Annotated in this window: 111 protein-coding genes, 1 pseudogene and 3 riboswitches (2 of these 115 cut by a window edge); of the genes and pseudogenes, 78 read left to right on the top strand and 34 right to left on the bottom strand. The window is 45.1% G+C overall.

The features are described from left to right. From abc-f to J7E38_RS12245, 3 genes are all read left to right on the top strand, one after another. A protein-coding gene (abc-f, locus tag J7E38_RS12255) for a ribosomal protection-like ABC-F family protein (RefSeq protein WP_214707698.1) crosses the window boundary here: on the top strand, positions 1-176 show its 3' portion. 1,723 nt of this gene lie to the left of the window's left edge; 176 of the gene's 1,899 nt are visible here — the last part of the coding sequence; its start codon lies beyond the left edge, outside the window; the stop codon is at positions 174-176. 483 nt (positions 177-659) lie between these two features. Then, the gene (locus J7E38_RS12250) at positions 660-1,991 is read left to right on the top strand and encodes a polysaccharide biosynthesis protein (protein ID WP_214707697.1); all 1,332 of its coding nucleotides are present in this window, start codon (positions 660-662) and stop codon (positions 1,989-1,991) included. A 113-nt stretch (positions 1,992-2,104) separates the two neighbouring features. Continuing rightward, a complete protein-coding gene (locus J7E38_RS12245) occupies positions 2,105-2,491 on the top strand; it encodes a DUF1284 domain-containing protein (RefSeq protein ID WP_251030311.1) in 387 nt (128 codons plus the stop codon). A 57-nt stretch (positions 2,492-2,548) separates the two neighbouring features. Here the strand turns inward: J7E38_RS12245 and J7E38_RS12240 are convergent, their stop codons facing one another. After that, on the bottom strand, positions 2,549-3,208 hold the full coding sequence (locus J7E38_RS12240) for a TrkA C-terminal domain-containing protein (RefSeq protein ID WP_214707693.1): 660 nt from the start codon (positions 3,206-3,208) through the stop codon (positions 2,549-2,551). Between the two features lie 90 nt (positions 3,209-3,298). Next, positions 3,299-3,562 (bottom strand): hypothetical protein, encoded by a 264-nt coding sequence (locus J7E38_RS12235; RefSeq protein WP_144475228.1) that lies wholly within the window; start codon positions 3,560-3,562, stop codon positions 3,299-3,301. A 178-nt stretch (positions 3,563-3,740) separates the two neighbouring features. Here J7E38_RS12235 and J7E38_RS12230 point away from each other — a divergent pair, with 178 nt between their 5' ends. Further along, complete coding sequence (locus J7E38_RS12230) at positions 3,741-4,679, top strand: magnesium transporter CorA family protein (RefSeq protein ID WP_214707691.1); 939 nt, start codon at positions 3,741-3,743, stop codon at positions 4,677-4,679. Positions 4,680-4,725: 46 nt separating this feature from the next. Here the strand turns inward: J7E38_RS12230 and J7E38_RS12225 are convergent, their stop codons facing one another. The 5 genes from J7E38_RS12225 to J7E38_RS12205 all read right to left on the bottom strand — a co-directional run bounded on the left by J7E38_RS12225 (position 4,726) and on the right by J7E38_RS12205 (position 8,471). Then, a complete protein-coding gene (locus tag J7E38_RS12225) occupies positions 4,726-5,058 on the bottom strand; it encodes a DUF3243 domain-containing protein (protein ID WP_214707689.1) in 333 nt (110 codons plus the stop codon). A gap of 246 nt (positions 5,059-5,304) precedes the next feature. After that, positions 5,305-5,442 (bottom strand): hypothetical protein, encoded by a 138-nt coding sequence (locus J7E38_RS12220; protein ID WP_176167229.1) that lies wholly within the window; start codon positions 5,440-5,442, stop codon positions 5,305-5,307. A 337-nt stretch (positions 5,443-5,779) separates the two neighbouring features. Further along, positions 5,780-6,415 carry a Bax inhibitor-1/YccA family protein gene (locus J7E38_RS12215; protein WP_214707688.1) on the bottom strand — a complete coding sequence of 212 codons (636 nt, stop codon included), beginning with the start codon at positions 6,413-6,415 and terminating at the stop codon, positions 5,780-5,782. Between the two features lie 78 nt (positions 6,416-6,493). Further along, positions 6,494-6,862 (bottom strand): large-conductance mechanosensitive channel protein MscL, encoded by a 369-nt coding sequence (gene mscL / locus J7E38_RS12210; protein ID WP_214707686.1) that lies wholly within the window; start codon positions 6,860-6,862, stop codon positions 6,494-6,496. A gap of 109 nt (positions 6,863-6,971) precedes the next feature. Beyond that, the gene (locus J7E38_RS12205; RefSeq protein ID WP_214707684.1) at positions 6,972-8,471 is read right to left on the bottom strand and encodes a LuxR C-terminal-related transcriptional regulator; all 1,500 of its coding nucleotides are present in this window, start codon (positions 8,469-8,471) and stop codon (positions 6,972-6,974) included. A gap of 205 nt (positions 8,472-8,676) precedes the next feature. Here J7E38_RS12205 and J7E38_RS12200 point away from each other — a divergent pair, with 205 nt between their 5' ends. From J7E38_RS12200 to J7E38_RS12190, 3 genes are read left to right on the top strand one after another with little or no spacing between them, the layout of a single operon-like run. Next, positions 8,677-9,249: a DUF6230 family protein gene (locus tag J7E38_RS12200; RefSeq protein WP_144475222.1), complete on the top strand. Its 573-nt coding sequence runs from the start codon at positions 8,677-8,679 to the stop codon at positions 9,247-9,249. Between the two features lie 14 nt (positions 9,250-9,263). Further along, on the top strand, positions 9,264-9,656 hold the full coding sequence (locus J7E38_RS12195; RefSeq protein WP_214707682.1) for a DUF6114 domain-containing protein: 393 nt from the start codon (positions 9,264-9,266) through the stop codon (positions 9,654-9,656). Between the two features lie 12 nt (positions 9,657-9,668). After that, positions 9,669-11,045, top strand: a complete 1,377-nt coding sequence (locus tag J7E38_RS12190) for a collagen-like triple helix repeat-containing protein (RefSeq protein ID WP_214707681.1) — start codon at positions 9,669-9,671, stop codon at positions 11,043-11,045. 32 nt (positions 11,046-11,077) lie between these two features. Here the strand turns inward: J7E38_RS12190 and J7E38_RS12185 are convergent, their stop codons facing one another. The 4 genes from J7E38_RS12185 to J7E38_RS12170 all read right to left on the bottom strand — a co-directional run bounded on the left by J7E38_RS12185 (position 11,078) and on the right by J7E38_RS12170 (position 17,067). Beyond that, on the bottom strand, positions 11,078-11,350 hold the full coding sequence (locus tag J7E38_RS12185; RefSeq protein WP_214707679.1) for an acylphosphatase: 273 nt from the start codon (positions 11,348-11,350) through the stop codon (positions 11,078-11,080). A 749-nt stretch (positions 11,351-12,099) separates the two neighbouring features. Continuing rightward, entirely contained in the window at positions 12,100-13,332 is a 1,233-nt protein-coding gene (locus J7E38_RS12180) for an aminopeptidase (RefSeq protein ID WP_214707677.1), read from the bottom strand. Between the two features lie 185 nt (positions 13,333-13,517). Next, complete coding sequence (locus J7E38_RS12175; protein ID WP_214707675.1) at positions 13,518-14,786, bottom strand: MDR family MFS transporter; 1,269 nt, start codon at positions 14,784-14,786, stop codon at positions 13,518-13,520. A gap of 184 nt (positions 14,787-14,970) precedes the next feature. Beyond that, positions 14,971-17,067, bottom strand: coding sequence for a DNA topoisomerase III (locus J7E38_RS12170; protein ID WP_214707673.1), 2,097 nt, complete (start codon positions 17,065-17,067; stop codon positions 14,971-14,973). An 85-nt stretch (positions 17,068-17,152) separates the two neighbouring features. Here J7E38_RS12170 and J7E38_RS12165 point away from each other — a divergent pair. Continuing rightward, positions 17,153-17,584: pseudogene (locus J7E38_RS12165) on the top strand (NUDIX hydrolase); the annotation flags it as partial. A gap of 18 nt (positions 17,585-17,602) precedes the next feature. Next, positions 17,603-18,049, top strand: coding sequence for a GNAT family N-acetyltransferase (locus J7E38_RS12160; protein WP_353049950.1), 447 nt, complete (start codon positions 17,603-17,605; stop codon positions 18,047-18,049). 58 nt (positions 18,050-18,107) lie between these two features. Here J7E38_RS12160 and J7E38_RS12155 read toward each other — a convergent pair whose 3' ends face one another. Together J7E38_RS12155 and J7E38_RS12150 are read right to left on the bottom strand one after the other, a co-directional pair. Then, positions 18,108-18,425, bottom strand: coding sequence for a YbjQ family protein (locus J7E38_RS12155; RefSeq protein ID WP_214707669.1), 318 nt, complete (start codon positions 18,423-18,425; stop codon positions 18,108-18,110). Between the two features lie 122 nt (positions 18,426-18,547). Then, positions 18,548-18,712, bottom strand: a complete 165-nt coding sequence (locus tag J7E38_RS12150; protein WP_214707667.1) for a hypothetical protein — start codon at positions 18,710-18,712, stop codon at positions 18,548-18,550. Positions 18,713-18,825: 113 nt separating this feature from the next. Between J7E38_RS12150 and J7E38_RS12140 the strand changes: the two genes are divergently transcribed. The 3 genes from J7E38_RS12140 (at position 18,826) to cydB (ending at position 21,988) form a co-directional block, all read left to right on the top strand. Further along, on the top strand, positions 18,826-19,437 hold the full coding sequence (locus J7E38_RS12140; protein ID WP_251030303.1) for a peroxiredoxin: 612 nt from the start codon (positions 18,826-18,828) through the stop codon (positions 19,435-19,437). Positions 19,438-19,617: 180 nt separating this feature from the next. Beyond that, positions 19,618-20,970 carry a cytochrome ubiquinol oxidase subunit I gene (locus tag J7E38_RS12135; RefSeq protein WP_214707661.1) on the top strand — a complete coding sequence of 451 codons (1,353 nt, stop codon included), beginning with the start codon at positions 19,618-19,620 and terminating at the stop codon, positions 20,968-20,970. Then, positions 20,960-21,988 (top strand): cytochrome d ubiquinol oxidase subunit II, encoded by a 1,029-nt coding sequence (gene cydB / locus J7E38_RS12130; RefSeq protein WP_214707660.1) that lies wholly within the window; start codon positions 20,960-20,962, stop codon positions 21,986-21,988. Before J7E38_RS12135 ends, cydB begins: the two co-directional genes overlap by 11 nt. A gap of 461 nt (positions 21,989-22,449) precedes the next feature. On the opposite strand, the gene J7E38_RS12125 is transcribed toward cydB, so the two are convergent. Further along, positions 22,450-24,261 carry a solute:sodium symporter family transporter gene (locus J7E38_RS12125; RefSeq protein ID WP_214707658.1) on the bottom strand — a complete coding sequence of 604 codons (1,812 nt, stop codon included), beginning with the start codon at positions 24,259-24,261 and terminating at the stop codon, positions 22,450-22,452. A gap of 175 nt (positions 24,262-24,436) precedes the next feature. On the opposite strand from J7E38_RS12125, the gene J7E38_RS12120 reads away from it, so the two are divergent. Next, positions 24,437-24,811 carry a DnaJ family domain-containing protein gene (locus J7E38_RS12120; RefSeq protein ID WP_214707656.1) on the top strand — a complete coding sequence of 125 codons (375 nt, stop codon included), beginning with the start codon at positions 24,437-24,439 and terminating at the stop codon, positions 24,809-24,811. A gap of 93 nt (positions 24,812-24,904) precedes the next feature. Here J7E38_RS12120 and J7E38_RS24465 read toward each other — a convergent pair whose 3' ends face one another. Continuing rightward, positions 24,905-25,609: a methyl-accepting chemotaxis protein gene (locus tag J7E38_RS24465; RefSeq protein ID WP_251030310.1), complete on the bottom strand. Its 705-nt coding sequence runs from the start codon at positions 25,607-25,609 to the stop codon at positions 24,905-24,907. Positions 25,610-26,588: 979 nt separating this feature from the next. Between J7E38_RS24465 and motA the strand changes: the two genes are divergently transcribed. The 7 genes from motA (at position 26,589) to J7E38_RS12080 (ending at position 33,367) form a co-directional block, all read left to right on the top strand. Further along, positions 26,589-27,383, top strand: a complete 795-nt coding sequence (gene motA / locus J7E38_RS12110) for a flagellar motor stator protein MotA (protein ID WP_214707652.1) — start codon at positions 26,589-26,591, stop codon at positions 27,381-27,383. After that, positions 27,376-28,149 (top strand): flagellar motor protein MotB, encoded by a 774-nt coding sequence (gene motB, locus J7E38_RS12105; protein ID WP_214707650.1) that lies wholly within the window; start codon positions 27,376-27,378, stop codon positions 28,147-28,149. Before motA ends, motB begins: the two co-directional genes overlap by 8 nt. Positions 28,150-28,258: 109 nt before the next feature. Further along, the gene (locus J7E38_RS12100; protein WP_214707648.1) at positions 28,259-29,476 is read left to right on the top strand and encodes an MDR family MFS transporter; all 1,218 of its coding nucleotides are present in this window, start codon (positions 28,259-28,261) and stop codon (positions 29,474-29,476) included. Positions 29,477-30,047: 571 nt separating this feature from the next. Continuing rightward, positions 30,048-31,394, top strand: coding sequence for a nitrous oxide reductase family maturation protein NosD (nosD, locus tag J7E38_RS12095; protein ID WP_214707646.1), 1,347 nt, complete (start codon positions 30,048-30,050; stop codon positions 31,392-31,394). Further along, entirely contained in the window at positions 31,391-31,852 is a 462-nt protein-coding gene (locus J7E38_RS12090) for a nitrous oxide reductase accessory protein NosL (protein ID WP_214707645.1), read from the top strand. The genes nosD and J7E38_RS12090 overlap by 4 nt, the downstream gene beginning before the upstream one ends. Beyond that, positions 31,849-32,667: an ABC transporter permease gene (locus J7E38_RS12085; protein ID WP_214707643.1), complete on the top strand. Its 819-nt coding sequence runs from the start codon at positions 31,849-31,851 to the stop codon at positions 32,665-32,667. The genes J7E38_RS12090 and J7E38_RS12085 overlap by 4 nt, the downstream gene beginning before the upstream one ends. After that, on the top strand, positions 32,660-33,367 hold the full coding sequence (locus tag J7E38_RS12080; RefSeq protein WP_214707641.1) for an ABC transporter ATP-binding protein: 708 nt from the start codon (positions 32,660-32,662) through the stop codon (positions 33,365-33,367). The genes J7E38_RS12085 and J7E38_RS12080 overlap by 8 nt, the downstream gene beginning before the upstream one ends. 142 nt (positions 33,368-33,509) lie before the next feature. Here J7E38_RS12080 and J7E38_RS12075 read toward each other — a convergent pair whose 3' ends face one another. Further along, positions 33,510-34,211: a nitrous oxide reductase accessory protein NosL gene (locus J7E38_RS12075; RefSeq protein WP_214707639.1), complete on the bottom strand. Its 702-nt coding sequence runs from the start codon at positions 34,209-34,211 to the stop codon at positions 33,510-33,512. Positions 34,212-34,460: 249 nt separating this feature from the next. On the opposite strand from J7E38_RS12075, the gene J7E38_RS12070 reads away from it, so the two are divergent. Together J7E38_RS12070 and J7E38_RS12065 are read left to right on the top strand one after the other, a co-directional pair. Then, positions 34,461-35,558, top strand: a complete 1,098-nt coding sequence (locus tag J7E38_RS12070; RefSeq protein ID WP_214707637.1) for a carbohydrate kinase — start codon at positions 34,461-34,463, stop codon at positions 35,556-35,558. Between the two features lie 15 nt (positions 35,559-35,573). Then, positions 35,574-36,497: a pseudouridine-5'-phosphate glycosidase gene (locus tag J7E38_RS12065; RefSeq protein ID WP_285291731.1), complete on the top strand. Its 924-nt coding sequence runs from the start codon at positions 35,574-35,576 to the stop codon at positions 36,495-36,497. A 66-nt stretch (positions 36,498-36,563) separates the two neighbouring features. On the opposite strand, the gene J7E38_RS12060 is transcribed toward J7E38_RS12065, so the two are convergent. Further along, positions 36,564-36,905, bottom strand: coding sequence for a helix-turn-helix domain-containing protein (locus tag J7E38_RS12060; RefSeq protein ID WP_214707967.1), 342 nt, complete (start codon positions 36,903-36,905; stop codon positions 36,564-36,566). Positions 36,906-37,548: 643 nt separating this feature from the next. Then, a riboswitch (cyclic di-GMP riboswitch) is annotated at positions 37,549-37,634 on the top strand. 29 nt (positions 37,635-37,663) lie between these two features. On the opposite strand from J7E38_RS12060, the gene J7E38_RS12055 reads away from it, so the two are divergent. Next, positions 37,664-37,792: an anti-repressor SinI family protein gene (locus J7E38_RS12055; protein ID WP_214707633.1), complete on the top strand. Its 129-nt coding sequence runs from the start codon at positions 37,664-37,666 to the stop codon at positions 37,790-37,792. Between the two features lie 103 nt (positions 37,793-37,895). Here J7E38_RS12055 and J7E38_RS12050 read toward each other — a convergent pair whose 3' ends face one another. Continuing rightward, positions 37,896-38,216: a helix-turn-helix domain-containing protein gene (locus tag J7E38_RS12050; RefSeq protein WP_214707631.1), complete on the bottom strand. Its 321-nt coding sequence runs from the start codon at positions 38,214-38,216 to the stop codon at positions 37,896-37,898. A gap of 270 nt (positions 38,217-38,486) precedes the next feature. Between J7E38_RS12050 and treR the strand changes: the two genes are divergently transcribed. Continuing rightward, the gene (gene treR, locus J7E38_RS12045) at positions 38,487-39,212 is read left to right on the top strand and encodes a trehalose operon repressor (protein WP_215038536.1); all 726 of its coding nucleotides are present in this window, start codon (positions 38,487-38,489) and stop codon (positions 39,210-39,212) included. Between the two features lie 55 nt (positions 39,213-39,267). Here the strand turns inward: treR and J7E38_RS12040 are convergent, their stop codons facing one another. Further along, a complete protein-coding gene (locus J7E38_RS12040) occupies positions 39,268-39,543 on the bottom strand; it encodes a late competence development ComFB family protein (protein ID WP_214707627.1) in 276 nt (91 codons plus the stop codon). A 202-nt stretch (positions 39,544-39,745) separates the two neighbouring features. Between J7E38_RS12040 and J7E38_RS12035 the strand changes: the two genes are divergently transcribed. From J7E38_RS12035 to J7E38_RS11975, 13 genes are all read left to right on the top strand, one after another. Next, a complete protein-coding gene (locus J7E38_RS12035) occupies positions 39,746-40,264 on the top strand; it encodes a type 1 glutamine amidotransferase domain-containing protein (RefSeq protein WP_214707625.1) in 519 nt (172 codons plus the stop codon). A 335-nt stretch (positions 40,265-40,599) separates the two neighbouring features. Beyond that, positions 40,600-41,349, top strand: coding sequence for a type I methionyl aminopeptidase (gene map / locus J7E38_RS12030; RefSeq protein WP_214707623.1), 750 nt, complete (start codon positions 40,600-40,602; stop codon positions 41,347-41,349). Between the two features lie 185 nt (positions 41,350-41,534). Then, positions 41,535-42,395: a MurR/RpiR family transcriptional regulator gene (locus J7E38_RS12025; protein ID WP_214707621.1), complete on the top strand. Its 861-nt coding sequence runs from the start codon at positions 41,535-41,537 to the stop codon at positions 42,393-42,395. Between the two features lie 130 nt (positions 42,396-42,525). Further along, positions 42,526-43,422: a phosphogluconate dehydrogenase (NAD(+)-dependent, decarboxylating) gene (gene gnd, locus J7E38_RS12020; protein WP_214707619.1), complete on the top strand. Its 897-nt coding sequence runs from the start codon at positions 42,526-42,528 to the stop codon at positions 43,420-43,422. Between the two features lie 134 nt (positions 43,423-43,556). Then, positions 43,557-44,564, top strand: a complete 1,008-nt coding sequence (locus J7E38_RS12015; protein ID WP_214707617.1) for an ABC transporter substrate-binding protein — start codon at positions 43,557-43,559, stop codon at positions 44,562-44,564. Further along, on the top strand, positions 44,561-46,765 hold the full coding sequence (locus J7E38_RS12010; RefSeq protein ID WP_214707615.1) for an ATP-binding protein: 2,205 nt from the start codon (positions 44,561-44,563) through the stop codon (positions 46,763-46,765). The genes J7E38_RS12015 and J7E38_RS12010 overlap by 4 nt, the downstream gene beginning before the upstream one ends. Next, on the top strand, positions 46,737-48,077 hold the full coding sequence (locus tag J7E38_RS12005) for a sigma-54-dependent transcriptional regulator (RefSeq protein WP_214707613.1): 1,341 nt from the start codon (positions 46,737-46,739) through the stop codon (positions 48,075-48,077). Before J7E38_RS12010 ends, J7E38_RS12005 begins: the two co-directional genes overlap by 29 nt. 256 nt (positions 48,078-48,333) lie before the next feature. After that, entirely contained in the window at positions 48,334-49,311 is a 978-nt protein-coding gene (locus J7E38_RS12000; RefSeq protein ID WP_214707611.1) for a nuclease-related domain-containing protein, read from the top strand. Between the two features lie 287 nt (positions 49,312-49,598). Next, complete coding sequence (gene tatA / locus J7E38_RS11995; protein ID WP_214707609.1) at positions 49,599-49,799, top strand: twin-arginine translocase TatA/TatE family subunit; 201 nt, start codon at positions 49,599-49,601, stop codon at positions 49,797-49,799. 24 nt (positions 49,800-49,823) lie between these two features. Beyond that, the gene (locus J7E38_RS11990; protein WP_214707606.1) at positions 49,824-50,711 is read left to right on the top strand and encodes a 4Fe-4S dicluster domain-containing protein; all 888 of its coding nucleotides are present in this window, start codon (positions 49,824-49,826) and stop codon (positions 50,709-50,711) included. A gap of 12 nt (positions 50,712-50,723) precedes the next feature. Further along, positions 50,724-52,016 carry an NrfD/PsrC family molybdoenzyme membrane anchor subunit gene (nrfD, locus tag J7E38_RS11985; protein WP_214707604.1) on the top strand — a complete coding sequence of 431 codons (1,293 nt, stop codon included), beginning with the start codon at positions 50,724-50,726 and terminating at the stop codon, positions 52,014-52,016. Next, positions 52,006-55,104, top strand: a complete 3,099-nt coding sequence (locus J7E38_RS11980) for a molybdopterin-dependent oxidoreductase (RefSeq protein ID WP_214707602.1) — start codon at positions 52,006-52,008, stop codon at positions 55,102-55,104. The genes nrfD and J7E38_RS11980 overlap by 11 nt, the downstream gene beginning before the upstream one ends. Before the next feature lie 54 nt (positions 55,105-55,158). Beyond that, positions 55,159-55,740, top strand: coding sequence for a molecular chaperone TorD family protein (locus J7E38_RS11975; protein WP_215038501.1), 582 nt, complete (start codon positions 55,159-55,161; stop codon positions 55,738-55,740). 198 nt (positions 55,741-55,938) lie between these two features. Here J7E38_RS11975 and J7E38_RS11970 read toward each other — a convergent pair whose 3' ends face one another. The 3 genes from J7E38_RS11970 to J7E38_RS11960 form a co-directional block, all read right to left on the bottom strand. Continuing rightward, positions 55,939-56,253 carry a hypothetical protein gene (locus J7E38_RS11970; RefSeq protein ID WP_214707598.1) on the bottom strand — a complete coding sequence of 105 codons (315 nt, stop codon included), beginning with the start codon at positions 56,251-56,253 and terminating at the stop codon, positions 55,939-55,941. Positions 56,254-56,383: 130 nt separating this feature from the next. Next, entirely contained in the window at positions 56,384-56,608 is a 225-nt protein-coding gene (locus tag J7E38_RS11965) for a DUF1128 domain-containing protein (protein ID WP_214707596.1), read from the bottom strand. A 95-nt stretch (positions 56,609-56,703) separates the two neighbouring features. Then, positions 56,704-58,059: an alanine/glycine:cation symporter family protein gene (locus J7E38_RS11960; RefSeq protein ID WP_214707594.1), complete on the bottom strand. Its 1,356-nt coding sequence runs from the start codon at positions 58,057-58,059 to the stop codon at positions 56,704-56,706. A 280-nt stretch (positions 58,060-58,339) separates the two neighbouring features. On the opposite strand from J7E38_RS11960, the gene J7E38_RS11955 reads away from it, so the two are divergent. Together J7E38_RS11955 and J7E38_RS11950 are read left to right on the top strand one after the other, a co-directional pair. Next, entirely contained in the window at positions 58,340-58,702 is a 363-nt protein-coding gene (locus J7E38_RS11955; RefSeq protein WP_214707592.1) for a hypothetical protein, read from the top strand. Positions 58,703-58,754: 52 nt separating this feature from the next. After that, positions 58,755-59,570 (top strand): YihY/virulence factor BrkB family protein, encoded by an 816-nt coding sequence (locus J7E38_RS11950; protein ID WP_214707590.1) that lies wholly within the window; start codon positions 58,755-58,757, stop codon positions 59,568-59,570. 565 nt (positions 59,571-60,135) lie between these two features. Here the strand turns inward: J7E38_RS11950 and J7E38_RS11945 are convergent. Continuing rightward, positions 60,136-62,055 (bottom strand): heavy metal translocating P-type ATPase, encoded by a 1,920-nt coding sequence (locus tag J7E38_RS11945; RefSeq protein WP_214707588.1) that lies wholly within the window; start codon positions 62,053-62,055, stop codon positions 60,136-60,138. Positions 62,056-62,247: 192 nt separating this feature from the next. On the opposite strand from J7E38_RS11945, the gene J7E38_RS11940 reads away from it, so the two are divergent. Next, complete coding sequence (locus tag J7E38_RS11940; protein WP_214707586.1) at positions 62,248-63,186, top strand: DMT family transporter; 939 nt, start codon at positions 62,248-62,250, stop codon at positions 63,184-63,186. A gap of 251 nt (positions 63,187-63,437) precedes the next feature. Here the strand turns inward: J7E38_RS11940 and J7E38_RS11935 are convergent, their stop codons facing one another. Beyond that, on the bottom strand, positions 63,438-64,616 hold the full coding sequence (locus J7E38_RS11935) for an MFS transporter (protein WP_214707584.1): 1,179 nt from the start codon (positions 64,614-64,616) through the stop codon (positions 63,438-63,440). Positions 64,617-64,765: 149 nt separating this feature from the next. On the opposite strand from J7E38_RS11935, the gene J7E38_RS11930 reads away from it, so the two are divergent. The 6 genes from J7E38_RS11930 to ggt all read left to right on the top strand — a co-directional run bounded on the left by J7E38_RS11930 (position 64,766) and on the right by ggt (position 71,471). Beyond that, a complete protein-coding gene (locus J7E38_RS11930) occupies positions 64,766-65,149 on the top strand; it encodes an OsmC family protein (protein ID WP_214707582.1) in 384 nt (127 codons plus the stop codon). 144 nt (positions 65,150-65,293) lie between these two features. Further along, the gene (cax, locus tag J7E38_RS11925) at positions 65,294-66,355 is read left to right on the top strand and encodes a calcium/proton exchanger (RefSeq protein WP_214707580.1); all 1,062 of its coding nucleotides are present in this window, start codon (positions 65,294-65,296) and stop codon (positions 66,353-66,355) included. Between the two features lie 698 nt (positions 66,356-67,053). Next, positions 67,054-67,671 (top strand): YczE/YyaS/YitT family protein, encoded by a 618-nt coding sequence (locus J7E38_RS11920; RefSeq protein ID WP_214707578.1) that lies wholly within the window; start codon positions 67,054-67,056, stop codon positions 67,669-67,671. Positions 67,672-67,851: 180 nt separating this feature from the next. Then, positions 67,852-68,643, top strand: coding sequence for a YfkD family protein (locus tag J7E38_RS11915; RefSeq protein WP_483297169.1), 792 nt, complete (start codon positions 67,852-67,854; stop codon positions 68,641-68,643). Positions 68,644-68,846: 203 nt separating this feature from the next. Beyond that, complete coding sequence (locus J7E38_RS11910; RefSeq protein ID WP_214707574.1) at positions 68,847-69,650, top strand: YtxH domain-containing protein; 804 nt, start codon at positions 68,847-68,849, stop codon at positions 69,648-69,650. 135 nt (positions 69,651-69,785) lie between these two features. After that, positions 69,786-71,471, top strand: a complete 1,686-nt coding sequence (gene ggt / locus J7E38_RS11905) for a gamma-glutamyltransferase (RefSeq protein WP_214707572.1) — start codon at positions 69,786-69,788, stop codon at positions 71,469-71,471. A 38-nt stretch (positions 71,472-71,509) separates the two neighbouring features. Here ggt and J7E38_RS11900 read toward each other — a convergent pair whose 3' ends face one another. Continuing rightward, the gene (locus tag J7E38_RS11900) at positions 71,510-72,013 is read right to left on the bottom strand and encodes a DUF421 domain-containing protein (RefSeq protein ID WP_214707569.1); all 504 of its coding nucleotides are present in this window, start codon (positions 72,011-72,013) and stop codon (positions 71,510-71,512) included. 180 nt (positions 72,014-72,193) lie between these two features. On the opposite strand from J7E38_RS11900, the gene J7E38_RS11895 reads away from it, so the two are divergent. From J7E38_RS11895 to rlmD, 5 genes are all read left to right on the top strand, one after another. Continuing rightward, positions 72,194-72,379: an SE1561 family protein gene (locus tag J7E38_RS11895; protein ID WP_214707567.1), complete on the top strand. Its 186-nt coding sequence runs from the start codon at positions 72,194-72,196 to the stop codon at positions 72,377-72,379. A gap of 319 nt (positions 72,380-72,698) precedes the next feature. Continuing rightward, a complete protein-coding gene (locus J7E38_RS11890) occupies positions 72,699-74,252 on the top strand; it encodes a fumarate hydratase (RefSeq protein ID WP_251030300.1) in 1,554 nt (517 codons plus the stop codon). A 152-nt stretch (positions 74,253-74,404) separates the two neighbouring features. Further along, entirely contained in the window at positions 74,405-75,214 is an 810-nt protein-coding gene (pdaA, locus tag J7E38_RS11885) for a delta-lactam-biosynthetic de-N-acetylase (RefSeq protein WP_214707565.1), read from the top strand. A 380-nt stretch (positions 75,215-75,594) separates the two neighbouring features. Then, positions 75,595-76,455, top strand: a complete 861-nt coding sequence (locus tag J7E38_RS11880) for a DNA-3-methyladenine glycosylase family protein (RefSeq protein WP_214707563.1) — start codon at positions 75,595-75,597, stop codon at positions 76,453-76,455. A gap of 15 nt (positions 76,456-76,470) precedes the next feature. Further along, complete coding sequence (rlmD, locus tag J7E38_RS11875) at positions 76,471-78,003, top strand: 23S rRNA (uracil(1939)-C(5))-methyltransferase RlmD (protein ID WP_214707561.1); 1,533 nt, start codon at positions 76,471-76,473, stop codon at positions 78,001-78,003. Between the two features lie 32 nt (positions 78,004-78,035). Here the strand turns inward: rlmD and J7E38_RS11870 are convergent, their stop codons facing one another. Continuing rightward, positions 78,036-78,590 carry a TetR/AcrR family transcriptional regulator gene (locus J7E38_RS11870; RefSeq protein WP_214707559.1) on the bottom strand — a complete coding sequence of 185 codons (555 nt, stop codon included), beginning with the start codon at positions 78,588-78,590 and terminating at the stop codon, positions 78,036-78,038. Between the two features lie 154 nt (positions 78,591-78,744). On the opposite strand from J7E38_RS11870, the gene J7E38_RS11865 reads away from it, so the two are divergent. The 10 genes from J7E38_RS11865 to J7E38_RS11820 all read left to right on the top strand — a co-directional run bounded on the left by J7E38_RS11865 (position 78,745) and on the right by J7E38_RS11820 (position 92,122). Next, positions 78,745-80,802 (top strand): efflux RND transporter permease subunit, encoded by a 2,058-nt coding sequence (locus J7E38_RS11865; RefSeq protein ID WP_214707556.1) that lies wholly within the window; start codon positions 78,745-78,747, stop codon positions 80,800-80,802. A gap of 2 nt (positions 80,803-80,804) precedes the next feature. After that, positions 80,805-82,592: a Rad50 family protein gene (locus tag J7E38_RS11860; protein WP_214707554.1), complete on the top strand. Its 1,788-nt coding sequence runs from the start codon at positions 80,805-80,807 to the stop codon at positions 82,590-82,592. Between the two features lie 178 nt (positions 82,593-82,770). Then, positions 82,771-83,274 (top strand): ferritin, encoded by a 504-nt coding sequence (locus J7E38_RS11855; protein WP_214707553.1) that lies wholly within the window; start codon positions 82,771-82,773, stop codon positions 83,272-83,274. A 480-nt stretch (positions 83,275-83,754) separates the two neighbouring features. Further along, positions 83,755-84,138 (top strand): hypothetical protein, encoded by a 384-nt coding sequence (locus J7E38_RS11850; protein WP_214707551.1) that lies wholly within the window; start codon positions 83,755-83,757, stop codon positions 84,136-84,138. 123 nt (positions 84,139-84,261) lie between these two features. After that, on the top strand, positions 84,262-86,370 hold the full coding sequence (locus tag J7E38_RS11845; protein WP_214707549.1) for a catalase: 2,109 nt from the start codon (positions 84,262-84,264) through the stop codon (positions 86,368-86,370). A 106-nt stretch (positions 86,371-86,476) separates the two neighbouring features. Then, a complete protein-coding gene (locus J7E38_RS11840; RefSeq protein WP_214707547.1) occupies positions 86,477-87,106 on the top strand; it encodes an NAD(P)H-binding protein in 630 nt (209 codons plus the stop codon). A gap of 15 nt (positions 87,107-87,121) precedes the next feature. Further along, positions 87,122-88,738 (top strand): FMN-binding glutamate synthase family protein, encoded by a 1,617-nt coding sequence (locus J7E38_RS11835; protein WP_214707545.1) that lies wholly within the window; start codon positions 87,122-87,124, stop codon positions 88,736-88,738. 112 nt (positions 88,739-88,850) lie between these two features. Then, positions 88,851-89,513 (top strand): NAD-dependent epimerase/dehydratase family protein, encoded by a 663-nt coding sequence (locus tag J7E38_RS11830; protein WP_214707544.1) that lies wholly within the window; start codon positions 88,851-88,853, stop codon positions 89,511-89,513. Positions 89,514-89,521: 8 nt separating this feature from the next. Continuing rightward, on the top strand, positions 89,522-90,628 hold the full coding sequence (locus tag J7E38_RS11825; protein ID WP_214707542.1) for an MBL fold metallo-hydrolase: 1,107 nt from the start codon (positions 89,522-89,524) through the stop codon (positions 90,626-90,628). Positions 90,629-91,414: 786 nt separating this feature from the next. Continuing rightward, positions 91,415-92,122, top strand: a complete 708-nt coding sequence (locus J7E38_RS11820; protein WP_214707541.1) for a hypothetical protein — start codon at positions 91,415-91,417, stop codon at positions 92,120-92,122. 148 nt (positions 92,123-92,270) lie between these two features. On the opposite strand, the gene J7E38_RS11815 is transcribed toward J7E38_RS11820, so the two are convergent. After that, complete coding sequence (locus J7E38_RS11815) at positions 92,271-95,333, bottom strand: efflux RND transporter permease subunit (protein ID WP_214707539.1); 3,063 nt, start codon at positions 95,331-95,333, stop codon at positions 92,271-92,273. A 400-nt stretch (positions 95,334-95,733) separates the two neighbouring features. Between J7E38_RS11815 and J7E38_RS11810 the strand changes: the two genes are divergently transcribed. Next, the gene (locus J7E38_RS11810) at positions 95,734-96,681 is read left to right on the top strand and encodes a sensor domain-containing diguanylate cyclase (protein WP_214707537.1); all 948 of its coding nucleotides are present in this window, start codon (positions 95,734-95,736) and stop codon (positions 96,679-96,681) included. A 79-nt stretch (positions 96,682-96,760) separates the two neighbouring features. Here the strand turns inward: J7E38_RS11810 and J7E38_RS11805 are convergent, their stop codons facing one another. Next, positions 96,761-97,246: a QueT transporter family protein gene (locus tag J7E38_RS11805; RefSeq protein ID WP_214707535.1), complete on the bottom strand. Its 486-nt coding sequence runs from the start codon at positions 97,244-97,246 to the stop codon at positions 96,761-96,763. Positions 97,247-97,251: 5 nt separating this feature from the next. Next, positions 97,252-97,296: riboswitch (PreQ1 riboswitch) on the bottom strand. 216 nt (positions 97,297-97,512) lie between these two features. Here J7E38_RS11805 and J7E38_RS11800 point away from each other — a divergent pair. The 8 genes from J7E38_RS11800 to J7E38_RS11765 all read left to right on the top strand — a co-directional run bounded on the left by J7E38_RS11800 (position 97,513) and on the right by J7E38_RS11765 (position 103,958). Beyond that, entirely contained in the window at positions 97,513-98,358 is an 846-nt protein-coding gene (locus J7E38_RS11800; RefSeq protein ID WP_214707534.1) for a pirin family protein, read from the top strand. A gap of 71 nt (positions 98,359-98,429) precedes the next feature. Then, positions 98,430-98,512: riboswitch (cyclic di-GMP riboswitch) on the top strand. Between the two features lie 85 nt (positions 98,513-98,597). Beyond that, positions 98,598-99,842: a DUF5667 domain-containing protein gene (locus J7E38_RS11795; RefSeq protein ID WP_214707532.1), complete on the top strand. Its 1,245-nt coding sequence runs from the start codon at positions 98,598-98,600 to the stop codon at positions 99,840-99,842. A 153-nt stretch (positions 99,843-99,995) separates the two neighbouring features. After that, entirely contained in the window at positions 99,996-100,271 is a 276-nt protein-coding gene (locus J7E38_RS11790) for a hypothetical protein (RefSeq protein ID WP_214707530.1), read from the top strand. Positions 100,272-100,435: 164 nt separating this feature from the next. Further along, positions 100,436-100,828, top strand: coding sequence for a sporulation protein (locus J7E38_RS11785; protein ID WP_214707528.1), 393 nt, complete (start codon positions 100,436-100,438; stop codon positions 100,826-100,828). Between the two features lie 110 nt (positions 100,829-100,938). After that, the gene (locus J7E38_RS11780; protein WP_214707526.1) at positions 100,939-101,553 is read left to right on the top strand and encodes a hypothetical protein; all 615 of its coding nucleotides are present in this window, start codon (positions 100,939-100,941) and stop codon (positions 101,551-101,553) included. Positions 101,554-101,733: 180 nt separating this feature from the next. Then, complete coding sequence (locus tag J7E38_RS11775; RefSeq protein WP_214707524.1) at positions 101,734-102,582, top strand: STAS domain-containing protein; 849 nt, start codon at positions 101,734-101,736, stop codon at positions 102,580-102,582. A gap of 119 nt (positions 102,583-102,701) precedes the next feature. Continuing rightward, a complete protein-coding gene (locus J7E38_RS11770; protein WP_214707522.1) occupies positions 102,702-103,154 on the top strand; it encodes a GNAT family N-acetyltransferase in 453 nt (150 codons plus the stop codon). Positions 103,155-103,304: 150 nt separating this feature from the next. Then, a complete protein-coding gene (locus J7E38_RS11765; protein WP_214707963.1) occupies positions 103,305-103,958 on the top strand; it encodes a DsbA family oxidoreductase in 654 nt (217 codons plus the stop codon). 233 nt (positions 103,959-104,191) lie between these two features. On the opposite strand, the gene J7E38_RS11760 is transcribed toward J7E38_RS11765, so the two are convergent. Further along, the gene (locus tag J7E38_RS11760) at positions 104,192-104,818 is read right to left on the bottom strand and encodes a nitroreductase family protein (RefSeq protein ID WP_214707520.1); all 627 of its coding nucleotides are present in this window, start codon (positions 104,816-104,818) and stop codon (positions 104,192-104,194) included. Between the two features lie 254 nt (positions 104,819-105,072). On the opposite strand from J7E38_RS11760, the gene pnuC reads away from it, so the two are divergent. Beyond that, positions 105,073-105,777, top strand: coding sequence for a nicotinamide riboside transporter PnuC (gene pnuC / locus J7E38_RS11755; protein ID WP_214707517.1), 705 nt, complete (start codon positions 105,073-105,075; stop codon positions 105,775-105,777). Continuing rightward, positions 105,774-106,811 (top strand): multifunctional transcriptional regulator/nicotinamide-nucleotide adenylyltransferase/ribosylnicotinamide kinase NadR, encoded by a 1,038-nt coding sequence (gene nadR, locus J7E38_RS11750; protein WP_214707515.1) that lies wholly within the window; start codon positions 105,774-105,776, stop codon positions 106,809-106,811. The genes pnuC and nadR overlap by 4 nt, the downstream gene beginning before the upstream one ends. 401 nt (positions 106,812-107,212) lie before the next feature. On the opposite strand, the gene J7E38_RS11745 is transcribed toward nadR, so the two are convergent. Next, entirely contained in the window at positions 107,213-108,415 is a 1,203-nt protein-coding gene (locus J7E38_RS11745) for an MFS transporter (RefSeq protein WP_214707513.1), read from the bottom strand. Between the two features lie 291 nt (positions 108,416-108,706). Between J7E38_RS11745 and J7E38_RS11740 the strand changes: the two genes are divergently transcribed. Beyond that, entirely contained in the window at positions 108,707-109,327 is a 621-nt protein-coding gene (locus J7E38_RS11740) for a cell wall hydrolase (RefSeq protein WP_214707511.1), read from the top strand. Between the two features lie 289 nt (positions 109,328-109,616). Further along, positions 109,617-110,135, top strand: a complete 519-nt coding sequence (locus tag J7E38_RS11735) for a GNAT family N-acetyltransferase (RefSeq protein ID WP_214707509.1) — start codon at positions 109,617-109,619, stop codon at positions 110,133-110,135. A 52-nt stretch (positions 110,136-110,187) separates the two neighbouring features. On the opposite strand, the gene J7E38_RS11730 is transcribed toward J7E38_RS11735, so the two are convergent. From J7E38_RS11730 to J7E38_RS11715, 4 genes are all read right to left on the bottom strand, one after another. After that, positions 110,188-110,475, bottom strand: a complete 288-nt coding sequence (locus J7E38_RS11730) for a hypothetical protein (protein ID WP_214707507.1) — start codon at positions 110,473-110,475, stop codon at positions 110,188-110,190. A 5-nt stretch (positions 110,476-110,480) separates the two neighbouring features. Further along, positions 110,481-110,864 carry an SHOCT-like domain-containing protein gene (locus J7E38_RS11725; RefSeq protein WP_214707505.1) on the bottom strand — a complete coding sequence of 128 codons (384 nt, stop codon included), beginning with the start codon at positions 110,862-110,864 and terminating at the stop codon, positions 110,481-110,483. Positions 110,865-110,875: 11 nt separating this feature from the next. Further along, positions 110,876-111,241 (bottom strand): DUF2089 domain-containing protein, encoded by a 366-nt coding sequence (locus tag J7E38_RS11720; RefSeq protein WP_214707503.1) that lies wholly within the window; start codon positions 111,239-111,241, stop codon positions 110,876-110,878. 502 nt (positions 111,242-111,743) lie between these two features. Beyond that, positions 111,744-112,571: a glycerophosphodiester phosphodiesterase gene (locus J7E38_RS11715; protein ID WP_214707501.1), complete on the bottom strand. Its 828-nt coding sequence runs from the start codon at positions 112,569-112,571 to the stop codon at positions 111,744-111,746. A gap of 242 nt (positions 112,572-112,813) precedes the next feature. Here J7E38_RS11715 and J7E38_RS11710 point away from each other — a divergent pair, with 242 nt between their 5' ends. The 4 genes in view from J7E38_RS11710 to J7E38_RS11695 are tightly spaced (at most 27 nt apart) and all read left to right on the top strand, a layout consistent with a single transcriptional unit that may run on beyond the window. Continuing rightward, positions 112,814-113,434 (top strand): pyroglutamyl-peptidase I, encoded by a 621-nt coding sequence (locus tag J7E38_RS11710; protein ID WP_214707499.1) that lies wholly within the window; start codon positions 112,814-112,816, stop codon positions 113,432-113,434. 27 nt (positions 113,435-113,461) lie between these two features. Further along, positions 113,462-114,178: a 5-oxoprolinase subunit PxpB gene (gene pxpB / locus J7E38_RS11705; protein WP_214707496.1), complete on the top strand. Its 717-nt coding sequence runs from the start codon at positions 113,462-113,464 to the stop codon at positions 114,176-114,178. Between the two features lie 5 nt (positions 114,179-114,183). Next, positions 114,184-114,951 carry a LamB/YcsF family protein gene (locus J7E38_RS11700; RefSeq protein WP_214707494.1) on the top strand — a complete coding sequence of 256 codons (768 nt, stop codon included), beginning with the start codon at positions 114,184-114,186 and terminating at the stop codon, positions 114,949-114,951. Beyond that, positions 114,948-115,343 carry the beginning of a 5-oxoprolinase subunit C family protein gene (locus J7E38_RS11695; RefSeq protein WP_214707492.1) on the top strand. Its footprint extends 540 nt past the window's final position, so the window shows 396 of its 936 coding nt (coding positions 1-396); its start codon is at positions 114,948-114,950; its stop codon lies beyond the right edge, outside the window. The genes J7E38_RS11700 and J7E38_RS11695 overlap by 4 nt, the downstream gene beginning before the upstream one ends.

Here is a 115,343-nt window from a genome sequence, read left to right as displayed (position 1 = left end):
CCAACGAAGATGAACTGCTCGAAAACATCGAAGCGCAGGAAGCAGCAATTGCTTCAATTGAAGACCAAATGGCCTTTGTTTCAGACTTAGCTTTATTGCAGGAGCTTCACACAAAAAAAGTAGAACTGCAAAGCAAATGCAATCAGCTTTATGAAAAGCTGGAGGAAATCTCATAGTGACACATTAAGAACTGCTGGGTGTCGGCAGTTCTTTTTTATCTTTATGAAATGCTGGAAGCCAGCAGTTTTTTTTGGGGGGACTGGAAAAAAACGCGCGGAATTTCCAATTCGCTATATAAATGAAAAAGTCGCTATAAAAATCGAAAAGTCGCTATAAAAAAAGAAAACTCGCTATAAAAAATTGAAACTCGCTATATAAATCAAAAACTCGCTATATAATTTTGAAATGTGATATCAAAAAGAAAAACTAGCTATAAAAATTTAAAATTTTCTGCTGAAAAAACCTAAACTTGTTAAAAAATCATGGTTTCGGTTATAAAACTATACTCCTTCCTATAAAATCTGCTCCCAGGCTAAGGCATCTACTGTTGAAGACGTCTGTTAAGCGTTGCTCACCGCCAATTTGCACTTTCTTTAATATTGTCCGGACTTGTCTCATATGTTTATAGGAGTAAATGAGACAGGATTGGGAGAGAAGCTATGAATACTTTTTTAAAAGGGATGTCCATCCTCGTGGTTGCTAATTTTTTTGGTGAAGTGGTGGAATTCCTGGTCAATATGATTCTCGCGCGCGAGCTTGGGGAAAGCGGGATGGGGCATTACATGACGATTTTGCCCACGATATTCCTGATCATGCTGCTGGCAAATTTTGAATTGCCCGTATCGATATCCAAGATGATTGCCGAGCATGATGAGTCGTACCATCGGAGCATGATGAGGCATGCCATTAGGCTGGCAGTGGTGTTTACAACGGTCCTGCTGATTTTGGCAGCCATCGTGCTTCCGATCATTCCGATTTTCAATGAATACCATCCAATGCTTAAATGGGTCGTCCTGTCGCTCATCCCGGTCATGACAATCACCGCGATTGCCAGGGGGTTTTTCATGGGTAAACAGGAAATGGGAAAGATCGCGATTTCGCATTTCCTGCGGCGGGCTGTCCAGCTTGTCCTGTTATCGGCTGTTTTCCAGTATTTCGAGTTTGGCAGTGAAACGGCACTGCTTGTGGCCTTTTGCACGCTTGCCGGGAGTGAACTCGTCGTCTTCCTGTATTTATTGCACCATTTCATCATGTCTTATCAAAAAATCAGGAAGGTGCCTGGTAAGCCTGTAAGCGGCGGAGAAGTCAGAAAAAATCTGGTGGAGGTGTCCGTTCCGACGACAGGCCTGCGGATTTTTCACTCTCTGACCCATGCCGTCCAGCCTTTCTTGATTAAATTTGCCATCGTCACCGCAGGACTAACACCTGAAATGGCAACTGAACAATTCGGAATGATGGCGGGGATTGCGATGACGATTGGTTTTTTTCCGGCTTTCATTGCGCATTCTTTCCTGATTATCCTGATTCCGACCGTATCAAAGGCTTATGCGGAAAAAGAGTTCCATAAGCTGCAAAAATTGCTTCAGCAGGTGATGCTGCTGACTTTGTTTTATGGCCTGCCGGCTGTAACGGCCTTTTATTTTTTGGCTGAGCCATTGACGATGACGTTTTTCCATTCGAAACAAGCCGCTGTCTTTTTGCAGCTGCTGGCACCTTACTTCCTGTTCCATTATTTTACGATCCCGATGCAGGCCTATTTGATCGGGCTCGGGCTGGTGAAGGATGCTTTTATCCATTCCGTCTATGCAACGATCGTCACCTTTGCGCTCATCTACCTGGTCGGCTCAAGGTCTGAATGGGGGATGGAGGGCGTCATCATTGGCATGAATACTGGCAGTATGGTCATCTTGCTGCTCCATTACATGACGATTTGCAAGAAGATTGGCATCACCTGGCTCTCAAGGAATACGATCAGAGATTCCCGATTGTAAAAGGATTTCGGAGATTTTCGAAGAATTAATAGTTAGAAGAATTTTTCAGGAGTGATGGTGTGGAAAAAGTATTGCGTGGGCACCATCTCCTCTGTGTGCATGGTTTCAGGGGAATGGGCTATAGTGATAAATTTGTGAAGAAAATGGAAGGGATCGTGAAGGATATCCGTGATCCTGAGCAGGACTTTTACATAAAGGTGGTTGCTGCGTTCGATGACGCCTGCATGTCATGTCCGCACCGCGGGCTTGAGATTTGCGAGGCAAGCGAGGGTTCCAATGAGCATGTTTTATCGATGGACGGGAAAGTCATCCGCCATTTAGGACTTGTACCCGGCGAGCGCTATTTAAAGTCGGAGCTTGTAAATTGGACCGCTGAAAAAGTTGAACCTGATGACCTTGATGAACTTTGTAAAAACTGCTCCTGGCTGCAGTATGGTGTCTGCAAGGAAGGAATTGCGCAGCTTCGCGAGAAGAACAGCGCAAGCATCTCAATGGAATAGAGCTTGAAAGAACCATAAAAGATGCCTGACCAGTGTTTGCAGCATACAAGCACAGTGTCAGGCATCTTTAAATTTTTCTTCGATTTTAGGGTTATTGCCGTATAAAACAAGTTTGTCACCTGGCTCCAATTTCGTCTCATGTGCTTTGTTGCGGATATTGATTTCGCCTCTTTTAATGAATAACAGAATAATATCGTCTTCCATATCGACAATATCATCGAAGGTCATATCAGCGAAGCGCGAATCTTCATTAATGGCAATCTCCCTGACCTCATCGTCTTCTTCCATTACAAGGACATCGCTGATCGGCAAATCAGCCAGTTCATAGTTTTCTTTTAGCTCGCTCTTCAGTTTCCCGGACATCAAATGCTGCACCAGCGGCGCTCGCAATATTAACAAAAGGACCAACAGCCCGCCGGCAACATAGGCGATTTCCATTGTATAAAATTCATCCTCTAATATTTTGCTGATGGCCGAGATGATGACTGCCAGCGAGAAAGCTCCGAACAAAATCAGAAATGCGCCCAACCGTCTCCTGACAGGATGGTCAATGATCAGCTCAGATTCCCCTGTTGTAAATCCAGTTCCGGTTAACATCGAGATGACCTGGAATCTGGCTACTTTTCGCTCCAAACCAGTCGCCACAAAAATGGACGTATTAATCTCAATCACGGTAAAAACGATGAACAGGTATATGAAAATGAATAGAATGCCCATGACCTCCATCCCCCCTCGTACTATCTAGTATTGATTGCCGAGGTGCGATTTAAACAAAAATAGACCGGGGAAGCCATTCCCCGGACAATTTTATCGTTGTTCCTGAAGATTCTCGTTGTAATAATTCACACCGTACATGGCGCCTTCACTGACCATCTTGTTGTCTTCAACATCCAACGGGTCAGGGTTGCCTGCTTTTTGTACCGGTAAGACATCTGTCTTCGAAGGCATCACTTTTTCTTTCACTTGCGTAGCCATCTCGGTAAGTTTTGTTTTATTTTCCGGCTTCATTGCCATCCAAAGGGCTGCAGCTCCAACACCTAACATGACAGCATTTTTCGTTTTGGTTTGCATTGTTTTTCCCTCCTGTATTAATTTTGAATTTGCTATTGTCTATATTCGTATTTACCCGCCCAATAAAATTCAGAAACATTTTTAAAATGGAAGGCCTGCCAAGTATTAGAGTATTCGTTTCAAGCTTGCATTTAAAGGGAAGAGTAATAGTTGATATCATATGAAAGGTCTGAGACCCTTGAAATATACATTTAATCAGGAAAAATGGACATGGTTTGATTTCGATGAGGGAGACGAGGAGAAAGTAAAGGAGCTGGTCTCCAAAAGCTCAAACTGTGGTGAATGGTTTGAAAACATAATAGATCGGAAAGCTAATCTTCTCAACCTTAACACTGAAATAAGGGGAGAGGAATACATTTGGGGCTCGCTCATTTATCAACAGGATATCGAGGATAAGGGTGAGAAGAATATTTTCCATTTTTACATTTGTAAGGAATTTTTCATAACGGTTAATTTTGATTTCTCCATTATTGATGCAAGTCCAATCGGAGTACAGAAACAAATGAATCAGGCAGAAAATGGGATAGAAGGCTTTTTAATTCTTCTCGGAGAAATTTTATCGACTTATTTACAAAAGATAGATGGCTATGAAGAACGTCTTCATAATTTATTATGGGAAATGAAGGAACAGAACAATCTGAAAATCCTTGAGAGAATCTATGAAAATCGGCACGAACTCCTTGTTTGGAAAAACCTGGTTGTGCCAATCGTCGAGATAAAACTCATCGCTGAGGAAGCATATGGAAAAGGAATACATGAGAACTCCGAATTCAACCGGGTAGAGACGCGGGTAGAACGGATAAGGATGCTGCTAAGCGAATACCAGCAGGCAATCGATACAATGATCAATCTCGAAGAAGTCGTGTCTACCCACCGCGGCAATGAAATCATGAAGACCCTGACAGTCATGACGATTCTATTCACTCCAGTGACCGCTTGGGGTGCTGTGTGGGGAATGAACTTCAAAGTGATGCCGGAATTGGAGTGGAAGTTAGGGTATTTATTTGCAGGAATATTGATCATCGCATCAACAGCTGGCCTATATTATTATTTAAAGGTAAAAGGCTGGATGGGAGATATCCTGAAGGTGAAAAAGAAGAATCGATTCTTTGGGTAAAAGTTAAACCGGACCAAATAAAAAATCGCCCGAGGGCGATTTTTTTCTATTCAGCCAGTTTCACAAGCATATGGGCAAGGGCATGCTGCTGTTCTTTATTGCCGACCTTCCAAAGCTCCTGCAACAGCTGCTCTTCTTTATTGCGCGGTGCCACGTTCTCAGCGAGATAACCAGCAACCTTTTCCGCTGTCTTTGCCAGCTGCTCTTCATCTAAACCAGCTGTTTTGCCAAGATTGATTCGTTTGCTTAAATAAGTCCTGAACTCATTAAAATCACCAAGGATTTCATCTGCCTTCTGAGTATCCATTCGTTCTAGCGTCTCATCCACCTTGCTAGTGTCCACTTCGCCATCTTTATGAATCATATGATCCTTTTCCATGTGTAAAAACCTCCTCGTTTAAGATAGTTATTAAATACCCTGATGTCGGAATCTAGTAAACATTTGGGAGCACATTCAAGGTTGGAAGGTTAATGGAGGAAATCAGCGTCTGAATTCCTAATTCAAGAATCTCATTAAAAAAGGTGCGGGCCACTGGGCCTGCACCTTTTTTAAGTCCGACATCCGGACGATGGGAGGAGTATTAAACTGTTGCTATTCAACTTGCCCATCTGAGGTAAATCGATTTTAAATGTATCGATTTAAGACCAGCGTGCCTTGAGACAGCAGCGCGAATCTTCCTCCACTTGCATAGCCAATGACGTATTCCGAAGTCGCCGTAAAGTCTTTCAACTTAACCAGTCCCTTCCTTACTAGTATTGGCATTGCTCCAATCCTGCGGACTAACTTAGAGGAGTGTCCTGCTTGAGCTATTCAAAAACAATGTGGTCAAGCGATGTTAAGTCCATCGATTTAAGACCAGCGTGCCTTGAGATAGCAACGCAAATCTTCCTCCGTTTGCTAAGCCAATGACATATTCCGAAGTCGCCGTAAAGTTTTGCACTTTAACCAGTCCCTTCTAGTTTTTGTATTGGCCTTGCACTATATATATACCCGGGTGAAATCACAGAAAACTCATTAAACTCAATAAAAACTTGGTAATAGTTCTAAATATTGGTACAAGCAAAAAGGCAGCCGTTATGGACTGCCTTTTGAGTAATATTTAGTCATTGCTTGATAGGATCCCGAAGAAACGGAGTATATATAGGAAAAGATTGATGAAATCCAGATACAGGTTCAGAGCCATCAGCGGCACTTCTTCCGGACTCACTCCATAATGTTTCATTCTGTTAAAATCAAACAGCACATATCCACTGAAAACGAGGATTCCAATGAAGGAATAAGCCATCATTCCCGTGGTGCTTAGCGGCCAGATCCAGTTAAAAATACTGACAGCAATCAAAGCCAGCAAGGCTGCCATCAGCATGCCGCCAAGAAAGCTGAGGTCACGCTTCGTTTTTGTCGCATAAATCGCGAGTCCTGTAAAAACAACAGTAGTTGCTCCAAGCGCGTTGATCACGACATTTGCACCAGATACCGCGATGTAATGGGCAATGACCGGATACATCGTCATTCCGGAGATGAACGTAAATGCATAGAGGAATGCATAGGAAATGGCTTTCTTTTTGCGTAAAAAGAACACCCCGATCAGCATCGCAAGCTCAATGATAACGAGCGGAAGGAACAGCGCTGGCGGAACGAACACTCCTGCCATTGTGCCAACGAAGGCGATTGCCAGGGAAAAAGCAAAAGTTCTCATTACCGATGGCATCATCGAATTATCTGTGTATGCGTACATTAATATGTCACCTCATAAAGTTATTTGCTTATATATACGGGTGACAGGCATGGCAGGTTTCATCCAGAACGAGAAAATTTAAATATGGTTTTTTTCCTTTAGAAGATCGCGGATTTCTTTTAAAAGCTCTTCTTTTACATCCGGTGTAGGAACGGCAGGCTTTGCCTCTTCCCTTTTACGATAGCGGCTGATGATTTTGATGAATATGAAGATGGCAAAAGCCGTGATGAAAAAGTTGACGACCGATTGAAGAAACGCACCGTATTTTACCACTTTGTATGTAAGCTCTGAAAAATCCGCACCAAAAGTTGCAAGTCCAACAATCGGCATAATAATGTCATCAACAAGTGAGGAAACGATTTTTCCAAATGCTGCCCCGATGATGACCCCGACAGCGAGATCCAGCACATTGCCTTTAAAGGCGAATTTCTTGAATTCATTCCACATTCAATATGTACCCCCTATAAATAATATCCCTTATATTCTGCGAGATTGTCAGGGAAAAAGCAATAGGCCTGATACCCTGACGGGGACAGGCCTAAAAATATATTTGATTTTACTGAATCAGCCTCATTTTCAACGCTTTTACCGCAGCATCGGTCCGATTCTTGGCGTCGAGTTTATGGATGATGGCTGAAATATAATCACGTACCGTATAGGCGCTGAGGTGGAGTGCGTCGGCTGCTTCATTGATGGAGGCACCTTCGGCGATGAGCTTCAGGACCTCACGTTCACGTATGGTCAGGACTGTGTGCTGGACGCCAAAAAGCTGGACGGCATCCTCGTAATACTGGTTCAATAATTCGCCGCCATATTGTCCAAACTTGATGAGAGCCGTCAGAGTCTGATTGTTGACGGTGAATGACTTATTTTCCCCGCGGTCAAGAAGCGCGAGGCCAATCAGTTTGTTCTCAGCCGGTACGTATATCGGCAGGACGACCAGGGATTTCAAACTATAATCGCGTACATATTTTCCCGGTAAAATTTCGGCAGCGTCTTCGATGAAAATTGGCTTTGAATGGCTGAAATGCTTTAAGTATTTACGCAAAAGCGGGAATTCGGCGATGCTTTCCTTTATATGCTGGACAGACCCCGTATTGACATTATGAGCATGGACGCCGACACCACTGTGCTCGCCTGGTGAGTAGATGAAAAGGGCACAGCGCGAAAAAGGAAGATAGTCAACCAGTCCCCGGGTGATCATTTTGACCGCTTCCGAGGCGCTTTGCGAATGGATCAGCCGCTGCTGGAACAGGAGGGTGGCATCCTTCCATTCTAGCTCGCTCTCCAAGTGATTGAGCTTCATCTGTTTCAGATACATTTTTCTCAGCGTCTCTTTTTGCTCATCTGTGATCGTCTCGGCCTGGTCCTTTATACAAATCATCAGGGTTTCAGTCAGGCAGGGGATTGTAATGATTTGAGGTGCTTCCTGGCCTGGTGACAGCAATCTGCTCAGGGCCGTCGACAAATTTTCCAGATGGTCTGCTTGAAGGCCCTCACACATGGTGACAAGTTGTTCGGTTGCCTGCTGGACGTCTCCGCAGACGACTTTATTAACTTTGTATCGTGATTTTTCATTCCGGATAACCGCGAGCCAATTGCTCTTGACAGTTCGGAGCCCTGCGATGGTCTTCAGCCATTTATCATCCTGGTATTCCAGCCGCTGTGTGCGCAAGACCTTATCGATGATTCTCGTAAAAAAAACCTGAATTGCCTGGTGATCAAGGAATCCAGCATTCTTTCTTTTTAATGCTTTATGAAATAGATTTTCCACTGCGCTGATCAGGAAGATGGCATCAAAATCATCGACGAATTCGGGATGTCGCTTTTGCCATTTCAGGACCAGCAACTGGATGAAATCGTTTGTAGAAACAAAAGTAGTTTTCGAAAGATTGTTGAAGCCATAAACAATCATCCGTTCAAACTCTGAAACAAGTTCATTTTGCCAGTCCTTTAAATCCTTCTTTAAGCAGGACCATTCTTTAAGAAAAGGTTTCTCGTATTCTTTTAAAAGAAATAACCCTTTTATAGCCAAATCCTCAATTTTATGCTCCATCAGGCAACCTCACTCTCAGATTCTGGTAAAATAATATTCGTTTAAAAATTCAGATTTTTGTCCGTCAACTTCATATACCCCGACATTTAACGGGGTTAACATGTTGTTAACGATTTTTTTCGGAGTTGTAGGCTTGATTTTTCGGGGATATAGTATGGAGAGAATTAATTTTGAATTTTAAAAATATTTAACGGAGGTGGCTTTCTTGAACGGAGCTGTCGTCATGGAAAGCAAGACGAATAAAAAGGTGTTTTGGGGTGCGCTCGCATCCGGATTGCTTGCGCTTGGAATCCTGCTTGTGTCCTTCGGTGTATCCGGAGTGGCCTATGCTGTACCAATCGCCGGGGTAGGGGATTTCTATGTTGAATTCGATAAGCTAGAGGGCAAAGGCTACAAATTCTATCCAAAACTCGGAGAGACCAGCAGCTCTGACGCTGCACCGCAAGGAACCAATATCATCGACACCCTGACAATCGACAATCTGAAGTTATATAAGGACTTTCAGGTAGGCGGCGAATGGATCCGCGTAAAAATCCAGGCATCAAAGCCAGTACAGATCTCCGGTCTCCAGCATGATGCCGGGCTGATTGAAGCGAATGCCAAGTTCCAGAACCTCGCGCTAAAGGAAAACAACAGTACAGACTGGACAAAGCAATTCGAGCAGACATCAAGCACGATTACTCTTGAAAATGCAAAATTGAAAACGCATTATCTATTCCAGGAGACCATCAATATGGCGGGCATGAAATTGACCGTGGAAAAAATCGATAAGAAATAATCGAGGTGACAGATATGGTTTTTAAAAAATGGAGGCATACAAGGCCTTTTTTCGGATCGATATTGACCGTATTAAGCGGGCTGATGATTCTATGGGTGCCCTTGAACCTGTATTTGAGCACATTCCTTCCAGGGTCGGTCGCAGTCATTGGCTTGCTATTTGGCGGCTTAATCACGCTGATGGGATTGATGTCTTTCTTTTTGCCAAGTGCCTCTAAAGCACTGGGCATCATCGTCATTTTTTTATCCATTCTATCGGTCATTGGCGCACTGGGCGGTTTCCTGTTCGGGACGATATTCGGCATTATTGGCGGTGCCTTGCTCACAGCATGGCGGATCGTACCTGCAGAAGAGGCATCAGGATCACCAGGCTCGAACGTAACAGAGCAACCAGCCGAAACAGGGTAAAGGGGAGAAAAAATGAAGATTGTCAAACATCGGTTATTTTTAATAGGAATGTGCATTCAACTCGCTGCATTATCCTTTCTCCCGTTTATTGAAAAAGCGAATGCAGCTGGAAGTGATGCCGACGGGTTCATCATCCAGGCTGACAGAGTCGTCGGCGAGAATATGAAGGCAACGATTGTGGCAGGCGAGACATCTGGCTCGAAGGCAAAGCCGATGCTGCGGATCACCTACGATTCCGCACAGATTTATGGCATGAGACTGACTAAACAGTTCGCGACTCCGGGAGGAACGGTAAGCATCACAATGAAAGCCAGCGGCCCCGTCCATATTAAAGGAATGCAGGTCGATGCCAGCGCGATTTCCTTCCAGGGAGCATGCGTACACGCAGTGAAAGTCATTCCGAATGCTGCCCTCGAAGGAGTGACCATGGTCGCCCATTCAATGAAAGCCGCCAACAGCAGTCTCGACCAGCTTCAGCTGCAGACAGTCAGCGGCAATGGCGGAGTCCAGAAGCCAGGCACCCTGAAAATTTTGCAGGAACTCGGCTCGATGCCATTTGAACAAATGAAGAAGGAGATTGGAAAAATCACCAGCGGCCAGCTTCCGCTTACATGTGAGGGAGATGAAGAGAGTGGTGAAGAAGCTGGATCAATCACAAATCCAGCCGACGAACTGGTAGAAGATGTGACCGACCCAGTTGATGACGCGATCGGGAATGTCACAGACCCGTTGGACGGCACGGTAGGGGAAGTGACAGATCCGATTGATGATACGATAGGGAATGTGACGGACCCGCTGGAGGATACGATTGGGAAAGTGACGGATCCGCTGGATGATACAATCGGGAAGGTGACAGATCCACTGGATGATACGATCGGAAAGGTGACAGACCCACTCAAGGAGGCGACCGATCCGCTCAAAGATACAGTTGAGAAGGTAACCAAACCGGTCAATGATACAGTCGACAAGGTTGTCACACCTGTGGATAAGACGGTGGGCAAAGTAACAGAGCCTGTGAAAGAGGTCGTCAATGAAACGACTGACACTGTCAAAAAAGCGACCGAACCAGTGACAGAACCAGTAAAAGGGACAGTTGACGCCACCGCAAAATCTGCCTGTGAAAAGCTGAAGGCTGCGGATGGCGAAATTACTAAAGAACTGGGCCTGGAATTGATCGACAAGGCCCTGGCGGAAAATAAAATGCTGGACGAACTTTGCCCAACAGACAAGACCCTGACTGATCAGCTGGAAAGCTTGACGGAAGGACTGCTCGATTCACTGGGCCTGCTCAACCTGCTTGGATTAAAACCGAGCGAGGAAGAACAACTGAAAAAGATGAGAGATGCCATTTTAAAAGAGCCGGATGGATCTATCATCGATTTTGACTAAACAGAAAAGGCAGAGGATAATTCCTCTGCCTGTTAATATTTTATTGCGAAAGATTTATAGGTTTCGGTATTTTCAATCTCGTTCACTTCAATGTGGTCAACAGTGGAAAAAGGATTGCCCCTTCGCACCTCATCAATGAATTTCTCAAGATCGCCTCTAGGACCTGAAGCAAGAATCTCAACGCCGCCTTCACGAAGATTCCTTACCCAGCCAGTAATTCCAAACTGAATAGCTTTCATTTGTGTATAGTACCGATACCCCACACCCTGAACCTCTCCTGACACAATAATCTGTAATTGAATCAAGACGTCGCCCCCAGATAAACAATTAGGTAAACAATATTTCTAATATTATATGTAAAGATTCCTTGATAACTTCATTATAGCACAGTGATTTAGGGTGCATAAGGGAAAAGGGAGTTTTAATTTTTGTAGGAACCTTTTGTAAAACTATACTAAGCTCGTGGTTCAGACAGGTTTGATGTAAGAAACGCACGAGATTTTGACAAGTTTGATAGAAGCAGCGGGGAAGCTGTCAAGAAAAGCTTGTTATTTTGACAGGTTTGATGGGAGTAGCGGGGAAGCTGTCAAGAAAAGCTTGTTATTTTGACAGGTTTGATGGGAGAAGAGGGGAAGCTGTCAAGAAAAGCTTGTTATTTTGACAGGTTTGATGAGAGAAGAGGGAAAGTTGTCCGAAGTAGCCCCAAGTTCGGACAGGTTGAAGGGCAAAAGCAGAAAAGCTGTCCGAAGCAGATCCAAGTTCGGACAGGTTGGAGAGCAAAAGCAGAAAAGCTGTCCGAAGCAGCCCCAAGTTCGGACAGCTTGGAGGGGGAAAGCAGAAAAGCTGTCGGAAGTAGATCCAAGTTCGGACAGGTTGAAGGGCAAAAGCAGAAAAGCTGTCCGAAGTAGCCCCAGGTTCGGACAAGTTTGAGAGCAAAAGCAGAAAAGCTGTCTGAAGCAGAGCGGAATTCAAAAGTGTCACAATAAAATTCCAACCCAATCAATAAAACAGCCGAACAAAATGTCCGGCTGTTTCCGTGAATATTAAACCAATCTTACAGTGCCCAGTCACCATTACGGAATACTGGTTCAGCGGTTCCGTCTGCTGTGATGCCGTCGATGTCCATTTGATCGGAGCCGATCATGAAGTCGACGTGCGTGATGCTTTCGTTTAAGCCGTTTTCAGCCAGTTCTTCGGAAGACATTGTCTTGCCGCCTTCTACGCAGAAAGCATAAGCGCTGCCGATTGCGAAGTGGTTGGATGCATTTTCATCAAATAGTGTGTTGAAGAACAGCACATTTGATTGAGAGATTGGCGAGTTGAATGGTACAAGGGCAACTTCACCAAGATAGTGTGATCCTTCATCTGTCGCAACGAGCTGCTTTAGGATTTCCTCGCCTTCTTCTGCTTCGACGCCAACAATTTTTCCGTTTTCGAAAGTCAGCTTGAAGTTGTCGATGATGTTTCCGCCGTAGCTAAGTGGCTTCGTGCTTGAAACATAGCCGTTCACGCCAGTCTTCAATGGAACAGAGAAGACTTCTTCAGTCGGCATGTTTGCCATGAACTCGTTGCCCTGCTCGTTGACGCTGCCAGCTCCAACCCAGATGTGCTTCTCAGGAAGCTCGACTGTCAGGTCTGTGCCTGGTGCTTTGTAGTGAAGCTTCTTATAACGCTTGCCGTTCAGGTAATCAACCTTTTCATGAAGGGAAGAGTCATGTTCTTTCCATGCAGCCACCGGATCCGGAGTATCCACGCGGACTGCCTTGAAAATAGCATCCCAAAGCTTTTGCACGGCTGTTTCCGCAGTCTCTTCAGGGAACACCATTTTTGCCCATCCTTCAGAAGGAGCAGCAACAACTGTCCAGCTGACCTTATCGGATTGTATGTATTTGCGGTATTTTGAAAGTGCTGTTCCAGCAGCTTTCTGGAAGTTTGCGATGCGCTCGGACTTTACACCCTTCAACAAGTCAGGACTTGAAGACACGATCGACATGAAAGCTGCACCGTTCTCAGCCAGGTCTTCCATTTCACGTGCGCGCCATTCCGGATATTCGTTGAATGCTTCATCGGGTGCAAGGTCGTATTTCGTCCTGTTCACCACGTCATCATTCCAGTTCACGACGACGTTTTTAGCACCTGCGTCGTAGGCCTTTTTTACAACAAGACGGACAAACTCTGCAGAGTCAATCGTCGTATTGATGACAAGCGTCTGGTCTTTCTGAATGTTCACGCCAACCTTGACAGCAAGGTCTGCATATTTCTCTAAATTCGTTTTGAAATCACTCATTTATTTCGCCCCTTTTCTGAATCTTCTTTTATATTGTAACGATTTCACAGGAAAAAAGAAACTTAAGACATTCGACTTTTGCAGACAATGGGAGAGCTGATTATCAACAACAAAGCTGCTTTTTAATATCCCACTATGAAAAAAACCATGCAGGCCAGATTCCCTGCATGGTTTTTTAGCACTTCCTAAACACCAGCTGACTTCCTGCTCTCATACATCCGAAACATCACCCAGAACAGCACCGCGCTTAAAACAGCAAGTACGCTCAGGATGGTGAAGGTCCAGCCATAACCGATCCACACGGTAAGTGGGATGCTGATTGGTGCGATCGTCCGGCCGATGGTATAGCGCAATGAGGCTGCTGCGAAATATTGGCCGCGCATTTTCTCGGGTGCCAGATTCGAAATGAAGGTTTGCTGTAAACCGGCCGTCATCAGCTCAGCCAGCGTGAAGACCGCCATTGCTAAAATCAACCCCCAGATCCAGTGTGTAGCGCCGAACATAAGGATGGAGACGGCGTAAACAAGCGACGACAACACAAATACATTCCGTTCAGGGAATCGTGTCACCCACTTAGTGACAGCAACGGTGAAGAGAGCGACAAGCAATCCATTCTCCGAAAGAATCAAACCAAAGGCCTGCTCGCCATTCACGGTGAACACCTTGCTGCCCAGTTCTAAAACGGTTTGATTATTCACCATTTCCTTTGTATAAACAGGGAATAACAAATCGAGCTGCATGAAAGTCTGTGCTGCCAAAATCCCGGCAATGATGAACATGAGGAAAACTTTGTCCTGAATGATGATCTTGTAGTCGGCAATTTGTTCTTTAAGGAAATCATACCATTTTCCATTTTCAGCGCGTGCCTGCTTAGCGGAAGCAGGAACCGTTTCACGCGTCCATTTTGCCAGGACAAGCGCAAGCAGGATGGATATAATCGCCACGGCGATCATCAATTCAAACCGGTATTTCACGTAAAAAATTGCTCCAAGGATCGGGCCGACAACGACAGCGATATTGATCTGTGTATAAAAAATCGCGAACACACTGCTTCGGTCTTTTTCAGGGACGACATCTGCGACCATCGCCTGGCTCGCCGGCCAGTAGATGGAACCGAACACGCCGACAAGCGCAAAACAGATAAATCCAAGCATTGGTGACGTGTACCACGGTGAGACCGCATAGGCAAAAACAAGGAACGCGATGCCCTGTCCGAATGCGGAAATCACCATCATCCGCTTGCGGCCGAATCTGTCTGCCGTATAGCCCCCAAGCAAATTGGCGAATACCGAGAACACCTGGGAAAAAATCAGCAGGAATCCGGCCTTGTCCTTCCCAAAGCTTTCGGCAAAATAAATCGTCAAAAACGGGAAGAACATCCAAAATGTTATATTCATCAACGCCTCGCCAAACAGGCGAATCTTTAGGTTTCGATCCCAATCTCTAATCCTCATGATGCTTCTCCTTAGTTTCCTTAAAAGTATAATCTAGCGTCAGCGCCTGGTCCCTAGAGGATCTTGCGCATTCCGACTTTATGACAACCAACGAATATCATACTACTCCAAAGGAATTTTTTACAAGTTAAATCCTTCATATTGAAAATAAAGAACAGCACCTTATTAGGGTGCTGTTGTAAAACTATTCCTTATCCTCAAGTGCTGCTTTAAGCAAATCTCCGAGACTTGTGCCGAAGTTTTCCTGGGATGGGGCGTATTTTTCCTTCAGTTTGCGTTCCTCGCGTTTGGTTACGCCTTTTTTCTTTTTGTCCTCCGCTTTTTCAACGACATTGCAGCGGCGGCATTGGAAGTAGGCGCCTGCCTTGCCGTTATGGATTTCCATCCGCTTGTGACATTGCGGGCAGCGGCGCTGGGACAGTTTAGGGTCCTTATGCTTGCGGAAGCTGCATTCGGGGCTTGAGCAGACAAGGATGCGTCCCTCTTTTGTCTTACGCTCCTTCATGAACTCTCCGCATTCAGGACATTTTGAGCCAGTCAGGTTATGGGCCCTGTATGTTTTGTCACTTTTCTTGATTTCGGAAACAAGGAGGGAAGTCTGTTCGCGGATCCGTTTTTTGAATGCCTTCGGATCGCTTTTGCCACGAGCGATCTCCTCCAGTTCTTTCTCCCATTTCGCTGTCAGTTCCGGGGAGGTCAGTTCATCGTTGACAAGATCGAGAAGCTGTTTCCCTTTCTTGGTTGAGTACAGGCGGCCGTTCTGGCGTTCGACGACCTCCGATGAAATAAGGCGCTCGATGATTTCGGCCCTTGTTGCCGGCGTGCCGAGGCCGAATTTCTCCATTTTTGAAAGGATATCTGATTCAGACAAGCGTAACGGCGGCTCGGTCATCTTTTTGTTCACAGTCACCTGGCCGACATTGTAGCTTTTGCCTTTTTCCAGATGTCCAAGGGATTGAGTTGCGGCGTCATCCTCATCCTTGCCAAGTACCTTTTTAAACCCGATCTCAAGGATGTTCGTTTCGCGTGCTGACAATGTTTCACCCTCAACTTCGAAGCTTGCATGCACAACTTCGTATTGGTAGGCCGGGTAAAATAAAGCCAGGAACCGGCGGACAATTAAATCGTACAGCTTCCGTTCATCTGGTGATAAGTCTGCCAGATGAAGCCGTTCCTCCGTCGGGATGATGGCGTGGTGGTCGGTGACTTTTTCGTTATTGAACACACGGCGTGCCTGAACTTTGCCTTTTTGGGCGACTGCCGGTTTCGCTTCATCCCGGTAACCTGACATGATTCCCTGAAGGCGGTCGAGCATCGTTGCTTCCATGTCGGTCGTCAAATAACGTGAGTCTGTCCTCGGGTAGGTGACGAGCTTGTGCTGTTCATACAAACCCTGAAGCACATTGGAAGTTTTCTTTGCTGAGAAGCCAAAGCGTTTATTGGCGTCACGCTGCAATTCCGTCAGGTCATATGGCATCGGCTGCGGTTCGGACTTCTGTTTGCGGTCAAGTGACTTCAGCACTGCTTTTTTATTGGATAGCTTCTGTTTAATCTGCTCTGCTTTTTCCTGGGAAAAAATCCGCTTTTCGCCTTTATGGTCCCACTCAGCATTGAGTGATCCAACCTTTGCCTGGATGGTCCAGTAATCCTTAGGGACGAATTTATTGATTTCATCCTCACGTTCAAGGACCATTGCGAGTGTCGGAGTCTGGACGCGGCCAGCTGATAAAGGATCCTTATACTTAGTGGTCAGTGCCCGTGAAACATTCAGTCCGATCAGCCAGTCAGCCTCGGCACGGCAGACAGCCGACTCGTACAAGTCCTCATATTGCTTACCGGGTTTCAGGTTTTTAAAACCTTCCTTGATAGCGCGGTCCGTCTGGGAAGATATCCACAAGCGCTTGATCGGCTTCCGCCAGTTGATGCGCTGAAGGATCCATCTTGCCACAAGTTCACCTTCACGTCCGGCATCGGTCGCGATGATGAATTCCCCGATATCCTTGCGCTCAGCAAGATGTTCAATTGCCTTGTATTGATGGCTCGTCTGCTTGATGACCTTCAGCCCCATTTTTTCAGGGATGATTGGGAGTTCTTCGAGCTTCCAGACCTTATACTTCGGATCGTAGTTCTCCGGCATTTTTAATTCGATCAAGTGGCCGAGTGCCCAGGTGACGATGTATTGATTTCCTTCGAAATAACTTTTATGCGTTTTATTGCAGCCAAGCACACGCGCAAGTTCGCGGGCTACGCTTGGTTTTTCTGCAAGGACTAATGATTTCATGATTGCTCCTTTCAAAACAAAACAGTTTTGCTTATGCTTTACTTAGTATAATGGAAAAAGGAGATTTTTTGTAATGGAGGAGACCATGAGCGATTATATTAGAGAAATCCGCGCCTTGATTGGCAGCCGGCCATTCATCCTGACAGGTTCTGCGGTGCTTGTTTTTAATAAAGAGTATGAGGTGCTGCTGCAGCTTCGAGCTGATACGGGCAGGTGGGGGATTCCCGGGGGTGCGATGGAACCTGGGGAGAGTTTTGAAGAGACAGCTTGCAGAGAACTGTATGAGGAAACGGGTCTGAGCCTGAATTCATTGAAGTTATTGGATGTAATTGCTGGTGAGGAATATTACTTTCAATATCCAAATGGCGACGAAATTTATAACGCGATTGGTTTGTATGCTTGCACCGATTGGGACGGAGAGCTGCAAATGCTCGATGGCGAAAGCAAGGAGCTGCGCTTTTTTGCATTGGACAAACTTCCTTCACTCCAGGGAAGGCCGGAATTGATTTTAAACAAAATAAAGGGTTATGGAATCATGCCAGTCATCAGGGAAATTGAACTGAATAATGTGATGGCAGCGGCTGAAGTGCTTGATCTTCAGAAAAAGTCATACAGAATTGAAGCGGACCTGATTGGCACGGATGAAATCCCGCCGTTGAAAGAAACATTCGAACAGCTGCAAAATTGTGGCGAAACCTTTATAGGCTATTTTATAGAAGGAGTGCTGGCCGGGGCGGTTTCCTATAAAAAGTCAGGGGAAGTGCTTGATATTCATCGGATGATGGTCCATCCTGATTTTTTTCGCAGGGGTATAGCAGGGAAGCTGCTGGCCGAGGTTGAACGGCAGGAATGCCATGAAATCATTGTATCAACCGGGGCAGCCAATACGCCTGCGATTAAGCTTTATGAAAAACTGGGTTTTGTGCGCCAAGGAGACTCAGTAGTCGGAAATGGCCTGGTCATCGCCAATTTTAAAAAATAAAAAGGACCAGGCGCCTGCCTGGTCCTATTAGCTATATTTCTGAATTAAAATTGCTACCTTATTCCTTTATCCTGACAGCAGTTCCTGTCGCGATGCACATCATCATGCCTTCACGCAATGTCTCAAAATCAAGGTCTACGCCGATAATCGCATTCGCACCCAGGCGCCGGGCTTTGTCCTCCATTTCGCGAAGCGCGATCTCACGGCCTTCAGCAAGCTTGTTTTCATAAGCGGAACTCCTGCCGCCGATCACATCGGTGACACTTGCCAAAAAGTCGCGCACGACATTCGCGCCCATTATTGCTTCTCCGGAAACAACCCCCATGTATTGTTCTACTTCCTTGCCTTGCAGTGTCGATGTAGTGCTTACGATCATGTTTATTCCTCCCCAAATTTAATGTGCTGAGTGTGAAAAGATTGTGTATAGATAACTATACGATGTTCATGTGGAAAAAGTTTCAAAAAAAGAACCCGGCGATCGCCAGGTTCCAGAATAAGCTATACTTCATCTTCCTCAATCCGATTTTTGAAAGCTTCTTGGACAACCAGGAATTCCTCGTCTTCCTGTGCTTCGGTTTCAGGACGTTTTGCTTTTAGTGCACCTGCAGGCAAGTCTCCTGGATGGCCTTTTTTCTTATGGTTGAACTCTTTTCCTCTGCTCATTCGTGAACCCTCCTTTCTTGTCTCATGTAGTTTTTCCTGAGGGAACCTGAAATATAAAAAATGAACAGCATATGATTGTATAGATAGAAATTTTACGAAAGGAGGGCGCTGGTATGGAAGAAAAATTGTATGCCAAAGATATAGTGCAATGCCCGACTGTTTTTTGTGCGAACCGTGACGACCAGGCACCATTATTTACTGCAGAAGCCGTTATCAATGGTGATATCAAGAAAATCAATCTCGAGGATTATCGGGGAAATTGGGTCATTTTATTTTTCTATCCGAGCGATTTCACCTTTGTCTGACCGACAGAGCTGGCGGCGGTCGCCGCTATTTATCCATATATAAAGGCGATGGGTGCAGAACTGATGTCCATCAGCACGGACAGTGTTTACAGCCATCGCGTCTTTAAAGAAACCTCACCATCACTGAAAAATGTGACATTCCCTATGGTTAGTGACAGGACACAGGTCATCAGCCGTGCCTATAGGGTGCTAGATGAAACGACAGGTGCCTGCTTCAGGACTTCGGTATTCATTGATCCCGAGGGTATTATTAGAGCCAAGTTGACTTATCCAGGAAACGTGGGGAGGAATCTCCCGGAACATCTGAGGATTCTTCAGGCTCTGCAATATGCGAAGCAAACAGGAAAAGGGGTACCGGCGAACTGGGTGCCCGGTCAGCAGGGAGTCAGTACAAGTCCATCGAATATCGGGAATATTTAATGAGTTTAGGTCCTTGATAAAGGGCCTGTTTTTTTATGTCTGTGACGCGCATCACAAAATACAGGGAAAATGTCACAAAATATCTACAAAAATCTTCAATATCACTCACAAAGTTTTTTTAAAATAGAATTATGAGTATGTTAACTTTTTCACAAACTAAAAACTTGGGAGGAACCAAAAATGGATGAGGTCTTGATTTTAAGCCGGATCCAGTTTGCTGTCACCGTGTTTTATCATTTCTTGTTTGTGCCGCTGACGCTTGGGCTTGTCATTCTTGTTGCCATCATGGAGACGAAGTATGCCCGTACCCTTGACCAGACCTATAAACGGATGGCGGATTATTGGGGAAGGCTGTTCGCAATCAACTTTGTTCTTGGGGTCATCACGGGCATTACGATGGAGTTCCAATTTGGGACGAACTGGTCTGAGTATTCGAAGTACATGGGGGATATTTTCGGTTCACCGCTCGCGATTGAAGCACTGGTTGCTTTTTTCCTTGAATCGACCTTCATGGGCATCTGGCTGTTCGGCAAGGATAAGTTTTCGCCGAAGATGAGGGCGATCTCAATTTGGATGGTTGCGCTCGGCACGAATCTCTCCGCACTCTGGATCATCACGGCAAATGGTTTCATGCAAAATCCGGTCGGCTATGTCCTGAAAAATGGCCGTGTAGAGCTGAACAGCTTCGCAGAGCTCGTCACCAATCCTTATGCATGGTATATGTTCGTACATACAGTCGTCAGTGCCTACATTGTCGGCGCATTTTTCATGATGGCCATTAGTGCCTATCATCTACTGAGGAAAAATGAAACAGCATTTTATAAAAAATCTTTCAAATACGGGCTGGCAATGGCACTTTTCTCTGCGACGCTGACTCCATTCATCGGCCATCAATCCGGGGTATTCGCAGCTCAAATGCAGCCGGCCAAAGGAGCGGCGATGGAAGCAGTCTGGGAAACCCAGAAGGCCATGCCATTCCATCTCATCCAGATTCCTGATCAGGAAAATGAGAGGAATGCTTTCGAAGCAATCAGCATTCCTAAGCTTGGCAGCTTTTTTTACACGAATTCCTTCGATGGCGAGGTAACAGGACTTAATGATATAGCGAAGGATGAACGGCCAAATGTTGAACTGGTATTTTACGCCTTCAGGGTGATGGTCGCGCTCGGCGTCTTTTTCCTTGCTGTATCGTGGTACGGATTGTATTTGTACCGGAAAAATAAACTGGAGAACTCACCGAGATATTTGAAACTTGTCCTTTACTCCGTGCTTCTTCCATACCTTGCAATCAATGCTGGCTGGATGGTGGCAGAAGCAGGACGACAGCCATGGGTGGTTTATGGATTGATGAAGACATCAGAAGGAGTGTCTCCTATTGCTGTATCGCAAGTCGTCTTTTCGCTGGCAGCGCTCGTCATTTTCTACACCGTTCTGCTGATCGCGGATGTCTATTTGATCATAAAATACGCAAAAAAAGGACCGGAATCAGAGGTCCAATTTGGTCTTGAAGGAGGCGTGAAGCATGTCTCATGATACACTTGCGATTATCTGGTTCGGGCTTTGGGGCTTGATCTGGACCGTTTATTTCATTCTTGACGGATACACGCTCGGAACAGGGATGCTATTGCCTTTCACTGCGAAAAACCGCCAGGAACGAAACCAGCTCCAGGAAGCAGTCGGACCGTTCTGGGGCGGGAATGAGGTCTGGCTGATTACCGCCGGAGGTGCGACCTTCGCGGCATTCCCGGCCGTCTATGCGGACATGTTCAGCTTTTTGTACACTCCGTTGTTCCTTGTATTGATTGCTTTGTTCATCAGGGCGGTCGGGCTCGAATTCATGCATAAGGATGACAACCCGATATGGCAGGTAGCCTGTAAATGGAGCTTTTTTGCCGGAAGCTTCCTGATCGCTTTCTTGTTTGGGGTGACCTTTGCCAATTTGTATCGCGGACTGATGATCGGAGCAAATGGCTACGAAGGGAATCTGTTCAGCCTTCTCAACGGATACGGGATTTTAGGAGGATTACTGTTTGTTTCTCTGTTCCTTTTATCTGGATCATTATGGATTCAATTAAAAACATCAGGACAAACCGCAGTGCGGGCTTACAGGATTTCGCGAGTGTTGGCAGGAGTGGCGCCAGCAATGTTGTCACTTTTCTTCCTGGCAACGGTGAACCGGACGCCATTGCTGGATAACTACACAGAGCATCCAGTCCTTTGGATCGTGCCGATTCTCGCATTGGCCGCGATGATTGCTTCGGCTTACTTTATCTTTAAAAAGAAAATCGGCTATGCGTTCACTTCAGTGTGCGTAACCATATTCACAAAAATGGCGTTCGGATTCATCGGGATGTTCCCGAACATGCTGCCATCAAGAATTGACAGCTCCTACAGTGTCAGTCTATTTGACGCCGCAGGAAGCAAACTCAACCTGACAATCATGTTCATCGTCGCAATCATCTTCGTGCCAATCATCCTTGCCTACCAATCATGGAGCTACACATTGTTCAAAGATAAAATCATCAAAGAGAATGCAAAAGGATACCAATAATGGAGGCGTCTGGGTTAACCAGACGCCTTCTCTTTGAGGGAAGTGATCTAAGAAGGGATTCATGGGTTTAGGATTAAAGAGAGTTTCCTGGACATTTCGAACAAAGTTCCAGACTAAAATGTCTAGTAAAAGCAGTTTCTTGGACATTTCAGACACGGTTCCACTCCGAACTGTCTAATAAAAGCAGTTTCCTGGACATTTCGAACAAAGCTCCAGACTAAAATGTCTAGTAAAAGCAGTTTCTTGGACATTTCAGACACGGTTCCACTCCGAACTGTCTAATAAAAACGGTTTCCTGGACATTTCAGACAAAGCTCCGCTCCAAAATGTCTAATAAAAGCAGTTTCCTAGTCAACTCAAATAAACCCCAGCCCCAAAATGTGCAATAAAATGAACCGAGGATATAACGGTGAAAACAGCATAAAAAGGACCTATTAGATTCACTCTAATAGGTCCCGTGTTTATGATAAGTCCGTAATCGTAGTTTTCAAATTTGCGTTGGTACTGATCTCTCTTTCAATCACCGTATTTTCTTGTTGCAGGTAGCTGGCATAAGATCTGTTCCATTTTTTTATGGCAGCAAAGGATAGAATGGCTGTGACTGCGACGATACCTGCAATGATCGGCCAAAATGCGGTGGATACATAACCGCCGTCGTACGCTAATCCGATCGGGGAAAACACAACGTAAGTGACGGCAACGAATGCAAGCAGGATCACGGATACTGGCAATGTGTATTTCCATGGTACCATGTCAACGGCTGCTTCTGAGTGGAAGGTATATGGTGTCACTCTTGGCTTCCAGATTCCAATTCCGACCATGATGGCGACTTCAGCCACGAACAGAATTGCGTATATATGAATGAAGTGGATTGGAACAGCATAATCGAACAGATGCTGGGTTCCCCAGACAAGCATATAGTAGGTGATGACATGGAAAATGATCACGACTTTTGCTGCCAGTGCCGGTATTCGTTTTGAGAAGATGCCGACAAGCAGGATGGCGATGATCGGGATATTGAAAAAGCCTGTGAATCTCCTGATCAGGTCCCATAAGCCTTCAGGCGCGTTCATCAATAATGGTGCAATACATAATGAAATGACTGCCAGCAGCGTGCCGGCGATTTTGCTTACGGAAATTAATTTGGCGTCATCTGCATCCCGATTAAAGCGCGCTTTATAGATATCGAGCGCGAACATCGTTGCCGCACTGTTCAATAATGAATTGAACGAGCTCAGGACGGCACCAAGGAGGACGGCCAGGAAAAAGCCTGACATCCATTTCGGCAGGACATCGGAAATCAATGTCGGATAGGCGAGATCCACCGATTTCAGTCCGCCTCCATACATGTGGAAAGCAATTACTCCGGGAATCATCATGGTCAACGGCACAAGCAGCTTGTAAAATCCGGAGATTAAGACACCCTTCTGTCCCTCAGCGAGGCTCTTTGCGCCAAGGGTTCTCTGGATGACATATTGGTTTGAGGCCCAGTAGAACAGATTGGCAAAAATCATGCCGGTAAAAATGGTCCCAAAAGGCACGGAATCCTGTTTAGTCCCGATTGAGTTCATTTTTTCGGTGTCCGTAGTTGCGATTTGTTTCATGCCATCGCCGATACTGCCGTCCCCCAATGCAATCAACCCAAGGATCGGAACGAGCAGCCCGATGATGATCAAGCCGACACCATTTAAAGTATCCGAAACCGCTACTGCTTTGAGTCCGCCGAAAATCGCATAGATGGCGCCTATGATGCCGATGATCCAGATGACAATCCAAACGGATGCTACGTAAGAAATGCCAAACAGTTCAGGGACATTGAAAAGCTGCAGGACAGCGAGTGCACCAGAATAAAGCATGGAAGGTGCCGTCACGAGTATGTAGCCGAGCATGAACAGGAGGACAGTGTATTGTCTCACGCCTTCATCAAACCGCTTGCTCAGAAACTCGGGAAGGGTAGTGAAGTTGCCCCCGAGGTATTTTGGCAGAAGGTAGGTGGCCATGATTATGATTGCAAAAGCAGCTGTAACCTCCCACGCCATGTTTGACAGGTTGGTGCGGTAAGCCTGGCCATTTAATCCGACCAGCTGTTCAGCTGATAGATTGGTAAGCAGGAGGGAACCGGCAATGAAACCGCCGGTCAGTCCGCGTCCAGCGAGGAAATAACCTGCTGAATCACTAACCTCACCTTTCGTTTTTATGTAGGAATACCAGGCTACCAGACCCATGAAAAAGGCAGCCGAAATTAGAGTGAAAGCAATTCCCCCAAAATTCATTTAATGAACACTCCCTTGATATGTAATTTTTTAACTATTTAATAGCCTGCTTGCTGACTCTCTAAACCTTTAACGCGATAAAATCTTATTTCCAAATACTTAAATTAGAAAAAAATGGATAAAAGTTATATACTAATAGTAGTAATGTTGAATTTAATGGACTGGAGTGGTTCAGATGGATTTTTCAATGGTGGTTTCGGAGGATCGTATCAAGCGTGCTTATAAGGATGGAGAGTTTGAAAACCTGCCAGGCTACGGGAAACCGTTGAATCTGGAAGATTTATCAGCTGTGCCGGAAAATCTTAGAATGGCGTACAAGATGCTGAAAAACGCTGGTTTTTCACCAGAAGAACAGAGGCTCAGGCAGGAAGTGATGACAATCGAGGACCTGATCCGAACCTGTGAAAATCCGGAAGAGAAAAACAGGCTGAACCAGGAACTCAGCGCCAAGCTGCTGAAGTACAATAAAATCATGTCCAGCAGGGGTGCCAGGACAAATTCCTCATTGTTTAAGAATTACGAGCAGAAAATAGAAAAGAAACTATTATAAGTAAATGGCCAGGCGGAGAAATCCAGCCTGGCCATTTTTGTTATTAAAGGTTATTTTTCATTGTGTAATCTTGATGCACTGGATCTAATGCTCTTACGCACCAAGTTTCTCGATTTTTTCAGCTGCAGCGGCCGTCTGGCTGACGTAGGCGGCAATTGTCTGGTTGTCATCGTTCAGTGTTTCGATGGTTGCATTCATTTCTTCAAGACCGGCAGTTGCCTGCTCGATGATTGCAGCCAGCTCACGTGTCGATGCTTCGACATCGCCTGTCTGATTCTGGACATCGCCAACCATCAATTCGAATTGACTGAATTGATTTGTCAGAACTTGCAATGTACAACTCACATCTGCGAAGAAACCTGATACTTCCTCGACAGCGGTGCGGCTTTCTGCCAGCTTTTCACTGCTGTCATTCATTTTTTCCAGTGCTGCTGAGTTTGTTTCATTCACGGAAGTTAGGTTTTCGGTAATCTGGATGGCAGTTTCTTTCGTCATTTCCGCCAGCTTGCGAATTTCATTGGCCACGACGGAGAAGCCTTTGCCAGCCTCGCCAGCACGTGCCGCTTCAATCGAAGCATTGAGTGCAAGGAGATTCGTCTGATCGGTGATGTTACGGATGTTGACGATGAATCCATTCGTTTCTTCGATTTTCTTCGTCAGCATCGAGAATGTCTGGCTCAATTCGGAAATAGAAGCGGCAAGCTCTTTCATATCACCCTGCAGCTCGCTTATTTTTCCAGAACCGCTTTCTGTCGCTTTGGCAGCCTGTAAAGTATTATCTGAAAGCAAGACAGACATTTCGGACATTTCATCCATTCTTTGCTTTGTCATTTCGGCATTCTCAGAAATTTGATTGATTTGTTCTGTCTGGACCTGGCTTCCGGCAGAAATTTCATTTACGGCGATTTTCATTTCTGTTTGTGATGACAGATGGGTCTGGATTTGTTCATTGATTTTACCCAGACTCTCCGTTACGACGAGCAGCTCGCTATGAAGCAGGGCACTGTGCTGTTCTTTCCGTGCTTTTTCATTTTCAGATTCCGCGAGAAAGGCTTCCAGAGAGTGAAAGGAATTCCTGTTTAAGCGGATCAACACGAACAATACCGCACCCATTAAAATATAACAGAGCAGGATGGCCGCGAAGGTGGTGCTTAGAAAGTCCTGGTTTTCTGTGGCCAGCAAGGTGTTCATGATTACGGCCACCAAACCCAGGCTATAACCGGTAATAAAGATTTTCAAGTTGAAATGGATGGCGGAGAAGACGGCCAGGAAGATCAGCACCAGCAAGAATGCCCCGTTGCCGCCAAACATTCCGATATAGATGAAATGGTGGGCGAAAATAGCAGCAAATGCGGCATAAGGGAAAAGAGCCTCTTTCTTAAGCCATAGCTGGAAAATCAGGAAAAACAGGATGAAAAATGATAATTCACTTACATATACCATCGTTTTAATGAATGGTTCTTTTTCAATCAGTGTATAGGCAGCAGTCGCAATCAAGGATACCGAATAAGTGCTTAGCATCAAGACGTTCTTCTTTCTTGTATCCTGCCTGCGGAGATTTTCAATAGCCTCCACGTAAAATCCTCCTCAACTAATCAATTGTCTTTGCTTAAGTTATATCGGCATAGAAATTCACAATCTTAATTGCTTGGCTAAAATTTATTTTTGATTGCTAAATCACTTAAGATTTTTAAAAATAGGTCGAAATAAAAAGAGATATTATGACAGTTAAAAACTAGAGACAGAAATAGAAGTAAAGCAGACAGGGGAGTCGTACATGGATAAGTCGTCGATCATTGGTGTCATATTAGCCATCATTGCAGTCGGAGTCGGGATGGTGTTGAAGGGTGTAAGTGTCAATGCGCTCGTGAATCCGGCAGCTTTCTTAATCATAATCGTGGGTACTGTTGCGGCGGTATCTATCGCCTTTCCGGCAGGAGAACTGAAGAAAGTGCCCAAGTTGTTTAAAATCCTGTTTAAGGAACAGGAAAGTGCAGATTTGCCGTCATTGATCCGCCTGTTTTCTGAATGGGCACAGCTTGCCAGAAAGGAAGGCTTGCTGGCGCTCGAAGCGAAAACAAGTGAAATCGATGATGAATTTTTGAAAAATGGCCTATCGCTTGCTGTGGATGGACAGAGTGCTGACTACATCAGGGACGTTTTAACAGAAGAGGTTGAAGCGATGGAGGAACGCCACTTGTCAGGTGCGGCCATTTTCACCCAGGCAGGTACGTATGCGCCGACTCTCGGGGTTCTAGGTGCTGTAGTTGGTCTGATTGCCGCACTGAGCCATATGGACAATACCGATGAGCTTGGAAGGGCGATCAGTGCTGCGTTCGTGGCGACGTTATTGGGGATTTTCACTGGTTATGTGTTATGGCACCCATTCGCCAATAAGTTAAAGCGCAAATCAAAACAGGAAGCACAAGTGAAATACATGATGATTGAAGGCATTCTATCAATCCTTGAAGGCGAAGCGCCGAGGGTGATCGAGCAGAAGCTTGCTTCCTATCTGCCAGCTGGCGAACGGAAACTGATCCTCGAAGAAAGCGACGTGACGAAGGATGAGTAGGAAAAGGAAGAAGAAGCATCACGAGGAACATATGGATGAGTCCTGGCTGATCCCGTATGCGGACCTGCTTACGCTCCTGCTTGCATTGTTCATCGTCCTGTTCGCGATGAGTTCGGTTGATGCCGTCAAGTTCCAGCAACTTTCCAAGGCCTTCAATGATGTATTTTCTGGAGGAACCGGTGTGTTCGAATTCCAGAGTCCGATGCCGGAAGGACAGATGGAGTCGCCTGACGAACGTAAGGAAGATGTTGAAAAGAATGATGAAGACAAGGCTGATGCAGCCAAAGACCAGATGGAGCTCATGGCTCTCCAGCAGAAGGTCAACTCCTATATAGATGAGAAAAAGCTGACAGACAAGCTGAATACGAAACTGACGGATGAAGGACTGCTGCTGACGATCCGTGACAATGTCCTGTTTCAGTCGGGAAGGGCAGAGGTCCGTTCATCAGATATCAATATCGCAAATGAAATCGCGGACCTGCTGATCATGGAGCCGCCTCGGAATATCATTATCAGCGGGCACACAGATAATGTGCCAATCAGGACCGCGAGATATGAATCGAACTGGGAACTGAGCGTCATGAGGGCTGTGGAATTCATGAAAATCATTTTGAAGAATGAACAGCTTGACCCTCGCTGGTTCAGCGCAAAAGGATTTGGTGAGTTCCAGCCAGTCGCGACGAATGACACAGCAGAAGGCAAGGCAAGGAACCGCCGGGTAGAAATCCTAATCCTTCCGCGTACAAGCAATAATCCGGGTCAATAAACAAAACCGCTGCCAGACAAAATGGCGGCGGTTTTTTATTTAGGGGGTATTTTCATAATATTGGATATTTGCTATGATTTAGGAATCTAACTTTCCGAGGTAAAAAGAAATGAATAAACTAAAAAACTATTACCGCCAATTTCACCCGATTGTATGGGTACTGCTGGGGGGGACTGTCCTTGCAAGGGGGTCTGCGTTCGCAACCCTGCCGTTCCTGGCCATCTACCTATCTCGGAATCTGGATTTGCATCCTGTATTGATTGGATTGACAATTGGGATCAGTCCATTGTCTGGTGTAATCGGGGGCTTTCTGGGCGGCCATTTGTCAGACAGATATGGCCGTAAGCCGGTAATGATCGGTTCATTGTTCGCGATGTCGCTTGTCTATTTTGGCTTCATGATTGCTGATACACCGGGCTGGTTCATCATCCTGAACGCATTGAATGGCTTGAGCGGGTCATTTTTTGAACCGACCGGCCAGGCACTGATTGCCGATTTGACGGAAAAACGCAAGCGGATGAGGGCCTTTTCACTCAGATATACGGCCATCAATATTGGAGCATCTGTCGGTCCATTGCTTGGTGCCTATCTGGCTGTGGTTTCAGCTAAATCAGCTTTCATGGTGACGGGGATCATGTATTTCATTTATGTATTGATCCTTGCACTGATGATGAAAAAATTTGATTTGGGCAACCCGGCAGGTGAAGGGGCAAGCAAGGTGACGATAGCCAGTTCATTAAAAATCATCGGCAAAGATAAGGCATTGAGATATTTAATATTGGGAACCATCATCATTAACTTCGGGTATTCGCAGATGGAATCCAATGTACCGCAATATCTAGAATCGTCCATTGCGAACGGAGTATTTGTGTATTCCGTGATGCTTTCCATCAATGCAGTCCTGGTCGTCCTGCTGCAAATGCCAATCAGCCACTTCGCGGAAAGATTCAAAACGATGCAGGTGATGATGGCCGGTGCGGTCTTCCTGTCATTGGGAATGCTGACATTTGGCTTTGTATCCGGCTGGTTCACTGGCATCACGGCAATTGTCTTCATAACAGTTGGAGAGATACTCATCTTCCCATCAAGCAGTTATCTGGTCGATCAGCTGGCAACGGATGAACTGAGGGGGACATATTTCGGAGCGGCACAATTCCGGAAAATCGGCCATTTCCTTGGACCGATTGCGGGAGGATACTTATTGAAAGAAACAGGCGGGACCATCTTATTTATGTTCATCTCCCTGGCTGTGCTTGGCAGTATCCTGTTTTTCGTCCAGGGCAACCGAATTTTTGTAAAAACAACTCCACCTGCAATCGAAAACTAGTAAAAAGAGCAAGATTCAATCGAGAATCTTGCTCTTTTTGCGTTTTATAGGGATACGACTTATCCGAACAGAAGGTTTTATAGCGAAAATTTATGTTTTATAGCGAAAAAATAATTATTATAGCGAAAATCCATTTTATATAGCGAAAATTTGATTTTTATAGCGAATTGGAAAACAAACGGAAAATCCAATAAAAAAAGAAGCCGGACCTTTCATTACTCGGCTTCCTTGCCTGGTGGATCTGGCTGGCACATCTTATCGACTGCGACGCCAATCACAAGCATCATGACAATCGGAATGGAGAAGTTCAGTATATGAACTATCGTCATGTTCATAACCTCCTGGATTAATCAGATATACATATTACTTACATTATATTGTAATTGTCACAAAATAGACATAACTAATTTTAGATAATTCTGAAAATAAACATCTGAATCTGTATTTGCTCAATAATCACCCCTAAAAAACTCGATAGAGACTTCAACGTTTCCCAACATATATTTCAAGATTTCATCACATTTATTTGCTAGTTTTAAATGAGAAACTTTTCCGGGAGGGGGGAGGCAGTATGCACAGGCTGCCATGGCCAATTTGGTTTATCATATTTTTGCTACTTTGGCTTGTGCCTGATGCTGCCAGCGCCAAGGATCTTAAAGTGGAGGATGGCCTATCGATCCAAAGTGCGATTGACCAGGCTGAAGCAGGAGATACCCTCACAATTTTTCCTGGTACCTATAAGGAAAATATCGTGATCAATAAGCGAATGACCTTGATAGGAGAACAAGGAGCAATAATTGATGGCGGGGGAAAGGGCAATGTCATTGAAATCGCCGCACCTGGTGTCACCGTTAAAGGACTGATGATTCAAAATTGCGGTTCAGGCCAGGAGGACAGCGGGATTTTCATTCAGAAAGCTGACGGAAATATCATTGAAAACAATATATTGAAAGATGTCCATAACGGAATTTACATCACGAACAGCAGGGATAATCAGGTGCTGGAAAACAGCATAACCAGTTATGAATCCCATTTTTCGAAGCGTGGAAACGGGATCCACATGTTCAAGGGTGGCGGCCATTTGCTGAAAAAGAATGAAATTGCCGCTGTCCAGGATGGAATTTATTATGACTTTACGGAACATATCAAAGTAACAGGAAACCATGTCAGTGAGTCACGATATGGAATGCACTTCATGTTCAGTGAAGACATTTCTGCAGAGAGGAACCATATCGAAAAGAATGTGACAGGGTTCATGGTAATGGATTCAGCAAATATCACCTTCCTTGAGAACAGGGTAACCGATCACTTTCATGTCCGGGGTTTTGGCATACTCATTTATGAAACGAGGAATGTCCTGGTTGAGCGCAATGAAATGTTGCGGAACAGCACGGGGCTGTCATTGGAAAACGGAGTGAATCTATCGATCAACAAGAACCTGATTGGAGCCAACCAGGTTGGGCTTGAATTCGTGGGGGAAAACAAAGAGAATCTTTTTGCTGAAAACAATTTTATCGGCAATGTTGTCCAGTCCAAGATTTCGGGGGAAGACATGAGGCTTGATGATGGATTGAAGGGAAACTACTGGGATGATTACAGCAGTTTTGACCTTTCGGGCGATGGTATTGGTGAAGAGGCCTACAAAGCTGGCTCTTTATACGACCGCATTCTGCGCAAACAACCGTACTGGCAATTCTTTTTTGAAAGTCCGTCTGTGAAGCTGTGGACAAAGGCGGAATCCTTATTTCCAAGCTTTGGATCGGCAGAGGTTTATGATGCGCGTCCGCTGATAGAACCGGCAGAAATCCAACCTTCTGCTGCACAGCAGAATAGGGACCACTGGAGGTCTGGAGTGATTGGAATCGTATTTATTGTGATATCGCTATTTGCCATTGTGAAAGGAAGGAATTTCAGATGATCAAGAAGCTTGGTTTATTACTGCTGTTTTCTGCAACAGCTGCCGGCTGCAGCAATAATGCGATGGAACCGGAAGAAATCAACCCTGAAATTGATGTATGTGAGGTCTGCAATATGGGTATTGCCCATGAACACTATGCCACTGAGGTCGTTACCGCTGATGGTGAAATATATAAATTTGATGATCTTGGCTGTATGGATGAGTTTCTTGAGAGGGAAACGGATCTTCAGGATGAAAAGGCTGCAAAAAAATACGTTCGAGATGTTGACACGGGTGATTGGGTCGAACTTGAAAAAGCTTTCCATGCGTACCATCCTGATTTCTGGACCCCGATGGCTAATGGAGTGGTCAGCTTCAAGGACAAAGAGGGTGCTGAACAATATGTAAAAGAACAGGGCATGGGAGAAGTGCTTGATTATAAGCTATTAAAAAAACATGAGTGGAGCTGGGAGCAATGATGCATATTGCCAGGCAGCAGATGACCTTGTTGATGAGAAGCCACTGGCTCGCAGGCTTTGGCTTGCTGTTCTCATCACTTGCTGTCATGGTTGCGTTCCTCGGGAATACCGGTGGCTCGGGTTTTGATGGCTTCAATAGGATGACAGCGAGCCTCCTGAATATTAATTTATTGCTGATCCCCCTGCTTTCGCTTTTGATCGGGAGCCTGTTCCTGTCGGGTGAAAAGGAGGACCGGGGGCTGATGCTGCTGCTGACGTATCCTGTTACACCATGGAGTGTGATCCTCGGAAAATATGCAGGGTTGTTTGTCGCCGTCTGGTCGGTACTGACATTTGGATATGGTACAGCCCTGCTGGTGATTTACTTTTTAGGCGCAGGGGTTTCTGTATCGCTGCTGATATTATTTTATCTCTATTCCTTATTGCTAGCGGCGATTTTTCTGTCACTGGCGATGGTGATCGGGATCATTGCCAAATCAAGATTTCAGGCGCTCGGCATCAGTTTGATTGTCTGGGCATTCCTGGTCCTGTTCTATGAATTCATCATTATGGGTTTGAGCCTGCTTTTATTGAAGCAATGGTTGCTGCCGATGCTGACAGTGTCGATTTTCCTGAACCCTGTAGAACTGATCAGGGTTCAGTCGATCCTTTCGCTTGATGGCGCCTCGGTATTCGGACCGCGATTATATGATTTGACCATCTGGGCGGATGGCATGACAGGCAAAATGTTGTTTATTTTTGCTGTCTTGCTCTGGATGGTTTTGCCGGTGATTTTTTCCGTACGCAGGCTGAAAAGGGGTGCTGCAGATGAATGATGAATGGATCAGGATTGAAGCACTGGCCAAGCATTACAGTGATACAAAAAAGGTTGCTGATATCAGCTTTGCCATCAATAAGCCGGAAATCTTCGCTCTTTGCGGCGGAAATGGTGCTGGCAAAAGTACGTTGATCAAGATGCTGACAGGTATCATGAAGCCGACCAATGGGAAGGTTTTGTTGGAGGGAAGTGAAGTCGACCCGCGAAGCCAGGATTTCAAAAAGCTGTTTTCGTATATGCCAGATGAAATGCTGTTCCCGCGACAATTGACTGGTCTTGAAGTTTTGACTTTTTTTGCGAGATTAAGAGGCATCGGTGATGGAAGAGTGAATGAAGCACTTCGCCAGGTCGGTTTATTTGAAGTTCGTCATATGCAGATCAAACAATATTCAAAAGGCATGCAGCAGCGGCTTTCGCTGGCCCAGGCATTGCTCCCGGATGTTCCTTTAAGGATTCTCGACGAACCGACCAATGGTCTTGATCCACTTTGGGTGTTCCGTTTTAAGGAAATCATTCAGGAGGAGAAGCGGCAGGGGAAGACGATCTTCTTTACTACCCATATTCTCAGTCTTGTAGAGGAACTGGCTGACCGGGCTGCCTTCATGGAAGAAGGGCAGATGAAGGTCTGCAAAACCGTAGATTCGCTAGTAAATCATAATGGCAGCTATCTTCCGCTGGAAAAAGTATTTTTCAATTAGCATTCCTTCAGCCGGCCCAATACGGCAATGGTGAATAAGAAAACTCCCGGTAATATGGTACCGGGAGTTTTTTGGTATGATCAAGGCTTTCTTATCGAAGCGTTAGCATTCTATGCATTTAGGCAGCTACAGGAAAAACTTATCAATGACCGCTCTCCTCTTTGTCGCTGTCCATCATATTATTTTCGCTATCTTTATTCATGTCTTCCATATGGTTTTCGCTATCTTTATTCATTTCTTCCATATGGTTTTCGCTATCCTTATTCATGCTGTCTGAGTTCATCTTCATTTTCTTCATATATCTTTCATTCGCTATCTTATCAATTTGCTCCCATGAAGCCATCATCGCGTTTTTATCGCTGTTTTCTGCGATGAATTTCTCGGCGCTTTCTTGATCTTTGAAGAAAGCATAGCCATATTTCATCGGTGTTTTAATATCGGCTTTGACAGGGATGGCGGCATCTGCATCAATCCATTCTGAAGTCAGGTAGTCACGCACCCATTTTTCTTCGAACTCAACTTCATCCCGTCTAGGTGTATTCAAAAGGCATCCGGAATCATCGAAGAACACATAGTCACCGTCTTTGGTCTTCGCCTGTGCCGTGAAAACACCCATCGGATCTGCTTCCGTATATACCTTCATATTGCAGAAAGCACAGACATCGTCCGTTCCTGGCTCATGTGGGCCGTCTGCGTGAGCATCGGCTGTATCCTCTTCATGGTTCATTTCTGTCGCCGCGGTATCCTGGTCATCCATTGGCTTGTTTTTGGCAGAGTCATCACCGCAGGCCGAAACGATTATCGTCAATAAAATTGCCATCATGGCAGCAAGAAATTTCTTCATACAATCTCCTCCTTTGATCGATTTTAATCCTATCAGGGAGTTGTGATTAAAATGCGAAAAAACCGTGGGGAAAAAGTGATATGCAGCGGTTTTTTTTGACGATTTTATGACAGAAATTTTAAAAGCGGGGGAATACCACGAACTATGAAGCTGTGAAATGTAATTGAATTTTAATAATGTTGAGTATATTCGGATAAAGGTTTAAGATTTAGTTGATAGCAATATTTTGGAAATAGCGGGGTGCGCGACATGAACGAAATAGAGGCTCTTATTTTAAAACTGATAAAAGAGGATCCGTTCATTTCACTGATTGATCTTGCCGCGAAGGCGGATGTACCGGGTGATGCAGTTGCCGGCCATATCTTCTCCTTAACAAAGAAGGGGAAAATTATGGGGAGAGCCTATATTTTGCCAGAGAGACGTCAAGTGCTATGTGTGGGCGGTGCAAATGTAGACCGTAAAATATGGGCGAAAGGCGAGCTGGAGCTGGGCACTTCGAATCCGGCTGAGAGCTCGAAGTCATGCGGGGGGGTTGCCAGAAATATTGCCGAGAATCTAGGGAGGCTCGGGAATGATGTCAGTGTGCTGACAGTGGTTGGTGATGACCATGAAGGCCACTGGCTGGTGGAATACACAAGGGCGTTCGTCGATGTCGCTCCGTCCGAGGTCATCAATGGCCAGTCTACCGGAGCCTATACGGCAGTCCTGGACCATGATGGGGAAATGACCATCGCTTTAGCCGAGATGTCAATCTATGATTCTATCACTCCGGAATTCATCGATCGCAAATGGGGTTATTTTGCTTCCTCGGATTTCATCATGCTGGATACCAATTTCCCGGCAGATGTGCTGGGGCGGATCATCGAGCGATGCCGCAGGGAAAACATCCAGCTTTGCATCACACCTGTTTCATCACCAAAAGCGAAGAAATTGCCTCGCGAACTGCGGGGGGTTACCTGGCTGATTGCCAATAGAGAGGAAGCGGAAGCGATTTCCGGCATCAAAATTGAAAACGAAGGCGACTTTTTCAGAGCGGCAGAGATCATCATACATAAAGGTGTCGAAAAGGTTGTCATTAGCCGCGGTGATAAAGGATTGATCTATTTTACAGCAAAAGGCGAAGCAGGAGTCCTGATTCCGCCAGCAATTTCCGTCATCGATGTGACTGGAGCGGGCGATTCGCTCGTGGCCGGGATCATCTATGCCCATCTGAATGGAATTCCGACGGAGGATGCTTGCAAGATTGGGATGGCTTGTTCGATTCTTACATTGCAATCGATCGAAACGGTGAACCCGATTTTGAATAATAAACAGTTACTCGAAACGTTTAAACAAAACTTTAAATAAGCGAGGTACAGCATGCTGGAAAAGTGGCTTGAATTTTCACAGGAAGTAATAGAAGCGAAGAACACGGGTAAACCGGTCGTTGCGCTGGAATCTACGATTATATCACATGGGATGCCTTATCCACAGAATGTCCAGACAGCAAGGGAGGTAGAGCAGATTATCCGTGAAAATGGGGCAGTTCCAGCAACGATTGCCATTCTCGATGGGAAAATTAAAATCGGCCTCTCGGATGATGAACTGGAATACCTGGGCCAGAGCAGCACTGTCGAAAAAGCCAGCAGACGCGACATGGCGTATCTTTTATCAACCGGGAAAAATGGAGCAACAACAGTAGCTGCCACAATGATTTGCGCAGAACTGGCAAATATAGAGGTATTTGTTACCGGAGGGATTGGCGGTGTGCACCGTGAAGCGGAGACAACGATGGACATTTCTGCCGACCTGCAGGAACTGGCGAAAACAAATGTAGCTGTTGTGTGTGCAGGCGCCAAGTCAATCCTGGACCTCGGGTTGACTCTTGAGTATCTTGAAACCCAGGGTGTACCTGTTGTTGGCTATTGCACCGATTCACTGCCAGCGTTTTATACACGGACAAGCCCATACAATGTCAACTTCCGCCTTGATACGCCCGAATCTGTCGCAGATATGATCAGAACCAAATGGGATTTGGGGCTCGATGGCGGAATCGTCGTTGCCAACCCGATTCCTGAAGAAGATGCAATGGAAGAGAGTTTCATAGCTGGAGTGATTGAAAAGGCGCTTTCAGAAGCCAAAGAAAAACAGATTGGCGGAAAGCAGGTGACTCCGTTCCTGCTGGGTAAGGTTAAAGAACTTACGGAAGGAAAGAGCCTTGTTGCCAATATCGCGCTTGTCAAGAACAATGCCAGGGTGGGAGCGAAGATTGCCGCCAGTCTCTGTAAACAAAGAATCAGCCTTTAAGGCTGGTTTTTTTGTTTGAAAAAGTAGGTCTAATATGCAGCCTTGAATGGTATTCTATAGTACTCGTTATTTTTCTTTTTCGCTATGGCTCTTGAATTTCATGAAATCAAGATAATAGGAAAAGTCTTCTTTGCTGATCCCATTTTTTATTGCTTCGTCAACAAGTCCGATCCATTCCTCATCAAAGGAGACCGGATCAGTCCTTTTTGTTTGTTGCCCCATCAGGTTTTCCACAGACGTATCCAGATTGTGGGCAAGTCGTGATAAAACCTGAAGCGATGGATTTTCCTGAATGCCTCTTTCGATATAACTGAGGTAGGACTTGGAAACATTCGCTTTTTGAGAAAGTTCGGTAATAGAATAGTTTCTTTCCAATCGCAATCTTTTAATCTTCTCTCCAACCTTCATCTGGTTATCTCCTTATAATCAACTATATTCATTATAACGAACAATTATATTCTTTAAAAAACACGAAATAGTGTGATAATCGGAGATATTTCTTAAAAAAGAACGATTTTTGTTCTTTTTTAAGAAAATTCGCCTTATTATGGACTTTTTCAAAAATGGTTCCTCTGAACTATACTCGAATGGAGTATTGGAATGTCAATGTGAAGGAGGCAAATGGCATGTACAGAAAAAACTGCGATCGATGCAAACGTCCCTCGTTTAGCAGCAGTGAACAGGGTGAATGGCTATGTCCGGTTTGCGGCAATGATTTAACAAGGTACCCGTTTTTCAATGCCATCAGCCTTGAAAAAGTGGCTATAAAGCATCGCTGGAAAAGGCCTGCTTATCCACAAACTTCACTGTCTAAGGGCCCATCAGCAGATTTATGGGGGTGATTTTAAAAAAAGAGTTCAACAATTAGAGATAGAATGCGACAAAAAACATCAGTAAAATGATTTAAATTTTCAGAAAAATAAGGTTTTAGCCTATGATTTTGTAATTGTTTGGAAGAAAAAGAAGGATATTTACAGGGAATCGCCGACAAATACTTACATGTTAAATATATAGAACAAGGTACAATGACATTGGGAGTTAAGAAAAAAGAATCAGAAAAAGGCAAACTGGTTGAAAAGTCAGGACGCAAAGTCACGGATCTAAGGTATAAAGTGCTAAGATGGCCGGACTGCCTGGAATACTAACTGTATTTTGGGGGGAAGAACTTGATTAAAGAACAGGTAATTTTCGAAGAACTGGATACAGAATGGATGCAGCTAATAATGGAAGCATTGGAGATGGGAATAAATAAAGAGGAAATCAGGAAGTTTTTAATGACAAGCGGACAGGAATAAAGCAATCATACATAGAACATCGTCAAATAATCGGGCAGCTCATTACAGAGGTGCTTTTTATTTTGCGAAAAAAAGGGACAGCGGGCAGGCTGTCCCTTACAAATTATTTATTGTTTAGTCTCCATTTGTTGAACTCCAGAAATTCACGGAACTGGTCCTTGCTGATTCCGGAATCCATTGCTTCTTTCACAAGATTAACCCAGTCAGAATCAATATTCTCCTTATCGACTTGTTCATGGATCAACTGATCAACTGGAACATTCAGGACTCCAGCGATCTTTTCAAGAAATTGAATGGATGGATTCGTTTGCAGGTTCCGTTCCAAAGAGCTTAAATAGGATTTTGCAACGCCAGCTTGCTCAGCCAACTCGGATAGGGACATTCTTTTTTCTTGTCGAAGTTTTTTGACGCGTTCACCAATCACAGTATCCACACACCTTGTCTATTTATAGTTATATCATAACAAATCTGATAAAATAGTTCCATATTAAGAACACCTTACAGAACAATTATAAACAATCTTCTCGATTTTTGTGGTGTTTTTTTTATCAAAAGGTTGGGAAAAAAATAGTCACTATAGTTATCGGCAGTTTTACGGTAAATTTTTATAAAATGCAGACAGGATAGTTCATTATATTCTTTTAATCGAAAAAAAGGTAAAATGGTAGCAATCAGACAAGGTACGGGTGATGATATGCAGAAAAAGTATTTATTGATTTATGAAGAGATCGCCAAACAAATCCAGGAGGGACATTATCCTGCCAGAACAATTTTGCCATCTGAAAATGAATTTGCGGATATGTATCAAACATCGCGCGAAACCATCCGCAAAGCACTGAATCTTCTCGCGCAAAATGGCTTCATCCAAAAAATCCGCGGCAAAGGCTCACTCGTGCTCGATTTAAAAAGGCACCAGTTTCCAATCTCCGGGTTGATCAGTTTTAAAGAACTGGCTAAAAATATGGGCGGCAAAGCGAAAACAACGGTGGATGAGTTCCTTCTCGAACAGGCAGGACGGGACATTGCCAGAGAATTGAATGTTGATAATGACGAGATGATCTGGAAGGTGAAGAGAGTCAGGCATATTGATGAAGAACGAGTCATCCTCGATAAGGATTTTATCGTCGAAAGGCATGTGCCTGGGCTGTCACGCCAGAAATGTGAGAATTCGATTTTTGAGTATATTGAACAGGACCTGGATAAAAAAATTAGTTTTGCCAAAAAGGAATTTACGGTTGAGGAACCAAATGCAGAGGATCTGGAGCTTCTGGATATGGAAGGATTCCATGCGATTGTCATCGTGAAAAACTATATTTATTTCGATGATGCGACCCTTTTCCAGTATACCGAGTCAAGGCACCGCCCCGACAAGTTCCGGTTCGTGGATTTCGCCCGACGTATGGATACCCAGAACATATAAAAAAAAGCTGCCATTGACAGGCCCGGGTGACCAGGCTGTCATTAGGCAGCTTTTATTAGTGTTTCGGGTATTTTCCGACAAGATGGATGGCGCTGATGATTCGTTTATTGATCCAGGTCCTGTTATCCTGGGTGTTAAGCTGTTCAAAAACCATCTTGCGGCCGTCTTCCGTAGTGACATAGTGGCTTGGAAGAGTGTTCAGGCTGATAGCGATGATATCATTCCGGCATTTCTGGCAATTGCAGAAAGTCTGGTAATCCGGGCTCATCATCAACACATTGACAAGAGTGGAAACCACTTCTTCCATTACATTGATATATCCAAATTTCATGGTGCTCCTTCTCTCCCTATAGATGTCCTAAATAAATTATAGACGAATTACGCCAAGATAAAATCATTTTTTTGCTATCGATTTAAGATAGGTCTATTTACACTTTTTTATTCTAAAAAGTGGAAGTGTTTTCGGATGTTTTGTCTGCGGCAGACAGGGAAGATTTAATAGTGGAGAATTTATAAAAGGAGATGTTGAATATATGGGTAAAAAAATCGCCTGTTTAATAACCGATTTATTTGAAGACGTAGAATATCTTGAGCCTTCCCGTGCTTTTACAGAAGCTGGACATGAGGTTATGACAATTGAAAAGGAAAAAGGGAAGACGGTAAAAGGCAAGCAGGGCAAAGCCGAGGTCAAAATTGATGAAAGCATCGACAACGTCAAGCCGGAAGATTTCGATGCACTATTCATACCTGGCGGCTTTTCTCCGGACCAGCTGCGCGAGGATGACCGCTTCGTCCAATTCGCCAAGTATTTCATGGATGAAAAGAACCCAGTATTCGCGATTTGCCATGGCCCGCAGCTGTTATTGACAGCCAAGACACTAGAAGGCAGAGGGGCGACTGGCTATAAGTCCATCCGTGTCGACATGGAATATGCCGGAGCGAAATACCAGGACAAGGAAGTCGTTGTCTGCTGCAACCAGCTTGTGACAAGCAGAGAACCGAAGGATATTCCAGCGTTTAATCGCGAAGCGCTTAAAGTGCTGGAAAAATAATAGTAAGAACCCTTTTGCAGAGGCAGAAGGGTTTTTTATTGTGTGTGCAAACTGGGAAAAAACGCGGATAATTTCCAATTCGCTATAAAAAGGTGAAACTCGCTATAAAAATGAAAAAGTCGCTATATTAACGAGAAACTCGCTATATAAATGAAAAACTCGCTAAAAAACGAAAAAGTCGCTATAAAAATAAGATTCTCCCTATAAAGAATTATACCGTTAAAAGTGATTTTTCTGTGATGCTATTGCTTTTACCTTGTGTTAAATTGGTTCATTTTGCGAAATTTTATGTATAAGATAATATAGAGGATGAAATGAATCAGGGAGATGACGGAATGATTGTTTTAAAATCAGCTCGAGAGATTGAAAACATGAAGGAAGCTGGAAAATTGCTTGCTTCTGTGCATAAAGAGCTTCGCAAGATCATCAAACCAGGGGTGACGACCTGGGAAATTGACCAGTTTGTTGAGGATTACTTAAAAAAGCATGGAGCCACACCCGAGCAAAAGGGCTACCGCAATTATCAATATGCAACTTGTGCAAGCATCAATGATGAGGTTTGCCACGGTTTTCCGCGGAAAGAGGCTTTGACAGAGGGAGACATCGTGACGATTGACATGGTCGTCAACCTGAACGGTGCCCTTGCCGATTCGGCCTGGAGCTATGCTGTAGGGGAAATCAGCGAGCAGTCACAAAAGCTGTTGGATGTGACGAGAGAGGCCTTATATCGCGGGATTGCTGCTTCCGTACCGGGTAACCGGGTTGGCGATATCGGCCATGCGATCCAATCCTATGTTGAAGCGGAAGGTTTTTCGGTTGTGCGCGAATTCATCGGCCACGGAATCGGCTCTGTCATTCACGAAAAGCCCGATATCCCGCACTATGGCCTGCCAGGCAAGGGGCCAAGACTCAAGGAAGGCATGGTGTTCACGATCGAACCGATGGTCAATGTCGGAGAATGGCCGACGAAAATGGACTCAAACGGGTGGACAGCAAGAACGGTTGACGGCACACTATCTGCGCAGTATGAGCACACAATCGCGATCACAAAGGATGGTCCGATTATTTTAACGGATCAGGATTAATAACTGTATCGAAATGAACAAGCACTTTGTTGTTCATTTTTACCTGAATAAGATTAATTAGTGCATGGGGCTGAACCAAAATTCGGTCCTTTCTTTTTGCTAAGCATGAAAAAAATTTTCATCTTTCTTAAATAATGATGAAAATCCTTTGGTAAAATAAAGTGGTCAGAAAAGGGGGCAAAAAAATGGCAAGTGAACTGAATGGACAAAATGTCATCGTTAAAATAAAAGCGATCTACTCATCGCTTTCATCAAAGGAGAAGGCGGTCGCAGATTATATATTGAAGAACACCGAGGAAATCATCCACCTTTCGATCACCGAGTTTGCGGAGTATGCCTCCGTTGCCGAAGCAACCATTTTCCGCTTTTGCAAACGCCTTGGATTCAGAGGATATCAAGCCTTCAAGATTGCCCTTGCTAGTGAACTCGTTGAACCAATCAAGAATATCCATGAAGAAATAAAGGAAGAAGATGAGGTCGTAACGCTCGCGGAAAAAGTGTTCGCCGGGCATATCGAGGCGATGAAGGAAACGCTGAATCTCCTGGATGCCAAAGTCCTTGAGAAGATTATCGAGGTTCTCGTCCAGGCTTCAAGGATTGATTTTTACGGATCAGGCGGCTCATCAGCGATTGCGCTTGATGCGTATCATAAATTCCTGCGGACAGGCATCCATTGCAATGCCCATAGCGACGGACACCAGCAAATCATTTCCGCTGCGCTGCTTGGTCCCGGGCATGCTGCAATCGGCATTTCGCATAGCGGCAGCAATAAAGATGTCATAGAAGCATTGAAAATAGCAAAAGCTAACGGGGCAGCGACCATCGCAATCACCGGACATTACAAGTCGCCATTGTCGAAGGAAGCGGATTATGTGCTCTACACCACATCACGCGAAACACTTTTTCGATCTGAGGCACTGGCATCAAGACTCGTCCAGTTAAGCCTGATTGATGTGCTCCACGTGGCAGTATCCGTGCGCAGGCAGGAACAAACTTTGGGGAATCTGCAGAAAATCAGGGAAGCGATTTCCATTAAAAGATATTGAAGAATGAAAATAATTTTCTCCGTTTTTGTATACATATGAAAAAATATTTGATAATATCATATTATCATCAAGCTTTATTCGTTATGCCGAAGCTGTACGAAAAGAGTTACATAAAAAGGAGTGCATCGAAGTGAAACTAGGAATGGTTGGCCTTGGGAAAATGGGCTATAACTTAGTATTGAACCTGATGGAAAACGGCCATGAAGTTGTGGCGAACGATATAAATGAAGAGGCAATGCAGAAAATCAAATCTGAAGGCGCTGAGATTGCAGCCGATTATAAGGCAATGGCAGACATGCTGCCAAAGCCGCGCGTGATCTGGCTGATGATTCCTGCTGGCGATTTGATCGACCAGGTAATCGAGAAGTTCACACCATATCTGGAAGAAGGCGACATCCTGATTGATGGCGGAAACTCCAACTATAAGGATACGTTAAGACGTGCAGAAAAGCTGTCTGCTTCAGGCATCCACTTTATAGATGTTGGAACAAGCGGCGGAATGGAAGGCGCACGCAATGGTGCCTGCACAATGATCGGCGGCGACGCAGAGGTTTTTGCCCATGTTGAGCCAATCTTTAAAGACATCTCAATTGAAAAAGGGTATCTTTACACTGGTAAAGTTGGAAGCGGCCACTTCCTGAAGATGGTCCACAATGGTATCGAATACGGAATGATGCAGGCAATCGCCGAGGGCTTCGAAATCCTTGAGAAGAGCCCGTTTGATTACGACTACAAAGAAGTGTCACGCGTCTGGAACCACGGTTCCGTCATCCGCAGTTGGCTGATGGAACTGATGGAAAATGCTTTCTCCAAAGAGCCAAAGCTTGAAAGCATCAAAGGCGTCATGCATTCATCAGGCGAAGGAAAATGGACAGTCGAAACTGCCCTTGATCTTCAAACAGCAGCACCAGTCATCGCGCTTTCACTGATGATGCGCTACCGTTCACTTGAAGACGATACTTTTACAGGAAAAGTTGTCGCGGCATTAAGGAACGAATTCGGCGGACATGCAGTTGAAAAGAAGTAAAAACTAGAAATCAGGTTCTCCTCGAATAGAGGGGGACCGTTTTTTATGTTCATAAAATTATCCTTTTTTGCAAGATGGCTACATTGCTTTTTCCGTTATAGTGGAAGTGAATACGGAAAATGGGGGCGGTGAACGTGAAAACAAAGTGGTATTTCTTTTTCCTGACGACGGTTGCCGTTTCGGCTATTATATATGCTTTTCTTGGATTCAAGGGTGATGGGCCAGCGGAAATTGGGGTCCTGATGATCGGGGAAAATCGCCTTGAAAAGTTCACTGGACTGGAAAACGGGCTTAAGGATCTAGGTTACAGCGACAAGGATATCCATTTTACCGTAAAGAATGCGGATGATGATGAAAAGCTGCTTGATAAGCAAGTCGATGATCTTCTTAAAAATGAACCGGATTTAATTGTTACCCTTGGAGCGATCGAATCCCAGCGCCTAAAGGAAAAGCTGGATAAGGGGAAGATTAAAATCCCTGTTGTTTTTGCTGGTGTTGCCGCACCGAAGGAACTAGGCCTGATAAAGGATTACAAGTCACCAGGCGGGCTTTTTACCGGAATCAATAACTATCATGCCAGTATCTCGGGAAAACGACTTGAAATGCTGACATCACTGGTTCAGAAAATTGAAAGGGTGCATGTTATTTATGATAGCAAGATTGACGTCAGTAAATTAAGCCTTAAAGAAACAAGGATTGCTGCCCAGGCACTGGGCGTCGAGATATCCCCATGCGATGCAAGCTCGAAGGAATGCCTGGATACATTGTGGAAAACGGTTAAGGGTGGGGAGGCGATCCTGATTCTGCCCAGTTTCAGGATTGAATCGCTCACAGATGACATTGTCAGGCTGACTCAAGAGAAAAAAATTCCCGCCATGGGATTATATGATTTTGAAGCGGAAAAGGGGCTCCTGGCAAGCTACGGATCCAGCTTTCATTCACAAGGCTACCAGGCGGCAAGATTTGTCAGCTTGATTCTTCAGGGAAACAAGCCGGGAGAACTTCCAGTGGAACTGCCGGATGGCATCCGTTTTGTCATCAACCAGCAGACTAAGGATGCACTTGGAGTCAATTATAATGACGATTTGCTGAAGTTAGCAGAGCTGATCCATCCTGAAGTGCAAGGAGGCCGGGATCAATGAAAGCGATGACCTTTTTTTTGCAATCGCAGACGATCCGGAATAAGGTCCTTGTGTTTGGAGTGGCCATGTCGACGATTCCGCTGCTGCTTATCAGCTTGTTTTACTATTCTTTTGTAAAAGCGGATCTGGAAACGCGGATCATGGAAAAACAGCATCTGGTGCTTGAGAATTTGTCCCGTGAAATTGAGTTTGAATTCAGCCAGACATTTCAGCGGATCCAGGTCCTTGCTTCTCTCAATCTATTAGATAAAAAGCAAAGTGCGTTATATGAGCTTTTGCAGCAAAGCGAATCTGTCGAGGAGGTCATCATTGCGGATGATAAAGGTTTTGTCGAAAAACGAGTGTCCCGCTATGACCTTAATATCGCGGGAAGCATGGAACGCTGGTTCACGGATGATATGTGGTTCCAATTGCAGACTCGCGATAAGGTATATGGCCCGGTAGAATTTAACCAATATGGCCAGCCGGTCATGAAACTGGCGATCCCATTTTATGAAAATGACACGAAAAAAGCGATAGGGGTCGTAGTCCAGCTCCAAAAAATCATCGGGAAAATCTCTTCCATGCGCCAGGATCATGCTTCCTATATCTATCTGGTTGATGATAAGGAACGTGTCATCGCCCATCAGGATTACAGCAAGATCTGGCAAAAACAGCCTTCTGGCGGCCAGGATGAGATTGGCGTGACAGCCAAAATTGAGGACTTGAACTGGGTCCTCGTGATGGAGCAGCCGAAAACGACCGCGTTTGCTCCCATCAATAGGATATTGCAAAGCGGCATAGGTGCTGTCGCCCTTTTGATCTTGATCGTGAGTCTGATCAGTGTAGGGGCGGGCCTTTATTTTACAAGGCCGATCGTTGCGATTGACCGGGAAATGAACAATTTAAAGCAAGGACGTAAAATCAGTCCTGTGAAAATGAGACGCACCGATGAGCTCGGGAAACTGGCCGATTCTTTCAATGACATGAGCAAGGAGCTGCTCGAAAAATCAAGATTGCTTGAGCAGGAAAAGGAAAGGCTCGATGTCGTGGTGAACGGGATTGGTGCAGGACTGGCGCTTGTGACAAAGGAATACAGGATTACCTGGATGAATCCGATTTTAAAAGGCTGGCTAAAAGAAGACCGGCTGACGCTTCCTTGTTACGCAGTGATTGGCGGAGAGAATACGCCATGCCTCAACTGTCCGATTACCTGTCCGGACCTGGATAAAATCGCTGATGAAGTCATGAAGTTCAAGGATGGTCCAAATGGCGAGCGGATTTTCAGGCACAGGGTGTTTCCGCTGAATCACGCGATTGAGGAAGAAGGTGAATTCCTTGTCGTGCTCGAGGACATCACCGAGCAAAAACAAATGGAGGAAACGATGATCCAGACCGATAAACTGAGCGCGCTTGGCATCATGGCGTCGAGCTTCGCGCACGAAGTCAACAATCCGCTTGCAACAATCAATGTGTATGCGGAGGATTTGATTGATCGAATCCAGGCTGGCGACGAAGATCTGGATGAGGATGAGATGGAGCACTATCTTCGCAAAATCAAGGAGAATACCGAACGCTGCAAAAAGATCACCGGGAATCTGCTCAATTTTTCGAGGAAGAACGATTGGACAGAAGATCATATAAGGGTCAGGGAAATCATTGAAAGCAGCATCAGCCTTGTCGAGCACCAGCTGAAAAAGCAGCGGATCCAGCTTGAACTACTAGTCCCTGATTCGCTGCCAATGGTGACCGGCGATGGACAAAAACTGATGCAAGTCATCGTCAACCTGATCAACAATGCAGTCGATGCGATGGAAAGCGAAGGAAGGCTGGTCGTCTCCGCTTCGGTTGATGCTGAGGCGCAGGTTTCCATCAAAGTGACCGACAGCGGCCATGGAATCCCTCCCGAAGCGATGGATAAATTGTTCGATCCATTCTTCACGACGAAGCCGATCGGCAAAGGAACAGGACTTGGACTGTCCGTCTGCTATGGCATCATCCAGCAATTCGGCGGGATAATCAGAATTGACAGCAAACCGGAGGAAGGAACAACGGTGGAAATCCAGCTGCCGGCAGAACGGCAAGCAGGAATCGATGTTGAAGACCATTCAGGGGAAGAAAGACGAGGATTTTCCAGACAGCAAACAGATGACAACCGGTACTCTGGACTAGAAACAATGGAGGTGGGCTACGATGTCAGCAACAAGATTATTAGTCGTTGATGATGAACATGATTTGCTGGAACTATTGGTGAGACGGCTGAAGCGTAAGGGGTTCGATGTGGACAGCGCGGATACGGCAGAGGATGCCCTCAAACTCGTGAAAAAGAATGAATACGACATCGGCGTTTATGATATCAGACTTCCTGGCATGGATGGCATCGAGCTGTTAAAAGAAACGAAGAAAATTCAGCCTGATATCGAGGTGCTGATCCTGACCGGGCACGGGACGATTGATACCGCCATTGAAGCGATGAAAGTTGGCGCCTTCGATTATATCACCAAGCCTTATAATCTATCTGAACTGGAATTGACGATAGGCAAGGCTGCTGAAAATAAGTCGCTTAAAGAGAAAAATGATTCGATGAAGAAAATCATCGCCCAGCATAATGAATTCAACATCATCGGTGACAGTGCCAATTTTAAAGAAGTGCTCGAGATGACGCGGCGGATTGCCGATAGTGACGTACCTGTCCTGATCGAGGGCGAGAGCGGCACCGGGAAGGAGTTGTTTGCGAAGGCGCTTCATTACTGGAGCTGCCGAGCTGATGAGCCATTTGTGCCAGTGAATTCGGGTGCGCTGCCTGAACACCTTTTGGAAAGTGAGTTGTTCGGTCACTCACGCGGAGCTTTTACCGGAGCGAGCCAGGATAAGAAAGGCCTCGTAGAAGCGGCAAAGGGCGGAACACTGTTTTTGGATGAGCTTGGCGAAATGCCGCTGGCGCTTCAGGTAAAATTGCTGCGTTTCCTCGAAACAGGTGAATTCCGGCGTGTCGGCGATGTCCGCGAACGCCATGTGACCGTGCGAGTCGTCGCTGCCACAAACCGCGACATGGAAAAAGAAGTCGCCGAGGGGCGTTTCCGTGAGGATCTATTTTACCGGTTGAATGTCGTCAAGCTGACGATTCCGCCGCTGCGTGAACGGAAAGGCGATTTGCATGCATTGATTGAGCATTTTATCGCGAGGACGAAAGACCCGTCGAAGCAGTTGTCCGCCGAAGCATTTGCCGCACTGGAGCAATATGATTTTCCGGGAAATGTACGCGAACTCAGCCATTTGATTGAACGCGGCGTGCTCTTGTCGAAGGGCAGCCTGATTGAATCCGACGATTTGCTTTTGCCGAAACAGATTGCGGTTGGTGCTGCTCCCGTTGGAGGGACAGCCAGGCTCTGCTCACTGGAAGAGGTCGAAAAAGTCCACATCGAAAACGCCCTGAAGCAGATGAACTGGAATAAAACGAAGGCTGCCTACGTGCTCGGCATCAGCGTGCGGAACCTTTACAGGAAGATTGATCAATATGATTTGAAAGATTAGTTTATATGGGGGAGGCGAACTGGAAAAAAACGCGCGGAATTTCCAGTTCGCTATAATATTTTTATTTTCGCTATAAAAAATGAAATATCGCTATAAAAAATGAAATATCGCTATAAAATAGATTTTTCCGCTATAAAACTAAAAAAATCGCTATAAAAATCTGATTTTCGCTATAAAAATTTTATCGAACACAAAAGAGGAGATTTAATAGGTGAAATAGAACTGTTTTAAAGAAAAAAATAAAGGGGTGATGTACTTGATTGAAAAAAAACGTGAATTTCCAAAAGAAATTACTATTTTAAAGGTAATTCTAAAGCGGTTTACCTTAAATCACCAGCGCCAAATCGAATTAGAGAACAAATTATCCAGAAAATTAGCTGGGTATAAAGGTGAAAAGGAACTAGACTACTATCTTTCGCAAATTGACCATACAAATCTCAAGATTTTACATGATTTAAGGATTCCCCACAATAATACCCACTTCCAAATTGATTCCCTGCTAATTTCAAACACATTCTTACTTCCCATTGATTCGAAAAATTACGCTGGAGTCCTGGATTTTAATCCGGAATTCAACTATTTGCTTCAAACATTGAATGGATTCGAAAAAGTGTACCAGGACCCAATCCTGCAAACGAAAATCCAGGCTTCTCAACTTAAATCCTTCTTGATGAAGAATCAATTTTCCCCTCCACCAATTGAATTCCTTGTTTCAGTGAGCAACTCCCAGGCTATCATCAGGAATCCTGCCAATAGTACGGAGGTAGCCAATAGGGTTTGCAAAACGCCTGCTGTTTCCTACAAAATCCAATCCATTTCCGAGAAGTACAATAAAGAATATTTATCGCAAAAAGAAGTAAAGAAAATTGTAAAACTCCTTTTGAAAAGCCATGTGCCCTATATTCCTGACATTCAGTCAATGAATTTACCTATGGATAAAATTCAAATAGGTGTTCAATGTCCAGATTGCGGCCTTCTAGGCATGGAGAAAATTCACGGTAGCTGGGTATGTAAACAATGCGGACATCTTTCGAAAGATGCCCATATTGCTGCTCTCAAAGATTACTTTTTAATTTTTGGTCCTCATATTACAAGCAGGCAGTTCAGCAACTTCCTCAACATTCCTTCCATTCACCAAGCCAAGAGGCTGCTCACATCAATGGAACTGGACATCTCTGGCTCTAAAAAAGGAACAGTCTACAGACCGAAAAAGGATTTTCCTTTATGGGATTAATTAAACTCACTAAAGTGTGTGCCATGTCATTCCTGCACACCATGCCAAAATGTCATATGCCAAAATTGCATCATCATGACAAAATGGCACACATACTAGCGGCTGTCAGCGAGCACGAACCTCGTTCCAGCCGCTTTTTCTTGTTCACAGAAGTGTCACGAATGCCACAGTCTTACTCTCCCAAGGAATCGCAGCACCCATTCACCCTAAAACACCCCATGCCAAAAAAGTTGGCACGCAGCTTGCATTATAAATAGGCAAGAAAAAATAAAAAAGGAAGTGGCGACATGCTATCCAATATTGGTGTTCCTGGTTTGATTTTAATCCTTACTTTGGCGTTGATCATTTTCGGCCCGAAAAAGCTGCCTGAGATCGGCAGGGCGTTCGGCCAGACGCTGAAGGAATTCAAGAAGTCGACGCGTGAGCTGACTAGTGATATCACTGACGACATCGTGGATGACATTAAAGAAATCAAAAAAGAAATCTAAACGCATAAAAAGAGGTGACGTAAAATGGGTCTTTTTTCAAATGAGAAAAAGGTAGATTACGATAAAATCGTCGACAAGATGCTGCCAGACGCAAAGAAGGAAATGGATGAATCACAGTATGACACAGAATTGGGCTTGAACATGGCACGCGATGCCAGGAAGGTCATCAGCGGCAAACTGAAAATTGAAGACTTCCATAAAATCTACTCTTCATCGCTTACTAAAGAATTTGGCAACTACTACGCTTCAGGAGAAGGGCCAGACATCAGGAATGGGGACGGCCCGAAATGGGCGATGGTCATCGACTTGAAAAAGTGCGTTGGCTGCGATACGTGTACCGTCAGCTGCAAGGCAGAAAACAGGACGCCGCCGGGCATTTCCTACAATGTCGTCATGGAATCGCTTGAAGGTGAGTTTCCGAACATCAAGGCCGTCAACCTGCCAAGGCCGTGTATGCAGTGTGACAAGCCGGCATGTGCCCAGGTTTGTCCGACAAGGGCGACTTATAAAATGGAAAACGGGATTGTCGCAATCGATAATGACCGCTGCATCGGCTGCCGTTACTGCGTCGTTGCCTGTCCTTATGGCGCTCGTTCCTTTGATTTCGGAGAAAGTTACGAACAGGAAATGCAGGGATATAACGATGTGACCAGTCCTGAATACGGCGTTGAACGCGGCAACCGCGAAAAAGGCAAGACACCAATCGGCACGGTCCGTAAATGCAGCTTCTGCTTCCACCGCCTGCAAAGAGGCGAAGAGCCGGCATGCGTGGAAACGTGCATTGGCGATGCTCGCTTCTTCGGTGACATCAGCGACCCGAACAGTGTGGTATCGAAGCTTGCTGCAAGTCCAAGAGCATTCCGCCTGAAGGAAGAGCTTGGAACACATCCGAACGTCATTTACTTAAGATAGGAGGGACTGGCGATGGCCAATCTTGCTGTTGATTTAAAAGAGAAAAGCACATCTAAAACGAAAATTAATGTCACTGTGTCAAAAGCTTTTAAAATATGGATTTCAGCCCTGACTGTAGCCTTTTTGATCGGCGGGTATTTCATCGTGGAACGCTTCTTCACCGGACTGGCGGCTACGAATCTATCAAGCATTACCCCTTGGGGAGCCTGGATCGCTTTTTACATTTTCTTCGTCGGCCTCAGCGCGGGTTCATTCCTGCTGTCGACCCTGATCTACGTTTTCGGGATGGAAGAATACGAGCGTGTCGGAAAGGCAGCACTTTTCACCGCGATTGTCTGTATGATCGTCGCATTGACCTTTGTCCTGATGGATCTTGGGCGTCCGGAGCGGCTGCTCAACGCAATCATCTACTGGAATGTCACTTCGCCGCTTGCCTGGGAAGTCCACTTTTATCTGGTGTATATTGGGCTGTTAACAGTTGAGCTTTATATCGCGATGAGGGAAGACCTCGTTCGGGCGGCAAAAACAAACTCATTGAAAGGTTTTATCGCAAGATTCATCACCTTCAAAAACGCGACTATCAATGCAGCGACGAAAAAGCGTGACCATATGTGGATGAAAATCCTCGGTACAATCGGGATCCCGCTGGCGATTCTCGGGGTGCACGGCGGAACAGGAACGATTTTCGCTGTCGTAAAAGCACGTCCGGCCTGGCATACAGCTCTTTTCCCAATCATTTTCGTCGTATCGGCAATGGTATCCGGAACAGCATTGCTTTTAGCGATGTATATCATCAAGAAAAAAGTCCAGAAGCAGGAAATAGATAAAAACATGATTGTATCGCTCGCAAAATTGATGGTCGGGTTCCTGATCATTGACCTTGGCCTACAATTCTATGAATATCTGATTGGCTGGTACGGACTTGAGGCAGAACACCTTGATACGCTGGCAACGATGATGGCCAGCGAGAAAGCGTGGTCGTTCTGGTTCGTGCAAATGTTCCTTGGAGCCGTCATCCCAATCACGATTGTTTTTTGGAAAAAAACAAGCCAGAACGTCAATGCTCTGCTTGCAGCAGCTGTCCTGATCGTCATCGGCATCATCGGCGTACGCTTCAACATTGTTGTTCCGCCGCTTGTCGTGCCAGTTTTCCACGAACTGCCCTGGGGCAATTACGCGCCAACAATCAGGGAATGGATGGTCAGCGTCGGCGTCGTCGCGATGGGACTGTTAATCTATTCATTCGGCGAGCTTCTGCTGCCAATCGAAGAAACTTCTGACGAGGTGAGCCATAATGGAAAATAAACCAATGAAACGGCGTGGATTTTTAAAAGCGCTCGGTACGCTGAGTGCAGTCGCGTTTGTCGGTCCGGCATTCGTAGGGCCAATCAAGCAGGTCATGGGCGGTGTCTGGACGGATGAACCACATGGAACCGGCACCGATTATCAGGATTATACAGCAGAAGATGTCATCTTTACGTCATGCCAGCAGTGCAATACGATTTGTACCATTAAAACATACATCACAGCTGGGGCAGCGGGCGGAGCCTATTCCTCCATTGTCCGGAAAATTGCCGGCAACCAGTACAGTCCGATGAATATGGTTCCGTACGGTCATATCAATTACGATACACCGGTAGCCCAGGCAGTTAAAGGTACAGGCGATGTTGCGAAAATGGGACGGGGATTCCGCGGAGGCAGAACATGTCTTAAAGGCCAGGCTGGCATCCAGACTAACTATGATGCATTCAGGATCCAGAAGCCGCTCAAACGTGTCGGCGAGCGGGGCAGCGGTGTCTGGAAAACGGTCAGCTGGGAACAGGCTTATAAGGAAATCCTCGAGGGCAGCAAGGATCTTCGCACTCCAGGTTTGAAAGAATTGTGGAAGTACGTACCGGAAGCAGCGGTCATGGCTGACTGGGAGAAACTGAAAGCTGGCGAAATGACCAAAGCTGAATTCGATAAAAAGTACAAGGAAGTATTGATTGATACAAACCATCCTGACTTTGGGCCAAAATCCAACCAGATTGCCATCATGGCAGGACATAGACGTGATTTTATCTCACGCCTTGCGCTTGGAAGTCTTGGAACAGCAAATTATTATGATCATGGTGGAGTCTGCGGTGTTATGAGTGCCGTCGGGAATTCTCGTTCGCATGACACCGAGAAAGCTAAGAAACGGATGATTCCTGACTATGAGAATGCTGAAATGGTCATCATCTGGGGAGCAAACCCAATGGTTGCCAACCGTGGCCCTACCACATTCGCGCCACAAATCACGCATGCCATCGATCGTGGAATGAAAGTAGTCGTAATCGACCCGCGTTTCAGCAAGACAGCTGAAAAAGCGCATCTCTGGGTACCAATTAAGCCAGGAGGAGATGGTGCGCTTGCTTTGGCAATGGGACGCTGGATCATCGAGAACAACCGTCATGATACGACTTATCTGAGCAACCCTAACCAGCAAGCAGCAAATCTGGACGATGAAACAACATGGAGCGATGCTTCCTTCCTTGTAAACGTTGGCGATAAGAAACGCCCATTCGTCCGTGCCAAGGATCTTGGCATCGGCGGCGAGGAATTTATAGTTATTGAGAATGGAAAACCAGTTCCCCATAATAAAGCAAAAAATGGCAAAATCGATGTTGATACAACGATTAATGGAATGAAAGTGAAATCAGTATTCGCCATTTATAAAGACAAGGTAATGGAAAAAACAATGGACGAGTACGCAAAGCTTGCAGACGTCCCTGTCGATCAGATCATCCAGATTGCCCGTGAATTCACGTCACACGGCAAGAAAGTGGGTATCCATTCTTACCGCGGTCCAGCAATGCATACAAATGGCTATTACAATGTCCGTGCGATCAATATGTTGAACCATCTTGTTGGAAATCACGACTGGAAAGGGGGAGACACTGTATTAGGAGCGAAGTTCAAGCCTTTTGAAGGTCGCTATGATCTGATAACAGTTCCGAACGCAAATAATGGCTGGGGAATCCCGATTACAAGGCAAAAGACACCATATGAAAAGACATCCTTGTTCCAAAAGGATGGCTATCCTGCGAAAAGGCCATGGTATCCGTTTGGAGGAAACCTGATTCATGATGTCCTTCCTAGTTCAGCAGAAGGATACCCTTACAAAATCCGGGCATTGCTGATTAACAGGACATCTCCGGTCGTGAATTCGCCTCGCTCTGACATGCAGGCAAAATTCATTAAGGATCCAAAAGTCGTTGAACTGGTTGTCGCTTCCGATACGATGATTGGCGAAACTTCCAAGTTTGCTGACTTTATCCTTCCAGACCTTGCTTACCTTGAAACCTGGAATACAGAGGATATTTTCCCGATCCTAAAGCATAAGTTTGCAGGGGTCATTCAGCCTGTAACACGCGTTGTGCCTGACGCCCGCCCAACAGAACAGGTTTACATTGATCTTTTGAAAGGCATGGGATTGCCGGGAGTAGGGGAAAACGCTTTTGCGGATGGCTCGGCGCTAAACACTCCAGAAGATTACTATTTAAAACGGATCGCCAACATCGCTTTTGATGGCCAGAAGCCAGTGAAGGATGCGAATGCTGAAGAGCTGGCGATTTTTGAAAAAGCAAGGAGGAAGGCGCTCGGTAAATACTTCGAAATCCAGAAGCTGAAAAATGCCGTCAAATCGGAAGAATGGAAAAAAGTCGTCTATGTACTAAACCGTGGCGGCCGCTTTGAAGCTGCCGGTGATGAATATGTCGGCAACAAAATCAAATATCAGTGGGCAAACCAGGTTTACTTTTATGATGAAAAAGCAGCAGGCTTCAAGAGCGCCTACACAGGCAACTTTTTTGAAGGTGTTCCGGTAGCAGAGGAAATCAAGACATATGACGGCAAGGTTTACAAGCCAAATAAGCCATTGCAGTTTATCAACTGGAAATCGAGAACAATGGCAACGCACCGAACCGAGGGCAACGCCTGGCTTCGTGAAATCAAGCCGGAAAACTATGTGTGGATCAATCCAATTGATGCGAAGAAAAAAGGAATCAAGACCGACGATGAAATTTATATCTCTTCCAACAGTGCGAAAGTAAAAGGCAGGGCGCTCGTCACTCCAGGTATCAAGCCGGGTGTTGTCGGAGCGAACTTCAGTTTTGGCCATACTGCATATGGTTCAAACCCGGTGAAGATCGACGGAAAAACAATTGAACCAGCAGGAAAATATGGCCATACACCGTACCAGTTCAACAAGCCGCTTCATGAAGAGTCAGGTTACGCGAAACCGAGGGGACTCGGATTCTCAGTAAATGCCCTGTCGGAAAGGGATGGCAGCTATTTTGAGGGCTTCCTTGCTGACCTTTTAGTCGGCGGCCCGGCACAGCAGGACGTATTCGTAGATGTGGAAAAAGCTTAATATTATTGGGGTGGTAGCCCTGAAATTTCTTTTAAAGTAAAGGTGGAGACAATGATGGAAGAACGATATGGAAAGCTGGCGATTGCGAATATCATGACAAGCATCTGGCTTGGGGACTGGGATACCTATGAAGCATTCATGAATGATGTTCCTGAAGGAATGCGTAAGGAGCTCTCATTTCATTCCCTGTACAATCGGGATGAAGTGCAGCTCTGGTATGACAATCACTTTTTCATACCGGGAGATCACTTTGTCTCCCCTTATTTTTCATCGTATACAAAAAAAACTGAAGATGAAGAAGCCCGCAGGCATGACCTTCTGTGCTTGATTGGCATTTATGAAAGAACAGCCTTTTACTTCCCGCTCGAGCAGGATCGGCTGCCAGATCACTTCGGCAGCATGACCGCATTCATGAGCTCGATTTTACAGGGAGAAATCAAGGCAGAGCAAGAAGGTAACCAGGATTACCTGCAGCAGCTTGAAGAAATAGAAGCAGAGATGCTGGCCAGATTCATCAAGCCAGTCTTGAAGCCATTGCTCGACAACGCAGAAATGAAAATTACCCTTCCATTCTTTAAGGAGTTCCTCAGCTTTTATGCAGAAGTGATGAGTGAAGACTGGGTGGAGGCAGCATAAACGAAGAAACGGTCCTCCAAATGGGGGACCGTTTCCTTATATCGAATATTTACTTATTCTGTTTGAACAAATCTATGAATGCTTGATAAAATTCAACACCCTGATAAAACATGAAGCTGAACGCTGTCAGGGAAAAGAACCCAATCATTAAAAATCGAAACCACATATCCATTCCTCCTTGATTTTTTAATTTGGTCATCAAGGAGACTTAATCACATAATTCGATTGGAAAAAGACTGCCGTCAAGAATGAAAATTGGCTTCCGAATTTTGTTACCCAGTGATTAATTTGTGTGAAAGTGATAGTTGAAATAATAAGAACGAATACATTCAGGATGAAAAGGACTTTTTTATCATCCAAATCAGGACCTGGCAGTTGTTCATGGACTTGTTCCATGGGAAGAGTGACTTTTGATTTGGCGTCTACTGCTAGGTTTTTTTGTGCAGGAAGGGTTCCGTGAGCAAGTAAAAACAGGATAAACAGGCTGAGCGCGGACATAGTCAGCTTTTTCACGGTTCTCACTCCCCTTGAAAAGTAATAACACTATCGTATAACAATATATGCGCAGTGGAAACAAAAAAGTTTTGACATTTTTCTCAGAATAAAAAAACAGGCACCGTTTCATAGCCAGTGCCTGCTCCAATTACTGTTTTCTCAAGTTGCCTAACTCTTCGGCGATTGCCTGCATTTCATTCGGGCTGAAGGTGTTTTTCCGCATAATCATATCATAGATTTCCTTCAGTTCTTCATACATCTCGCCGTCAAAATGTGTCGACTTGATTGCACCGAGGTTCATGACATTCAATTTTTCCTTGATTTTTTCAATCATGTAATCAACGTTTTCAGGGGAATTTTTTGTTAAGTCCACTCCGTTCATCCTTTCAATGGTTGTACAACCATCTTTCCATGTCCGTTAAAAAAAGTCAATTACAAATCCGGCGCCAGTTGACACCGGATTTATCATTACGCACTTAACGATTTTTCCTCGTTTTTCTCTTCCTTGATCGTGTTCAATATTTTCCTTGTTTCAACGACAACAACGCCGGACAATCCAAGGAGTCCAATCAGGTTCGGGAAGGCCATCAGGCCATTCATCACATCGGCGACACCCCAAACGATTTCAAGCTGGGAAATCGCGCCGACGAACACAGCAGCGACAAATGCGATGCGGTAGTACAAAATAACATTTTTGCTGAAGAGATAGGAGAAGCATTTTTCCCCATAATAAGACCAGCCGATGATTGTTGATGAAGCGAAGAACAACAGCCCAATCGCCACAATTACAGAACCTGACTGGCCAAGGAACTTGTCAAAGGTAGCTGAGGTCAGGTCAGCTGCCGTCGTATCGCCCGTATACAAGCCGCCCATGACGATGGTGATTCCCGTGATTGAGCAGATGACGATTGTATCGATGAACACCTGGGTCATCGATACAAGTGCCTGGCGCCCAGGCAAATCCGTCTTGGCTGCAGCTGCAGCGATCGGTGCGGAACCAAGACCAGCTTCGTTCGAGAATACACCGCGGGCAACGCCCATCCGAATGACAGTTCCGAGGGCACCGCCGGCAACGGCTTCCCCTGTGAATGCATCTGTAAAAATAAGTCCAATAGCGGCCGGTACAAGATCAAAGTTCATGATCATGACGACAAGACCCGCGATGAGGTAGAACCCTGCCATCACAGGTACAAACAGGGCTGTCACCTTCCCGATGCTCTTGATGCCGCCAATCAGGACAAGAGCAGTAAAGATCGTCAAGACTAGACCTGTAATCCACGTAGGCACTGAAAAGGTCGACTGTACGACGCTGGCTACTGAATTCGACTGAACCAGGTTTCCGATTCCAAAAGCTGCAATCGCGCCAAATAGAGCAAATAAAACGCCGAGCCATTTTTGCCCAAGACCACGTTCAAGATAATACATCGGACCGCCGGACATCTCGCCATCCTTGTCCTCAACACGGTATTTAACAGCCAAAACAGCTTCCGCATATTTTGTGGCCATTCCGAAAAAGGCCGTAATCCACATCCAGAACACGGCGCCAGGTCCGCCTGTGAAAATCGCCGTTGCGACGCCGGCAATATTACCAGTACCGACTGTCGCGGCAAGTGCCGTCATCAAAGCCTGAAAATGAGAAATATCCCCGTCAGACCGCTGATCCTGTTTTTTCGAAAAAGCAAGCTTAAGTGAGTAAGGCAGCAGCCTCATCTGCAGAAAGCCAATGCGGATGGTCAGGTAGATTCCAGTCCCGACAAGCAAAATCAGGAGAGGGGGACCCCAAACCCAGCCGCTAATTTTTCCAATCCAATCTTCAAATGTCATAGTGCGCCCCCTTATAATTATCTTAAGAAAATGTTCTCTAACAAGAATATTCTGATAATTATCTTGAGTCAAGCGATATCCATCAGGTAAATCTTTGAATTACAGCTGTATCCCTGTTCCAAAGGCGTTTGACGGTCTTTAAAAAGTTATACCTTTTCAGGATTATTTGAAATTTTTTTCTGTGAGCTTGCATGAAGTGATGTCTATCGTGGAAAATGTTAGGTAGGTGGCAGGCAAGTATGGTCTGCAAAATCAGATGCAAGATATTAGGAGGAGAAAAATGGGCAGTTCGAATAAGTTTTGGATGGGTATGTTTTTAGGTGCATTAGCCGGGGGGGCGGTCAGCCTTCTGGAAAAATCAACGCGCCAGGCGGTAAAGGAGGATTTCAGCAAGGTATCGAGCGGAGTTACTTATGTTGTTAAACATCCAAATGAATTCATTGAAGATATGAAAGAAACAGTGAATAAAGTCCGGACAACAGTGGAACAAGTAACAGAGGACGTCGCCTTTATAACGGAAAAGGTCGAAGAGATTAAGGATGTGCCGCCCCAGATTACCGAATTGGTAAAAGGGACAAAAGAGTCATTGAGGAAAATAGCAGCATCAGGAGATACAAAGCAGCATATAGATGGACAAGAATGATGGATAGGCTGATCAGTAGCTGGAGCACGGAAGCCAAAAAAGAGGTGAATCAATGATTGATATATCATTTTTCAGGCAAATGTGGCACAGGATACAGGAGGACGATGTTCCGGCACTTGCTGCTCAGCTTGCGTACTTTTTTTTGCTTTCCTTGTTTCCGCTTTTGATCTTTCTGGTCACATTGGTTCCATATTTGCCAATCTCTGAAATGGATATCCTCGGTTTTTTTGATGATTATGCTCCAGGTGAATCGATGGACCTGATCAAAAACAGCCTTGAGGATATCATGAAAAAAGACGGAAAGTTGTTGTCTTTCGGATTGCTCGCGACTATTTGGTCTGCTTCCAATGGAATCAATGCAATTGTAAGGGCCTTTAACCGAGCCTATCGGGTAGAGGAAACAAGATCATTTATTGTCAGCCGGTTAATGGCCATTTTTTTGACGTTCGGAATGATTTTTGTTTTCCTCGTCGCGCTGCTTTTGCCGGTATTCGGAAAAGAGATCGGCAGCTGGCTGTTTGCGAATTTCGGTCTGAAGGAAGAATTCGTCTACGTCTGGAATATGTTACGATGGCTGATCAGTATCTTGATCCTTTTTATTGTTTTTCTCGGGTTGTACTGGATCGCACCAAATAAAAAGCTGACCTGCATAAGCGGATTGCCTGGATCCGTTTTTGCGACTGGTGGATGGGTGCTCGTATCACTTGGATTCTCCTACTATGTCAGCAACTTCGCTTCCTACACCGCTACGTACGGAAGCATCGGGGCGATCATCGTCCTGATGATCTGGCTCTATTTGTCAGCATATATCATTATCATTGGCGGGGAGATCAATGCCTATTTTAGTGAAAAGAAAGCCGGCTGCTAATGTCATTGACTCCTGAAATTACCTCTGTAACGTTCGCAGTTTTAGTAAAGGATAAAGAAGAGGCATGCTCCTCACTTTTTATAACAGGGGGAATTCAGGATGACAAAGAAGACGAAAAAAGACGGAAGCACCAAGCAAAAAGGCAAAAGCAACCACAGCCAAAAAACATCAGGCTCAGCAAACGGATCCAACGGATATCACTAACAACAAGCGCCCCCAATCGGAGGGCGCTTTACCTTTGGGTGGAAATCGAGAATGATCGACAGCAGGAGATCGAGTTTCGGGGATAGTGTCCATCATGAAGGCGATGACGGACAGAAATCGATGATACCCAAGGAAAAGTGTCCGTCACGAGGGTGATGACGGACAGAAATCGAAGAAACGAAAGGAAAAGTGTCCGTCATAAGGGCGATGACGGACAAAAATGGAAGAAATGCATAAGAAAGTGTCCGTCAATAAGGGTGATGATGAACAGAAATCGATGAAATGCACAGAAAAGTGTCCATTACATAACAAGACATCAAAAAAACTCCCGCCGGATCCGAAATCCGAGCGGGAGTCATCTTTATTTCAGCAACCTCAAGCTATTCAATATAACAAGGATCGTGCTTCCTTCGTGCCCGATGACGCCGTATGGCAGGTCGAGGAACTGCAGGAAGTTCGAGGCGATCAGGACCATGATCACTAAAATCGAAAACACGATATTTTGTTTGACGATGCGGTTCATCCGGCGCGACAGGTTGATGGCTTCGGCGATTTTCGGCAGGTCGTTTTTCATCAGGACGACGTCTGCTGTTTCAAGAGCTACATCTGAGCCTTCTCCCATGGCGATCCCGACATTGGCTGTTGCGAGCGCCGGCGCGTCATTGATGCCATCTCCGACCATGGCGACCTGGCCGTGGTCTTCTTTCAGCTTCTTCAATTCCTGAACTTTCGTTTCCGGAAGGCATTCTGCGATATAGCCTTCGACATGGCTCTCAGCAGCAATGGCTTTTGCGGTATTTTTGCTGTCGCCTGTCAGCATGACTGTATAGATGCCTTCTGATTTCAACAAATCGATGGCCTGTTTCGTTTCTTCCCGGACCACATCCTTGAGGGCGATCAGTCCGGCAAGCAAACCGTTCCGCTCAATGAAAACGATAGTCTTGCCTTCGGAAGCAAGTTGCACTGCTGCGCCTCCAGAGAAGGCTTCAGCAGCAGGCCTGCCGACAAAGTCGGCTTTTCCGATCCTCCAATCTTCGTTTTCGAAATGAGCTTTAACGCCCCATCCGGAAACATCCTCGATGCTTTCAGGATGCACAAGCTCCCTGCCAAGAGCATCCCTCGCATATTTCACGATCGCATTTGCCAGTGGATGGTTGGAGTGGCTCTCGATCGATGCGGCTTTAAGCAAAACATCATCACGGTCCAGACCGTCAGCCACGATCACATCCGTCACTTCCGGTTTACCCTTCGTGAGTGTGCCTGTTTTATCGAAGGCAATGGCTTTAAGGTGGCTGAGATTCTCCAGGTGGACGCCGCCTTTGAACAATATTCCATGCTTCGCCCCGTTCGAAATCGCTGATAACGTGGCCGGCATGATTGAGGCTACCAGGGCACATGGCGAGGCGACAACCAGAAGGATCATCGCCCTGTAAAACGTTTCTGTCCAGCTCCATCCCAACAGGAAGTGGGGAACAAACATCATCAGCACTACGACGGCGAGCACGACTTTTACATAAGTCCCTTCAAATCGTTCAATGAACAGCTGTGACGGGGATTTTTCGCTCTGTGCATTCTGGACAAGCTGGATGATCTTCTGGAATAGTGTTTCATCGTTTGGTTTGGTAATTTCAACTGTCAGGGAACCTGTCAGGTTTACAGTGCCTGCGAAAACATCATCTCCGGCATCCTTTGATACAGGGATGGATTCTCCGGTGATCGCAGCCTGGTCAATCGTTGTCTGGCCCCTGGCTATTTTGCCGTCGGAGGGAATCCTTTCCCCCGGTTTGACTAAAATTAAATCGCCGATTTCCAGCTCGGAAACATGAACTTTCGTTTCGACACCATTTGTGATTCTCAATGCTTCCTCTGGCTGCAGTTCCATCAATGAGGAGATTTCCTTATGGCTTTTGTTCATCGTATATGTTTCAAGCGCTCCGCTCATCGCAAAAATGAAAATCAAAATCGCGCCTTCTGTCCAATAACCAATGATGGCCGAGCCGATTGCTGCAAAAATCATCAGCATTTCAACATTCAATTCTTTTTCTTCGATTGTCGCTTCGATGCCTTCCTTCGCTTTGGCGAAGCCGCCGATTACATAGGCCAGGATAAAAGCGATGACCGACGCTGTCTGTGAATCTCCTTTGCTTAGGATCCAGCCGGCCGCAATCAGGACCCCGCTGATGCTGGCGGCAATCAGCTCTGCGTGAGGCTTGATTTTTCCGATGAAATCCCCTTCTGGAACACTGTTTTGTTTCGCAATTGCATTAGCTCCCTGTGCCATCCTTTTCTCCTCCTTTGACATCTCTAATTGATATTAATAATCACCATCATTACCCTTAAAAAATACGAAAGCTGCCACCGGAACGGTGACAGCAAAAAGCCAGAGCAAAAGATACATATTGTGTTCACTATTATGTTACCATACACTATATGCTTTTGAAAGAATTATGCGATAGTCTAAGGAGAAAGATAGATGACAACTAAAGACTTTTTTACCCATCCGCTTGGCATTGTTGTGTCAGCAGCAGGGGCAACCTTCCTCTGGGGAAGTGCGTTCCCTTTTATAAAATTGAGCTACGCAAGCCTGGACATCAAGCCGGATGAAATCGGCGAGCAAATGCTGTTTGCGGGCTACCGGTTCCTGCTTGCGGGGCTGCTGATCCTGATTTTGTTCCTGTTTTTAAAAAGGAATATGAAATTCAGGACAGAAACGACAAAGCCTCTTTTAAAAATAGGTCTGTTTCAGACATTCCTTCAATATGTCCTGTTTTACATCGGACTTAGCTACTCAACGGGGATCCAGGGATCGATTATCGCCGGCACGACGTCCTTCTTCCAGATCTTGCTGGCACATTTCCTGTATCCTGACGACAGGATGAGCCGTTTGAAGGTCGCCGGTTTGATGATCGGCTTCACTGGGGTCATTTTTGCGAACTGGCCAAATGGTGAATATGAAATCCACTTTGGCATCGGGGAAATCCTGCTTATGGGCGCGATGCTGGCTGGTGCGTACGGCAATATCCTGGCAAAACAGGGAAGTGCGAAAATGGAGGTCATTTACTTGACGGCCTACCAGATGATCCTTGGTTCTTTGGGATTGATTGCGATCGGTGCTTTCACTGTCGGACTGGTTCCATTCGATTTTGACCTCAAGTCCGGGTTGATGCTCATCTATCTGGCTTTCCTGTCTGCTACAGGATTCATCTTATGGAACAATGTCATGAAGTACAATCAGGTTGGAAAAGTATCATTATACCTGTTCATGGTGCCGGTATTCGGCGTCCTTTTATCATCGATGCTCCTTGGTGAAGCGCTCCATTATTTTGTTATAGCCGGATTAGTCCTGGTGGTGGCCGGAATCGTTATTGTGAACCGGCCAGCCCGTAAAAAAAACAGCCTCCCTGCCAAATAGGGAGGCTGTTTCTCGTTGTACAGGAATTATTAGATTAATTAGGTGTGGATAATTAGTATGGTTGTCTTAATCCAGCTCCAGCGCCTAGCCAGTTTTCCTCACCGAGTTGGCTTCTTCGAGTATCTTGCGATAAGCGTTAGCTTTGAGCAGCTCGAGACGCTTCGATCCTGCCAATGAAGTCAAAGAACGACTTCACTGTAAGGTCCTCGAGCGCTTGTCGGGGCTAAACGAGGCACTTGCGCTTTTTGTTATTATGCAGATTTTGCCTGCTGTTCAGACGCGTCATGTCGGACGGCGACCAGTGCGATGAAAATCAACAGCAGCATCGTGCTGATAACATAAAAGAAGCTAATGCCTTTCAGCCATTGGATGGCCAGTCCTCCAATGAACGGGCCGCTGATGCTGCCGAAACTGAAGAAAATGCCGCACATCAGGTTGCCTGCCGGAAGAAGCGACTTTGGCAGCAGGTCGGCCATATAACTGATTCCAAGCGAAAAAGTTGATCCCACAAGCGTCCCGGCTAAAAAGAAACAGATCAGCAGACCGATCGTCGAATTCTCCAGCAAACCGGCTGCGGTAATAGAGATGAAGCCGGACAGGGTAACGGTTATCAATACATTTCGCCGCCCGAGCTTATCACTCAAAATCCCAAGTGGAAGCTGTGAGAGGATGCCGCCAATGGCAAAGGCGGGAAGCAGGAGAGCGACTGCGTCGACACCGATTCCAGATCTCATCGCGTACACCGGGAAGTTTCCGTTAAGGCTTGCTTCCAAAAATCCATAGCCGAAGGGAGGAAGGAAAGCGACCCAGGCGTATTTAAACACCTTTCCGAACCTCTTCATGGTACCGAAGAAAGAAGTACTGTCAGTGTCATGTTCAGGCCGTTCATTTTTCAGCAGCCACACCGTAAGCCAGGCAGCAAGGCTGATGGCAGATGAAAGGATGAATGGCAGAGCAGTATTTATTTTTACAAGCCCGATCATCAATGGGCCAGCTGCGAATCCCAGCCCGAAAAATAATCCATAGATTGAAATATTCCTTCCGATCCGCTCTTTTTCCGAAAAGGATGTAATCCATGTCTGGGTGGCAAAATGGAGCATATGGTCGCCAATCCCGATGGCAAGCCTTAAGATAAACCAGAACCAGAACGATTTCCATAAAGGAAAGAATGCCAGCGAAACCGCAACGAGTAAGCCGCCGATAAGAATGATCGGCTTGTAGCCGAATCTGCGCAGCGGCGCTTCCATCAGCGGTGAAGCAATCAAGATGCCAATATACAATCCTGTCGCGTGCAAGCCATTCATCGATGATGACACGCCATCCTGTTCAAAGATGATCGCAATCAATGGCAGCAGCATCCCCTGGGAAAATCCCGAGATGGCAACGATGCTGACGAGGATCCAGAAACGAAGTTTTATGCTTAGATTCATGATTCAAAATCTCCCTGAGTATTGATACTCTTTTGATGTTAACGATATAAATTTTTATGTGCAATGTTTTTTTATTTTTAATTACAGGTAAAATAGTGTAATCTTCTTTGTGTCAGGGAAATATTTCTAGTTAAAAAGGAGAGAGTCAAATGGAATTTAAAATGAAGCCAGAGGTTGGTTTTTATACAGAAACAGGTTTTGGAAGACTGGACATTGCCGGGGATGATGAATATGGATTCAGGCCTTACCAATTGCTCGTTTCTTCAGTAGCGGTCTGCAGCGGCGGCGTCCTGCGCAAGGTTCTGGAGAAAATGAGGATGGAAATCGAGGATATCCACATCACGGCGGAAGCTGAACGAGTTGAAGAAGAAGCAAACCGAGTCAGCAAAATCACCGTCCATTTTCGCATTGCCGGAAGCAATCTCGATGAAAAGAAAATCGAGAAAGCAATGGTGCTGACAAGGAAAAACTGCTCGATGGTCCAATCTGTGGTTGGGAGCATCGAGGTTGAAGAAACGTTTGAAATCGTATAATGAGTAGTCACCTTTCCTTGGTTTTGTTTTTTCTTCGCAATTACCTTCATTCATTTATGGACTTTTGCATAAAGTGACTAACAATGAACAAAAAGGGGTACAGATATTGAAAAAACAATAAAAGCTACATAGAAAGGATTAACTATGGCGAATAAGATTTTTATGATTTTAACCTTCATCGGTGTTCCGTTATCTGTTATCGGAACTCTAATGCATTGGTCGAGCGTTTTGTTGTTTATCATTTACTGTTTGACGATTATAGCCCTGGCCAGCTATATGGGCCGGGCAACAGAAAGTCTGGCAATTGTAACGGGGCCGAGGATTGGCGGCTTGCTGAATGCGACCTTCGGCAATGCGGTGGAATTGATCATTTCCATTTTTGCATTAAAAGCGGGGCTGATTGGGGTTGTACTAGCCTCGCTGACAGGGTCCGTGTTAGGCAACCTCCTGCTTGTAGCCGGATTATCCTTTTTTGTTGGAGGACTGAAGTTCAAACGGCAGCACTTCAACGTGCATGACGCCAGACATAATTCGGCTCTTTTGATTTTTGCTGTCATTGTGGCCTTCGTCATTCCTGAAGTATTTGCGATGGATATGAACGAAAGCAGGACGCTCAGCCTGAGTGTCGGGATCTCGATTATCCTGATTGCGCTGTATCTTGCTGCACTATTTTTTAAGCTTGTCACCCACCGAGGCGTTTATCAGCCAAAAAATGAGGCTGGAACCGAGCACCACGAGGAAGAACCAGAATGGAGCAAGGGCAAAGCAATTACGATTTTGCTTGCAGCAACCGTTGCAGTTGCCTACGTTGCCGAGAATCTTGTTCACACCTTCGAGACTGTCGGTGAATCTTTTGGCTGGTCTGAATTATTTATCGGGGTCATTATCGTTGCGATCGTCGGTAATGCAGCCGAGCACGCCTCCGCTATCATCATGGCTTACAAAAACAAAATGGACGTCGCGGTTGAAATTGCCGTGGGATCGACTTTGCAGGTGGCTATGTTTGTGGCACCCGTTCTCGTGTTAGTTTCGTTGATGTTTGAAACGAGTATGCCACTGGTATTCTCAATGCCAGAAATGGTTTCGATGGCAGTTGCCGTGCTCCTTGCCATCAGCATTGCCAACGACGGTGAAACAAACTGGTTTGAAGGGCTTACACTTTTAGGTGCCTATGTTATAATGGGAATTGGATTTTACCTGCTTTAATATAATAGAACTAATGAACTCTGTTCCGAGAGGACAGGGTTCTTTTTTCGCTGTAAAAAGAACAAGCTTCACCCTGGAACAACGAGGATTTATCAACTATAGAGTTTTTCATGGACATTATGAGGCAAGGCAAAGTCAAAATGTCCAAGTAAAGCAGTTTAAAGGATATTTCGGAGTGTTGGAGCCACAAAAATGTCCAAGAAAAGCAGTTTAAAGGACATTTCGGAGTGTTGAAGCAATCACAATGTCCAAGAAAAGCAGTTTAAAGGACATTTCCGAGCGTTGTAGCAGCCAAAATGTCCAAGAAAAGCGGTTTAAAGGACATTTCGGAGTGTTGAAGCAATCAAAATGTCCAAGAAAAGCGGTTTAAAGGACATTTCGGAGCGTTGTAGCAGCCAAAATGTCCAAGAAAAGCAGTTTAAAGGACATTTCGGAGTGTTGGAGCAATCAAAATGTCCAAGAAAGCAGTTTAAAGGACATTTCCGAGCGTTGGAGCCACAAAAATGTCCAAGAAAAGCAGTTTAAAGGACATTTCGGAGCGTTGTAGCAGCCAAAATGTCCAAGAAAAGCGGTTTAAAGGACATTTCGAAGCGTTGGAACAGCCAAAATGTCCAAGAAAAGCAGTTTAAAGGACATTTCAGAGCCTGGGAGCAATCAAAATGTCCAATAGCAGGTTCAATAGAAGGAGAATACGGAATATGGCTTTTGTTTATCGCACTTTATTTTTTATCATTGGATTAATCATCTTATCATTTGGTATATCGATGACGATTAAAGCGAATTTGGGGACGGGCGCGTGGGATGCGCTCAATGTGGGTCTTTCGAAGACGGTGGGACTGACGCCTGGCAGCTGGGTTGTCATTGTCGGGATCATCATGATTTTCCTCAATGCCTCCCTGGTAAAAAGACGCCCGGATATTGCTGCAATCATTACGCTGCTTATCACGGGGCTGCTGATTGATTTCTGGTTATTGCGAGTGTTCGATGATATGTTGGTATCCGGTTATGGGAAGCAGTTTGGGGTATTCCTTCTCGGGATGGTGGCGTTGAGCTTCGGTCTGGCGGTCTATCTGCAGCCGAGATTCCCGTTGATTCCGATTGACAACTTCATGATGGCATTAAGGGAACGATTCAATCTGAACTTAATGGCAGCGAAGACGCTTGGTGAGGTGATTGCTCTGTCGGCGGCGTTCATCTTCAAGGGACCGATCGGGATTGGGACGTTGATTGTGACATTCGCAATCGGGCCGTTGATTCAATTGTTCTATCCTTATTGTGAGAAATTATATAATAAGCTGCTTACATCGGCGCGTTAGTTCTTTCATATAATTCCTGAGGTTCTGCTCATCTGGCAGAGCCTCTTTTTTTTCAACAAACTTTGGATAAAGAGGCGGAACTCCGAAAACACTATGAACAAACTTAAAAGTTTCCTGTAGTGAAAGGAGTATACACCGATGAAAAAAGTAGCAGCTATCCTTGTTATGACGATGGTGTTCATGATGTCTATTTTAGCGGTTGGGTTTGCTGAGGAAGGGAAGGCGAAAAAAGCTCCTCAGCCGAAGCAGGCGGAAAATACGAAGTATGTGATTCCGAATTCAGTCATGAATATCACGAAGGATAATACGTATCCGAACCCGACTGAAGACCTGCCTTTCCTCCAGCCAAGTGAGCTGACCAAGAATTTGATTAAAACGTCGAAGGTGAAGATCGAGAATCCTGATTTGATACGGATGCTGAATGAAACATCCATTAACAGCACTCCATTCGCGATCGGCTACCGGGCGATTGTTTACCTTGGTGAGTGGCCGTTGAATTATGAGTCGCAAGAGACCTCGCCGAACTGGGAATTCCAGAAAATCAATACGAATTATTTTGACAATCGTGGCGGGAATGCTATTTATCAAATCCATTATGTTCAAGAGCAGCAAAAAGTTGTGAAGGGCGGTTTAACGGCGAAAATCAAAAATGCCGAGGATGTACAGAAAATGATGCTGTTACAAGCAGCAAAGAAATCAGGTCTGCCGCTTGCGTTTGAAACGATTGTCGGAGCCGGTACGAAAAAAGACCATATCTACAATATCCAGCCGAAGCGTCTCGGTTATCTTTATGCCTATGCACCAGCAATCAATGAAAAAGGCAAGGTCACATATGGCGAAGTATACTTGATGCTAAAAGGCAGCAAGAAATTCATCGTTGTCAAAAATGTTGTTTCACAGGGGATTGGAGCATGGATACCGGTTCAGGACCATGTCAGCTTTGGATTCGTTTCCAGTGAACGGCCGAGATAATTTTTAATAAAAGACGCCTGGTGTCTAAAAGAAACCAGGTAATGAACCTGGCTTTCTGAAAAGAAGCCAGGCTTTTTTTATTGATGGCTAGTAATTTTTTCCTCTTGACAAAAGGCAGATATATCCTGTTTAACTGCTGTACATGCCGGGAATTAGATAGACATAACAAATTAACTCACCAAAAATTAAGGAGGAAATAGATTATGTCTGACAATATTCTTTCTAACAACAACCAAAATCCAATGGGCAACAATTCAAACTTGAACAACAGTATGTACTCTTCAACGGAGAATGCATCCTACGATACTACAACTGGAACAACAACTTACGCAAGCACAAATTCGGGAAATGGATATTCAAACAATTCATCCATGGGCGGCTACTCAAACAGCTATTCATTTGACAATTCCAGCAGTTCAAAGTCTTCTTCAAACGGCAAGCTGATGAAGGGTGTGCTGATTGGAGCCGCAATCGGCGGAGCAATGGCAATGCTTGACTCCAACACTCGCACGAAAGTGAAGGACAAGGCCGTCAACGCCAAAGATACATCCATGAATGTCATCAGCGAAGTAAAGAACAATCCTTCTGATGTGAAGGAACAAATGATGAGCAGCTTCAGGGAAGCTTCCAGCATTTTAAAAGAAGCGATTAGTGATGCGCAAAACCTTTACCAGCGCCTGAATGATGATGTATTCAGCAAGATGAATGAGGCGAAGTCCAATTCATCAGACGTAGTGCAGACAGTGATGGATGCCAAGGATGAGCTGAAGGAAGTAGGATCAAAAGTGAAGGAAGCAGGAGCAACCGCAATGGACAACCCGGTGGTCAATTCTGCAACTGAATCCGGTTCTTCTAACTCAGGTTCTTTTAACTCAGGCTCAAACCAAGCTGCTGATGCGTATGCAACAGGCATGGAAAGCAAGCCGTCTGATACAACAGGGCTGGGAAATACATCTAACGCCTTCACGGTATCTCCGGAAAACCAAAAAAATGATAACAATCGCTAATTAAAGCGAATACTAAAGCCAGTCCTGGAAAAGGACTGGCTTTTTGCTGTCAACCTTCCCATATATTTGCTTGTTTCTTTATTTAGTTACGAGGGTATTAACTAGTACAGTCAGTTAATTTAGGAGGATATGTCAATGGATAAGCAATTTAAACCACGCTCTGACAGGTGTGATTATGATAGAGAAACTGCAACGGGGAAAATCGCGATGGCTGCTTCAGCGCACCCTATAGCAACGAATGCCGCGGAAAAAATACTTCGTGACGGCGGGAACGCAATCGATGCAGCGATCGCGATCCAATTCGGCCTGAATGTCGGGGAACCGATGATGACAGGCATTGGCGGCAGCGGATTTTTCATGGTTTATCATGCAGAAAGCAAGACTACGAAAATTTTCGATGGTCATACAAGAGCACCGAAAGCCGCGCACCCTGAGCTTTTTTTAGATGAAAAAGGCGAAGTCATTCCGTTTAAAAAGCGGTCTACTCATGCTATAGGTGTCGGGGTTCCAGGTATTTTGAAAGCGATGGAAGCGGCGAGGAAGGAATATGGAACAAAACCGCTTGCCGAATTAATCGAACCTGCTGCCCAGGCTGCAGAAAAAGGTGTAGAGGTCAACTGGATTATGGAAGAAAGTCTTAATACCTTCGATTATCGACTCGGTGACCATGCAAGGGAATTATTTATGCCAGGCGGAAAGTCGCTTAAAGAAGGTGACGTATACCAGAAGGAGCATCTGGCAAAGACGTTCCGCATCCTACAGCGTGATGGCATCGAAGCTTTTTATGAAGGAGAAATCGGCGAAGCTATTATCTCTACGCTAAAGGAACTTGGCGGAATCATGGAGATGTCAGATTTAAAAGATTATGAAATTTCCATTGATGAACCTGTTTGGGGAACTTATCGAGGTTATAAAATTGCTTCTTCCAATATGCCAAGTGCCGGCGGAACCACGATGCTGCAAATTTTAAAGATACTTGAAGGCTTTGACCTCAGCAAATATGATGTGAAATCTTGGGAAAAGTATTACCTGTTCACAGAAGCGATGAGGATCGCTTTTTCCGACAAAATTGCCTTTTCCGGTGATCCGGAGTTTGGGGATATACCGTTAAAAGGAATGCTGAGTGAGGAGTACCTTGCAGAGCGCCGGAAATTGATTAATTGGGAACGAAGGAACGATGCAATTGATTTTGGAAATCCATGGGTTTATGGAGATGGTAATGAGATTAATATCGTCCGCCAGCCTTTTGAGGCTGAAAGAGAGAGAAGCGAAACGACTCATTTCACGGTAACGGACAAGTGGGGCAATATCGTTGCTTGCACTTCTACCGTTGAGCACCCGTTCGGTTCAGGAATCATGGTCAAGGATCATGGGTTTGTTTTAAATAATGAGCTGACAGATTTTGATGCCATTCCGGGCGGCCTGAATGAAATCCAGCCAGGAAAACGGCCTGTCAGCTGCAAGACGCCTACCATTGTCTTCAAGGACGATGAGCCTGTATTGACTTTGGGATCGCCAGGCGGTCCAACCATTGTCGGCTCCGTATTCCAGACGATTGTCAATGTTCTCGATTTTGGCATGGACCTGAAAGAGGCAATCGAGGAGCCGAGAATCTTTAATAGTACCGGCCCGTTGATTGGCTGGGAGTCGGGGATCAGTATGGAAGCAAAAGGTGAAATGGAATCAAAGGGCTTTGAATTCGCCGATGGACCATTCCCGCTTGGAAATGTCCAGGCTATCAAATTCGATCGTGAAAAAGGTGTCCTTCATGGAGCTGCCGATTCCAGCCGGGAAGGCAAAGCGACAGGACTGGATGAATAGGAACCAAAAAGCAGGCTGAAAAATTTCAGCCTGCTTTTTTATTGATCCACACTTGCAAGAGTATCCGTTTCTGAGTCCGATTTTTTGATCACGGAAATGCTGCCATCTGTTTCAAGAACAACTGCTTCCACCTGGTCCATTGAATTGATGCCGCTGGAACGCGCTGCCTGAAGGATTTCCACCTCCAAAACACGTTCTTTGATGATTTTTTCCTTTAAGAAATTCCCGCGGTAAAATAACAATTGCGGCTCCGATTTAATCAGCTTTTTGAAACCGTCTGAACGTACTGACAGCCATGCTACAATATATTGCAGGGCAATTAAAATAAAGAATGCTGAAACTCCCTCAACAAGTGCGACTTTTTTATTCAAAAGGATTGTCGCCAGGGTAGAACCAAGTGCGACCGTGACGACCAGGTCGAAAGCATTCATTTTGGACAGCGTGCGTTTACCGGAAACTCGCAATAAAAGAACAAGTGCGGCATATGCAAGGATCCCGACAATAAGGGTACGCCAGACAGCATCCCAAGAATTAAATAGCATTTTATCACCCCTTATATGTTTTTTCCTGAAAAAGCCTGTGCAAACATATTGGGAAGGGGGAATACTACCCAATAGCAATTGGGTTTTCAAAACTCCCTAAAACAGCACGCATTCTGATATATATTGCACAATTGCCCATTTTTCGGTAGGATGTTAACGGTAGTGAAAGGAGCGAGAATAGTGGGAAGTCAGATAAATGATAAAAATACACAGGTAGTATTCCTGAAGCAGCGTTTGGATATGTTTGCTGAACTGCTTGAAGCAATTGATCCGGAAGAAACGGAGCTGGAGGATATCGACCGCATGATCCAGATCGTCGAAGAAATGGATGCCAAATGCCGTGAATTCAAAAATCGCGATTTGTAAGGGACCTTTTATATGAGGTCTCTTTTTTATGCTGGCCGCTTGTCGGGACTGACCAGGGCGCTTCTGCTTTTCTCTGTCCAGCTCCAGCGCCTAGCCCCTCGAGACGCTTCGGTCCTGCCCATGAAGTCAAAGAGCGACTTCACGGGCAGGCCCTCCAGCGCTTGTCGGGGCTGACCAAGGCGCTTCCGCTTTTCTGTTTGTAAACGATTCCACTTTCATCTTTAAATAGATGGATGATAGGAGTATAATGATATCGGAGAAATTGTTATAAAATTTTCACATATAAAGAGACAGCAAACATGGGGAGAGGGGTAGAAAGATGAATATCGAAAAGTTCCAGGAAAGCATGTACCAGTTGGTTGTTGAAACATCCACGAACCTTCCTAAGGATGTCCGCCGGGCCATCAAAGCGGCGGCGGAGCGCGAGAACGCAGGAACCCGTTCAGCAATGAGCCTTGATACAATCACGAACAACATTAAAATGGCGGATGATAATGTATCGCCGATCTGCCAGGATACTGGTCTTCCAACCTTTAAGATCAAAACTCCTGTAGGCGCAAACCAGCTTGAGATGAAAAAGGCGATTTATAATGCGATTGCCCAGGCTACGCAGGATGGCAAGCTGCGCCCGAACTCCGTTGATTCATTGACAGGTGAGAACAGCGGCGACAATCTTGGCGGCGGCACTCCTGTCATCAAGTTCGAGCAATGGGAAAAAGACTATATTGACGCCCGCCTGATTTTAAAGGGCGGCGGCTGTGAAAATAAAAATATCCAATACAGCCTTCCAGCAGAATTGGAAGGACTCGGCCGTGCAGGACGCGATCTTGATGGAATCCGCAAATGCATCATGCATTCGGTTTATCAGGCTCAGGGACAAGGCTGCAGCGCGGGCTTCATTGGTGTTGGCATTGGCGGTGACCGTTCTTCTGGTTATGACCTTGCGAAAGAGCAATTATTCCGTACTGTAGATGATGTCAATCCACATCCAGAACTCCGTGATCTTGAAGAGTATGTATTGGAAAATGCCAACAAGCTTGGAATCGGCACAATGGGCTTTGGCGGCGAAACAACGCTTCTTGGCTGCAAAATCGGTGTCATGAACCGCATTCCGGCAAGCTTTTACGTATCCGTAGCGTATAACTGCTGGGCATATCGCCGTCTTGGCGTAGCGGTAAACCCTGAAACCGGTGAAATCCAGGAGTGGATGTACCAGGAGGGAGAGAAGATCGACTTCGCCCAGCCTGCTGCACAGGAAATTGCTGCAGCGGTTGAAGCGCCTGCAGAACAGAATGTTGTCACATTAACCGCACCTATCACAGAAGAGCAAATCCGCGAGCTGAAGGTCGGAGATGTCGTCCAGATTAATGGCATGATGTACACAGGCCGTGACGCAATCCATAAGTATCTGTCAGATCACGATTCTCCAGTCGACTTGAATGGCCAGGTTATCTACCACTGCGGACCGGTCATGCTGAAGGATGAAGAAGGAAACTGGCATGTGAAGGCTGCTGGACCGACAACCAGTATTCGCGAGGAGCCTTATCAGGGCGATATCATGAAGAAGTTCGGCATCCGCGCTGTCATCGGAAAAGGCGGAATGGGCAAGAAGACGCTTGCTGCTTTGGAAGAGCATGGCGGAGTTTACCTGAATGCCATCGGCGGCGCAGCCCAGTATTATGCGGACTGCATCAAATCTGTCGAAGGTGTTGACCTGATGAACTTTGGTATTCCTGAAGCAATGTGGCACCTCAATGTCGAAGGCTTTACCGCAGTCGTAACCATGGATTCGCACGGAAACAGCCTGCACGAAGATGTTGAGAAATCATCCCTTGAAAAATTGGCGCAATTCGCTGATCGAGTTTATAAGTAAAAATAAGAGGAGTCTCGCTGAAATTGCAGCGAGACTCTTTTTTATTCGATTGCTGATTATAGCCCACATACACTCGAAAGTTCCCCCCTGATTTGTAGAATTATTTTCTCCTGCTGGCAAACACTAAGGAAAAACATCAATGGAGGAACATCATGAAAACGTTTGTTAAGATAATGCTTGCGTCCGCGATGCTGCTGTTGATTGCCCTGCCGGCTGCGACAGGCGCGGAGGAAAATTCGAACTCGCCATTGCACTGGGGTTTCAAAAAGGGCCGGAACGGTAGACAGGCCGATGCCGGAAGAATGTTCGAGGTCATTCTGGAGGATCATGGAGCTGTCTATAAAGGGGACAAAAATACCAAGGATCTGTACCTGACCTTCGATAACGGCTATGAAAATGGTTATACCGCAAAAATTCTCGATGTATTAAAAGAAGAACAAGTCCCTGCAGCTTTTTTCATTACGGGACATTATCTTGAGAGTGCACCAGAGCTTGTTGCGCGGATGGCGGATGAAGGCCATATTATCGGCAATCACTCCTGGCATCATCCTGACATGACTCAAATCAGCGATGAAAAAATCAAGAAGGAACTTGAGATGGTCCGCACGGAAACTGAAAGGATTACAGGCAAGAAGCATATGAGCTACCTGCGTCCTCCAAGAGGGATTTTCAGCGAAAGGACAATGGCGGTCGCGAAAGAAGCCGGCTATACCCATGTATTCTGGTCGCTTGCTTTCGTTGACTGGAATACCGACCAGCAAAAGGGCGCGCAATATGCCTACGATAAAATCATGACCCAAGTCCATCCAGGTGCAGTCCTGCTTCTGCATACAGTTTCGAAAGACAACGCAGACGCCCTAGGAAAGGTAATCAGGGATTTGAAAGAACAAGGCTATCAATTCAAAAACCTTGATGAATTAATGCTTAAAAAAGGCGGCATGAAGGATCCAATGCTGTACTGATTGTTTGATCCCTGCAAATTTAAGGTTGCGGGGATTTTTCAATTGGAAAAAAAGACGCATTTTTACCAGTTCGCCAATAAAAATTTATTTTCGCCAAAATACCTGTGAGAATCGCCAATAAAATTAAAAAATCGCCAATAAAACAGTGAGAATCGCCAATAAAGTTGTGAACTGCGCCAATAAACCGGAAATGGGCCTGTCTAAAAAGGTGAGACTGAGCCGTAAAGACAGGAATCATCTTAATAGAAGGTGCACTTCGCCAAAAATACGACAATTGCCCCCTATAAAAATCAATTCCCTCTCAGAAGCTCAGCACTATTTTCGTAAAAACAGCACGGAAATGCTATAATACGGGGAAAATAGATGAGGGCGGTTTGTTTATGTGGGAAGAGAAGGTGGCCATTACTGGGCCGTATAATTTTGACCTGGCCTTGAGCAGGCTGGCGCTTGATCCTTTGAACGCCGTTGATATCGAGCAGCGGCTGGTCAGGGTGCCGCTTACTTTTGAAGATAAAAAAATCGTTGCGGATGTAATTGCGACGGGTACGTTGGAAAAGCCTGAATTCGTTGTCCATGCCAGTGATGAAAAAGAAAAAACGCTAGGTCGTCTGACGGAAATTTTTCAATGGGATGTGGAATTGCTCCAGGTCCATGAGCATTTTCAGACGACTGAGTTAAAAGATTTGTTCAAGGACCATTTTGGTACACCGCTTGTGCTGGAATTTGATCCTTTTTCCAGCTTGATCAAGAGCATCATCCACCAGCAGGTGAACCTGAAGTTTGCTTTTACACTGACGGAACGATTCGTGCAAGCCTTCGGTGAAGAGGTTGATGGTGTCTGGTTCTATCCCTCTCCTGAAAAAGTCGCCCAGCTGAAGGTTGAACAGCTTCGTGAGTTTCAATTCAGCGGTCGCAAGGCGGAGTATGTGATCGGAATCGGTGAGCTGGCCGCATCTGGGCAGCTTGATTTTGAAAAAATGAAAACCATACCTGATGCTGAAGTGTCTAAGGAATTGATTAAGATTCGCGGTGTCGGTCCGTGGACGGTGGAGAATTTCCTGATGTTCGCGCTTGGCAGGCCGAATTTATTCCCGATGGGCGACATTGGCATCCAGAATGCTCTGAAAAAATATTTTGAGCTGGAAGACAAGCCAGACCTTGCCCAGATGGAAAAATTCAAGGAACCGTGGAATCCTTATTTAAGCTATGCTTCGCTCTATTTATGGAGAAGCATTGAATAATTGGAGTGAAGTTTTATGAAAAAAGAGCAGCAAGGGAATAAAGGACAGCAAGTGAATAAAGAGCAGCAAGCGAATGAAGAGCAGCAAGGGAATAAAGGACAGCAAATGAAGAAATCCCCGCAAAAAAATAATGGCCAACATGCCAGGAAAATTTCAAAAGGGCAATCGAACCAGGACCAGCAAGCACCAAAGCTGCAGCTGAAGCAGACGTTCCCGCTGACCATCAAGCGTCTGGGAATCAATGGCGAGGGTGTCGGCTACTTCAAGCGCCAGGTCGTGTTCGTGCCCGGTGCGCTGCCAGGAGAGGAAATTGTTGCTGAAGCCACAAAGGTCCACCCAAAGTTCGCTGAAGCCAAAATAAAGAAAATCCGTAAACACTCCGAGCATCGGATCAAGCCGCTCTGTCCGGTATACGACCAGTGCGGCGGCTGCCAGCTGCAGCATTTGCGCTATGATCAGCAACTGAATGAAAAACGCGATATTGTCATCCAGGCATTAGAGCGCCATACAAACCTGAAAATCGAGCAACTTGAGATTCGTCCGACAATCGGCATGGAAAATACTTGGGGATACCGGAACAAAAGCCAGTTCCAGGTTGGCGAAAAGGACGGGAAGGTGCTTGCCGGCCTGTACGGTCTCAACTCTCACAATCTGATCAATATCGAGCAGTGTGCGGTCCAGCATCCGGCTACGACGAAGGCTACCGAGGTTGTAAAAGGGATTCTTCAGGACTTGAAAATACCAATCTACAATGAGAAAAAACATAAAGGTTTCGTACGGACAATCGTTGCCAGGACAGGAGTCCAAACTGGCGAGCTGCAAATTGTCCTGATTACGGCGAAAAAAGAGCTTCCAAAAAAAGACCTGATCATCGCGGAAATCAAGAAGCGTCTTCCAGAGGTCAACTCGATTGTCCAGAACATCAATGGTGAAAAGACATCTGTCATTTTTGGCAGTGAAACCGCCACACTGGAAGGGAAAGATTTTATCCAGGAAACCCTGGGTGACCTGCAATTCGAACTTTCAGCAAGGACCTTCTTCCAGCTGAATCCTGAGCAGACGGTAAAGCTCTACAATGAAGCGAAAGCTGCTGCCATGTTGACTGGAAAGGAAAAACTCGTCGATGCATATTGTGGAGTAGGGACAATCGGATTGTGGATGGCAAATCAGGCAGGCGAGGTTCGCGGGATGGATGTCATTCCGGAATCGATTGACGATGCCAGAAAGAATGCCCAGAAGCATGATGTCAGCCATGCCAGATTCTATGTTGGCAAGGCAGAGGAATTGCTTCCGAAATGGCTGGCGGAAGGCTGGCATCCTGATGTGATCGTCGTCGACCCGCCGCGCACAGGCTGTAACGAGGAATTCCTGAAGACCGTCCTGAAAATCAAGCCGAAAACCTTTGTTTACGTTTCCTGCAATCCTTCAACGCTCGCTAAGGACATCCAGACACTTGGAGGGAAATACAAAGTTGAATATATCCAGCCAGTCGACATGTTCCCTCACACCTCGCAGATTGAGAGTGTCACGAGACTGGTTTTGAAATGATAAAAGCGCCGGCCCGGAATGGGGCTGGCGCTTTATCGTATATTTGACAATCCATGATTGATGAAGTTGTTAATGATTTCGGCCATTTCCCCTGGTGTCTTGTCCATGCCATTTTCCACCCAATTTTTTATCACATAAATACTGCCGCTGACAACAAAGATATTGATATATTCAAATGTTTCCCGGTCAAACTGGCGGTCGGTAATCCAGTTTTTGAAGATGAATTCCTGGGTGATCTTCATGCCTTTTTTCTGGAAGTGTATATCGCTGTTTTCGCTTAGCAGCATTTGGCATACATCGCTATTCCTGGCAATATACTCTAGAATCTTCTCGGTCATCTTCAAAGCTTCTTCTTCTTTGGAAAAATTATATTGGTTCAGTGTCGAAACCATATCTTCAATGAATTCCTCTTCTATTGAGTTCAAGAGATCATATTGACTGGAAAAATGGGCATAAAAAGTGGAACGATTGAGATCAGCAAGCTCACAGATTTCCTTGATCGTAAGGCTCGAAATTGGCTTTTCTTTCAGCAATGCCATCAGGCTTTCCTTTAAAACCATCCTGGTATATTTTTTTCTTCTGTCCATTTTTAAAAATCAGCGTCCTTTTTTATCGTTTCCCAACAGATAATGAATTTATGTTGTGTAATGTACGTTATGTACGCAACTGTTTGTTGAATAGCCAACACCGTGTTTATATAATGATAAAGTGTAAATGTAAAAGACTCAAGTGAGGTTAAACATGAACAGCATTGCAGAAAAAATCATTAAGCATAAAAAAGCTGTTGTCATCGCATTTGCTTTATTTGCGTTAATATCAACAGTGGCGCAATTCTTTGTGTCGGTCAATTATAATATGGTGGATTATCTGCCGGAAGATGCCCAGTCAACAAGGGCGATGCAAATCATGGAGCAGGAATTTACCGCGGATGTCCCTGATACAAGGGTCATGATCAAGGATATAACCTTGCAGGAGGCCATAGCCTATAAGGAAAAATTGTCTGCCATCGATGGTGTTGGGGAAGTGATTTGGCTCGATGATGTGGTCGATTTGAAAACCCCGATTGAAATGGCAGATGAAAAAACGGTAGAAAATTATTATAAAGATGGGAATGCGCTGTTCTCAATCAGTGTCCGAACCGGTGATGAGGTCAGGATTACCGATGAAATCTATGAATTGATCGGTGAGGATGGTGCGATTGCCGGCGAAGCCATCAATACGGCTTCATCCCAAAAAATGGCCGGGAAGGAATCGATGTATGCCGGGATGTTGCTTGTCCCGATCATTATCTTCATTCTCGTCGTCTCGACAAACTCATGGATTGAGCCGTTATTTTTCCTGACAGCCATCGGGGTCTCGGTGCTGATCAACCTGGGAACGAACATCTTTATCGGAGAGGTTTCCTTCGTCACCCAGTCGGTCGCACCAATCCTTCAGCTGGCAGTTTCCCTTGATTATGCTGTCTTTTTGCTTCACAGCTTCTCTGATTACCGAAAGACAACAAGTAATCCTCAGGAAGCGATGCAGCTGGCGATGAAAAAATCATTCCCGGCGATTACCGCCAGTGCTGCGACTACCTTTTTTGGCTTCATCGCCCTGACTTTCATGAAGTTCGAAATCGGTTCGGATCTCGGAATGAACCTTGTAAAAGGAATCATCCTGAGCTTCATCAGTGTCATGGTGTTTTTACCAGCGCTCACCCTGCTGTTTTATAAATGGATGGATAAGACAGAGCATAGAAGCTTTGTCCCGAGCTTTACCGGTATAGGGAAGTTTGTCATGAAACTGAAAATCCCTAGTTTGCTGCTGGTTTTTGCCATCATTGTTCCGAGCTTCCTGGCCCAGAGCAATACCGCCTTCACATACGGGCTTGGCGTACAGCCGGAAACGACGCGTGCGGGCAGTGATTTTACTGAGATTAAGGAAGCTTTTGGCGAAACGACGCCGATTGTCCTCCTGGTTCCAAAAGGGGACCGCGCGAAAGAATCGGAACTGGTTAAGGAGCTGGAGAAACTCGATTATGTCACAAGCGTGATCGCCTATGTCAATATGGTAGGTTCGGTCATTCCTCCTGAATATTTGGATGAATCGATCACAAAGGAGTTTTACTCGAAAAATTACAGCCGGATGATCATCAATACGAATCAGGGAACAGAGGGTGATGTTCCTTTTTCAATCGTTCAGAAGGTGGAAAAAGCGGCTGAAAAGTATTATGGCGACAAAGCCCTGAGCTTAGGGGAGAGTGTGACGTTGTATGATATCAAAAATGTCGTCAACAAGGATAATATTGTCGTGAATGTGCTGACTGTCGTAACGATCGCGATCGTCCTATTGGCAACCTTTAAGTCTATTTCGATTCCACTCGTGCTGTTGATCACGATCCAGTCGGCAGTCTGGATCAATCTGTCCATTCCGTACTTCACCAGTTCGTCGCTGGTGTTTGTCGGATATTTAATCATCAGTACTGTCCAGCTGGCAGCTACCGTGGACTACGCAATCCTTTTAACGGAAGCTTATCAGCATAACCGCAGGGAAATGTCCGCCAGGAAGGCAATCATCAAAACCCTGGATGAAAAGACATTTTCGATTTCGATTTCTGCGGCGATTCTATCGAGCGTCGGGTTCATTTTATGGTTGACATCTTCGAATCCCATTGTCGGTTCCATCGGCTTGTTGTTGGGCAGGGGGGCAATGCTGGCATTCGTGATGGTCGTGTTCCTCCTGCCGGCAATGCTGCTGGTATTCGATGGATTCATTAAAAAGACGACCTATAAAGCAAATTTTTATGAGGAGAAATGATGATGAGGACAAAAAAGTTACTGCCTGCTACTCTCGCTCTGATGATGGTCTTGCCTTCATTTCTTGATCATGCAGCTGCGGCAGAAGCGGAAGGCAAAATTACCTCGAAGGATGAGGCGGTATATGCTACGCTAAAAGCCAATGGAAAACTAGATGATATTTATGTCGTCAATACACTGGATGTAGCGGAGGCCGGCAAGATTGTCGACTACGGTGAATATAGCAGTGTCAAGAATCTCACAAACCTATCCAAAATGGATCAGAATGGGCAGGCAGTCCAATTCGATGCTCCTGAAGGAAAGTTTTATTACCAGGGAAACATGGCTTACAATACGGAATTGCCTTGGTCAATAGATGTTTCCTATTTACTTGATGGGCGTGAGATTGATGCATCTGAGCTGGCCGGTAAAAACGGACAGTTGGAAATCAGGATTCGTACAGCCGCCAATGAAAAAGCAGATGCAATTTACTTTGAGAATTACTTGTTGCAAATCTCGCTGCAGCTTTCAAACAGCTATCAAAATTTGAAAGCAGATGGCGGCATGGTGGCCAACGCCGGGAAAAACAATCAAATCACCTTTACGGTAATGCCTGGCCAGGAGGAAAACCTCAGCCTCAAGGCAGATGTTAATGATTTTGAATTCACCGGCATCAATATCGCGGCAGTTCCATCAACCTTGCCGATTGATACTTCCGAGATGGATAACATGACCGATGACATGTCCACATTGTCCGACGCAATCAGCGAACTGAATAATGGCGTTGCCGATTTGAAAAAAGGTGTTTCTCAATTAAATAACGGAGCAGCAAGTCTCCGTGATGGTTCAGCAAAATATAAAAATGGCATCAGCGAGTTGAACGGCTCATCCTCGCAAATTGTTGGTGCATCGAGTTCGATTGGAGATGCCCTGAAAAAAATCAACACATCCCTTTCAGGAGATTCTGCCCAACTGGACATGGCGAGCCTGAGCCAATTGCCAGCCGGACTGACACAATTGGCGGATGGGATGAACCAGGCAGCCGATGGGCTGGCCGTTTTACGGGAAAATTACGCAGCGGCTTATGGTGCACTGGATGGTGCGATAATGGGAATTCCGTCACAACAGATCTCTGAGGAAGAAATAGCGGCATTATACAAGAGCGGTGCAGACGCCAATGTAGTCAAGAAATTGGTCGATTCCTATGAAGCTGCCCAGACAGTCAAAGGAACCTATTCACAGGTACAGGAAGCTTTTGTAGCCGTCGACCCAACATTGAAGCAGATCAGCGGATCGGTAAAAGAAATGAGCATCACGCTAAATGCGATTTCAGGTGAACTTTCTGCTTCTTTAAAGGACACGGATATGAGCGGCCTGGAACAATTGCAAACAGGGCTCAAGGAATTGTCCTCTAAATACGGTCAGTTCCATTCCGGCCTCGTGGGCTATACAGGGGGAGTCAGCAAGCTAGCCACCTCCTATAATACATTGCACACAGGAATTGCAGGCCTCGCTGACGGCACCGGTGAACTGGATAATGGAGTCGGCGAACTGCATGATGGAACAAGCAAATTGAGTGAGGAAACGAAGGACCTGCCACAGCAAATGCAGCAGAAAATCAATGAGATGATCAAGGAATATGACAAATCCGACTTTGAACCTGTTTCCTTTGTTTCTGCCAAAAATGAAAAAGTGGCTTCCGTCCAATTCGTCATCAAAACAAAAGCAATTGAAAAAGAAGAGCAAGCTGAGAAAAAAGCAAAGCCTGAGAAAAAGAAAGGTTTCTGGGAGCTTTTGATGGAATTGTTTTAACGGTTGAAAGACAGTATGGTGGCATGAGCTTTTGCTTTCATACTGTCTTTTTTTCTTTTGCACTCCGTTGGATAAACATGGTTTTAAGCAGCACAAAAGGGTAAAATTCAATAGTGAAGGCAAAATAACTATGTTAGCGTAAAAAGACAAGGGCTGCATGGACTGAGGAGGAAATAGTATGATCAGTGAAAAGTTAGTAAATGGATTGGTTGAACAAATGAACTATGAATTTTATTCTGCGCATGCGTACATGGCAATGGCTGCGTATTGCTCGGCGGAAAATTTGGATGGTTTTGCGAACTTCTTTATGGTACAAGCAGAGGAAGAACGCTTCCATGCGATGAAATTTTACAATTTCATTAATGATATGGGTGAGCGTGTGACATTCGATGGTTTCAGTTCACCATCAAACGATTTCGAATCCGTTCTTGATGTATTCGAAAAAGGACTTGGACACGAGAAGGAAGTTACCCGCCGCATCTATAATCTGGCAGATATCGCTCTCGACGAACGTGAACACGCAACGATGACATTCCTAAAATGGTTCATCGAGGAACAAGTCGAAGAAGAGGCCTTGTTCGACAGCCTCATCCAGAAGCTGCGCCGGATTGACCAGGACAGCAACGCCTTCTTCATGCTCGAAAATGAACTCGCCCAGCGTTCATTCACGGCTCCAGAGTGAAAATAAAATCGAAAACAGGATTCCTGGCCGGAATCCTGTTTTTTTTTATCTAGAAAAGACTAACTGGCCTTTAGGATTGCTGCAAAAAGGTTGATAGACTCTATTCGGAGAGAAATTTGCATGCTTTGCAGGTCAAAATATGGATGCAGTCAGTTTATATTCTCGGTTAGCAGAGCTTTAATCCCGGTTAGCAGAGCTTTATCCCCGGTTGGCAGAACTCTATCTCCAGTTGTCAGAGCTTTATCTCCGGTTAGCTGAACTTTCTCTCCAGTTGGCGGAACTTTCTCCAGATAGCACAGTTTTGACTAAGTCCCAGCGACTGTAATACCAGTTAAGGCCGTGAATCCTATTTGAAAAGATCATGCTCCTTTGTCAAATGGTTCTCATCTTCCAATTCCATCCAAATATCCAGTAAAACTTTTCCCACTTGTTTATTGGGGTATGAGAAATATAAACGAATCTTACGACAAGGAGGATCTTATGAAAAAACTACTTATTTCGTTAACAGCTGCCGGGATCCTTGCGGGGTGCAGTGCCAGTGACAGTGGGAATGGACAGGAGGGGCCGCCGGAGACGGAGGTCAAAACCGAGGAGGATCCAGTGACGACTGATTATCTGCAAGAGAGGTTTTATGAGGGGATGGATTATGATGCTTATGCAGTTGAAATCCAAACATGGGTGGATAAGGGACAGGCATCAATTTCGGATACCGTCAAGATTGAGGGCCAAGAGGATGTATCAGCAGATATCATCCAGGTGGCGGACGGATTCCTGGCGGTTGCAAATGACAGCAAGGAAATCACTTTTATCAAACCATTTGCCTCTCCTGAAGATGCAAAAGAATACTTGAAGAAAAATCTATAAAAAGCACAGCCCGCCAACGAATCGTTTAGCGGGCATTTTCTTGTGGTATACGTTCATAGAGGAGCATCGACAAAAAGGACCGTGATAAGGTCTGTCAATTCATCTTGTTAACGATTACATAATATGCTCCCACATCGTAAATGGAGGAATGATTCAGTGAAGAAAAATGATAACGATCAATTTGTGAACGAAAATTCAAAAGATCAGCAGCTGGAACAGTTCAGGTCCGGGCATGACGGAGAAGCCTTGACAACAAACCAAGGACTTCGTGTTTCTGAAGATGAACATTCCCTGAAGGCGGGCGAGCGCGGTCCGACATTGATGGAGGATTTCCATTTCCGTGAGAAGATGACCCATTTTGACCATGAGCGCATACCAGAGCGTATTGTCCATGCAAGGGGTTTTGCGGCTCATGGGTACTTCCAGGTGTACGAGCCAATGGCTGAATACACGAAAGCAGGGTTCCTGCAAGATCCGTCAAAAAAGACTCCGGTCTTTGTGCGCTTCTCCACGGTTGCTGGTTCACGCGGGTCAGGCGACACCGTCCGTGATGTCCGCGGGTTTTCGACTAAATTTTATACAGAAGAGGGGAATTATGATCTTGTCGGCAACAACATCCCGGTTTTCTTCATCCAGGATGCAATCAAATTCCCTGATTTGATTCATGCAGTCAAGCCGGAACCGCATAATGAAATCCCTCAGGCACAGTCAGCACACGACACATTCTGGGATTTTATCGCGAATAACACGGAGTCCGCACACATGATTATGTGGCATATTTCAGACCGTGCCATTCCGCGCAGCTTCCGGATGATGGAGGGCTTTGGTGTCCATACATTCAGGTTTATCAATGAACAGGGCAAGGCCCGTTTTATAAAATTCCACTGGAAACCAGTTCTGGGAGTCCATTCTTTAGTATGGGATGAGGCACAGAAGCTTGCCGGAAAGGACCCGGATTTCCATCGCCGTGATCTTTTTGAAGCGATTGAGATGGGGAATTACCCAGAATATGAGCTTGGCGTCCAGATGATTGATGAGGAAGACGAATTCAAATTTGATTTCGATGTTTTGGACCCGACAAAAATCTGGCCAGAGGAACTGGTGCCAGTCAAGATCATCGGAAAAATGACGTTGAATCAGAATGTGACCAATTATTTTGCGGAAACGGAACAGGTCGCGTTTCATCCGGGACATGTCGTGCCGGGAATCGATTTTTCAAATGACCCGCTGCTTCAGGGGCGTTTGTTCTCCTATACCGATACGCAGCTTTCGCGTCTCGGTGGTCCGAACTTCCATGAGATCCCGATTAACAGGCCGGTATGCCCTTTCCATAATAATCAGCGCGATGGCATGCACAGGATGACGATTGACCGCGGCCAGGTTGCTTACCATAAAAACTCGCTCCAAAGCAATTATCCAAAAACTTCATCTGCGAGCGAGGGTGGATATCAGCATTATCAGGAGAAAGTGGAAGGACGAAAAGTCCAGGCACGCAGCGACAGCTTCAAAGACCACTATTCACAGGCGATTCTTTTCTGGAACAGCATGTCCGATGTTGAAAAGCAGCATATGATCCAGGCATTCAGCTTTGAACTTGGAAAAGTGAAAAGCAAGGATGTACAGCAGCAGGTTGTCGAGATGCTTGGCAATATTGATACCTTCCTCGCCGGGCAGGTGGCAGAAAGCCTTGGAGCAAAAAAGCCGGAAAGCAAACCGCAAGAAGTGACCATGTCTTCTCCAGCATTAAGCCAGATGAACACAGCGAAGCTCCCGAACACCAGAAAGGTTGCGATCCTTGCTGACCATGGATTTACCGGTGCCGAAGTTTCCGGTGTGATGAACATGCTGAAAAAGAGCGGAATTACGGCGGAAATCGTCAGCAAACAGCTTGGAACGATCAAGGGTGATGACGGTACTGAGATTGAGGTCCAGCATACACTTTTGACAGGAAGCTCTGTACTTTTTGACGCTTTGTATGTTGCCGGCGGCCAGCAGAGTGTCGACAGCCTGAAGCAGAAAAAGGAAGCCGTTTATCTTGTGGATGAGGCGTTCAGCCACTTAAAAGCAGTAGGTGCAGGAAAAGAAGCGGCAGAACTCCTGGCTGCCGCGAAAATACACCATGAAGAAGCACCGGGAGTCGTCGTTTTTGAAAACAGCAAAGAAGTGACAGGGGAAGCCCAGGAATTCATCAAGGCAATTGCAGAACACCGACACTGGGATAGAATGATTTGATTTAGAAAGAGAAACGGATTCTGTCTGTTTCTCTTTTTTACAAAGCAGAGTTGGGTGTGGAGGCAGCAAAGTCTTATAAGAAAGTTTACCAAAGGAGGGGACAAAAATGAAGGTGATTGTCTTCGGTGCGCATAGTAGTGTTGGTGAATTGGTGATCAACAAGCTTATGAAAAATGGATATCCGTCCTGCGCGGTGATCAGCAATGAAAATCAAATCGAGACATTGAAAAAACTTGGAGCGAATGAACTGGTGATCTATGAGGAGAAATTACTGCCAACCTTATTCCATGGCTATGATGCGGTGATTTATCTAACGGGCATCAATCCAAGGGCCAAAGCGGGCAGAACAGTATTGGTTGACCATGAGTCAGTCATTCAGACGGTAAAGCAAGCCGAACAGCAGGGAGTTCAGCGCTTTGTAATGATGAGTGCCATCACAGCCAATGAAGCAACAGGTGATGAAAGCCGGAACATCGGGGCCAAGGAGATGCCAGATGAATTACTACGTCAATCAAACCTGACATATACTGTAATACAGCCTGGAGCAGTGACAGATAAACCAGGGGATGGAAAAATATCGGCCGCCATAACACTCGAGGCTAATAATGCTGAAATATCACGCGAGGACCTGGCGGATGTGCTCGTCATGTCGCTTGAGGCGGAAACAACTTTTAATAAAACATTCGAGGTGGCTGACGGGGATACAGTGATAACAAAAGCATTATCTTCATTATAGGAAAGGAGGATCCAGATGGGTTTTACGGATTATTTGGTAATCGGCCTGTTTGTCTTCATCGCTTTGATCATTCTCGTGCCGATTCTGCTATTTATCTATTTATATGTAAAAGATGACAGGCAAAAACAGCATTCGATTCTGAGGAACTTCCCCGTCATCGGGAAAGTGCGTTATTTTACCGAACACATCGGTCCTGAAATGAGACAGTATTTGTTTAACGCAGACAATGAAGGGAAGCCTTTTTCGCGCAAGGAATACCAGGATGTCGTCAAGGCAGGAAAGTATAAGGAAAGATTAATAGGCTTCGGGTCATTGAAGGATTTTGACGAGGAAGGCTTTTATATCAGGAATACACTCTTTCCAAAGTTGACGGAAGAAATGAAGATCGATAACGCCGAAAAAATCAAAACAAGAGTTTACAAGATTGATGGCGAGGGCCTGTTCACAAGGAAGGAACACAACGAGGAAAAGCTGGTTGACCCTTATTACCTGCAGGATGAGGACGCTGTCGTGCTTGGCGAAACTACTTGCCGCTATCCATTCAGGGTAAAAGGGCAGGTAGGCCAGTCGGCGATGAGTTATGGAGCGCTTGGCGAGAAAGCAATCCAGGCGCTGTCAAAAGGTCTGGGAATTGCAGGCGGTACATGGATGAATACCGGGGAAGGCGGTTTGTCGGACCACCACCTCGCCGGGAACCCTGATATCATCATGCAAATCGGTCCGGATTTATTTGGTGTCCGTAAGCCAAACGGGGAGTTTTCCTGGGAAGAATTCAAGAGGAAAAGCGAGATGCCACAGGTAAAAGCGTTTGAAATCAAGCTGGCGCAGGGGGCGAAGACACGTGGGGGCCATGTTGAAGGAGCCAAGGTCACTGAGGAAATCGCCAAAATCCGTTTGGTTGAAGTCGGAAAGACTATTAACAGTCCGAACAGATTCTATGAATTCAGTGATGTCCCATCCATGTTTGACTGGATCGAGGAATTGCGCTCTGTTGGCGGCAAGCCGGTTGGAATGAAGATTGTCGTCGGGGATATGGACGCACTCGAAAACATGATTTCTTACATGAAGGAAAGTGGGAAGGGCCCGGATTTCATTACAGTGGACGGCGGGGAAGGCGGTACAGGAGCAACCTATCAGGAGCTTGCGGATACGGTTGGACTCCCAATCAACTCAGCCCTTCCAGTTGTTGATGAAATGCTTCGCCAATATGGAATCAGAGATAGAGTAAAGCTGATTGCTTCAGGGAAACTGATCACTCCTGATAAAGTCGCCATCGCACTGGCAATGGGAGCGGACCTTGTGAATATCGCCCGCGGGATGATGATCTCAGTTGGCTGCATCATGGCTCAGGTGTGCCACACGAATACATGTCCTGCCGGTGTAGCGACCACAGACAAGAAGCTTCAGGACGGCCTGGTTGTCGATGAGAAGAAGTACCGTGTCGCCAACTATATCATTTCGCTGCGGGAAGGGCTGTACAATCTGGCAGCGGCTGCCGGGTTGGACAGTCCCACACAATTTGAACGGAAACATATTGTCCATAAAGATAAGCTTGGGCGCGTATCACCGGTTGAAGACCTGATCATCGCAGCCAGAAGAACCCAATTGCAAAAAGAACGGAAGATTGATTAAGGATAGGAAGCCAGTCCATTTGCGGGCTGGCTGTTTTGCTTTTAAAATTTTCTTATCAAACAAATTGTGGAATAATAAAGGATATTAAGCTTTTCATTAGGGGGTTGCTTGCTTGGCGGGTAAAACAGCTTTGATTGCCGGTGCGACCGGTTTGATTGGGAAGGAACTGCTGCAGTTTTTGTTGAATGGAAATGACTATGACAAAGTCATCGCGATTGTTAGAAGGTCGGTTGGAATTGATCACCCCAAACTCGATGAAAGAATCGTCCAATTTGATCACCTTGAACAAAGCAAAGAGCTTTTTTCAGTGGACGATGTGTTTTGCTGTCTCGGAACAACGATCAAAAAGGCTAAAACGAAGGAAGCGATGTGGAAAATAGATGTTGAATACCCAGTTTCCATTGCCAGGATGGCGAGTTCGGAGGGAGCAAAGAAGTTCTTGCTTGTCAGCTCAATGAACGCGGACGCTGAATCTGCTATTTTTTATCCAAGGATGAAAGGAAAGCTCGAAGAAGAAATCAAACAGATCCCTTTTGAAACCACTGCCATCTTCCGTCCGTCTCTCCTGCTGGGGGAACGGGAAGAATTCAGGCTTGGCGAAAGGACGGCAGCGGCCATTTTTTCAAAAGTGCCTTTTCTATTTGCCGGGCCGCTAAGAAAATATAAAGCGATTGAAGGAAGGACAGTGGCTGCGGCGATGTATCGCGTTGCGCAGAAAAATGATAAAGGATTGACTGTGTATCCTTCTGAACTCATACAAGAAATAGGGTGCTGAGCATAAACATGATCATCGGTTTTTTATTGGTTATAGCAGGAATCATTATACTTGGGTATGCGGTCCAGAAGATTCATCCAGCCTTTGGGGGAAAGCAATCCAAAGAGAAGAAAGCGTTATTCGCACAGTCTCCGCAATATCAAAAGGGAAAATTCGTCAACCAGACCCCAACCCATTGGGATACGAGTTTTGGTTCGATGCTTTCTATGATGAGGGACTTTTTAAAAGGCAATTCCGAAAGAAGGCCAAGGACTCCTATTCCGATGGCATCCTACACCACTGGAATAAATCAGGGTTCCTCAGTGAAAGTCACCTGGTTTGGACACTCTGCTTTCCTGCTCGAGATAGAGGGGAAAACGATTTTATTCGACCCGATGTTCGGGAAAGCCCCAACACCTTTTCCAATTAGGAACCAGCGCTACAGTGGGAAGCTGCCATTCAAAATCGAGGAACTGCCCGTGATTGATGCTGTCGTTCTGTCTCATGACCATTATGATCACCTTGATTACGGTTCGATCATGAAGCTGAAGGGGAAGGTCAAACAGTTCATCACTCCCCTCGGTGTCGGAAGCCATTTGACAAGATGGGGGATTCCTGACCATAAAATAAGTGAACACGATTGGTGGGATGAATTTATCTTCGAAGGTCTCAAGCTCGCGTGTACTCCAGCCCGCCATTTTTCTGGCCGCGGACTTACAGACCGTAACTCTACGCTTTGGTGTTCATGGGTAATCATTGGCGAGCAAACAAAGATATATTTCAGCGGCGATGGCGGCTATGGTCAGCATTTTAGAGAGATTGGCGAGAAATATGGCCCATTTGACCTGACGCTGATGGAATGCGGCCAGTACGACGCACGCTGGGCAGCGATTCATATGCTTCCCGAAGAAACGGTCCAGGCACATCAGGATGTGAAAGGAAAGCTGCTCATCCCTGTCCATTGGGGAGCGTTCACCCTGTCACTCCATGCCTGGCATGATCCAGTTGAGAGGGCTCTCCAGGCCGCAAAAGAATCGGGAGTAGAGATTGCGACTCCAAGAATCGGGGAAACCATCTCTTTAGGCGAAGATAAAATTCCGGAGTCTGCCTGGTGGAGGCTGACAGAGGTATATTGATTTTAAAAGTCATGTTAGTGATAACATGGCTTTTTTGCTGGGGATTGTTGCGTGGTTTGGTGGCTTTAGATGACTGTTATTTCCGTATTCATAATGTTGGGTTGCTTTTGTAATAGATATTCTCTAATGGCCACTTTTTTCGGGGATTTTTGTTATATTGTCCGATAAAGGGGTTCTAACGGACACTTTTCTGGAGAAAGGATATGAGTCTGTCCGATAGAGAGGTTCTAACGGACACTTTTCTGGAGAATGGATGTGAGCCTGTCCGATAGAGAGGTTCTAACGGACACTTTTCTGGAGAATGGATGTGAGTCTGTCCGATAGAGAGGTTCCAACGGACACTTTTCTGGAGGATGGTTGTAAGACTGTCCGATAGAGAGGTTCTAACGGACACTTTTTCCGAGAATGGATGTGAGTCTGTCCTATAGATAGGTTCTAACGGACACTTTTCTGTAGAATGGATGTGAGCCTGTCCGATAGAGAGGTTCTAACGGACACTTTTCTGGAGAATGGATGTGAGTCTGTCCGATAGAGAGGTTCTAACGGACACTTTTCTGGAGGATGGTTGTAAGACTGTCCGATAGAGAGGTTCTAACGGACACTTTTTCCGAGAATGGAAATGAGTCTGTCCGATAGAGAGGTTCTAACGGACACTTTTCCCGAGAATGGTTGTTAGACAGTCCGTTAGAGTAGCATTAACCACAATGGCATTATTTATTTCCACCCCTAAAGGTTTTTGGAACTAATCATGGAATATATTAGGGGGAGGGGGGAGATGGAATAAACGTGAAACCGATTAAAGGCTTAGCCATTATATTTTTCATGATGCTTTTACTTACCGGCTGCAATACATTGTCAAAAAACTGCCCGCCAAATACGATCATTGAATGGGTGGATATGGTCAAGATTAATGATATAAGATATCAGCATGATTCATTGGAAGTGCCGGAAGAGCTGGAGATTAAAACAGGAAAGAAGCTTGGGGAAGTCAGCTATGAAATGGCGGATGACGCATGCACGAACCACAAAATGAAAAACGGGGATGCTGCCTTCCTCGGTAAAGGGACACCGATTTATGAAGTCGAAGGCTATTTATCTTCTTTTATGGTGTATGCGGGGAACAAAGTGTACATGGTTGATGAAAATAAAAGTGCCGAAACGGTAAATGAATTGTATCCAATTGAGGGGAAAGTAAAAAATATCATCTTCCAGAGTACATATGATGGGGCACTAATCCATACTTTTTCAAAAGACTCCAAAGAGGCATTCTTGAGAGAGTGGCTGTCCTTGAAGCTGTTCGATCCAATGAAAATCTCAAGTGAGAAGCTTAGTGATCATGAGAGGGTGTTTATCGGGATCGAGCTTGATAACGGGATCATATTCCGCGAAACTTATTATACGGATAAGAATGTTTTTCATTTTGGTGCGAAGGGAACAAAGCAGCTTCAGCAGGTTGTAAAACAGGAACTCCAAATGGCAGAGAAGAAAAAATGATTTGATTCCATTTTTAGTGGACCAATTTCCTGGGCTCAATTCTCTATGCACAGTGCGTCCAGGCGGGCGGAATATTTTAAACAGCATAAGTGCTTATGAAATACATAAAAAAGAAGGCAAAACGATTGAAACCGTTTTGCCTTCTTTTTTAGTTCACTGCTTTCGGAGCAGGAGTAATGGAAGTCTTGCTTTTCCTAACTTTCCTGCTGAACATGCTTCGTTTCTCCGCACTTCTTGTGAAGATGCGGTATACAGCCGGGATCAACAACAAGGTGATAAGGGTAGCGAAACTCAGTCCGGTAATGATGGCAGTAGCCATCGGTGCCTGATAGTTTCCTGATCCTCCTGTTGCCAGGGCTAATGGGAGCATACCGCCAACTGTTGTCAGTGTTGTCATCAAAATAGGGCGGATGCGGTTCTTTCCTGCTTCAACAAGTGCTTCCTGGACAGTATACCCTTCATTGCGCAGCTGGTTGGTGCGGTCAATCAATAGAATCGCGTTATTCAGGACGATTCCAATCAGCATGATGATGCCCATGCCTGACATGACGCTCAGTTCACGCTGGGTCAGGAACAATCCAAGGATGACGCCGACTATCGTCATTGGGATAACCGACATCACGATCAGCGGGTGGCCAAGGTGATTGAACTGGACAGCCATGACTAGGTAGACAAGGAAAATGGAGATCGCCAAGATCAAAATCATGTCCTGGATCATTTCCTGCTGCTGCTCAATGTCACCAGCAGGTGTGATGCTGTAACCGGCCGGCACATCATAGCGGTCCATCAGCTTTTGGACATCACGGTTGATCGCGCCAAGATCCTTGCCTTCAATATCAGCAGAGATGGAAATGAAGCGTTCTCCGTCTTTATGCTTGATCTCGTTTGGATTTTCCTCACTTTTTAAGGAAATGAAGTTTGACAGCTTTTTCTCGCCAGTTGGTGTTGGGACAATCAGATCGAGCAAGGCTGACTTTGTGGCTGTTTCGTCATCCCACTTCAGTTTCAAAGGGATATTTTCTTCATCGATTGTCAGCTCGCCAATCGGCATCTGCATGAGAGACTGTTCGATGAATTGCTTGATTTGCAGCTGGGATAATCCTGCTTCTTCGATTTCGGTTTCCTTCAGCTGGACTACCTGTTCAACAGAAGTCCTTTCAATAGAATTCTCAATCCCGACAATTCCATCGATTTCAGCAAGCTTTCCTGTAAAACCATCGGCAATCTTCTGGAGTTCTTCAACGCTTTCTCCGGAAATGTTAATTTGGACTGGAGATCCGCCGCCAGCTGACATGGCAGCCTGGGCTCCCTTGACTGGAACTGTGTCTTCGAGATTCCTCAGTGCTTTCAGAATTTCTTCATTCACTTCTTTTTGATCCCGGGTAATATCATCACCCTTTGTCATGTTGACAATGGTATACATCATGTTCCCTGAATCCATCACATAATTTGTCTCGACATCTGTGATGCCTTCCAGGGCTTTATTCATTTCAGTTACGATGTCCTGCTTTTCTTCGAGGCTCAAACCTGGCTCAACAGGAACCATGATTTCAGCATAACGATTCAGCATATCCGGCATGATTGTCATCGGAATTTTCGTCACCAGCATCATCGAGCCGGCAAGCATGAGGAAGAACAGGCCGATGATGGCAAAACTGTGGCGCTTTTTCCTGATGGTCCATGAGATGAGATTGCTGTAAAAACGAAGGAGCGGACCATCCTTCTTCACTTTTTCTTTCTTTTTCAGCTTTAAGAACTTATCGGATAAAGACGGGATCAGTGTGAAGGAAACGATGACTGAACTGATCAGTGTAATCGCGACAACGACTGAGAGAATGATCATGAATGAGCCCATCTCACCGCCTAAAAGGCCGATTGGAAGGAATACAACAATAGTCGTCATCATCGATGCCAGCACGGCGGTCGCGACTTCTTTTGTTCCTTCAATGACAGCTTCCATGTTCTTCAGACCAAGTTCCTTTTTACGATAAATGGACTCCAGGATCACGATGGACGAGTCTACCATCATCCCAATTCCGAGTCCCAGGCCGATCAGTGTCAGGATATTGAAGCTATATCCGAACATCCACATGGCAGCGAAGGTGAGCAGTACCGATGTTGGGATAGACAGTCCGACAATCAGCGTGGCGCGGACATTCCTCAAAAATAGAAGGAGGATGGCGACAGCGATAGCAGCTCCTATCAGAATATTGCTTGTGACTCCATCAATAGATTCTTGCACATAATCTGCCTGGGCAACCATTTCATTCAGTTCAAGGTCCCCGGTGAGCAAGCCTTCTTCGCGGATTTTCTTGATTTCCTTGCGAACAGCATCAGCCATTTCGATTTGTGTCGCATCTGCAACCCTGCCGACCTGGACAAAGATGAAATCTTTCGAACCATTTTTCCAGACAAGCGAGGAGTTTTCCAGCGGCTGTACCGAAACGTCAGCGACCTCAGAAAGCTTGATATTGCCATTCGGTGAAGCTATATGAAGGTTCTTTATTTTTTCGACTGATTCGGGCTGTGTGTTCCACCTCAAAGAGGGAGAATTCGCTTCATTGCTTAGCTGGCCTAATGTGGCCTCAGTGTTTGCCTGCTGGATCGCGCCCATTACCTGTGCTGCATCCAGCCCTTTTTTCGTGAGTTCATTTCTTTTGAGTTCTACAGTCACTTCTTTTTCCACACTTCCAGAAAGCGAGACGTCACGGACTTCAGGAAGGTCTTCCAGCCGTGGTTCCAGGATGTTCTTTGCGAAGGCAGTCATCTTCTCCATATCGGAACCAGATACATCCATGAAGAAATCGTACGCCTGGCTTGTGCCGTATTGGGCAGCTATTACATCTTTGACACCTGGGAGGTCGGAGGTTTCATTATTAACGACAGATTCCACTTCCTTGAAAACCTCATCGCCTTTTCCGCGTTCAATCGTCATTTGCAAAGAGCTGCTCCCGATATTGCTGGTCGACTCAATTTTCTCGATGCCTTCAATACCAAGTATCTTTTTTTCGAGCGGGGTGGTAATCGTTCTTTCCACTTCGATCGCCGGCATCTCCCCGGCATTGATTTCCACATATGCTCCATCCATCTGGATCGAAGGCAACAGCTCTTTATCCAGCTTCAAAACTGAAAAGCTGCCAATCAATAAAACTAACACCACCATCAAACTGACTAAAATCTTTCTTTGAATGATAAACCTTAATAACTTCATAAAATCCTCCTAAAATTATCTTAAAATAAGATTGTAAAAAATTTCTATTTTATTCACCCAAAAACAGATTATACACACATTCATAGGAAAAAATAACTATAAATTTGTAAAAATATAATTAAGTTTCTATATTAATACCTACGCTGATAATCTAGAGTGTCATAATAGAAATCTTCTCTGTGATATTTCCATTTTATCCCTTGAATGAAAAAGCCATAATGAGCCAGAGACAGATTTTCATATAGGACTCAAGGCTGATAGGAAATAGACAGAGAGGAGGATGGCCTAGAGAGAAAAATAGTTTGAATTCAACATTTATCTATATTTCTATCCTTCCATTTATGGTAAAATCCAGTATATGGGAAGTGGCATCAAGTACATACAGGGGATGGATGTTTTAATGGATTTCATTTTAGGAGCAGTTGCTGGGTTGGGTTTAGGTTTCCTTCTGCGTTCAAGGGTGAAAAGGCCGAAACAGGATGAGGGGCTGGATCAGATACAGCGGATTGCCAGGCTTGTCGAAAGTTCAAAGGACGTCATTTATTATTATCAGGTTAAGCCGGAATTTAAATTCAAGTATATAAGTCCGTCCCTGGACACGTATCTGGGAGGAGGGGTTGTAGAGGCGGCTATGGGAAATCCGTATGACTGCTTTGAACGATCGCATCCGGATGATGTGGACCAGCTGCATGACAAGGTGACAGGCAATCTTGATTATTGCCAGCCGATTCTTCAGAGGTGGCGTAATCATGAAGGAGAGTACCTCTGGTTTGAAGAATACGCAAGTCCGGTTTATCACAACGACCAGCTGATTGCCATTCAGGGAATCATCCGAAATATTGATGATAAAGTCAAGCTCCAGGAAGACTTGGAGTTCCGGATTAATCATGATGCATTAACCGGGATCCATAATAGGCATTACTTCCAAAAACAGTCAGATTCATATAATAAAAAGACCATATCTGCGGGCATCATTATGTGCGACTTGGATAATCTGAAAACCACGAATGATTCTTTTGGGCACAAACAGGGCGACAGGCTTTTGATTGAAACAGCAAAACTGCTGGCTTCTTTTGAGTCTAATGAAATCTTCGTTTCACGGATGGGCGGGGATGAATTCGCCATTCTTATACTTCGGAAAAACGAGAAGGAAATCATAAATCTCATTGAATTCATCCAGACCTCGATTGATCTGTATAATCAAAAAAACCGAACTTGCCCAATCGGTTTATCTATTGGCTATGCCTGCACCAGCGCCTCCGCGGGCAGGATGGAAGAATTGATGGCCATGGCTGATGCGAGAATGTATGAGGCGAAAAGACGGAAAAAAGAGTGTGTACATATATAAACGGCTTAAGCACAATCGAAAATAATGGCTTGCAAACCATATAAAAACCGCATGGATTAAACCCATGCGGTTTGTTCATTCATACCAACTTCTCGAGGTTCACTCGTTTATGGATCGCGAGCATCACTGGAATGCCGACAGCCATTACGATGAATTCACCCGCGGCTGTTGTCAGCCATGTGAACAAGAACGGCATCTGAAATGCGAGATTCAGTTCAAGCGCGATAAGGAACATCGTGAAGGTGAACACCAGAGCATTCACAATCATACGGCCGATGATATTTTTGATATATTTAGAAGTGAAGATCGTAATCAACAAAGAAATCACTGACTGGCCAACGCCAAATACAAGGTCATAAGCCATCATCGGGGAAAAGAGCAGGTTTGTTAAAAATACTCCCAACACAATTCCGAAGAAATACTTTTTGTTAAAAACAATCAGGTGGTTGAACATTTCCGATACGCGGAATTGTACATTGGTAAAGCCGAATGGCTGGATGACAGCAGAAACGGCGATATACAATGCAGCCAGAATCCCGTTTCGGACAACCGTTCTCGTATTCATTTTCATCTCTCCTAGTTTTTTTACGTGGGATGGTTACGAACCACGATATTTTAAAGCCAATTGTATATTATATAGGATGAAAGACCTTCTCACAATAGAATTTTTCTAGAATACTAGTTTGACACTTGGGAGCTGGAGGAGATGAATTTATCTCATGTTAAAGTATCTTTGTTTTAAAATAATTCCTTTGATTGATATAATTTAATGAAACTGAAAAGGTAAAAACGTCCTGAGAAAATTGAAGTTCCTGGAAAGGGGTTATAAAAATGTATAAAAGAGATATAAAAAAGCATTGGACCGTTCAATATGAAGAGAGAGGCATGCCCCATGTGCAGGCGGGGCTGGTACTGAACCCGCAGGAGTGGAGGGAATTGGATCCGTTCATTCTAATGGCTGAGGACTGGTTCAAGCGCGGTACTTTTTCCGATCACCCACATCGCGGCTTCCAAACGATTACGTTTGTCATTGACGGCAGACTGGAACATATCGATAACCATGGAGGGCACAGCATTCTTGAAGCAGGGGATATCCAGTACATGAACGCCGGAAGCGGAGCGAGGCATGCCGAGGAAGCGGTTGACCACGATATTGCCCATACACTGCAGTTATGGCTGAATTTGCCTGGAGAGCTGAAAGGCACAACCACTTCTTATCAGAATGTTTATAACGAAGAGGCGCCTGTTGTCCCATTCGATGGCGGCACACTAAAGGTCTACTCAGGAGAAACCGCCGGTGTAAAGGGACCGATGGAACCTTTGGTGCCATTTGCCTTATCTGAAATCCGCCTGTCTGAAGGTGCTGAATTCACATATGAGCTGCCAGAAGGGCATAATGCGTTCCTTTATGTACTATCAGGTGAAATTGAAGCTGGTGAAAGCCAGGTCAACCTTAAAAAGTCTTCAGCAGCCACGTTAACCTTTAAGGATGGCGGGGAAGGCTTAAGCGGATTAACTTTTAAAGCGAATAAGCGCTCAAGAGTGTTGGTCTACTCCGGCCAGCCGATCAAAGAGGAAGTTGTTGCTTACGGCCCATTCGTCATGAATTCAATGGAAGAAATCCGTCAGGCATACCGCGATTACCAGGAAGGGAAGTTCGGCGGGGAAGCGAAGTGAGTTAGCGGCAAACTCCGAAAATTTTTATTTATTTTTTTCTGTCGAATAAGTATGATAAAAGTAGAATTAAAATCCGATAAAGGCAAATCCAGGGAAACCTGGGGACGCAAAACTACAGGGGCTAAAGTCATGACTATGCCAGCCAGTTGCCGAAGGTTCACATAGTAGATTTATGTGTGCTGCTCTTCGGACAGCACTTTTTTGATTTTGATTCCAATATATAAGTGGGGGAAATTGGAATGAAAAAGTTTTTCGCATCAACGGTTTTGACAGGACTGCTTGCTTTTGGTACGGGAGTATCCGCAGAGGAAGTTGTAGAAACTGTAGATCCCGGAACGACACCAGACGAGTTTTTATTTACGTTTGATCAATTATTTGAAGAATTGAAGCTTTTAATCACCTTTGATGATGAAAAGGAAGCCGAGCTGCTTTTAGAGTTTGCGAACGAGAGGCTGGCTGAGGCGGCAGCTATGTCAGAGGAGGAAAAGACAGAATTCGTACAAGAGGCGTTTAAAGATTATTTAGAAACGCTTGAAGAAGCGCAAGAGAAGGTCACGGAGGTCATAGTTGAAGACGGGACCGATTCCGATGGAGAAGACCGACTGACAGAAGAGTTGGAAAATGCAGCTAATCTTGAGGAAGGGCTTACCGAAGAACTTGAAAATGAATTAAAGGAAGAAGTTGCAGAAGCAACAGAACAAGCAAAGGTCGTTGCGAACGTAGTAAAGGATCTTGATCAGAAAATGGTATCCCAGCTGCGTGAACAGGAGCTGGGATACGGGCAAATCGCACAAATCTTCTGGCTTGCAGAGGCAGCTGGCAAGACAGTAGAAGAGATTGCTGTTTTATATACTGAGGAAAAGGTTGGCTTTGGACAGGCAGCCAAGAAGCTGGGTGTCCACCCGTCCAAGATGAAAGGACTCGCATCAGGCAAAAAAGAATCTTCAGTCGATGAAGAAACGGATACAGATGAAAATGCTGAGAGTTCTGAAGATGAGGGCTCTGAAGAAGCAAATCAGGCTGAAGAAACGAATATTGAAGAAGTAAATCAGGATGAAGGAACGGATACTGAAGAAGGAAATGTAGAGCCTGATTCGACTGACCAGGTTAATACTGCAGCGGCTTCGGTTGCCGGCGCGGATACGAGAACTACTGCTTCACATTCAATAGAAAAAAAAGCAAGTGCAGAAAAGAAAGCTGAACAAGCAGCTGTGAAGGTTACAGAAAAGAAAGCTGAAGCTGAAAAGAAAGCGGAAGAACAAAGGCGCGAAGCAAAAAAGAAGGCTGAAGAAAAGCAAAAAGAAGAAGTGAAAAAAGCTGAAGAGAAGAGTAAAGAGGAAGCGAAAGCCAAAGCCAAAGAAGAAACTAAGGCCAAAGAAGCTAAGAAAAATAAAGAGAAGCAGGAAGATGAAGAAGCGGAAGAAGACGAGCAGGAAGATGATAACAGCAAAGGTAATTCAAACAAAGAGAAAAACGGAAAGTAGATTAACAGGTACAATCGAGGCCAAATCGGATACAATTAGAAAATTTGACGGACTTCAGGTTTTTATGTACCATGATAGTATAAATTTGAATAGTTCTCCTAAAGGGGAGTAGCTTTTACAACAGAGTCGTCATTCCGGAGGTCACTCCCGGCTTTGTTGGCAACAATCGTTGTTAGCAAGACCTTTGCCAAATATGGTGAAGGTCTTTTATTGTTTTTAACCTTCACCAGAGCAGGTGAAGGTTTTTTATTAATCTTTTTTGGTTATGGTAAAGCCATTCCGTCCTATATGTGCCCGAAAAAGTGCCAACAGGAAGACTTCGGTCACATAAAGAGGGAATATCTGCCCGAAAAAGCGCCGACAGGAAGGTTTCGGTCACATAAAGTAGTGGAAGCGAAAAATATTATGATAATAGGAACCTTTTTATAAAGCAGCTAGACGCATTTGCTGGCTTTTAACATAAATTGAAATATCGGTGTGTAAAAGCTACTTGAGTCAACAACATCCATGCAGCTTAATGTTAAAAAGTGAGTTGACCAGAATGAAGTTATCGCACGATGAATCTAAAAAAGTTACGATTACGGAGGAACAGCATGTTATTAAGAAAGTACATGTCACTGCTGGGTGTGGGATCAGCCCAGATCGACTTGATTTTGAAGAAGGATGTTCTAACCCCCGGAGATTCGGTGAATGGTAAGTTTTTGATCAAGGGCGGGACGGTTGCCCAGGAACTGCAGCATATTGAATGCAGCCTTGTCATGGTTGATTTGAAGACAGAACAAGAAGATGAATTGGATAAAATATCAATCGACGTAGAGACGAGGATCCAGCCAGACGGGGATGATGAAGTTCCATTCACGTTCCAGCTCCCAGCGGATGTTCCTCCCTCAAATAAGCATATTTCTTACCACTTTAAAACAAAGCTTGTATTCAAGCAGGGAATAGAAAGCTGGGATGAAGACATGATTAAGGTCGTGAAAAAATGAACGGCAAACCATTAAACGGCGAGCCGTGAACTCCACCCAGGGGTGGGAGGCAGCGCTTCGCGGAATAAGGGATTCTTCAAGTCATATAAAATTAGAAAGGAGCAGGGAAAATGAACCAATATGAACATCTGGCAAAGAGTGTTGTTTATTCAGTACGAGGATCAAAAGTAGCTTTGGTTCATAAAGCCCCTTCATTAAAGCTGATTGGAGAGGGAAGGAGTGCTTTCGCATTCCTGATTAAAGGCACGGATTTGGTTTTGAAAGTCTTTTTTCCACAGTTTTACAAGATTGCCGCAGAAGAGACAGCAGTCTATCAGCAGCTTGCAGGAAGCAGGTTTTTCCCTAAGCTTCATGAATCAGGAAGTAATTACCTGGTCATCGACTATGTCCGTGGATTGACGCTCTATCAATGCCTGGTAAATGGAAAACCGATTTCTCCATACCATATTGAGGAAGTCGATCATGCCCTAAAACTGGCCAGGGAGAAAGGTCTTAACCCGTCCGACATCCATCTGAGGAACATCCTCATCACCCCTGATAATGACATCAAGCTTATTGATGTGGCAAGATTTCGGCAGACGAAGGAATGCTCCCAATGGAAGGACCTGAAGACGGCCTTTTATAAATTTTATACCCATGAGCGCTTTCCTAAAAAATTGCCGGAACCAGCGATGGATTTAATTGCATTTTTCTATAAAAAAGGATTGCTTCCATCTATTAACTAATTGTGGCTGCAATCCTTTTTATAAAATTACATAAAATAATGATAACGAAAACAGCAGTAGGTTCAAAAACTTGTCCTGTATTCCTATCCTGCGTTATGATGGTTTATAACAGTGTAATTTGGAATATGTGAGTTTGGATATATAGATGATCATCGTCATAGAACACATGGAGGAATCATTATGACTAAAGAACTGCAAGCATTAGGGGAAGCCATTATCAGCAGGAAGCATCAAATTGCAAAGTCTGTCCATGAAGACAGATACTCTGACGCCGTATTAACGGAAGCACAGAAATATGACCTTGGTAAAATTGAACAGCAAATCCTTGAGGTCAGGGCAAATTTCGTTGAACTGTTCGGGGAAGCTTTGATCGAGCATGAAGATCCAAAGAGAGTATTCGATAAACTGACAAACTGGGGAAAAGAAACCGGCGAATATATTTATAAGCTGGGTGCCTCTCTTGATGAAGCTTTGAAAGATACAACCTTTTATCGTGAACATCTTTGGAAAGCGATAAGAGAAGAAGCAAAGGATATGCCTGCTGCTGTCTTCTTTGATGTTTTGGATGTTATTGACCCATTGATGGATCATGCGATTTACAGTTTCAGCCTTACATTTGTTGAAGCGCATCAACAGAGTCTTGAAAATGCCAAAACAGCATTGCTTGAACTTTCAGTACCAGTTGTTCCGTTAATGCCAGGAGTCGGTGTCCTGCCTCTTGTCGGAAATGTGGATACAGAAAGAGCTCAGCTATTGATGGAAGAGACACTGGATCAGGCAGTGAAATTAAAGCTGACTCATCTTATCTTTGATGTCTCCGGCGTCATGATTGTAGATACCATGGTTGCCGATCAGCTGTTTAAAGTCATCAGTGCCCTTTCACTTGTCGGCGTAAAAACCATCATGACCGGTATTCGTCCAGAGGTTGCCCATACGATGGTGACGCTTGGACTGAACCTGGAAGGAATCATGGTGAAATCCAATCTTCATCAGGCCTTCAAGGAAATCCAGCACTTACAGAATGCATAATGAATCAAAAGCTGCCTCGGCAGCTTTTTTATGTTGAATCAGATAAGAAGGATTTTCCTATTGAAAAAGAGAAATGGAAAGTAGCCTTGAGAAAAATGTGTGACTGGGGGAAATAGAAAATGGCTGAGATTGTGTACCGTAATGTAGAAGAAAAGGATATACCAGAGTTATTCGAACTGATGAATCAATACATAGTTGATTTTTACAAAAAGCCGGCACCTGATGAAACAGAACTGAAAAACCTGATTCACCATCTGTTGGAACATCCCGACTCGGGTTTGCAGTTTGTGGCTGAAAAAGAAGGAGAACTGCTGGGGTTCGCCACCTTGTATTTTACTTTTAGCACGTTGCAAGTTAAACGCGCAGCCATCCTGAATGATTTATTTATCAAAGAATCTGCCAGAGGAGAAAAAGTGGGTGAGAAGCTTTTTAAAAAATGCCTGGCCTTTATAAGGGAGAATGACTTTGCCTATATGACGTGGGAAACGGGTAAGGATAATTTTGCTGCCCAGGGATTGTACAATAAAATGGGCGGGAAGCAATCTGACTGGCTGGTATATGAAATAGAATAAGAAACAGCAATTGAACGGGATAGTAGCTGCTGAGTCGGATTTCGTGTAATTTACTAGATTAACACCTATACTATAATGTGAAATAATCGACAGGAGGGATCCGGGATGCAGATTGAAATGTGGACTGACTTTGCTTGACCATTCTGCTATATTGGCAAAAGGCGTCTGGATGACGCTATTAAACAGATTGACCACCCGATAGAAGTAACGTACCGCTGCTTCGAGCTTGATCCGAACATGGAGCGGGATATAGATTATAACATGTATGAAGCTCTCTCAAAGAAATATGGGATGAGCATTGCCCAGGCAAAAGCGAGTACGCAAAACATGGTACAGATGGCGAAGGAATCCGGCCTGGAATACAATATCGATACACTGATCCTAACCAATACATTCGATGCCCATCGCTTGACGATGTTCGCGAAAAAGCATGGGTTAATGGCTGAGATGACGGAAAGGCTATTGCGTGCCTACTTTACGGACTCAAAGCATATTGGGGACCATGAAACACTGGCGAATTTGGCAGGGGAAGTCGGACTGAATCGTGACGCTGTAGAGAAAATGCTCGCAAGCAATGAAATGGCCGATGAAGTCCGTGCTGATGAAAGCACTGGCCAGCAGTATGGAATCACGGGTGTGCCATTCTTCCTGATCAACAAGAAGTATGCAATTACTGGTGCCCAACCTACTGATGTCATCGTTCAGTCATTGAAAAAAGTCATCGCTGAGAGCGAAATCACTATTTTGAACAACGATGATGGAATGATTTGCGACGACGATGGTTGTGAAATTCCAAAGAAATAGTCAAAAAAGAACTAGTCGGTGATGACTAGTTCTTTTTGTTCTTGGCTGTTTTCGTAAAGATTGTTGTTAAAATCCTAAAGCCGATTTTAACGTAATAGATACATATTGCGGTGGTCGGTATAAAGTTTACATGCTCTTTTCTCATAAAAAGCGTCTTCTTTACAAGGGTAAACAGCTCATTCAATCCAATTTTGTATTCAATAGCAACAAAGTTTGAGAAAAGAGCCTTGTTCTTAAATAAATTCGACAACTTCCTCGATTGGCAAGCGAGTTGTCTTATGTCCAGGTGCAGCTGCCTTGCCCAGGGCGATCAGCAGGGATGGCATATAACGATCTTCAATGTTGAACTTTTCAATGAACTGCTGCCTGTTGAAGCCGCCCATTGGAACAGTATCATAGCCGCGGGCTTTTGCTATCAGCATAAGCTGCATGGTTACAAGACCAGCATCAAAAGATGCGATGTTTTCTCTCATGTCAACTGGGACAGAAGGATATAATTTGTTAGAGTTCTCAATCATTCTGCCCATTGTTGTTTCGTCCATATAGCCAGCTTCGAAAGAACTGCGGTACACCTTTTCACTATTTCGGTACATTTCCCTGTCACCAAGGACAGCGATGACTGCAGATGCAGTTTCCACCTGTTCCTGATTATTGGCAATCGCCCTTAATTCCTTTTTGACAGCCTCGTCCTGGATCACAATGAACTTCCATGGCTGCAGATTGCTAGAAGATGGTGCCAGGGTAGCTTCTTTTAAAATGTCTAAAATTTCTTCGCGCGAAATTTTAAAATTTGTATCATATTTTCTGACTGAACGGCGTTCACGGATTACCGTGGCTAGGCCTGTCTCGGTTGAGTTCATATTCATTCCTCCAAAGATGTAGTTGGTTACTATTTGTAAGCAGTAATAGATTACTCCTAGAAAGAGTTGACGTCAATTAAGATGTTTCAAATATTATAGTGTCAAAAAATGGACCATGAGTCGTTCTGCTACTTTAAAAATTTTCACGGCTTAGTGGAAAATGAATTACATATATATCTATATAAAAAGGAAAATGATCAGTTTTGTTGAATTAAATATGGAAAAATAAAGAAGATTTGCGGGGAGTGTATAAAATGAAGGTATTAAAGGATTGGACAGCATTTGAAAAAAGCTGGCTGTTAATTTTTACAGCGGTCAACATCTACCTGTTTTTCGCATGGAAGGATTCGCTTCTGGGACTGATTTCTTCGATTACAGGGATGCTGTGTGTTGTGCTTGTGGCGAAAGGGAAAATTACAAACTATTATTTCGGTATTATCCAGACTTCTACATATGCCTATATTTCCTATACATATGGCCTGTATGGAGAGGCAATGCTGAACGGCCTGTTCTACTTCCCGGTACAGTTCATCGGACTTTATATGTGGAAAAAGAATCAAATTAAAGACAATGAGAGCGTCAATGGAGAGGATATCCCTGTCCAGCGCCTTACAAAGGAAGGCTGGATTAAGCTTCTTGCAATCATCGCAGTTACAATAGTCGCTTATGGCTTCTTCCTGCAATACCTTGGAGGCAAGAGCGTCTGGATCGATTCGGCTACAAATGTCCTGTCGGTCTCTGCCCAGATTTTGATGCTGAAGCGTTTTGCTGAGCAGTGGGCCCTGTGGATTTCCGTCAATATCCTGTCCATCATCCTGTGGATTGGGGCATTGGTATCGACCGGGGGCAATGATATTTCAATGCTCGTCATGTGGTCCGCGTTCCTGGTGAACTCGATCTACGGTTATATTAATTGGACGAAAATGTCTAAGGATCAGAATTTGGGGGCTGCAGCATGACGTTTGGCAAAGTAGGGATGTATGGGGGCAAATTTATCCCTGTCCACCTTGGACACGTCTACGCAATGATTAAAGCTAGTACAATGGTTGATGAACTTCATGTCATTGTTTCCTATGATACAGAGTATGAAAAAAATATCCTTTTTAAGGACGCCCGAATTCCTTATATTCCTTTTAAACAGCGTATCAGATGGTGGAAGCAGCTGACGAAGGACCTGGCACATGTCCAGGTTCATGCCATAGAAGAAATCCAGACAGGACAATTTTCTGATTGGGAAAAAGGGGCGGACAAAATCAAGGGTGCGATTGGAAAAGAAATTGATGTGGTATTCAGTTCAGAACCAGGTTATAGCAAATACTTTGATGTTCTATATCCAGGAGCGGAGCATAGGGTGATTGATGCTGCACGCGAGAACTATCCGGTTTCGGCAACAGCCATCAGACAGGATGGGGCCATGAAGTACTGGGGAATGCTGCCTCATCAGGTCAGGCCTTTCTTTGTAAAAAAGGTCGTCATTGTCGGAACAGAGAGCTGCGGAAAATCCACGCTTGTCCGGAATCTTGCTGCCCTCTACAATACAGTGTTTGTAGAGGAAACAGGCCGCACATACTACGAAAGACTCGGAGACTGCGAAACAATCACCCTGCCAGCAGATTTTCCTGAAATCGCCATCGAACACAAATACCGTGAAAAACAGCAGCTGGAAATAGCGAATAAAGTATTATTCATCGATACAGAAGCCATAGTCACCCAATATTTTTCGATGCTGTATGTAAACGAGCATCAGCAGGTATTGGACACGCTTGCCAGCATCCAAAACTATGATTTATGGCTGTTCCTCGAACCGGATGTTGAATGGGTTGATGATGGAACAAGAAGCTTCGGTGAACAAGCTGTACGGGAAGCAAATAACGAAACATTGAAAAGGATGCTGGATGAGCGCGGAGTAGAATATGAGACAATCAGCGGAAGCTATGAAGAAAGATTGCAAAAAGCGATGGAGCTCGTGGATCAGCTTTTATCAAATTCGTGAGGGCATAAATGTGAATAGGGTTATAGTTCATAACAGGCATCAACCGTGCGAGGTTAATGCCTGTTTTTTTATGAGGAACAGAAATACGAGAATGGAAGTGAAAATTGTCCATCATCACATCGATGACGGACAGAAATATTCTTTTGAAGAGAAAAGTGTCCGTCATAACCATGATGACGGACAGAAATGCGATTCTGGAAGAGAAAAGTGTCCGTCATAAGCTCGATGAGGTACAGAAAATATGCATTTGGAGAGAAAAATGTCCGTCATAACTTCGATGACGGACAGAAATACGAGGATGAAGGAAAAAAGTGTCCATCATAGCCCACACACAAAGGAAAAAATTCCTCAATGAAAGGAAAAGCCGCCTTACTTTAGAAGTAGCCTCGGATAAAAGTTGATTAGCTTATACTCTGTTCGTGATCAGCAACCGCTCTTAAATTCCGTGACCTTATGAAAAAGGCTGCCGTCATGGAAATGGCCAATATGCCAAAAATGATGCTCATCTTCTGGAGGCCGACTGCGTCAAGCAGGAATCCGGTTACGAGCAGGACGACCTGGAAGAAGACCCGGTCCATCATGTTCCTGAACGAGAAGAAACGACCATGGAAATCCTTCGGTACCCGTGTCTGGAAAATCGTCGCGGCTGTCGGGAAGAAGCAGCCAACGGAAAAACCGAACATCAGGAAGGCGACGATCGTCAGTACTGGCTGATTGGCAAAATACAGCATCAACTGCGATAAGCCGATCAGCATCGAGCTGGAAAACAGGATTTTATAAGGTGAGAACTTATGGCTGATCCGTTTAATCAGAAACGCTCCGGTCATGAATGCGAGACCTTCTGCAGTATAGATCCAGCCTTTGATAGCCGCGCTATTCTGAAGTTCACTGATATTGATGACGACCAGGTTGAAGCCTCCTAGGAATATGAGCGGAATCAAGGTCAAAATCAAGGTCATCATGACGATCGGCAATTTTAAGATAACAGGGAAGACCTCCTTGAATCCCTGTTTCTGGTTTCCTGTGACCGCAATGTTTGTCTTCTTTTCTTCAAATTGTAAAAACCATGTGAGACCAAAAAGGACAAGATAGGCAGCCATAGACAGGAGATAGACGGCATTCAATGGGATGGCCACCAGCAGGATTCCAGCCGCTGCAGTTCCGATGATTCGAGACAGTGTTGATACATTCATATGGACGCCGTTCAGCTGCAATAAATCCTTCTCGCCTACAACAAGGGGAATCGCCGCCTGAAGCGCCGGAAAGTAAAACGCAGCGGATACTTGCAGCAGCACTAGGAAGACGAGCATCCACCATATTGATCCTGTTTCGATCGCTATCAGCATAAAAGCGACGCTGATCACCCGGACGAACCCTGAGATCAGCATGACAGCCTTTTTGCTGTATTGATCCGTCAACCTTCCGGCAAGCGGCCCAACTGCAATACCGGCAAGCAAACCTGCAGCTAGGAGCAGCGATTTTAAAAAGTCAGAAGGAATCTTCTCCTGCATAAACTCGAGGTTTCCAATGATGCCAAGCCACAGCCCTAATCCGGCAATAAACTCACCAGTCAATAAAATCCAAACATTTTTATTTCTCAACATATAATTTGTGCCTCTCGGTTTCTGATGAATTTTTATTTATACCCAAATTATCGGATATTTGCAAAATTTCGTAAAGCTAAATATTTTTATATATGCTTTAAAACGATTGAATGGACCAAAAGGATACGGAAATAAGAAATTTATACCACTCCGTTTAAAGTTTTCCATTCTTTTGGACGAGTTTTCCATTCGGAAATTAGGGAACTTTCATAAGGAATAGAAATGGGAGGTGTGGAGGAAAACTGCATCGGCAGGCGTACTGCCTATAATAAAAGAACGGGAGTGGAGGATTTGAAGAAGTACATAAAGAGCTTGGCTGCAGCAGCAGTCATTTTAGCGGTCCTGGGTATTGGACAGCCTGAAACAAAGGCTGCAGAAATCAAAATGGGATCGGCAGGTTCAGAGGTTACATATGTTCAATCCATTTTAAAGAAGCTGGGATATTTCAATGATCAAACTACCGGCTATTATGGTCCCGTTACCACTGAAGCGGTCAAGGCGTTCCAAAGGGACTTTGGCCTGGAAACAACCGGAGGAATGGGACCGCGGACAACCCAATTGATCAATGAGATTGAAATGATGGCACATGTCGTGAACGGCGAATCAAGGGGAGAGAGCTACCAGGGCCAGGTAGCAGTTGCAGCCGTCATTTTAAACAGGGTGGAATCGAAGGATTTCCCGGATACAGTTTACGACGTCATCTTCCAAAGGAACGCGTTTACCGCGGTACATGATGGACAGTATCAGCTTCAGCCAAATTACATAGCTTACAATGCCGTGAAGGATGCGTTGCTTGGATGGGACCCTTCCGGTGGATCTGTTTATTACTACAATCCGAATCTTGCCACAAATCAATGGATTTTTACAAGAACAGTCACAACACAAATTGGCAATCACAACTTCGCATACTGAACTGAAAGCACCGGTTTATTGAAAAACCGGTGCTTTTATGCATTTAGAGGTAAAGAACGGCACAAACTAGCTTCTGAGAAACTATGTCAGGAAGGGATAGCAAATCGTGCTGTTCTGGTATCAAACTGGGAGGGACCGACATGACAAAAAAAGGAAGTTCAGTTTAAACGAAGCTATGAATCAGATGGGAAAATGAATAAAGAGAAAAAAGATGCAAAGAAAAATGACAAAAGCGCCAACTTCTTTAACATGACACCTGACAGCGAATAGGAAAGCAAGGAGCAGCGAGATGGCAGAAGAACAGATCGAACGTGCAACAGAAGACGATTTGCCTGTAATTGGCGAAATGTTTGCAATTTGCAAGGAATATCTTGAATCAAGAGGCATTTTGCAATGGGATGAGAAATATCCAAACCATGAGTATTTTGAAAATGCGATGCAGGGGGAAGAGCTGTTCGTGATGAAAAAAGGAGAGGCCACGATTGGAGTGATGGTTCTCGACGAATGGCAGGCTCCTGAATGGGAGAAGGCTAACTGGACCGATACAGATGGGAAGCCGCTTGTTCTTCACTCGTTTTGTGTCGACCCTGCCGCACAGGGCGGAGGATTTGGAAGCAAGATGCTTCAATTTGCCGAGGACTTTGCCAGAGACCATGGATATCCTGCACTCCGGCTGGATACATACTCCGGAAACAAGGGGGCAGTTGGATTCTATGAAAAAAGAGGATATAAGCAGACCGGTACTGTCAGGATGGACGGAAAGCCGGAGGGACATGAATTATATGTTTGTTTTGAAAAGCTGTTCTAATATCGGTTGAAACCCTGCCTTCGGAAGAAACGGAGCCAGGGTTTCTTGCTTTTCATAATTTCACAAGCACTTCAGTACCATCATGCAATTTTGCATCAACAAGCAAAGTCCCTTTATGCTTACCCAGTTCGCGGATGATTTCGTTCATCAGATGCTTGTTTAGTATGGTAGTGAAAAGCACGGCGGGAACTTGGTTACGTTCTAGATCCTGGTTTGCCCATTTATGCATCTGGCTCTTGAATCTTTTAGATGCAAGAATCGAACTGACAGCTCTTAAGATTGTGTACGGGACAGGGAGGGAAAATGCGACTTTATTCGTTTTGATTTTGATTTTCATCATATGCTTTACTCAATGACGACTTTAACTGTATCGCCATTTGCCGATTGGATGTCGACGATGTTCCCATCCAGCTCATTTTCAATTGCATCAATCAGCATATTGATATCAAGGTCTTTGACGTATTGCTGGGATTGAGGAATTCCTGCAGCGATGCTGTACCCAGTTTTGAGAAGCGCCTTCACCAGTTTGATTGGCACATTGACGTTCACATTGTCATTCTCCTTGGACACAATACGGATTTTTAGTGTTTTATCTAAGTATTTATTTTGTTTTTGGGATAAAGCAGGTGTTTCTTTTTCCTTGAGTACAGCAATCAGCTGGGCACCTTTTTCTGAATCAATTTTTCCTTCTTGGACCATCGTTAAAATTCTTGAAATTTCTTCACTCATCAAAATTCCCCCTATTCACCTTTTAAAAGTTTGATTGCATCCTCTGGTGATATTTCACCCTTCTCCAGCATTGCAACGATTTTCTTCTCATCCAGCTCACTTTTCTTTTGAGTGTCATATCCAAGTGCAATGATAATATCGTTAAGCTTTCCACGGACAGTCGGATAGGAAATTCCGAGCTCTTTTTCCACTTCTTTAATATTTCCGCGGGATACAAGGAAGATTTCGATGAACTGAAGCTGTTCCTTTGTTAAAGAAGCGAGCTTTGAAAGTTCGAATTCATTTTCGATTGTCGTATCACAATGATTGCAGTGCAGCTTGGTAATTTTAAGAGTTTGGCTGCAAACGGGACAATTAGTTAAGACAGGATATGCCATGACTGCCTCCTTTCAGCGGTGATTAACTATATTTTATTTGTTGAAATTAAAAATGTAAATATTTAATTGAAAAATAATTAATAAATTTAATTTCGATATTAAATATTTGAAAATATAAAAAGGGGGTGTCCAAAAAGTATAAACTTTTGGGCACCCTCTTTCTTTTTAGGACAACTTATAAAAATGGTACGTTGATTTCCGTTCCAGGCACTTCGCTTTCCGCGGGGCTGGCGCTGAACCTCCTCGCCGCCGTTGGCGTCTGCGGGGTCTCACCTGTCCAGCTGAGCCCGCAGGACATTGATGGGCTTCCTTGAACCTGCCCACGCACGAAGGAAATGCGTTAGCATTTTCGAGGAGTCTTCGCGCCTTCCACTCCAATCAACTCAGGTTTCTAAACTTTTTTAAAGAAAAATAAAAACAAAAAAATCCCTCTTTTGTCATAATTAAGTCACCGCAACCAACCAAACAAAGGAACCTATCCTAGAAGGACAGGTTTTTTAGTTTAGTTTCGTGGGTCTACATAATCCGGATAATCCGTAATAATACCATCTACCTTCATATCAATCAGGAACTGTGCCGATTCAGGGCTTCGTACCGTCCAGGACTGAATTTCCATCCCGAGACTATGGACCTTTTCGACAAGCTCTCTGGAAACGAGGCCATAGCTTGGATTGAAGAAATCGGCGTAGGCTGCGAATTCTTCCAGGGCAGCGTCGGTTGCGTGAAGTTTTGAAGAGGTTAAGACGCCAATCGGAACTTTTGGAAGAAGTGCATCCATCTTTTTCATTGATTCAAAATTGAAGGATTGGAGAATGATCTTGTCATTCTGCGGCTTGTCCAGGTTTCTCTCCTTCAATTCCTGTGCTACAGCTTCTTCGATTCCCGGATATAACTCCGGTGACTTCAATTCTATTAAAATACCAATTTTTCCATGATAGCGGTCAAGCACTTCCTCAAAGGTAGGGATTCTTTCACCGGCAAATTGCTCGCCTTTGAAGCTCCCGGCATCAAGGCTGCGCAGCTCTTCTAAAGTCAAATCGCCAACTTTTCCAGTACCATCTGTTGTCCGGTCGACAGTCGTGTCGTGGATTACGACCAATTCCCCGTCCTTACTGCGCTGGACATCGAGTTCAATGTAATCTGCTTTCAGTTCAAGCCCTTTATCGAATGCGGCAATCGTATTCTCGGGCGCATAACCTGCAGCCCCGCGGTGGGCGACAGTATCAAACTGTCTCAGTTCCCCAGTGGTAGGTTCCGCAGCAAAGGCCTGATGAAAAGGACTGAGCATGAGGGTTAAGGCAAATCCAGTTCCGATTAATGTTTTCTTCATTTCTCCATCTCCTCTGCATGTTTTATGTAACAATGTCAGATTAACGGAGAAGTATTAAGACCCTGTTTCAATACTGTTTAAAGAGAGTAATGGTATTATAAAAATTTTTAGGAACATTTTCTTAGGTTTGTTTACAATTAATAAAATCATATAAGATTTCATTAAAGTCTTAATATTCTGGTAGAATAATAATAAATGATCTTTGTTAAAATCGAAAACTCTAAAGAAAGTAGTGTTCATTCATGAAAATTTTAATCTCGGGCTTTGAGCCTTTTGGAAAGATGAGTATCAATCCTACTGAAAAATTACTTTCGGAAGCTGAGAAGTTTTTGATGGAGAATGTGGAAATCGAAACGATTTTGCTGCCGGTCAATTATGACGAGTGTGCGGAAGAACTGATCAAGAAAATTGAAGAAACCCAGCCAGATGTGGTGATTTCCTGTGGACTCGCAGCAGGCAGGACGGCAATAACCCCTGAACGGATTGGCATCAATATCAAGGATACCGGTTCAGGTGATCCTTATCCTGATAATAGAGGCAATATCCCAACGGATGAGGCGATTGATGAGGAAGGGCCGGATGGCTTATTCTCTACGTTGCCAAACCGTTTAATCGAAAAGAACCTGAAGGAGCTGCAGATCCCGGCGTCAATTTCGAACAGTGCGGGTACATTCATCTGCAATAACACATTGTATGCGGTTTTGAATCATATCCATAAAAATAACCTGCCAATCAAAGCTGGTTTTATCCATTTTCCGGCATCGACAGAAATGTCTGCCCGCAATCCTTCTTTGCCGTCCTTGCCGCAGAATGTGATGACAAAGGCCTTGAAGGTGATTGTCGAGACATGTGTTTCAGCATAATTAATCATGAAGTTTAAGGAGGAAAAGATGCGTTTTGAAATCTTGCCGCTGGGTGACTCGGCGGTACGCGTTTCTTTTGGGGATACAATAGATGAAAAGATTAACAGACAGATTAATGCATTTTTAAAAAAGCTTGAACAGGCCAGGGTCGAAGGCATTATTGAATGCGTTCCTGCCTACACGACCTTAACGATTTATTATGAACCAGATGTCATTTTCTATGATTCGCTTATCAATCAACTTAAAATGATACATCTATCTCCGGGAACATCCCGGCAAGACAGGCAGCTTGTTTATGAAATCCCGGTCTGTTACGGAGGAGAGTACGGAGAGGATTTAAGGTATGTCGCAGAGTATCATGGTTTAGGGGAGCAGGAAGTCATTGACCTTCATGCGGATAGAGAATATCTCATCTATATGATGGGGTTCATGCCTGGTTTCCCTTATCTTGGAGGGCTTCCGGAAAACCTGGCTGTCCCGAGACTGGAGAAGCCGAGACAAAGTGTGAAACCGGGTGCTGTCGGAATTGGCGGGAACCAGACGGGGATTTACCCTGCTGACGTTCCTTCCGGATGGAGGATCATCGGTACAACACCTGTTAATTTATTTTCACCGAAAAAGAAAGAGCCGTTCTTGTTGAGTTCAGGACATTATATAAAATTTGTGCCAATCAATAAGGAGCAGTTTTTAAGTATTAAAAAAATGGGTGACACCTATCGGGTCAAGACGTATGAAAAGAGGTGAGGCAAGTGGTTTCGGTTGACCTTAATTGTGACTTAGGGGAAAGCTACGGTGTATTTAAAATTGGCAACGACAGCGAAGTGCTGAAGCATATCACTTCGGCCAACATCGCCTGCGGCTACCATGCAGGTGACCATAATGTCATGATGGAAACGGTAAAAATGGCGAAAGCACACGGAGTGAAAATCGGCGCGCATCCTGGCTTTCCTGACCTGCATGGGTTTGGCCGCAGAGAAATCAAGATGAGCGCCAGGGAAATATACAATCTTACCGTCTATCAAATCGGCGCGCTCGCAGCCGCTGCAAAGGCTTGCGATACAAGCATCGTCCATGTGAAACCGCATGGAGCCCTTTACAATATAGCCGCAAAGAATCGCACAGTGGCGGAAGCGATTGCCCGTGCTGTGGCAGATGTCGATAGCAATTTGGTATTATTCGGTCTCGCCGGGAGCTGCCTTGTAAAGTTGGGCAAGGAGGCAGGACTGCAGGTGGCGCAAGAGGTGTTTGCAGACCGTACCTATCAGCCTGATGCAACGTTGACACCGCGTTCCCAGGCTAATGCCATGATTCATGACGAGAGGCTGGCAATGGAAAGAGTCATTCGGATGGTGAAGGAAGGTAAAATCGCGGCGGTTGATGGGACAGACATTGACATCCAGGCCGACACCATCTGCATCCATGGAGACGAGCCGCAGGCCCTTGACTTTGCAGTGAAATTGAAGGAAACATTGTTATCAGAAGGCATTGAAGTAGGAAGAAGCTGGGATGCAAAATGACAGAGCCTCTTTTTAAAGTCATCAAACCAGGCTTGCAGACAACAGTCCAGGATTTAGGAAGGTCAGGGTATCAACAATACGGCATCAGTCCATCAGGAGCGATGGACACTTACTCATTAAGAATGGCCAATCTGCTTGTGGGGAACCTTCCAGGTGAAGCAGGGCTGGAGGCAGCGATGCTCGGTCCCGGTCTTGAAGCTTTGAGTGATGTGTCAATCGCCATTTGCGGCGGCGACTTGCAGCCGAAGGTGGAAAACAAAGAAGTAATGATGTGGAAAAGTTTCGTTCTAAAAAAAGGAGAAACTTTGACATTTGGAGATGTGAAGAGCGGAGCAAGGGCGTACATCGGCGTTGCTGGAGGAATTGATGTCCCGCTCGTGCTCGGCAGCAAA

Source organism: Bacillus sp. ISL-35, from assembly GCF_018613355.1.
GTDB lineage: Bacteria > Bacillota > Bacilli > Bacillales > Cytobacillaceae > Mesobacillus.
This window is presented reverse-complemented; position numbering and strand designations above follow the sequence as displayed.

Coding starts and splice junctions, on each gene's coding strand:
- J7E38_RS12250 (WP_214707697.1), top strand. CDS start 660: ATGAATACTTTTTTAAAAGGGATGTCCATCCTCGTGGTTGCTAATTTT.
- J7E38_RS12245 (WP_251030311.1), top strand. CDS start 2,105: ATGGGCTATAGTGATAAATTTGTGAAGAAAATGGAAGGGATCGTGAAG.
- J7E38_RS12240 (WP_214707693.1), bottom strand. CDS start 3,208: ATGGGCATTCTATTCATTTTCATATACCTGTTCATCGTTTTTACCGTG.
- J7E38_RS12235 (WP_144475228.1), bottom strand. CDS start 3,562: ATGCAAACCAAAACGAAAAATGCTGTCATGTTAGGTGTTGGAGCTGCA.
- J7E38_RS12225 (WP_214707689.1), bottom strand. CDS start 5,058: ATGGAAAAGGATCATATGATTCATAAAGATGGCGAAGTGGACACTAGC.
- J7E38_RS12220 (WP_176167229.1), bottom strand. CDS start 5,442: ATGCCAATACTAGTAAGGAAGGGACTGGTTAAGTTGAAAGACTTTACG.
- J7E38_RS12215 (WP_214707688.1), bottom strand. CDS start 6,415: ATGTACGCATACACAGATAATTCGATGATGCCATCGGTAATGAGAACT.
- mscL (WP_214707686.1), bottom strand. CDS start 6,862: ATGTGGAATGAATTCAAGAAATTCGCCTTTAAAGGCAATGTGCTGGAT.
- J7E38_RS12205 (WP_214707684.1), bottom strand. CDS start 8,471: ATGGAGCATAAAATTGAGGATTTGGCTATAAAAGGGTTATTTCTTTTA.
- J7E38_RS12195 (WP_214707682.1), top strand. CDS start 9,264: ATGGTTTTTAAAAAATGGAGGCATACAAGGCCTTTTTTCGGATCGATA.
- J7E38_RS12190 (WP_214707681.1), top strand. CDS start 9,669: ATGAAGATTGTCAAACATCGGTTATTTTTAATAGGAATGTGCATTCAA.
- J7E38_RS12180 (WP_214707677.1), bottom strand. CDS start 13,332: ATGAGTGATTTCAAAACGAATTTAGAGAAATATGCAGACCTTGCTGTC.
- J7E38_RS12175 (WP_214707675.1), bottom strand. CDS start 14,786: ATGAGGATTAGAGATTGGGATCGAAACCTAAAGATTCGCCTGTTTGGC.
- J7E38_RS12170 (WP_214707673.1), bottom strand. CDS start 17,067: ATGAAATCATTAGTCCTTGCAGAAAAACCAAGCGTAGCCCGCGAACTT.
- J7E38_RS12160 (WP_353049950.1), top strand. CDS start 17,603: ATGCCAGTCATCAGGGAAATTGAACTGAATAATGTGATGGCAGCGGCT.
- J7E38_RS12155 (WP_214707669.1), bottom strand. CDS start 18,425: ATGATCGTAAGCACTACATCGACACTGCAAGGCAAGGAAGTAGAACAA.
- J7E38_RS12150 (WP_214707667.1), bottom strand. CDS start 18,712: ATGAGCAGAGGAAAAGAGTTCAACCATAAGAAAAAAGGCCATCCAGGA.
- J7E38_RS12135 (WP_214707661.1), top strand. CDS start 19,618: ATGGATGAGGTCTTGATTTTAAGCCGGATCCAGTTTGCTGTCACCGTG.
- cydB (WP_214707660.1), top strand. CDS start 20,960: ATGTCTCATGATACACTTGCGATTATCTGGTTCGGGCTTTGGGGCTTG.
- J7E38_RS12125 (WP_214707658.1), bottom strand. CDS start 24,261: ATGAATTTTGGGGGAATTGCTTTCACTCTAATTTCGGCTGCCTTTTTC.
- J7E38_RS12120 (WP_214707656.1), top strand. CDS start 24,437: ATGGATTTTTCAATGGTGGTTTCGGAGGATCGTATCAAGCGTGCTTAT.
- J7E38_RS24465 (WP_251030310.1), bottom strand. CDS start 25,609: ATGTCTGTCTTGCTTTCAGATAATACTTTACAGGCTGCCAAAGCGACA.
- motA (WP_214707652.1), top strand. CDS start 26,589: ATGGATAAGTCGTCGATCATTGGTGTCATATTAGCCATCATTGCAGTC.
- motB (WP_214707650.1), top strand. CDS start 27,376: ATGAGTAGGAAAAGGAAGAAGAAGCATCACGAGGAACATATGGATGAG.
- J7E38_RS12100 (WP_214707648.1), top strand. CDS start 28,259: ATGAATAAACTAAAAAACTATTACCGCCAATTTCACCCGATTGTATGG.
- nosD (WP_214707646.1), top strand. CDS start 30,048: ATGCACAGGCTGCCATGGCCAATTTGGTTTATCATATTTTTGCTACTT.
- J7E38_RS12090 (WP_214707645.1), top strand. CDS start 31,391: ATGATCAAGAAGCTTGGTTTATTACTGCTGTTTTCTGCAACAGCTGCC.
- J7E38_RS12085 (WP_214707643.1), top strand. CDS start 31,849: ATGATGCATATTGCCAGGCAGCAGATGACCTTGTTGATGAGAAGCCAC.
- J7E38_RS12080 (WP_214707641.1), top strand. CDS start 32,660: ATGAATGATGAATGGATCAGGATTGAAGCACTGGCCAAGCATTACAGT.
- J7E38_RS12075 (WP_214707639.1), bottom strand. CDS start 34,211: ATGAAGAAATTTCTTGCTGCCATGATGGCAATTTTATTGACGATAATC.
- J7E38_RS12070 (WP_214707637.1), top strand. CDS start 34,461: ATGAACGAAATAGAGGCTCTTATTTTAAAACTGATAAAAGAGGATCCG.
- J7E38_RS12060 (WP_214707967.1), bottom strand. CDS start 36,905: ATGAAGGTTGGAGAGAAGATTAAAAGATTGCGATTGGAAAGAAACTAT.
- treR (WP_215038536.1), top strand. CDS start 38,487: ATGCAGAAAAAGTATTTATTGATTTATGAAGAGATCGCCAAACAAATC.
- J7E38_RS12040 (WP_214707627.1), bottom strand. CDS start 39,543: ATGAAATTTGGATATATCAATGTAATGGAAGAAGTGGTTTCCACTCTT.
- J7E38_RS12035 (WP_214707625.1), top strand. CDS start 39,746: ATGGGTAAAAAAATCGCCTGTTTAATAACCGATTTATTTGAAGACGTA.
- map (WP_214707623.1), top strand. CDS start 40,600: ATGATTGTTTTAAAATCAGCTCGAGAGATTGAAAACATGAAGGAAGCT.
- J7E38_RS12025 (WP_214707621.1), top strand. CDS start 41,535: ATGGCAAGTGAACTGAATGGACAAAATGTCATCGTTAAAATAAAAGCG.
- J7E38_RS12010 (WP_214707615.1), top strand. CDS start 44,561: ATGAAAGCGATGACCTTTTTTTTGCAATCGCAGACGATCCGGAATAAG.
- J7E38_RS12005 (WP_214707613.1), top strand. CDS start 46,737: ATGTCAGCAACAAGATTATTAGTCGTTGATGATGAACATGATTTGCTG.
- tatA (WP_214707609.1), top strand. CDS start 49,599: ATGCTATCCAATATTGGTGTTCCTGGTTTGATTTTAATCCTTACTTTG.
- J7E38_RS11990 (WP_214707606.1), top strand. CDS start 49,824: ATGGGTCTTTTTTCAAATGAGAAAAAGGTAGATTACGATAAAATCGTC.
- nrfD (WP_214707604.1), top strand. CDS start 50,724: ATGGCCAATCTTGCTGTTGATTTAAAAGAGAAAAGCACATCTAAAACG.
- J7E38_RS11980 (WP_214707602.1), top strand. CDS start 52,006: ATGGAAAATAAACCAATGAAACGGCGTGGATTTTTAAAAGCGCTCGGT.
- J7E38_RS11975 (WP_215038501.1), top strand. CDS start 55,159: ATGGAAGAACGATATGGAAAGCTGGCGATTGCGAATATCATGACAAGC.
- J7E38_RS11960 (WP_214707594.1), bottom strand. CDS start 58,059: ATGACATTTGAAGATTGGATTGGAAAAATTAGCGGCTGGGTTTGGGGT.
- J7E38_RS11955 (WP_214707592.1), top strand. CDS start 58,340: ATGGGCAGTTCGAATAAGTTTTGGATGGGTATGTTTTTAGGTGCATTA.
- J7E38_RS11950 (WP_214707590.1), top strand. CDS start 58,755: ATGATTGATATATCATTTTTCAGGCAAATGTGGCACAGGATACAGGAG.
- J7E38_RS11945 (WP_214707588.1), bottom strand. CDS start 62,055: ATGGCACAGGGAGCTAATGCAATTGCGAAACAAAACAGTGTTCCAGAA.
- J7E38_RS11940 (WP_214707586.1), top strand. CDS start 62,248: ATGACAACTAAAGACTTTTTTACCCATCCGCTTGGCATTGTTGTGTCA.
- J7E38_RS11935 (WP_214707584.1), bottom strand. CDS start 64,616: ATGAATCTAAGCATAAAACTTCGTTTCTGGATCCTCGTCAGCATCGTT.
- J7E38_RS11930 (WP_214707582.1), top strand. CDS start 64,766: ATGGAATTTAAAATGAAGCCAGAGGTTGGTTTTTATACAGAAACAGGT.
- cax (WP_214707580.1), top strand. CDS start 65,294: ATGGCGAATAAGATTTTTATGATTTTAACCTTCATCGGTGTTCCGTTA.
- J7E38_RS11920 (WP_214707578.1), top strand. CDS start 67,054: ATGGCTTTTGTTTATCGCACTTTATTTTTTATCATTGGATTAATCATC.
- J7E38_RS11915 (WP_483297169.1), top strand. CDS start 67,852: ATGATGTCTATTTTAGCGGTTGGGTTTGCTGAGGAAGGGAAGGCGAAA.
- J7E38_RS11910 (WP_214707574.1), top strand. CDS start 68,847: ATGTCTGACAATATTCTTTCTAACAACAACCAAAATCCAATGGGCAAC.
- ggt (WP_214707572.1), top strand. CDS start 69,786: ATGGATAAGCAATTTAAACCACGCTCTGACAGGTGTGATTATGATAGA.
- J7E38_RS11900 (WP_214707569.1), bottom strand. CDS start 72,013: ATGCTATTTAATTCTTGGGATGCTGTCTGGCGTACCCTTATTGTCGGG.
- J7E38_RS11890 (WP_251030300.1), top strand. CDS start 72,699: ATGAATATCGAAAAGTTCCAGGAAAGCATGTACCAGTTGGTTGTTGAA.
- pdaA (WP_214707565.1), top strand. CDS start 74,405: ATGAAAACGTTTGTTAAGATAATGCTTGCGTCCGCGATGCTGCTGTTG.
- J7E38_RS11880 (WP_214707563.1), top strand. CDS start 75,595: ATGTGGGAAGAGAAGGTGGCCATTACTGGGCCGTATAATTTTGACCTG.
- rlmD (WP_214707561.1), top strand. CDS start 76,471: ATGAAAAAAGAGCAGCAAGGGAATAAAGGACAGCAAGTGAATAAAGAG.
- J7E38_RS11870 (WP_214707559.1), bottom strand. CDS start 78,590: ATGGACAGAAGAAAAAAATATACCAGGATGGTTTTAAAGGAAAGCCTG.
- J7E38_RS11865 (WP_214707556.1), top strand. CDS start 78,745: ATGAACAGCATTGCAGAAAAAATCATTAAGCATAAAAAAGCTGTTGTC.
- J7E38_RS11860 (WP_214707554.1), top strand. CDS start 80,805: ATGAGGACAAAAAAGTTACTGCCTGCTACTCTCGCTCTGATGATGGTC.
- J7E38_RS11855 (WP_214707553.1), top strand. CDS start 82,771: ATGATCAGTGAAAAGTTAGTAAATGGATTGGTTGAACAAATGAACTAT.
- J7E38_RS11850 (WP_214707551.1), top strand. CDS start 83,755: ATGAAAAAACTACTTATTTCGTTAACAGCTGCCGGGATCCTTGCGGGG.
- J7E38_RS11845 (WP_214707549.1), top strand. CDS start 84,262: ATGCTCCCACATCGTAAATGGAGGAATGATTCAGTGAAGAAAAATGAT.
- J7E38_RS11840 (WP_214707547.1), top strand. CDS start 86,477: ATGAAGGTGATTGTCTTCGGTGCGCATAGTAGTGTTGGTGAATTGGTG.
- J7E38_RS11835 (WP_214707545.1), top strand. CDS start 87,122: ATGGGTTTTACGGATTATTTGGTAATCGGCCTGTTTGTCTTCATCGCT.
- J7E38_RS11825 (WP_214707542.1), top strand. CDS start 89,522: ATGATCATCGGTTTTTTATTGGTTATAGCAGGAATCATTATACTTGGG.
- J7E38_RS11815 (WP_214707539.1), bottom strand. CDS start 95,333: ATGAAGTTATTAAGGTTTATCATTCAAAGAAAGATTTTAGTCAGTTTG.
- J7E38_RS11810 (WP_214707537.1), top strand. CDS start 95,734: ATGGATTTCATTTTAGGAGCAGTTGCTGGGTTGGGTTTAGGTTTCCTT.
- J7E38_RS11805 (WP_214707535.1), bottom strand. CDS start 97,246: ATGAATACGAGAACGGTTGTCCGAAACGGGATTCTGGCTGCATTGTAT.
- J7E38_RS11800 (WP_214707534.1), top strand. CDS start 97,513: ATGTATAAAAGAGATATAAAAAAGCATTGGACCGTTCAATATGAAGAG.
- J7E38_RS11795 (WP_214707532.1), top strand. CDS start 98,598: ATGAAAAAGTTTTTCGCATCAACGGTTTTGACAGGACTGCTTGCTTTT.
- J7E38_RS11785 (WP_214707528.1), top strand. CDS start 100,436: ATGTTATTAAGAAAGTACATGTCACTGCTGGGTGTGGGATCAGCCCAG.
- J7E38_RS11780 (WP_214707526.1), top strand. CDS start 100,939: ATGAACCAATATGAACATCTGGCAAAGAGTGTTGTTTATTCAGTACGA.
- J7E38_RS11775 (WP_214707524.1), top strand. CDS start 101,734: ATGACTAAAGAACTGCAAGCATTAGGGGAAGCCATTATCAGCAGGAAG.
- J7E38_RS11770 (WP_214707522.1), top strand. CDS start 102,702: ATGGCTGAGATTGTGTACCGTAATGTAGAAGAAAAGGATATACCAGAG.
- J7E38_RS11760 (WP_214707520.1), bottom strand. CDS start 104,818: ATGAACTCAACCGAGACAGGCCTAGCCACGGTAATCCGTGAACGCCGT.
- pnuC (WP_214707517.1), top strand. CDS start 105,073: ATGAAGGTATTAAAGGATTGGACAGCATTTGAAAAAAGCTGGCTGTTA.
- nadR (WP_214707515.1), top strand. CDS start 105,774: ATGACGTTTGGCAAAGTAGGGATGTATGGGGGCAAATTTATCCCTGTC.
- J7E38_RS11745 (WP_214707513.1), bottom strand. CDS start 108,415: ATGTTGAGAAATAAAAATGTTTGGATTTTATTGACTGGTGAGTTTATT.
- J7E38_RS11735 (WP_214707509.1), top strand. CDS start 109,617: ATGGCAGAAGAACAGATCGAACGTGCAACAGAAGACGATTTGCCTGTA.
- J7E38_RS11730 (WP_214707507.1), bottom strand. CDS start 110,475: ATGATGAAAATCAAAATCAAAACGAATAAAGTCGCATTTTCCCTCCCT.
- J7E38_RS11725 (WP_214707505.1), bottom strand. CDS start 110,864: ATGAGTGAAGAAATTTCAAGAATTTTAACGATGGTCCAAGAAGGAAAA.
- J7E38_RS11720 (WP_214707503.1), bottom strand. CDS start 111,241: ATGGCATATCCTGTCTTAACTAATTGTCCCGTTTGCAGCCAAACTCTT.
- J7E38_RS11715 (WP_214707501.1), bottom strand. CDS start 112,571: ATGAAGAAAACATTAATCGGAACTGGATTTGCCTTAACCCTCATGCTC.
- J7E38_RS11710 (WP_214707499.1), top strand. CDS start 112,814: ATGAAAATTTTAATCTCGGGCTTTGAGCCTTTTGGAAAGATGAGTATC.
- pxpB (WP_214707496.1), top strand. CDS start 113,462: ATGCGTTTTGAAATCTTGCCGCTGGGTGACTCGGCGGTACGCGTTTCT.